Source organism: Bradyrhizobium sp. ORS 86, from assembly GCF_045571475.1.
Taxonomy (GTDB): domain Bacteria; phylum Pseudomonadota; class Alphaproteobacteria; order Rhizobiales; family Xanthobacteraceae; genus Bradyrhizobium.
On the sequence record NZ_CP120699.1, the window covers coordinates 3,417,987 to 3,530,028 of the forward strand.

Annotated in this window: 106 protein-coding genes, 1 tRNA gene and 2 pseudogenes (2 of these 109 only partly in view); 58 read left to right on the plus strand and 51 right to left on the minus strand. The window is 64.3% G+C overall.

Annotated elements, in window-relative coordinates; translation table 11 throughout:
- Together P6U25_RS15610 and P6U25_RS15615 are read right to left on the minus strand one after the other, a co-directional pair.
- Positions 1 to 721, minus strand: partial view of an efflux RND transporter periplasmic adaptor subunit gene (locus P6U25_RS15610; RefSeq protein WP_407152024.1) — the 5' portion only. The gene continues 503 nt to the left of window position 1, outside the view; only the first 721 of its 1,224 coding nucleotides appear in the window; the start codon lies at positions 719 to 721; its stop codon lies beyond the left edge, outside the window.
- 113 nt (positions 722 to 834) lie between these two features.
- Entirely contained in the window at positions 835 to 1,203 is a 369-nt protein-coding gene (locus P6U25_RS15615) for a hypothetical protein (protein WP_407152025.1), read from the minus strand.
- Positions 1,204 to 1,509: 306 nt separating this feature from the next.
- Between P6U25_RS15615 and P6U25_RS15620 the strand changes: the two genes are divergently transcribed.
- Both P6U25_RS15620 and P6U25_RS15625 read left to right on the plus strand, forming a co-directional pair.
- The gene (locus tag P6U25_RS15620) at positions 1,510 to 2,049 is read left to right on the plus strand and encodes a hypothetical protein (protein WP_407152026.1); all 540 of its coding nucleotides are present in this window, start codon (positions 1,510 to 1,512) and stop codon (positions 2,047 to 2,049) included.
- A 199-nt stretch (positions 2,050 to 2,248) separates the two neighbouring features.
- Entirely contained in the window at positions 2,249 to 2,545 is a 297-nt protein-coding gene (locus P6U25_RS15625) for a septal ring lytic transglycosylase RlpA family protein (RefSeq protein ID WP_407152027.1), read from the plus strand.
- A 39-nt stretch (positions 2,546 to 2,584) separates the two neighbouring features.
- Here the strand turns inward: P6U25_RS15625 and P6U25_RS15630 are convergent, their stop codons facing one another.
- Positions 2,585 to 5,053, minus strand: coding sequence for a PAS domain S-box protein (locus P6U25_RS15630; protein ID WP_407152028.1), 2,469 nt, complete (start codon positions 5,051 to 5,053; stop codon positions 2,585 to 2,587).
- A 72-nt stretch (positions 5,054 to 5,125) separates the two neighbouring features.
- Positions 5,126 to 5,890, minus strand: coding sequence for a thermonuclease family protein (locus P6U25_RS15635; protein ID WP_407152029.1), 765 nt, complete (start codon positions 5,888 to 5,890; stop codon positions 5,126 to 5,128).
- A gap of 264 nt (positions 5,891 to 6,154) precedes the next feature.
- On the opposite strand from P6U25_RS15635, the gene P6U25_RS15640 reads away from it, so the two are divergent.
- The 4 genes from P6U25_RS15640 (at position 6,155) to P6U25_RS15655 (ending at position 9,876) form a co-directional block, all read left to right on the plus strand.
- On the plus strand, positions 6,155 to 6,361 hold the full coding sequence (locus P6U25_RS15640) for a hypothetical protein (protein ID WP_407152030.1): 207 nt from the start codon (positions 6,155 to 6,157) through the stop codon (positions 6,359 to 6,361).
- A gap of 178 nt (positions 6,362 to 6,539) precedes the next feature.
- Positions 6,540 to 8,555: an acetyl-CoA carboxylase biotin carboxylase subunit gene (locus P6U25_RS15645; RefSeq protein WP_407152031.1), complete on the plus strand. Its 2,016-nt coding sequence runs from the start codon at positions 6,540 to 6,542 to the stop codon at positions 8,553 to 8,555.
- Positions 8,556 to 8,713: 158 nt separating this feature from the next.
- Positions 8,714 to 9,580 carry an oxaloacetate decarboxylase gene (locus tag P6U25_RS15650; protein WP_407152032.1) on the plus strand — a complete coding sequence of 289 codons (867 nt, stop codon included), beginning with the start codon at positions 8,714 to 8,716 and terminating at the stop codon, positions 9,578 to 9,580.
- A complete protein-coding gene (locus P6U25_RS15655) occupies positions 9,577 to 9,876 on the plus strand; it encodes an acylphosphatase (RefSeq protein ID WP_407152033.1) in 300 nt (99 codons plus the stop codon). Before P6U25_RS15650 ends, P6U25_RS15655 begins: the two co-directional genes overlap by 4 nt.
- An 84-nt stretch (positions 9,877 to 9,960) precedes the next feature.
- Here P6U25_RS15655 and P6U25_RS15660 read toward each other — a convergent pair whose 3' ends face one another.
- Complete coding sequence (locus P6U25_RS15660) at positions 9,961 to 10,818, minus strand: LysR family transcriptional regulator (RefSeq protein ID WP_407152034.1); 858 nt, start codon at positions 10,816 to 10,818, stop codon at positions 9,961 to 9,963.
- 109 nt (positions 10,819 to 10,927) lie between these two features.
- On the opposite strand from P6U25_RS15660, the gene P6U25_RS15665 reads away from it, so the two are divergent.
- The gene (locus P6U25_RS15665) at positions 10,928 to 11,353 is read left to right on the plus strand and encodes a 4-oxalocrotonate tautomerase family protein (protein WP_407152035.1); all 426 of its coding nucleotides are present in this window, start codon (positions 10,928 to 10,930) and stop codon (positions 11,351 to 11,353) included.
- 3 nt (positions 11,354 to 11,356) lie between these two features.
- On the opposite strand, the gene lipB is transcribed toward P6U25_RS15665, so the two are convergent.
- Positions 11,357 to 12,085, minus strand: a complete 729-nt coding sequence (gene lipB / locus P6U25_RS15670) for a lipoyl(octanoyl) transferase LipB (protein ID WP_407152036.1) — start codon at positions 12,083 to 12,085, stop codon at positions 11,357 to 11,359.
- A 60-nt stretch (positions 12,086 to 12,145) separates the two neighbouring features.
- Between lipB and P6U25_RS15675 the strand changes: the two genes are divergently transcribed.
- From P6U25_RS15675 to P6U25_RS15685, 3 genes are all read left to right on the plus strand, one after another.
- On the plus strand, positions 12,146 to 12,388 hold the full coding sequence (locus tag P6U25_RS15675) for a FliM/FliN family flagellar motor switch protein (protein ID WP_066505938.1): 243 nt from the start codon (positions 12,146 to 12,148) through the stop codon (positions 12,386 to 12,388).
- A gap of 98 nt (positions 12,389 to 12,486) precedes the next feature.
- Positions 12,487 to 12,571, plus strand: a tRNA-Leu gene (locus tag P6U25_RS15680).
- Between the two features lie 216 nt (positions 12,572 to 12,787).
- On the plus strand, positions 12,788 to 13,162 hold the full coding sequence (locus P6U25_RS15685) for a hypothetical protein (protein ID WP_407152037.1): 375 nt from the start codon (positions 12,788 to 12,790) through the stop codon (positions 13,160 to 13,162).
- Position 13,163: 1 nt separating this feature from the next.
- On the opposite strand, the gene P6U25_RS15690 is transcribed toward P6U25_RS15685, so the two are convergent.
- On the minus strand, positions 13,164 to 14,495 hold the full coding sequence (locus tag P6U25_RS15690) for a polysaccharide deacetylase family protein (protein WP_407152038.1): 1,332 nt from the start codon (positions 14,493 to 14,495) through the stop codon (positions 13,164 to 13,166).
- Between the two features lie 95 nt (positions 14,496 to 14,590).
- Complete coding sequence (locus P6U25_RS15695; protein ID WP_407152529.1) at positions 14,591 to 15,403, minus strand: polysaccharide deacetylase family protein; 813 nt, start codon at positions 15,401 to 15,403, stop codon at positions 14,591 to 14,593.
- A gap of 88 nt (positions 15,404 to 15,491) precedes the next feature.
- Between P6U25_RS15695 and mgtE the strand changes: the two genes are divergently transcribed.
- Together mgtE and P6U25_RS15705 are read left to right on the plus strand one after the other, a co-directional pair.
- Positions 15,492 to 16,913, plus strand: coding sequence for a magnesium transporter (gene mgtE, locus P6U25_RS15700; protein WP_407152039.1), 1,422 nt, complete (start codon positions 15,492 to 15,494; stop codon positions 16,911 to 16,913).
- A gap of 117 nt (positions 16,914 to 17,030) precedes the next feature.
- The gene (locus P6U25_RS15705; RefSeq protein WP_407152040.1) at positions 17,031 to 17,348 is read left to right on the plus strand and encodes a helix-turn-helix domain-containing protein; all 318 of its coding nucleotides are present in this window, start codon (positions 17,031 to 17,033) and stop codon (positions 17,346 to 17,348) included.
- A gap of 880 nt (positions 17,349 to 18,228) precedes the next feature.
- Here the strand turns inward: P6U25_RS15705 and P6U25_RS15710 are convergent.
- The 9 genes from P6U25_RS15710 to P6U25_RS15750 all read right to left on the minus strand — a co-directional run bounded on the left by P6U25_RS15710 (position 18,229) and on the right by P6U25_RS15750 (position 26,311).
- Positions 18,229 to 19,017: a hypothetical protein gene (locus P6U25_RS15710; RefSeq protein WP_407152041.1), complete on the minus strand. Its 789-nt coding sequence runs from the start codon at positions 19,015 to 19,017 to the stop codon at positions 18,229 to 18,231.
- Positions 19,018 to 19,041: 24 nt separating this feature from the next.
- On the minus strand, positions 19,042 to 20,043 hold the full coding sequence (locus P6U25_RS15715; protein ID WP_407152042.1) for a YncE family protein: 1,002 nt from the start codon (positions 20,041 to 20,043) through the stop codon (positions 19,042 to 19,044).
- Between the two features lie 20 nt (positions 20,044 to 20,063).
- Positions 20,064 to 21,593, minus strand: coding sequence for a chromate efflux transporter (gene chrA, locus P6U25_RS15720; RefSeq protein WP_407152530.1), 1,530 nt, complete (start codon positions 21,591 to 21,593; stop codon positions 20,064 to 20,066).
- 48 nt (positions 21,594 to 21,641) lie between these two features.
- On the minus strand, positions 21,642 to 22,247 hold the full coding sequence (locus P6U25_RS15725) for a c-type cytochrome (protein ID WP_407152531.1): 606 nt from the start codon (positions 22,245 to 22,247) through the stop codon (positions 21,642 to 21,644).
- 106 nt (positions 22,248 to 22,353) lie between these two features.
- Positions 22,354 to 23,298, minus strand: coding sequence for a DUF1259 domain-containing protein (locus P6U25_RS15730; RefSeq protein ID WP_407152043.1), 945 nt, complete (start codon positions 23,296 to 23,298; stop codon positions 22,354 to 22,356).
- A 66-nt stretch (positions 23,299 to 23,364) separates the two neighbouring features.
- The gene (locus tag P6U25_RS15735) at positions 23,365 to 23,700 is read right to left on the minus strand and encodes a hypothetical protein (protein WP_407152044.1); all 336 of its coding nucleotides are present in this window, start codon (positions 23,698 to 23,700) and stop codon (positions 23,365 to 23,367) included.
- A 51-nt stretch (positions 23,701 to 23,751) separates the two neighbouring features.
- Complete coding sequence (locus P6U25_RS15740) at positions 23,752 to 23,985, minus strand: PepSY domain-containing protein (RefSeq protein ID WP_407152045.1); 234 nt, start codon at positions 23,983 to 23,985, stop codon at positions 23,752 to 23,754.
- Positions 23,986 to 24,098: 113 nt separating this feature from the next.
- Positions 24,099 to 24,920: a chromate resistance protein ChrB domain-containing protein gene (locus P6U25_RS15745; RefSeq protein WP_407152046.1), complete on the minus strand. Its 822-nt coding sequence runs from the start codon at positions 24,918 to 24,920 to the stop codon at positions 24,099 to 24,101.
- Positions 24,921 to 25,126: 206 nt separating this feature from the next.
- Entirely contained in the window at positions 25,127 to 26,311 is a 1,185-nt protein-coding gene (locus P6U25_RS15750) for an MFS transporter (protein ID WP_407152047.1), read from the minus strand.
- Positions 26,312 to 26,727: 416 nt separating this feature from the next.
- Between P6U25_RS15750 and P6U25_RS15755 the strand changes: the two genes are divergently transcribed.
- The 8 genes and pseudogenes from P6U25_RS15755 to P6U25_RS15790 all read left to right on the plus strand — a co-directional run bounded on the left by P6U25_RS15755 (position 26,728) and on the right by P6U25_RS15790 (position 34,730).
- Positions 26,728 to 28,032, plus strand: coding sequence for an MFS transporter (locus P6U25_RS15755; protein WP_407152048.1), 1,305 nt, complete (start codon positions 26,728 to 26,730; stop codon positions 28,030 to 28,032).
- A gap of 51 nt (positions 28,033 to 28,083) precedes the next feature.
- Complete coding sequence (locus tag P6U25_RS15760) at positions 28,084 to 28,854, plus strand: aspartate/glutamate racemase family protein (protein ID WP_407152049.1); 771 nt, start codon at positions 28,084 to 28,086, stop codon at positions 28,852 to 28,854.
- A 22-nt stretch (positions 28,855 to 28,876) separates the two neighbouring features.
- Complete coding sequence (locus P6U25_RS15765) at positions 28,877 to 29,674, plus strand: GntR family transcriptional regulator (protein ID WP_407152050.1); 798 nt, start codon at positions 28,877 to 28,879, stop codon at positions 29,672 to 29,674.
- A complete protein-coding gene (locus P6U25_RS15770; protein ID WP_407152051.1) occupies positions 29,671 to 30,435 on the plus strand; it encodes an aspartate/glutamate racemase family protein in 765 nt (254 codons plus the stop codon). The genes P6U25_RS15765 and P6U25_RS15770 overlap by 4 nt, the downstream gene beginning before the upstream one ends.
- Positions 30,435 to 31,847, plus strand: a complete 1,413-nt coding sequence (hydA, locus tag P6U25_RS15775; RefSeq protein ID WP_407152052.1) for a dihydropyrimidinase — start codon at positions 30,435 to 30,437, stop codon at positions 31,845 to 31,847. The genes P6U25_RS15770 and hydA overlap by 1 nt, the downstream gene beginning before the upstream one ends.
- Before the next feature lie 28 nt (positions 31,848 to 31,875).
- Positions 31,876 to 32,760, plus strand: a complete 885-nt coding sequence (locus P6U25_RS15780; protein ID WP_407152053.1) for an alpha/beta fold hydrolase — start codon at positions 31,876 to 31,878, stop codon at positions 32,758 to 32,760.
- 116 nt (positions 32,761 to 32,876) lie between these two features.
- Positions 32,877 to 33,777, plus strand: a pseudogene (locus tag P6U25_RS15785) (aldo/keto reductase).
- Between the two features lie 62 nt (positions 33,778 to 33,839).
- Positions 33,840 to 34,730, plus strand: a complete 891-nt coding sequence (locus tag P6U25_RS15790; RefSeq protein ID WP_407152054.1) for a hypothetical protein — start codon at positions 33,840 to 33,842, stop codon at positions 34,728 to 34,730.
- A gap of 234 nt (positions 34,731 to 34,964) precedes the next feature.
- Here P6U25_RS15790 and P6U25_RS15795 read toward each other — a convergent pair whose 3' ends face one another.
- Positions 34,965 to 35,642 carry a DUF599 domain-containing protein gene (locus P6U25_RS15795; RefSeq protein WP_407152055.1) on the minus strand — a complete coding sequence of 226 codons (678 nt, stop codon included), beginning with the start codon at positions 35,640 to 35,642 and terminating at the stop codon, positions 34,965 to 34,967.
- A 117-nt stretch (positions 35,643 to 35,759) separates the two neighbouring features.
- Here P6U25_RS15795 and P6U25_RS15800 point away from each other — a divergent pair, with 117 nt between their 5' ends.
- From P6U25_RS15800 to P6U25_RS15820, 5 genes are all read left to right on the plus strand, one after another.
- On the plus strand, positions 35,760 to 36,413 hold the full coding sequence (locus P6U25_RS15800; RefSeq protein ID WP_407152056.1) for a glutathione S-transferase family protein: 654 nt from the start codon (positions 35,760 to 35,762) through the stop codon (positions 36,411 to 36,413).
- Positions 36,414 to 36,530: 117 nt separating this feature from the next.
- Positions 36,531 to 36,899, plus strand: a complete 369-nt coding sequence (locus P6U25_RS15805) for a YidB family protein (RefSeq protein ID WP_407152057.1) — start codon at positions 36,531 to 36,533, stop codon at positions 36,897 to 36,899.
- 193 nt (positions 36,900 to 37,092) lie between these two features.
- Positions 37,093 to 37,296 carry a hypothetical protein gene (locus tag P6U25_RS15810; protein WP_280977522.1) on the plus strand — a complete coding sequence of 68 codons (204 nt, stop codon included), beginning with the start codon at positions 37,093 to 37,095 and terminating at the stop codon, positions 37,294 to 37,296.
- 145 nt (positions 37,297 to 37,441) lie between these two features.
- On the plus strand, positions 37,442 to 38,380 hold the full coding sequence (locus tag P6U25_RS15815; RefSeq protein ID WP_407152058.1) for a hypothetical protein: 939 nt from the start codon (positions 37,442 to 37,444) through the stop codon (positions 38,378 to 38,380).
- A 159-nt stretch (positions 38,381 to 38,539) separates the two neighbouring features.
- A complete protein-coding gene (locus P6U25_RS15820; RefSeq protein ID WP_407152059.1) occupies positions 38,540 to 38,980 on the plus strand; it encodes a DUF1489 family protein in 441 nt (146 codons plus the stop codon).
- 348 nt (positions 38,981 to 39,328) lie between these two features.
- Here P6U25_RS15820 and P6U25_RS15825 read toward each other — a convergent pair whose 3' ends face one another.
- Positions 39,329 to 40,129, minus strand: coding sequence for an SGNH/GDSL hydrolase family protein (locus P6U25_RS15825; protein ID WP_407152060.1), 801 nt, complete (start codon positions 40,127 to 40,129; stop codon positions 39,329 to 39,331).
- Positions 40,130 to 40,286: 157 nt separating this feature from the next.
- Between P6U25_RS15825 and P6U25_RS15830 the strand changes: the two genes are divergently transcribed.
- From P6U25_RS15830 to P6U25_RS15845, 4 genes are all read left to right on the plus strand, one after another.
- On the plus strand, positions 40,287 to 41,525 hold the full coding sequence (locus P6U25_RS15830; RefSeq protein ID WP_407152061.1) for a hypothetical protein: 1,239 nt from the start codon (positions 40,287 to 40,289) through the stop codon (positions 41,523 to 41,525).
- Positions 41,522 to 42,106 carry a protein-S-isoprenylcysteine O-methyltransferase gene (locus tag P6U25_RS15835; protein WP_407152062.1) on the plus strand — a complete coding sequence of 195 codons (585 nt, stop codon included), beginning with the start codon at positions 41,522 to 41,524 and terminating at the stop codon, positions 42,104 to 42,106. The genes P6U25_RS15830 and P6U25_RS15835 overlap by 4 nt, the downstream gene beginning before the upstream one ends.
- A 180-nt stretch (positions 42,107 to 42,286) precedes the next feature.
- Positions 42,287 to 42,487, plus strand: a complete 201-nt coding sequence (locus P6U25_RS15840) for a hypothetical protein (protein ID WP_407152063.1) — start codon at positions 42,287 to 42,289, stop codon at positions 42,485 to 42,487.
- A gap of 127 nt (positions 42,488 to 42,614) precedes the next feature.
- Positions 42,615 to 43,322, plus strand: a complete 708-nt coding sequence (locus P6U25_RS15845) for a hypothetical protein (RefSeq protein ID WP_407152064.1) — start codon at positions 42,615 to 42,617, stop codon at positions 43,320 to 43,322.
- A 290-nt stretch (positions 43,323 to 43,612) separates the two neighbouring features.
- On the opposite strand, the gene panC is transcribed toward P6U25_RS15845, so the two are convergent.
- Positions 43,613 to 44,464 (minus strand): pantoate--beta-alanine ligase, encoded by an 852-nt coding sequence (gene panC / locus P6U25_RS15850; protein ID WP_407152065.1) that lies wholly within the window; start codon positions 44,462 to 44,464, stop codon positions 43,613 to 43,615.
- Between the two features lie 253 nt (positions 44,465 to 44,717).
- Here panC and P6U25_RS15855 point away from each other — a divergent pair.
- From P6U25_RS15855 to P6U25_RS15870, 4 genes and pseudogenes are all read left to right on the plus strand, one after another.
- Positions 44,718 to 44,942 (plus strand): annotated as a pseudogene (locus P6U25_RS15855) (division plane positioning ATPase MipZ); the annotation flags it as partial.
- A 456-nt stretch (positions 44,943 to 45,398) separates the two neighbouring features.
- Positions 45,399 to 46,340 carry an alpha/beta fold hydrolase gene (locus P6U25_RS15860; protein ID WP_407152066.1) on the plus strand — a complete coding sequence of 314 codons (942 nt, stop codon included), beginning with the start codon at positions 45,399 to 45,401 and terminating at the stop codon, positions 46,338 to 46,340.
- A 98-nt stretch (positions 46,341 to 46,438) separates the two neighbouring features.
- Complete coding sequence (locus tag P6U25_RS15865; protein WP_407152067.1) at positions 46,439 to 47,206, plus strand: VWA domain-containing protein; 768 nt, start codon at positions 46,439 to 46,441, stop codon at positions 47,204 to 47,206.
- Between the two features lie 83 nt (positions 47,207 to 47,289).
- Positions 47,290 to 48,012: a DnaJ domain-containing protein gene (locus P6U25_RS15870; protein ID WP_407152068.1), complete on the plus strand. Its 723-nt coding sequence runs from the start codon at positions 47,290 to 47,292 to the stop codon at positions 48,010 to 48,012.
- 291 nt (positions 48,013 to 48,303) lie between these two features.
- On the opposite strand, the gene P6U25_RS15875 is transcribed toward P6U25_RS15870, so the two are convergent.
- Complete coding sequence (locus tag P6U25_RS15875; RefSeq protein ID WP_407152069.1) at positions 48,304 to 50,061, minus strand: serine hydrolase; 1,758 nt, start codon at positions 50,059 to 50,061, stop codon at positions 48,304 to 48,306.
- Positions 50,062 to 50,477: 416 nt separating this feature from the next.
- On the opposite strand from P6U25_RS15875, the gene P6U25_RS15880 reads away from it, so the two are divergent.
- Positions 50,478 to 50,813: a phasin family protein gene (locus P6U25_RS15880; RefSeq protein WP_407152070.1), complete on the plus strand. Its 336-nt coding sequence runs from the start codon at positions 50,478 to 50,480 to the stop codon at positions 50,811 to 50,813.
- Between the two features lie 75 nt (positions 50,814 to 50,888).
- Here P6U25_RS15880 and P6U25_RS15885 read toward each other — a convergent pair whose 3' ends face one another.
- Complete coding sequence (locus P6U25_RS15885) at positions 50,889 to 52,763, minus strand: pilus assembly protein TadG-related protein (RefSeq protein WP_407152071.1); 1,875 nt, start codon at positions 52,761 to 52,763, stop codon at positions 50,889 to 50,891.
- A gap of 510 nt (positions 52,764 to 53,273) precedes the next feature.
- Here P6U25_RS15885 and clpS point away from each other — a divergent pair.
- Both clpS and clpA read left to right on the plus strand, forming a co-directional pair.
- On the plus strand, positions 53,274 to 53,606 hold the full coding sequence (gene clpS / locus P6U25_RS15890) for an ATP-dependent Clp protease adapter ClpS (protein WP_407152072.1): 333 nt from the start codon (positions 53,274 to 53,276) through the stop codon (positions 53,604 to 53,606).
- A 260-nt stretch (positions 53,607 to 53,866) separates the two neighbouring features.
- On the plus strand, positions 53,867 to 56,275 hold the full coding sequence (gene clpA / locus P6U25_RS15895) for an ATP-dependent Clp protease ATP-binding subunit ClpA (protein ID WP_407152073.1): 2,409 nt from the start codon (positions 53,867 to 53,869) through the stop codon (positions 56,273 to 56,275).
- A 107-nt stretch (positions 56,276 to 56,382) separates the two neighbouring features.
- On the opposite strand, the gene P6U25_RS15900 is transcribed toward clpA, so the two are convergent.
- Positions 56,383 to 57,801 carry an MFS transporter gene (locus P6U25_RS15900; protein WP_407152074.1) on the minus strand — a complete coding sequence of 473 codons (1,419 nt, stop codon included), beginning with the start codon at positions 57,799 to 57,801 and terminating at the stop codon, positions 56,383 to 56,385.
- A gap of 113 nt (positions 57,802 to 57,914) precedes the next feature.
- Positions 57,915 to 58,871: a helix-turn-helix domain-containing protein gene (locus P6U25_RS15905; RefSeq protein WP_407152075.1), complete on the minus strand. Its 957-nt coding sequence runs from the start codon at positions 58,869 to 58,871 to the stop codon at positions 57,915 to 57,917.
- Positions 58,872 to 59,078: 207 nt separating this feature from the next.
- Between P6U25_RS15905 and P6U25_RS15910 the strand changes: the two genes are divergently transcribed.
- Both P6U25_RS15910 and P6U25_RS15915 read left to right on the plus strand, forming a co-directional pair.
- Complete coding sequence (locus P6U25_RS15910) at positions 59,079 to 60,089, plus strand: carbon-nitrogen hydrolase family protein (protein WP_407152532.1); 1,011 nt, start codon at positions 59,079 to 59,081, stop codon at positions 60,087 to 60,089.
- 32 nt (positions 60,090 to 60,121) lie between these two features.
- On the plus strand, positions 60,122 to 61,177 hold the full coding sequence (locus tag P6U25_RS15915) for a phenylacetaldoxime dehydratase family protein (RefSeq protein ID WP_407152076.1): 1,056 nt from the start codon (positions 60,122 to 60,124) through the stop codon (positions 61,175 to 61,177).
- A gap of 17 nt (positions 61,178 to 61,194) precedes the next feature.
- On the opposite strand, the gene P6U25_RS15920 is transcribed toward P6U25_RS15915, so the two are convergent.
- Positions 61,195 to 62,046, minus strand: coding sequence for a LysR family transcriptional regulator (locus P6U25_RS15920; RefSeq protein WP_407152077.1), 852 nt, complete (start codon positions 62,044 to 62,046; stop codon positions 61,195 to 61,197).
- Positions 62,047 to 62,151: 105 nt separating this feature from the next.
- Between P6U25_RS15920 and P6U25_RS15925 the strand changes: the two genes are divergently transcribed.
- Positions 62,152 to 63,165 carry a bile acid:sodium symporter family protein gene (locus P6U25_RS15925; protein WP_407152078.1) on the plus strand — a complete coding sequence of 338 codons (1,014 nt, stop codon included), beginning with the start codon at positions 62,152 to 62,154 and terminating at the stop codon, positions 63,163 to 63,165.
- Between the two features lie 12 nt (positions 63,166 to 63,177).
- Here the strand turns inward: P6U25_RS15925 and P6U25_RS15930 are convergent, their stop codons facing one another.
- The gene (locus P6U25_RS15930; protein WP_407152079.1) at positions 63,178 to 64,113 is read right to left on the minus strand and encodes a glycine/sarcosine/betaine reductase selenoprotein B family protein; all 936 of its coding nucleotides are present in this window, start codon (positions 64,111 to 64,113) and stop codon (positions 63,178 to 63,180) included.
- 93 nt (positions 64,114 to 64,206) lie between these two features.
- Here P6U25_RS15930 and P6U25_RS15935 point away from each other — a divergent pair, with 93 nt between their 5' ends.
- Together P6U25_RS15935 and tsaA are read left to right on the plus strand one after the other, a co-directional pair.
- Entirely contained in the window at positions 64,207 to 65,169 is a 963-nt protein-coding gene (locus tag P6U25_RS15935; RefSeq protein ID WP_407152080.1) for a transglycosylase SLT domain-containing protein, read from the plus strand.
- A 116-nt stretch (positions 65,170 to 65,285) separates the two neighbouring features.
- On the plus strand, positions 65,286 to 65,777 hold the full coding sequence (gene tsaA / locus P6U25_RS15940; RefSeq protein WP_407152081.1) for a tRNA (N6-threonylcarbamoyladenosine(37)-N6)-methyltransferase TrmO: 492 nt from the start codon (positions 65,286 to 65,288) through the stop codon (positions 65,775 to 65,777).
- A 114-nt stretch (positions 65,778 to 65,891) separates the two neighbouring features.
- On the opposite strand, the gene P6U25_RS15945 is transcribed toward tsaA, so the two are convergent.
- The 4 genes from P6U25_RS15945 to P6U25_RS15960 all read right to left on the minus strand — a co-directional run bounded on the left by P6U25_RS15945 (position 65,892) and on the right by P6U25_RS15960 (position 68,997).
- Positions 65,892 to 66,317: an HIT family protein gene (locus tag P6U25_RS15945; RefSeq protein ID WP_407152082.1), complete on the minus strand. Its 426-nt coding sequence runs from the start codon at positions 66,315 to 66,317 to the stop codon at positions 65,892 to 65,894.
- Positions 66,318 to 66,370: 53 nt separating this feature from the next.
- Positions 66,371 to 67,618, minus strand: coding sequence for a GNAT family N-acetyltransferase (locus P6U25_RS15950; RefSeq protein ID WP_407152083.1), 1,248 nt, complete (start codon positions 67,616 to 67,618; stop codon positions 66,371 to 66,373).
- A 155-nt stretch (positions 67,619 to 67,773) separates the two neighbouring features.
- Positions 67,774 to 68,526: a glycerophosphodiester phosphodiesterase gene (locus P6U25_RS15955; protein ID WP_407152084.1), complete on the minus strand. Its 753-nt coding sequence runs from the start codon at positions 68,524 to 68,526 to the stop codon at positions 67,774 to 67,776.
- Positions 68,527 to 68,529: 3 nt separating this feature from the next.
- A complete protein-coding gene (locus tag P6U25_RS15960; protein ID WP_407152085.1) occupies positions 68,530 to 68,997 on the minus strand; it encodes a RidA family protein in 468 nt (155 codons plus the stop codon).
- Between the two features lie 256 nt (positions 68,998 to 69,253).
- On the opposite strand from P6U25_RS15960, the gene P6U25_RS15965 reads away from it, so the two are divergent.
- Together P6U25_RS15965 and P6U25_RS15970 are read left to right on the plus strand one after the other, a co-directional pair.
- Positions 69,254 to 70,120, plus strand: a complete 867-nt coding sequence (locus P6U25_RS15965) for a cell envelope integrity EipB family protein (protein WP_407152086.1) — start codon at positions 69,254 to 69,256, stop codon at positions 70,118 to 70,120.
- A 154-nt stretch (positions 70,121 to 70,274) separates the two neighbouring features.
- Positions 70,275 to 70,676 carry a RidA family protein gene (locus P6U25_RS15970; protein WP_407152087.1) on the plus strand — a complete coding sequence of 134 codons (402 nt, stop codon included), beginning with the start codon at positions 70,275 to 70,277 and terminating at the stop codon, positions 70,674 to 70,676.
- 97 nt (positions 70,677 to 70,773) lie between these two features.
- Here P6U25_RS15970 and P6U25_RS15975 read toward each other — a convergent pair whose 3' ends face one another.
- Both P6U25_RS15975 and P6U25_RS15980 read right to left on the minus strand, forming a co-directional pair.
- On the minus strand, positions 70,774 to 72,090 hold the full coding sequence (locus P6U25_RS15975; RefSeq protein ID WP_407152088.1) for a DNA polymerase IV: 1,317 nt from the start codon (positions 72,088 to 72,090) through the stop codon (positions 70,774 to 70,776).
- Positions 72,069 to 72,368, minus strand: a complete 300-nt coding sequence (locus P6U25_RS15980) for a DUF3572 domain-containing protein (RefSeq protein WP_407152533.1) — start codon at positions 72,366 to 72,368, stop codon at positions 72,069 to 72,071. The genes P6U25_RS15975 and P6U25_RS15980 overlap by 22 nt, the downstream gene beginning before the upstream one ends.
- A 229-nt stretch (positions 72,369 to 72,597) precedes the next feature.
- Between P6U25_RS15980 and P6U25_RS15985 the strand changes: the two genes are divergently transcribed.
- Entirely contained in the window at positions 72,598 to 72,963 is a 366-nt protein-coding gene (locus tag P6U25_RS15985) for a response regulator (RefSeq protein WP_028336390.1), read from the plus strand.
- A 15-nt stretch (positions 72,964 to 72,978) separates the two neighbouring features.
- On the plus strand, positions 72,979 to 74,352 hold the full coding sequence (locus P6U25_RS15990; protein WP_407152089.1) for a PleD family two-component system response regulator: 1,374 nt from the start codon (positions 72,979 to 72,981) through the stop codon (positions 74,350 to 74,352).
- A 101-nt stretch (positions 74,353 to 74,453) separates the two neighbouring features.
- On the opposite strand, the gene P6U25_RS15995 is transcribed toward P6U25_RS15990, so the two are convergent.
- Both P6U25_RS15995 and P6U25_RS16000 read right to left on the minus strand, forming a co-directional pair.
- Positions 74,454 to 75,662 carry a serine hydrolase domain-containing protein gene (locus tag P6U25_RS15995; RefSeq protein ID WP_407152090.1) on the minus strand — a complete coding sequence of 403 codons (1,209 nt, stop codon included), beginning with the start codon at positions 75,660 to 75,662 and terminating at the stop codon, positions 74,454 to 74,456.
- A gap of 130 nt (positions 75,663 to 75,792) precedes the next feature.
- A complete protein-coding gene (locus P6U25_RS16000; RefSeq protein ID WP_407152091.1) occupies positions 75,793 to 76,413 on the minus strand; it encodes a TetR/AcrR family transcriptional regulator in 621 nt (206 codons plus the stop codon).
- 134 nt (positions 76,414 to 76,547) lie between these two features.
- Between P6U25_RS16000 and P6U25_RS16005 the strand changes: the two genes are divergently transcribed.
- The 3 genes from P6U25_RS16005 to P6U25_RS16015 all read left to right on the plus strand — a co-directional run bounded on the left by P6U25_RS16005 (position 76,548) and on the right by P6U25_RS16015 (position 79,887).
- Entirely contained in the window at positions 76,548 to 77,780 is a 1,233-nt protein-coding gene (locus P6U25_RS16005) for an MFS transporter (RefSeq protein WP_407152534.1), read from the plus strand.
- Positions 77,781 to 78,294: 514 nt separating this feature from the next.
- Positions 78,295 to 79,686, plus strand: a complete 1,392-nt coding sequence (locus tag P6U25_RS16010) for an ammonium transporter (RefSeq protein WP_407152092.1) — start codon at positions 78,295 to 78,297, stop codon at positions 79,684 to 79,686.
- A gap of 72 nt (positions 79,687 to 79,758) precedes the next feature.
- Entirely contained in the window at positions 79,759 to 79,887 is a 129-nt protein-coding gene (locus P6U25_RS16015) for a hypothetical protein (RefSeq protein WP_280984561.1), read from the plus strand.
- 1 nt (position 79,888) lies between these two features.
- Here P6U25_RS16015 and P6U25_RS16020 read toward each other — a convergent pair whose 3' ends face one another.
- The 8 genes from P6U25_RS16020 to P6U25_RS16055 form a co-directional block, all read right to left on the minus strand.
- Positions 79,889 to 80,419 (minus strand): hypothetical protein, encoded by a 531-nt coding sequence (locus P6U25_RS16020; RefSeq protein WP_407152093.1) that lies wholly within the window; start codon positions 80,417 to 80,419, stop codon positions 79,889 to 79,891.
- Between the two features lie 108 nt (positions 80,420 to 80,527).
- Positions 80,528 to 80,695, minus strand: a complete 168-nt coding sequence (gene rpmG, locus P6U25_RS16025; protein WP_212499080.1) for a 50S ribosomal protein L33 — start codon at positions 80,693 to 80,695, stop codon at positions 80,528 to 80,530.
- A 127-nt stretch (positions 80,696 to 80,822) separates the two neighbouring features.
- Positions 80,823 to 82,148, minus strand: coding sequence for an LLM class flavin-dependent oxidoreductase (locus tag P6U25_RS16030; protein ID WP_407152094.1), 1,326 nt, complete (start codon positions 82,146 to 82,148; stop codon positions 80,823 to 80,825).
- A gap of 204 nt (positions 82,149 to 82,352) precedes the next feature.
- Complete coding sequence (locus P6U25_RS16035; protein WP_407152095.1) at positions 82,353 to 83,093, minus strand: NUDIX hydrolase; 741 nt, start codon at positions 83,091 to 83,093, stop codon at positions 82,353 to 82,355.
- A 36-nt stretch (positions 83,094 to 83,129) separates the two neighbouring features.
- On the minus strand, positions 83,130 to 83,570 hold the full coding sequence (locus tag P6U25_RS16040) for a DUF983 domain-containing protein (protein ID WP_407152096.1): 441 nt from the start codon (positions 83,568 to 83,570) through the stop codon (positions 83,130 to 83,132).
- The gene (rnr, locus tag P6U25_RS16045) at positions 83,558 to 85,882 is read right to left on the minus strand and encodes a ribonuclease R (RefSeq protein ID WP_407152097.1); all 2,325 of its coding nucleotides are present in this window, start codon (positions 85,880 to 85,882) and stop codon (positions 83,558 to 83,560) included. Before rnr ends, P6U25_RS16040 begins: the two co-directional genes overlap by 13 nt.
- Positions 85,883 to 88,648, minus strand: a complete 2,766-nt coding sequence (gene topA / locus P6U25_RS16050) for a type I DNA topoisomerase (RefSeq protein WP_407152098.1) — start codon at positions 88,646 to 88,648, stop codon at positions 85,883 to 85,885.
- A 582-nt stretch (positions 88,649 to 89,230) separates the two neighbouring features.
- A complete protein-coding gene (locus P6U25_RS16055) occupies positions 89,231 to 89,707 on the minus strand; it encodes a winged helix-turn-helix transcriptional regulator (RefSeq protein ID WP_407152099.1) in 477 nt (158 codons plus the stop codon).
- Positions 89,708 to 89,818: 111 nt separating this feature from the next.
- Here P6U25_RS16055 and P6U25_RS16060 point away from each other — a divergent pair, with 111 nt between their 5' ends.
- Together P6U25_RS16060 and P6U25_RS16065 are read left to right on the plus strand one after the other, a co-directional pair.
- Positions 89,819 to 90,592: an SDR family NAD(P)-dependent oxidoreductase gene (locus P6U25_RS16060; RefSeq protein WP_407152100.1), complete on the plus strand. Its 774-nt coding sequence runs from the start codon at positions 89,819 to 89,821 to the stop codon at positions 90,590 to 90,592.
- 165 nt (positions 90,593 to 90,757) lie between these two features.
- Positions 90,758 to 90,922 (plus strand): hypothetical protein, encoded by a 165-nt coding sequence (locus tag P6U25_RS16065; protein ID WP_407152101.1) that lies wholly within the window; start codon positions 90,758 to 90,760, stop codon positions 90,920 to 90,922.
- A gap of 219 nt (positions 90,923 to 91,141) precedes the next feature.
- On the opposite strand, the gene P6U25_RS16070 is transcribed toward P6U25_RS16065, so the two are convergent.
- On the minus strand, positions 91,142 to 91,912 hold the full coding sequence (locus P6U25_RS16070) for an adenylyl-sulfate kinase (protein WP_407152102.1): 771 nt from the start codon (positions 91,910 to 91,912) through the stop codon (positions 91,142 to 91,144).
- Between the two features lie 83 nt (positions 91,913 to 91,995).
- Positions 91,996 to 95,175 carry an autotransporter outer membrane beta-barrel domain-containing protein gene (locus tag P6U25_RS16075; RefSeq protein ID WP_407152103.1) on the minus strand — a complete coding sequence of 1,060 codons (3,180 nt, stop codon included), beginning with the start codon at positions 95,173 to 95,175 and terminating at the stop codon, positions 91,996 to 91,998.
- A 377-nt stretch (positions 95,176 to 95,552) separates the two neighbouring features.
- On the opposite strand from P6U25_RS16075, the gene P6U25_RS16080 reads away from it, so the two are divergent.
- Positions 95,553 to 96,383, plus strand: a complete 831-nt coding sequence (locus tag P6U25_RS16080; protein ID WP_407152104.1) for a sulfotransferase family protein — start codon at positions 95,553 to 95,555, stop codon at positions 96,381 to 96,383.
- 133 nt (positions 96,384 to 96,516) lie between these two features.
- Here P6U25_RS16080 and P6U25_RS16085 read toward each other — a convergent pair whose 3' ends face one another.
- Entirely contained in the window at positions 96,517 to 97,125 is a 609-nt protein-coding gene (locus P6U25_RS16085; protein WP_407152105.1) for an FMN-dependent NADH-azoreductase, read from the minus strand.
- Positions 97,126 to 97,224: 99 nt separating this feature from the next.
- On the opposite strand from P6U25_RS16085, the gene P6U25_RS16090 reads away from it, so the two are divergent.
- Entirely contained in the window at positions 97,225 to 97,626 is a 402-nt protein-coding gene (locus P6U25_RS16090) for a winged helix-turn-helix transcriptional regulator (RefSeq protein ID WP_407152106.1), read from the plus strand.
- Between the two features lie 279 nt (positions 97,627 to 97,905).
- Here the strand turns inward: P6U25_RS16090 and dprA are convergent, their stop codons facing one another.
- A complete protein-coding gene (dprA, locus tag P6U25_RS16095) occupies positions 97,906 to 99,012 on the minus strand; it encodes a DNA-processing protein DprA (protein ID WP_407152107.1) in 1,107 nt (368 codons plus the stop codon).
- 100 nt (positions 99,013 to 99,112) lie between these two features.
- Between dprA and P6U25_RS16100 the strand changes: the two genes are divergently transcribed.
- Positions 99,113 to 100,351, plus strand: a complete 1,239-nt coding sequence (locus tag P6U25_RS16100; protein ID WP_407152108.1) for an amidase — start codon at positions 99,113 to 99,115, stop codon at positions 100,349 to 100,351.
- A 105-nt stretch (positions 100,352 to 100,456) separates the two neighbouring features.
- Here the strand turns inward: P6U25_RS16100 and plsY are convergent, their stop codons facing one another.
- From plsY to P6U25_RS16115, 3 genes are read right to left on the minus strand one after another with little or no spacing between them, the layout of a single operon-like run.
- Positions 100,457 to 101,053: a glycerol-3-phosphate 1-O-acyltransferase PlsY gene (gene plsY, locus P6U25_RS16105; RefSeq protein ID WP_407152109.1), complete on the minus strand. Its 597-nt coding sequence runs from the start codon at positions 101,051 to 101,053 to the stop codon at positions 100,457 to 100,459.
- Positions 101,054 to 101,091: 38 nt separating this feature from the next.
- Positions 101,092 to 102,393: a dihydroorotase gene (locus P6U25_RS16110; RefSeq protein ID WP_407152110.1), complete on the minus strand. Its 1,302-nt coding sequence runs from the start codon at positions 102,391 to 102,393 to the stop codon at positions 101,092 to 101,094.
- Positions 102,394 to 102,398: 5 nt separating this feature from the next.
- A complete protein-coding gene (locus tag P6U25_RS16115; RefSeq protein WP_407152111.1) occupies positions 102,399 to 103,352 on the minus strand; it encodes an aspartate carbamoyltransferase catalytic subunit in 954 nt (317 codons plus the stop codon).
- A gap of 213 nt (positions 103,353 to 103,565) precedes the next feature.
- Between P6U25_RS16115 and P6U25_RS16120 the strand changes: the two genes are divergently transcribed.
- The 5 genes from P6U25_RS16120 to P6U25_RS16140 all read left to right on the plus strand — a co-directional run bounded on the left by P6U25_RS16120 (position 103,566) and on the right by P6U25_RS16140 (position 109,703).
- Positions 103,566 to 104,330, plus strand: a complete 765-nt coding sequence (locus tag P6U25_RS16120; RefSeq protein ID WP_407152112.1) for a M15 family metallopeptidase — start codon at positions 103,566 to 103,568, stop codon at positions 104,328 to 104,330.
- Between the two features lie 25 nt (positions 104,331 to 104,355).
- Complete coding sequence (locus P6U25_RS16125; protein WP_407152113.1) at positions 104,356 to 105,999, plus strand: acyl-CoA dehydrogenase family protein; 1,644 nt, start codon at positions 104,356 to 104,358, stop codon at positions 105,997 to 105,999.
- Between the two features lie 10 nt (positions 106,000 to 106,009).
- Complete coding sequence (locus P6U25_RS16130; RefSeq protein WP_407152114.1) at positions 106,010 to 106,780, plus strand: CPBP family intramembrane glutamic endopeptidase; 771 nt, start codon at positions 106,010 to 106,012, stop codon at positions 106,778 to 106,780.
- Positions 106,781 to 106,975: 195 nt separating this feature from the next.
- Positions 106,976 to 107,824: a class I SAM-dependent methyltransferase gene (locus P6U25_RS16135; protein WP_407152535.1), complete on the plus strand. Its 849-nt coding sequence runs from the start codon at positions 106,976 to 106,978 to the stop codon at positions 107,822 to 107,824.
- A 118-nt stretch (positions 107,825 to 107,942) separates the two neighbouring features.
- Positions 107,943 to 109,703, plus strand: coding sequence for an adenylate/guanylate cyclase domain-containing protein (locus P6U25_RS16140; protein ID WP_407152115.1), 1,761 nt, complete (start codon positions 107,943 to 107,945; stop codon positions 109,701 to 109,703).
- A gap of 46 nt (positions 109,704 to 109,749) precedes the next feature.
- On the opposite strand, the gene P6U25_RS16145 is transcribed toward P6U25_RS16140, so the two are convergent.
- A complete protein-coding gene (locus P6U25_RS16145) occupies positions 109,750 to 110,391 on the minus strand; it encodes an NADPH-dependent F420 reductase (RefSeq protein ID WP_407152116.1) in 642 nt (213 codons plus the stop codon).
- Positions 110,392 to 111,191: 800 nt separating this feature from the next.
- Positions 111,192 to 112,042 carry the 3' portion of an AEC family transporter gene (locus tag P6U25_RS16150; protein WP_407152117.1) on the minus strand. Its footprint extends 76 nt past the window's final position, so the window shows 851 of its 927 coding nt (coding positions 77–927); its start codon lies off the right edge, out of view — the gene reads right to left on this strand; it ends in the stop codon at positions 111,192 to 111,194.

Here is a 112,042-nt window from a genome sequence, read left to right on the forward strand (position 1 = left end):
CCTGGCCCTCGCGTCCGATCAACCCGCCGAGATCGACGCGCCGTTCGGACACCCGGCCGCCGATCGGCGCGCGCAGGAACTGCGTTCGCAGGCTTTCCTGAGGCTGGTTGGGTAGGTCAGCGATTTCGCTTTCCGACAGGCCAAGCGCAAACAATTTCTGCCGCGCGCCGTCGAGCTTGATCTGGGCGTCGTTCGCGGTCAGGCGCGTGCGCAGGAATTCGTTCTCCGACACGGTGCGGCTCTCGACCAGCGTTCGTTGCCTCGCATAGAGGGTCTGCTGCAGATCGTTGGTCAGTCTTGCCGCAAGATATTCGCTCTTGGCATCGGCCACCTCACGGCTCTCGATCGCCGCGACGATCTCGCCCTTTTCGACGTTGTCGCCGATGCGCTTGCGCAGTTCCGTGACCGTCGCCAATACGCGTACAGAGACGCGGCCGATGTGATCGGCGTCCGGGATCAGTGATCCCGGCGCGAGGAAATGACGCTTCAGCGTGCCGCCTTTCACAGGGGCGAATGTGACCCCGGCTTCGCGGAGCTGATCTTCGCTCAGCTCGATGTGTCCCGAGGCCTCATGCTTGTGGTCGGCCTTCGGCGGGCTCTCGCCTGTGATCTCCTGCCGCGCAGCCGGAAGCGCGACCGGCCAGCCGATCCACCCGGCCGCCGCGACCACCAGGCCGATGCCGGCGGCGACACCGGCCAAAAACAATACGATTCGTTTCATCTACGCCTCTCCGCAGCGCACGCCGATGGCTGTGCGCTGTTGCAACATCGATATGTGCGGAAACATGCCCGCTGCCCGTCGGCAGCGAGATGCGGGCGGTCATGCCGACCGGATCAGGCGCGGGGTGGTTTGAACGGAGAGAGACGATCGGCCGACGCCGGCAACTGCAAGCTGGCGTCGGCATAAGTATGCGCAGCATACTCGATGGGGAACGCGGTCTCCTGCGGGGCCATGGGGGCCACGTGCGTCAGGCAGTGATCGCCGTGCAGCGACGCCGGATGCGCCGGTGCCTTGCCGCCGGTGTCGTTGATAGACTGCGCGATTGAGATACCGGATCCCGCATCGTCGTCGCCATCGGACGTCCAGCCATGAAAAAAGGACAACACCAGCGCGAGCGAAATCAGCCCCGCGAGCAGGCTACGCCAACGGCGCGATCCGGCTACGCGAGATGAAGACTGAATCGTGGTGGGCGAAGCGTCCATGGGCCCTAGTTAGCCTCGCGACTGCATGTATTCAAGTTCAAGCTGACGCCGGGATCGCAGCGGATACTGTAACGTCTCGCGCAGTCTGGCTGAGATGTGCGAACCATGACCGCGAGGCGGACGGTCACGATGAGCCGTGATGCCCGGCGCCTGGCACCGACAGTTCCAGCGAGAGGACATGTGCGCCGGGAGGGACTCGCTGAGCGAGTGCGGAGCGACCACGCGGCGGCCACCGTAAGCAAAGGCTTAAGAGCTGCGACATAATATCGCTGGAATCGCGGCCTCCGCGCTAACCGCCGGTTTACCATGCGGCTTCTGCCACTCAAGGATCCCGAGCGGTCCTGGCGTCACATCCGGGCACAATGGAAGAAGGACGCTGAAGGCGTCGGCGAGGATTTTGCCAGCTTCGGCGGCATCACCGTGTTCGATGCCCTGACATCCAAGGAAGCCGACTGCCAGGGTCTGTATTATCTCGCAGACAGCCAGCGTGTTCACGCGCTGTGCCAGGTCAGGCGCCTGTTGATGAGCAAATATCCGACGCCGGCCCTGAGCGTGCGGTTCGTGAACGTCTCTCCGATCTACGATCTCGGTGTTGCGGATATCAGCGGCTACGCGCAGGTCCTTGTGACACTGTTTTCCGGCGTCGTCTGGCTGTCGCGCGATGCGCTGACGGCGAGCCACATCAGGTTCTTTCTGAAGAGCCCTGGCGACTCGCAATTCTTCGCGGCGCTCAAGGCTGCGACGCCGCTGTCGCCGTTCTCGAAATTCACCATCGAGGGAGCACTGATCGAGTGCAGCCTGAAGGAGGTCGGCGCGGTGCCCCTGACTGAGCAGCGAGTGTCCTGATGGTAGCCTCGAGCGGTGCACCTTGCGCGCAGGGACCGGCTTGCTGAACAGAGGCCCTGCATCTGGGTGACGTCCGCATGCTGCTGCAGACCGTCGACCGTGTCGAGAATGCGGCGTAACGGCCGCGTAACGGCCGTATTTGTAGGGTTCGTTCTGCCGGCACCGCGTTCCCTCGCGGGTCTCGAAGGGCAGGCAACCAATGAAAACCGCAGTAGCGTCCGCGGCCATGCTGCTGTTTGCCACTTGCATGGCAAAGGCAGAGAGTGGCCTTGCGTCCTATTATGGTGGCATCGGCAAGCACGGTGAGATGACTTGCGCGCATCGCAGCAGGCCATTCGGCAGCATGATCACGGTGTCCTATCGGGGGCGAACGATCCAGTGCCGCGTCAATGATCGTGGTCCGTTCGTGCGAGGACGGATCATCGATGTCTCGACCACGGCAGCGAAGGCGCTCGGCATCCTGCAGCTTGGCGTCGCGCATGTGGTGATCGAGTAGCTGCGCGGGTCACGCGCAGCACAGCGCTGCTGTTGATACTCATGGGTTGGAGACGGTCGATCGTTGCTCGGCGATCGCCTTTCTGAGCGTGCGCGACAGCGCCTCGACCGAATAGGGCTTCTGGATCAGCTCGAAGCCGCTATGGGCGTTCTCGGCGAGCACGTTGCTGTAGCCGCTGGTCAGCACCACGGGCAGGCCGGGAAAGCGGTCGCGGATGATGCCCGCGAGCTCGACCCCGTTCATCCCCGGCATGATCACATCGGAGAACACGAGGTCGGCCGAGAACTCGTTCTCCGACAGGATCGCCAGCGCTGCGGTGGCATTGGCCGCGCGCTTGACCGAATAGCCGAGGTCCTCGAGCAGCTCGGTGGAGAAGCGGCCGACATCGTCATTGTCTTCCACGACCAGGACACGATAGCCGCGGCCGATCGAAGCATGCTCGCTGCCTGTCGCAGCCGCAACCTTGGCATCCGCGGGCCGCATGGCCTGTGGCAGATAGATGGTGAAGGTAGCGCCTTCACCGAGGGTGCTCGTGACCTCGATGTCGCCGTCGGATTGCTTGACGAAGCCGAAGGCCTGGCTCAAGCCAAGACCCGTTCCCTTGCCAACCTCCTTGGTCGTGAAGAACGGCTCGAAGATCGCGTCCAGATTCTCGGGCGAGATGCCGGTGCCGGTATCCTGGATCGAGACTGCGACGAAGTCGCCGCTGCGCGACGCCTGGGCACGTAGGGCAGGGATGGTCTGCACTTTCCTGACGGCGATCGTCAGTTGGCCCTCGCCATTCATCGCGTCGCGGCCGTTGACCGCCAGATTGATCAGCGCGGTCTCGAACTGGCCGATATCGGCGATCGCGTAACAATCGGGATCGTTGATCCTGACCTCGATGTGGATCCGGGCGCCGACTAGCGGGCGGATCAACTGCGTCACGCTGTCGACCTGCGCGCCGACATTGAACACTTCCGGATTGAGCGGCTGCCGGCGCGCAAAGGCCAGCAATTGGGCGGTGAGCTTGGAGGCCCGCTCCACGGTCTCGGAGATCGCATCGATGTAGCGGCGGCGGCGTTCCTCGGGCAACTCGCGGCGGCGCAGGAAATCAGTCGCGGAGCGGATGATCGTGAGGAGGTTGTTGAAGTCATGCGCGACGCCGCCAGTGAGCTGGCCGACGGCTTCCATTTTCTGCGACTGCCGCAGCGCCTCCTCGCCGCGGCGACGCTCGGTGATGTCGACCGCCTCCGGCACGGCACCGATGACGGTGCCGTGCCGGTCATGCAGCGGCCGCATCTCGAAATCGAAATAGCGCTCGCCGATCGGCAGCCGCAGCAGCATTTCGGACTTGACGTCCTGACCGCACATCACCTCGGCGAAGATGCGCTTGATCGCCTCGGACGCGCCCTCGGTGGTGCTGAACCACGGCGTGTCCCAGAGCGGCTTGCCGACAACGTCGGCGGCTTCGGCGCGAATGCCGGCCAGCGCCGTCTTGTTGACATAGAGAACCTCGCCGTCCTGGTTCAGCAGCCCCTGGTATTGATGGCTGGTCTCGAAGATCGCGCGCATCTGCGCTTCGTTGGACTCGAGCTGCGCAGTGCGTTCGGAAATCCGCCGCTCCAGCGACTCGTTGAGTTTGCGCAGCTCGATTTCAGCTTCCTTGGCGGAGGTGATGTCGTGGGCGACACCGATGAAGCCGATATGCTTGCCGTTCGGGTCCCAGCGCGGCTGCGATTCCGAACGCAGCCAACGCCAGTCGCCCGCGGCGTTACGGTAGCGTGCTTCGAGCACGAACGGCTTGAGTGAGAGCTCGCCTGTGATTTGCTCCTGCAGGATGCGGGGCAGGTCATCCGGATGCAGCGCCTTGCGCCAGTCGAAGACGACGGCCTCCTCGAACGGCAGCCCGAGAAAATCAAGATAGGCCTGGTTGGCGAAGGAGCGCGTGCGGTCGAGCTTCGTCACCCAGATCGGGACCGGCGCGCTGTCCGCGATCAGGCGGAAGCGCTCCTCGCTTTCGCGCAAGGTCTCCTGGGCCAGCATCTGATCGGTAACGTCAAGGTCGGCGCCGACCAGGCGCAGCGCGCGGCCGTGGCGGTCGCGTTCGATCTTGGCGACGACGCGGATCCAGCGGCTCTCGCCGTCGTTGGGGCGGATGATGCGATATTCGGCGGTGTAGTCTGCGCCGCCGTCCTTGAGCACGCCGAACAAGTGCTTGGTCGTTCGTTCGCGGTCCTCGGGATGAATGCGCGCGACCCAGTTCTCGTAGGTCTCGTTGGCCTCGTCGGCCGACAGCCCGTGAACCAGCAGATATTCGGGTGAGCGGCGGTTTCTGACGCCGTCGCGGAAATCGATCTCGAGCCCGCCGACCCGCGCGATGCGCTGGATCCTCGCGAGCTCGGCCTCGCGCTCCTGCAACTCGCGATGGGCGCGGTCGCGTTCGCGCGCGATCTGCTCAAGATGCTGCCGCAGCCTTTCCGCGGCCGCGGCCTCGGGGAGCACGTCGGAGGGATCGGGAGGGGTCATTCGTGCCGGCAACCTCTTGCCGCAGTGTCACACAGGACAAGGCGGCTTTGCCAGCGGTGATTTGGCGGGCGGTCACTTTCCCTTGCCGGCGGGACGGCAATTATAGGCCCTGCGGAAGCCCGCCGCTTGTGCATCCTCCTCGGAGCAGAACCAGCGATCAGGGCTGGTTAAGCCGGGGTAACTGCGGCACGTCTGCAAATGATAGATGCCAATATTGCCGGTGACGCGGGCGCGCACCGCGTATTTGCCTTTGATATTGCAGCCGGCAGGCATTGGAGGGTGGCCAGGGAAGAGCGCATCGCGAATTTGTTGGTCGCGCTCGGTCGGGCAGGAGGCCCCAAGCAGGGGGCCGTCCTTCTTGTCGCGACGAAAATCGTGCGGTGCGACGAAGCAGCCGCGCCAGAGCCCGGCACGACCGTCCTTTGCCGCGCCTTCGTCCGGCTGGAAGCGGCCGCTGGCCGACGCCTCGACGTTCAGGGCATATCCCCGGCGGACCAGCAACTGGCTCAGGCTGGTGGTATCGCCCTCGAGCTTGCAGACGCCGAGGCGGCGTTTCTTGGCCGTGGAGTCGGCGCCGATGTCATCGCAGTGAACTGGCTTGTCCCCGATCAGCTTGGTGAGCTGGTCGCGCGCCTCGATCCCGCAGGTCCACACGTCGGCGTGCTCATCGGTGCAGAGCTGGTCGACCGTCGGCGCATCGATCCCGTCGAGCCGATAGACCGTGTTGCCGAGCTGGATGGTGCCGGCATCCTTGACGATCGCGGCGGCGGCGAGGCTGGAATTGGCGGGCAAACAAGTCAGGAGCAACGTCGCGACGAGGGAGAGTCGAAACCGCATTTCTTTCACTTCGGGTATTGGGCGGGGCGACTGACTTCTAGCACAGGCTGGCGTGATCCAACCAAGCGCGTTGAGCGTGAACATGCGGGATCGCGCCCGACCTTATTTGGTGCATCGTTCGAACTTACTGGCCGTGCCCCGGTCTCGATGCCGTCCGCTCTGCGGAAAAATATTCCGGCGAGGAGCGCTCAACCCCAATCGACGGATTGACTTGACGAGAACAAAATAAGAACATTGGTTCATCAACTGATCCGGATCACGTCCATGACCTCCACCAAGCCCCAATCCGAGGACGATGACGGGCTGGAGGCGGCCGTCGATCAGGCCATCGCGGCCTGCGGCGGGGACATGCGCGCGACCATCCGTGCGCTGGTCGTTGCCAATGAATTCCTGGAGAGCGAGATCAGCGAACTGATGAAGGCCGTCTCGCGTGCCTATTCGCGCGGCCGCTTCAGGACCTATTCGGGCTGAATACCGCTCCCGCTATCGCCGCAGGCGGGGCAGGGCCGCGATTAGACCGTTGCCTCCCCGGCGTTTTCCTGTACCACGGACTGGTGACGCCCAATCGCCCGTGCCAGATTGCGCGGGGAGGATCCTGCCAAGTCAAACAATCCAAATCGAACAATCCACGTCGAAGCCCAAGAAGAGCATGTTCAAACGAATTCTGATCGCCAACCGCGGCGAGATCGCCTGCCGGGTCATCAAGACTGCGCGCCGTATGGGGATTGAGACGGTCGCCGTCTTTTCCGAGGCGGACCGCGACGCGCTGCATGTCGAGATGGCAGATGAGGCCGTACTGATCGGTCCGCCGCCCGCGGCCGAGAGTTACCTTTTGATCGACAAGATCGTCGATGCCTGCCGCAAGACCGGTGCCGAGGCTGTGCACCCCGGCTACGGCTTCCTGTCCGAGCGCGAGGCGTTTCCGCGCGCGCTGGAGGCGGCCGGCGTCGTGTTCATCGGCCCGAACCCCGGCGCCATCGCCGCGATGGGCGACAAGATCGAATCCAAGAAAGCTGCCGCCAAGGCCAAGGTCTCCACGGTGCCGGGCCATCTCGGCGTCATCGAGGACGACAGGCACGCGGTGCAGATCGCTGAAGAGATCGGCTACCCCGTCATGATCAAGGCCTCCGCGGGTGGCGGCGGCAAGGGCATGCGCATCGCGCATTCGAAGAAGGAAGTCGCCGAGGGCTTCAACCTGGCGAAAGCGGAAGCCAAATCGTCGTTCGGCGACGACCGCGTTTTCATCGAGAAATTCATCGTCGATCCCAGGCACATCGAAATCCAGGTGCTCGGCGACAAGCATGGCAACGTGATCTATCTCGGCGAGCGCGAATGCTCGATCCAGCGCCGCAACCAGAAAGTCATCGAGGAGGCGCCGTCGCCGCTGCTCGACGAGACCACCCGCCGCAAGATGGGCGAGCAGGCGGTCGCGCTGGCCAAGGCCGTACACTACGATTCCGCGGGCACCGTGGAATTCGTCGCCGGCCAGGACAAGAGCTTCTACTTCCTCGAGATGAACACCCGCCTGCAGGTCGAGCATCCCGTGACTGAACTGGTCACCGGTGTCGACCTCGTCGAGCAGATGATCCGCGTTGCCGCGGGCGAGAAGCTGGCGATCGCGCAGAAGGACGTCACCTTGACCGGCTGGGCGGTGGAATCGCGCGTCTATGCCGAGGATCCGTTCCGCAACTTCCTGCCGTCGATCGGGCGCCTGGTGAAGTACCGTCCGCCCGCGGAAGCAAGCCATGACGGCGTCACGATCCGCAACGACACCGGCGTGCAGGAGGGCGGCGAGATCTCGATCCATTACGATCCGATGATCGCCAAGCTCGTCACCCACGCGCCGTCGCGTGCCGCGGCGATCGAGGCGCAGGCGACCGCGCTCGATGCGTTCTATGTCGACGGCATCAGGCACAACATTCCGTTCCTGTCGGCTTTGATGACCCATCCGCGTTGGCGCGAGGGACGCCTTTCGACCGGCTTCATCGCGGAGGAATTCCCGAAGGGATTTTCGGCACGTCCGCCGGAGGGGGAGATCGCGCGGCGGCTGGCGGCGGTCGGTGCCGCGATCGATCACGTACTGGGCGAACGCAAGCGGCAGATCTCCGGCCAGATGGGCGGTCGCGTGGTGCAGCGGGAGCGTCGCCGCGCGGTCTGGCTGGATCGTGCGGAGATCGCGCTTGACGTCGCGCGCGAAGACGACGCCATTGCGGTGCGCTTCATCGGCGCCGACGGGCTGCCCGGCAATCCACACAATCTGGTGTCGAACTGGGTGCCGGGCGAGCCGGTCTGGCAGGGCACGATCGACGGCAACTTCGTGGCAGTGCAGGTGCGTGCGATCAGCAACGGTTTCCGCCTGGCAAATCAGGGCTACGACGTACCGGTCTATGTCTTCACCGAAACCGAGGCGACGTCGGCCCGGCTGATGCCGGTGATCTCGGCGGCCGACACCGGCAAGAAGCTGCTGTGTCCGATGCCCGGTCTCGTGGTGTCGATCGCGGTGGCCGAGGGCCAGGAGGTCAAGGCCGGCGAGACGCTTGCCGTGGTCGAAGCCATGAAAATGCAGAACGTGCTGCGCGCCGAGCGCGACGGCATGGTGAAGAAAATTCACGCCGCCGCTGGTGCCACATTGGCGGTCGATGCATTGATCCTGGAGTTCGCATAGCGAGAGCAACAGTTCCGTCATTGTGAGCGAAGCGAAGCAATCCATCCTTCCTCGAGAAGAAAGAATGGGTTGCTTCGTCGTTTCAGCGCAAAATTGCTTCGCAATTTTGTCGCGAGCTCCTCGCAATGACGGCAAGTCAAAAAGTCAGGAGACGTCGGATGGCTTTCCGCAAACGCCGCGAAGCACTGCGGTCGATTCTCAATGGGTCGACTTGCATTCGTCCAGGCTCGGTCTACGACGCGACGTCGATCCGGATCGCGGAGGATCTTGGCTTCGAACTCGGCATGTTCGGCGGCTCGGTGGCCTCGCTTGCCGTGCTTGGCGACCCCGACATCGCATTGATCACGCTGACCGAGCTTGCCGAGCAGGTGCGACGGATGTCGCGGGCTTCAACACTGCCATTCCTCGTTGATGCCGATCACGGCTACGGCAACGCGCTCAACGTCCGCCGCACCGTACAGGAGTTGGAGGCTGCCGGCGCCGCGGGCCTCACCATCGAGGACACGCTGCTGCCGCAGGCGTTCGGGCAGACGAAGACGCAGTTGATTTCGCTGGAAGAGGGCGTCGGCAAGATGAAGGCCGCGCTCGATGGCCGCGGCGACCCGTCGCTCGTTGTCCTGGGCCGTACCGGTGCGGTCTCGATCACCAATCTCGATGACGCGATCGCGCGCGCCAGGGCCTATGAGGCGGTTGGCGTCGATGGGCTATTCTTCACCGGCATCAAGTCGCACGGCGAGCTCGAGGCACTCTCGGCTGCGACGAAGCTGCCGATCGTGCTCGGCGGCGCGCCGGAGGAGATGACGGCGTTGGACTATCTTGCGAGCCAACGCGTCAGGATCGCGCTGCAGGGCCACGCACCGTTCGCGGCCGCAACCCACGCCGTCTACGAGACGCTGAAGGCGCTGCGCGAAGGCGCCTCGCCGAAGAACTTGAAGGGCATCGCTTCGTCCGAACTCACTGGCCGCGCGATGCGCGAGGCGGAGACCAAGGCGCGCAGCGCCGAATTCCTGGGGCTGAGGACGTGAGCAGCGCAATTCGCCACGTCACTATTCGCGGCCGTGTGCAGGGCGTCGGCTATCGCGCCTGGCTTGAGGAGCAGGCGGTCTCGCGCGGCCTCGAAGGCTGGGTTCGCAATCGCCGCGACGGCAGCGTCGAGGCGGTGTTTTCCGGCCCCGACGACATCGTGGCCGACATGATCGCGGTCTGCAGCCGCGGACCGATCTCGGCCCGGGTCGGTGCCGTGCAGGCCGAAGCCGGCAATTCCGATCTTCTCAACCTCCGCGGGGCGGGGGAACGGTTCTCGGTCTTGCCGACTGTGTAAGGCACAATCTCCTTGGTGATCGTGGACCGGGCTGAGTTCGAAGGCCCGGCGTGCGGCGTGCTCGAGGTGACCTTGTGAGTCGTGTCACGCCGCGGCGGCGACGCTTCGAAATGTCGCCGCCAATGTCCGCAAGGCGGCCAGCTTCGCGGGGTCGCTGACCTTCGAATATAGCATCACCTTTGATCCGGCGAGACGCGGCAGCTTGTGTGCGGGGCCGACATCGATCAGGCCCGCCGGCGCGATACGCCGGGCGAGCGGTGCGACAGCAAGGCCCGCGAGCGCAGCGGCCGCGACGGCCATGACGCCGCCGCCGATGAAGCTTTCGGTCCAATCGATGCCGGCCTTGTCGAGCGCGCGAACGGCGAGGGCGCGGACGCCGCAGGGCGGTGCCAGTGTCGCTAGCGGCAGCGCATCGCCGCGCGGCCATACGAAACGTTTGGTGGCGAACCAGCCGAACTCGTCATCGGCCAGTTTCTCGCCGCCGCGCCGGCTGCCTTCCTGGCGCACGATCACCGCGTCGAATTCACCCGCATCATAGGCGTCGAGCATGTTGCGCGAGAAGCCGATGGTCACGGCAAGCGCGAGCTGCGAGGCCATGGCATGCAATCGTTCCAGCAGCGGCACCAGCTCGGGGCCTGCGGCGTGGTCGCTGATCCCTAGCGTGAGCTGTTGGCGCGCCGGCGTCTCGCCCGACAGCGCGCGGTCATGTGCCTCGATCAGCGCGCGGGCGTGCGGCAGGAAGGCCGAGCCGTCGGCAGTCAGCCGCACCGCGCGCGGCGAGCGCTCGATCAGACGTTTGCCGAGCACCGCTTCGAGCCGCTGCAATTTCATGCTGACCGCGGCCTGCGTGGTGCCGAGGGCCTCGGCGGCGCGGGTGAAGCCTTGCAGCTCGGCGACGAGAAGGAAGGCCCGCACGGTGTCGATATCGAGGGTCATCATCAATATACGTTATCACTGATAGTAGCATAGATAAGATACCAAGATGATGCGGAAAGGTCTAGCTGGAGGAGGCGCGGTTCACGCGCGCCAAGGAAATTCAAGGAGACCTGTCATGCCCCTCATCACAGTTACCTACGCCACCACTCGCCAGTCGCCGACGCTCAAGTCCGACATTGCTGCCGCGGTGTCGGAGCTCACCGCCAAGATCCTGCACAAGGACCCCAAGGTCACCGCAATCATCGTCAAGGCGGCCGACGCCGCTGATTGGTTCGCCAGCGGCAAGTCGCTCGCCGAGCAGGGGCTCGCGAGCTACTGGCTCGACATCCACGTCACCGAAGGCACCAACACCAAGGACGAGAAGGCGGCCTATCTCGCCGCCCTGTTCAAGCGGATGGGCGAGTTGCTTGGCCCGCTCCACACCGAGAGCTACGCCCACGTCGATGAGGTGAGGGGCGACGCCTACGGCTTCGGCGGCCTGACCCAGGAGCGGCGCTACATCGCCGGCAAGCTCGAGGTCGCGCCGCAGAAGGCGGCCTAGGTCCTACACCGTTGCTTCCGGCAGGCGCGCTTCGGCGTCGCCGAACACCTCGGCAAAAGCCTGCCGGAGCGCGATGTCGACATCGGCCAGGGTCACGGGTAGCCCGAGGTCGACCAGCGAGGTGACGCCATAGCGCGGATCGACTACGCCGCACGGCACGATCGCCTGGAAATGCGAGAGGTCGGGCTCGACGTTGATGGCGATGCCGTGGAAGGAGACCCAGCGGCGCAGTCGGACGCCGATCGCGGCGATCTTGTCCTCGTGTCCCGGCCCTTTGTCCGGACGCCGGACCCAGACGCCGACGCGGTCCTCGCGGCGCTCGCCGCGGACGTTAAAGGCCGCGAGGGTGCGGATGATCCATTCCTCCAGCGAGGCGACATAGGCGCGCACGTCGGGCCGGCGCCGCTTCAGGTCGAGCATCACATAGGCGACCCGCTGGCCGGGGCCGTGATAGGTCACCTGGCCGCCGCGACCGCTCTGGAAGATCCGAAACCGTGGGGCGAGCAGGTCGCCGGCCTTGCCGCTGGTCCCGGAGGTGTAGAGCGGCGGGTGCTCCAGCAGCCACACCAGCTCCGATGCGGTGCGCCCGGCTATGGCAGCCACCCGGGCGTCCATGGCGCTGAGGGAGTCGGGGTAGGGCACCGGGGCGTCCGAAATCCGCCATTCGACCGCGCCGCCACCGGTCGGCAGGGCAAAGGTCGTTAAATCAAGGCTTTGGCGGTCGTTAACCATTGGCTAACCCTAACGTAGCAAGGTGAACCCACAATTTAGTTCCAGTTCGGCGGTTCAGAAGTGGCTACCCTCGATAAAGTCAGCGTCGACCTCATGGTGGTGCTCGGCACGACGACCATGCCCATCCACCAGGTGATGCGGCTCTCCCGCGGCGCCATCATCGAACTGGATGCCACCGAGGCCGACGAGGTCAAGATCCTCGCCAACAACCTTCCAGTGGCCAGCGGCGTCGTTCTGGTCGACCGCAACCGGATTGCGGTCGAGGTCAAGCAGATGCTGCCGAAATCCCCCGATGTTCGGTAATTAATTCATTCACGAACTGCCTTGTCCCTGCATCCGTGATTTGTTACATGGCGCCGTCGATCCGGCGGCGCCCTAGGGGTTCCATCCGGCATCCCAAAGCGCTCGTGGCGGAATTGGTAGACGCGCTGCCTTGAGGTGGCAGTGGGTAACACCGTGGGGGTTCGAGTCCCTCCGAGCGCACCATCACTCCCAGTACAATTTGGCTTACCCGGCCGCTTTCCGGACCGGAATGCGCCGTACCCGGCCGATTGCGCCGGTGGTTTTTGGGGCGGCGAGACAGGTCGATACCCTTTCCGTAACACCGGTCGCGTAGGGTCGCGGACGCATCGCCCTGCATGGCCAGGCTGACTGATTCTCGTGATCGCGCGGGCCGCAAGCCAGCTTCACCCGGAGCGCCTGATGACGTTTCTGAGCTACGCCTACCGAGTCGTCTCCAATTTCGTATTTCTGGGGCTGGTCTATTTCAGTCTAAATTTTCTGGAGAAGTACGAGCAACGCGCCACCGTCGCGATCCTGATGCTGGTCTATGCGGCGATGCATGCGTTCTCGGCCTTGCGCTCCTTCTATTTCTTCCAGCGCATCGAGCGGCTGGAGGGCGAGACGCGGCGGCTGGCTTCGGCGACCGGCGAGGGACCCAATGCGGCGGCGTCACGCAAGCAGATCATCGGCGACGTCACGGTGCTCAGGCATGCCGGCGAGATCAAGGCCTATATCGACCTGTTCTTCCTGGCGCTGGTGATCCTGCTCTGCATCGCCAAGATCGTAACCAACTAATCTAGTCCGCCACGCGCTTGACGGTCGTCGTCGCTTCTGCGCGCGGCGACCGCTTCCGCAAGTTGGCGAGATCGATCGGGTTGCCTTGCTGCGCCGGAGTGTTGGCGTGCTGCGCGGGAAGTACACCTTTGCCACGCGCCGCGCCCGGCGGCTGATGCACGGCCTGTTTGGGGTGCTTCGCCTGGCGCGCCGACCAGGCCTGCGGCACTAGGCGGTGGGGACGGGCGGCAAGCAGCGTCAGGCGTCGCGCTTCCGGAATCCGAAACACGCTCGCCGCAGGAATCGGAAGCGTCGCGAAGGAGGCCGTCTGCGCAAGCTGCGGCTGCGGCCACTGCGTCCGGTTCAGCGGGGCGACACGGGCACGCTGCACCTGATCGAGCACCTCCGCATGGCGCCAGTCCATGTCGGAAAATGCCGGCGCCGGCAGCGTCATCGTCGCGGTGAAGACGAAATTCGGAATCGCCGGCCAGCGCGAGATCGCCACCGTCTCGGTCGGCGGGTGCAGGTACCATTGCTGCGGCTGGGTCGGCGTTGCCGGCCGGTCCGGTGTCGCGGGCACGACGTGGACGATGCGGTAGCCGCGCGCTTTCAGCTCGCTGAGGATTCTCGGCAGCGCCGCGACTGTGCGCGGCTGAATGTCGTGCAGCAGCAGGATGCCTCGGCCCTTGGCCTCGATCCGCTGCATCGCGAGGTCGTACACCCGCTGCGGCGAAATGTGCCGCCAGTCATCGGCCGGGAAGTCGGCGCTCCAGACCTGGATGCCTTGCGAGGCCAGATAGTCCTCCACGGCCGCGGCGCGCAGCAAGCCGGGAATCCGGAAGAACGGCGCCAGCTTGCTCTTGTCGCCGTTGAGCGCGGCGAGCGTCGAGGCGATGCCGTCGTCGATTTCCTGCCTGGCCTTGTCGACCGGCATCTTGTTCATGGTCAGCGGATGGTTCTGGCTGTGCGTGCCGACGGTGTGCCCGGCCGCGATGAGCTTGCGTACACCCTCAGGGTTGGCCCTGGCCTGGCTGCCGATGGCGAAGAAGGTCGCCTTGACGCACTGGCTGGCGAGGATGGCCAGGATCTGGTTGCTGTACTTCGGCAGCGGTCCGTCGTCGAAGGTCAGCACCACCTCGTGATCGGCGAGCGGCAACGTCTCCGGATATTGCATGGTGCCGATCCGCGGATGCTCCCTGGGATCGACGACGAGGGTACGGGAGGTGCCGAGTGCGTTGGGGTTGCCTGGGCAGTCAGCCGCAAGCGCGGCCTGCGCCATGAAGGAGCCCAGCAACGCCGCGCCGGCAGCGATCGATGGTCGCTTGCGGAGCCTCACCAGGACATTCGTAAACATTGAACCTCGGCCGCATTCCAATCGAACGGAGAATCCTTAATGGCGGCGCCATGAATGCTGCCTTAACGATTTGTAATCCTGGCTGGGCCTCTGGTTCAATGTGTCTGCGCGGAAACGGTCTTCGCCGCGGTCGGAACGATGTGGACCACGCGATAATTGTGCTCGCGCAAATAGCGCAAGAAGGCGGGTAGCATGTCCGCCGTTTGCTGCCTGGGGTCGTGGAGCAATAGTATTCCCTTGCGGACCGTTTCCAGCCGTCCCGTGAGCAATTTCAGCTCCTCCTCGGGCGTCATTTTGTTCCAGTCGCTGGCCCAGAAATCCGCCCCGAACACCGCGATACCGCGCTTTTCGAGCCGGTCCAGCAGGTGAGGCGTCGATTCGAAGTAGGGAAACCGGAAGAACGGTGTGGTCGGTGTCGTGCTCGACGTTCCGTGCAGGGCCTTTTCGACCGCAGAAATACCGTTGTCGATGTTGGCCTCGGCCGCATCCGGTGCGAGCTTGTTGAGGTGGGGATGGTCCCAGGTGTGATAGCCGATGGTGTGGCCGAGCCGCGCGACCTTGCGCACCATCTCGGGATGATCGGCGGCGCCGCGGCCGACCATGAAGAAAGTGGCGTGCACGCACTCGGCTGACAGCGCCGCCAGCACCTTGTCGGTGAGCCCCGGAGTCGGCCCGTCGTCGAAGGTGAGAACGATCTCGTGGTCCTCGAGCGGCAAGGTCTGCGGAAAACTCTTCAGCCCCACACGCGGATAGATCGCAGGATCGACCTCCAGCACCCGCGAGGTTCCCAGTGCATCCTTGTTCGGGCACTCGGCGGCGCGCGCGGGTGCGGCCAGGACGACCGGCGCAACCACGATCGCAACGAGGACTGCCAAGGTATTCGGGAGTAATCGCGGTCCGATGAACATATTTCTCATTGCGGAGGCCGTTGCCGATTAGGTAATCCGTTCCCGCATTACCGTGTTTTCCACTCCTGTCAAACCGGTGAGTTACGGCATGGCCGAGAAAATCGACGTGGCCGCACCGGCCGAGACGGCTGCCCTTGACCGCATGCCGATGCGGGACGGCGAGGGGCGCCTCCGCCACGAATTCGTCGAGGAAATCACGCGGGCGATCCAAGCCGCCGACCGGCCGTTGCTGTGCGGGGTGGTGGCGGAACTGCACAAGGCCGATCTTGGCGACCTGATCGCGGCTCTCGAGCCGGCGGACCGCGTCACACTGGTCGAGATCACCGGCACGGATTTCGACTTCTCCGCCCTCAACGAGGTCGATGAGGCCGTCCGCGAGGAGATCCTCGAGGAACTCAAACCGGAGACCGTTGCGGAGGGCGTCCGCGAGCTGGAATCCGACGACGCGGTCGAACTCCTGGAAGGGCTCGACGAGAAGGACCAGGAAGAGATCCTGGAGAAGCTGCCGCCCGCCGAGCGCGAGGATATCGAGCGCAGCCTGCTCTATCCGGAGAATTCCGCCGGGCGCCGGATGCAGACCGAGTTCATCTCGGTGCCGCCGACTTGGTCCGTCGGACAGGCGATCGATCATCTCAGCGAGACGCCCGACCTGCCGGACCGCTTCTACGAAATCTATGTGGTCGATGCCAACCGGCACTGGCTCGGCGCCGTTTCGCTGGACGTGCTGTTGCGCGCGCGTCGCCTCCTGCCGATCACTCACGTGATCGAGGAAGACCGTCGCCGCATCTCCGCGCTTGAGGACCAGGAAGAGGTCGCGCGGATATTCGGCAAGTACAATCTGATTGCGGCTCCCGTGGTCGACACCACCGATCGTCTGGTCGGCGTGATCACCATCGACGACGTGGTCGACATGATCGAGGAGGAGGCCGACGAAGACCTCAAGGCGCTCGGCGGCGTCACCCACCCCGAAGAGCTGTCCGACTCGGTCTGGACCATCGCCCGTGGCCGCTTCAACTGGCTGCTGGTCAATCTTGCAACCGCCTTCCTGGCGTCGTCGGTGCTCGGCCTGTTCGAGGGCCAGCTCGAGAAGATGGTGGCGCTCGCGGTGCTGGCGCCGATCGTGGCAAGCCAGGGCGGCAATGCCGCGACCCAGACCATGACCGTCGCGGTGCGCGCGCTCGCCACCCGCGAGCTCGGGTCCTTTAACGCGCTGCGCGTGGTGCTGCGCGAGACCATGGTCGGGCTCGTCAATGGCATCGCCTTCGCCATCATCACCGGCGTTGCCGCGGTGGCCTGGTTCAAGATTCCCGGCCTTGGCATGGTGATCGGACTTGCGATCATCTGCAATCTCGTCGCCGGCGCGCTCGGCGGCATCCTGATCCCGATGGTGCTGGAGCGGGTGCGGGCCGATCCCGCGGTGGCCTCGGGCACGTTCGTCACGACCGTCACCGATGTGGTCGGCTTCTTCTCCTTCCTCGGCATCGCCACGTTGTGGTTCGGCCTGAAATAGCGGGGTGTTGTCGCGCGATGCAGCCCCGGGACATGCGGCAGGCAGAGGCTCGCTTATCGTTAATCGTGCCTTAATCGCCATCACCGATGATGCCCCCATTCCCAAGAGGGGGACACCATGCAGCGCTTGCGGCTCAAGGCGGACGGACGGATCGTCGAATTGCGCGACGGGAAGGAAATCCCGCTCGCCCCGCAGCCGCCCATCGCGGCGGCACCGTCCGTGGCATCGCGACCGGCCGTGCGCGACCTGCGCCGCCGGGCCCAGCTCACCCAGCTCGAATTCGCCGCCAAGCTCGGCGTCCCCGTGGAAACCATCCGGAACTGGGAGCAGGGCAAGCGCGCGCCGCGCGGTCCGGCCCGCGCGCTGCTCGCCGTGATCGCCCATTCGCCCGAGACCGTGTTCGAGGCGCTGTCGAACGAGCCGACGCCGGCTTGAGCGGGGGAGGCGTGGCGCTCGCCGTTGCCGCGACCTCGATGTCGCCGCCCGGCTTGACCGGGCGATCCAGTATCCCAGAGACGCATGTACTTGAAGGGAGAGGCCGCGGCGTACTGGATGGCCGCCTGCGCGGGCCATGACGACTGAGAGGATATGCATCCGCGTTCTCGCGACATGAATTGTCCGAGCTTTGCTTCTCGTTTCGCCCTCTCTTGAACAGAGCGGGGGAGGCGTGACACGCGCCGTTGCCGCGACCTCGATGTCGTCGCCCGGCTTGACCGGGCGATCCAGTATCCCAGAGACGGCAGGGCTTGAGCCGAGAGGCCGCGGCGTACTGGATCGCCTGCCTTCGCCGGCCATGACGACTGAGAGGATATGCATCCGCGATCTCGCGACGTGAATCGTCCGAGCTTTTGCCTCTCGTTCCGCCCTCTCTTGGACAGAGGGCGCAGGGAAAGCCGGGTGCCGATCGCACCCATGGGCCCCGAGCAGGGGTAGAAAGCTCGGGGGTAGGACCACAGGTGTAACCGGAGCATTCCCGGCTTTCCCTGCGCGATGGGTTACGGCTTATACGTGCTCGCCCCGGCGAGACTGGGCTTGGTTGTCACCGCCGTTGCAAGACGCAATTGCGTCTTGCAACAGGACACCTGCCACTAGGGCGTCAGGCCTGCACGACTTCGCCGTCCGCCACATGCGCACTCGTCAGTTGCGCAAGCGGCGTCCACCGCATCCCGACCCGGCACTCGTGACGATCGCGACGCGCCCCTCAGGCGGGTGAGACGGGTTATTCATACACTGAGTTGCCATTCCGATAAACCGAAATATTTTTGCGCGAGAGGCTTGACCTGTCGGGCAACTCAGTGACCCACATTGCGACGGATCAATGGGTGGCTCGGCCATCAAGAAACCGGAGCGGGAAGCCAAACGTCAGTCCCGCACGGATTTCGTCGACAGGGTGCCCATTTGTGAAGGCCCGCCGAAACGCAACGTCGAAGCTCAGATTGTCGCGAACCTGCCAGATCAGGCCGACCAGGGCCGATATCGTTTCTTCCTTCCTGAACTCATTTTCGTAGAACACTTCCGCGACCGGCCTGACCGTCCATTTCGACGGTCCTTCGAGGATGGCACCAATGAAGACATCGCCGTGATGATCGCGGGTGAGCACGGTCTCGGCGTTGAGGTGGATCGTTCCCCAATCCCAGCGTTGCGAGACAATGCCCGCGAGGCTCGCGCCGACGCCGGACATTCCGGTGCTGTCCGGGAGAAGCACGCCGAACTCGGTGGCAATGCTTGGTCCGGTCTTGTCCTGCAAGCTTCCAGGCACGATGACGTGTTTGAGAAACGCCCCCGCCGCCGTCAGGCTCGTGGGGCCGGAAGGCGAGAGCGGGGTTTCGCCCTGACCCTCGAAGACGGCCTCCCAGTTCTCGCTCAGACCGTAGTTGAAGACCGTAGCGGGTGCGACGAGTGTCGTGCCTTCCACATCATGCCGACGTCCGGCGGGCTGCAGTTCGATCTCGACTTCGCCGGGAGCGGCGACGGCGGCATCGGTGCCGTCGAAGGGGCGATAGGCCCGCGCAGGAGCAGACCATATCGTCAAGCCCAAAATGATCGCCGGGCCCGATATCAGTAGCTTGTGAAGACGTCCTTGGCACTGGCTGGGTGTGAACATGCGCGTACCTCACGGCCACGAGCCTCAAGGGAGCGGGCGGAATATCCAGATCGCGGCCGGCTCGTTGGACGTTGCCCGTGCGGCGACGAGCAGACGATCAAGCTCCGGCGCGAAGAACGACGTGCGCGCGCCGCGCGCGGTGGGGATGCGGCTCAGCCGGCGATAGACGACGCCGTCGATCGCAAACACATCGACAAAGCCCTCCCCGCAACTCGCGTAGACCCGGTTGCGCTGTCGGTCGACGAAGAGGTCGTCGATATCGCCGCAAGTTTCGACGCTCGCAATTCGCTTTCCATCGGCCATGGCGAAAACGGAGAGCTCGGGCGGACTGCGGAAGGCCACCAGAATTCGCTTGCGATTGCGATCGATGGCCATCGCGAAGTTGCCGCCCTTGTCCATCGGCCAGCTCGCCAGCGTTGTTCCGGACGCGCCATCGACCACCGCGACCGCGTGGGCATCCGGCAGGTTGACGAAGATGCGCCGGCCGTCGGGATCGAGCTGAAAGCTCTCGGGATGCGCCCTCAGGCGGACATTCTCGACCCTGTTGCGCGTCGCTGCGTCAAGGACCGCGAGACCTCCGTCTCCGTAGCCGATGACGACACGCTTGGCGGCCGCATCGACGCGAATGTTGTCGGCGTCGCTGCCGAGCTCAACGCCTCCTGCCGCTTCGTAGGTTTCTCCCTTGAAGAGCTTCAGCGATCCGTCCCGTGCATTGGCAACAAAAAGCGTGTCGCTGGATGGCTCGTAGCCGACGCCTTGCGGCTCCTTCAGCCCGGTGATTCTCTGGATCACGCTCCTCCTTCCCAAATCCACGATGCTGACGGTGTCGTTGCCGAGTTCAGCTATGATGAGCCGTTGCCGATTTGGGTCGACCGCCATGTGGTCGATGCGACCGCGCACGTCGCCCAATGAGATCTTGGCCTCGAGCTGCAGGACGCTGTCTTCCGACTGTGCCAAGGCGGGAGCGCCGGTCAAAATGGCGATGCATGCCGATGCTGCTGATATCCTGCGAAACGGATATGTCATCACGTCCCCCCTACGTCTGGTCAGTGAACCATCACCCAGGTCGGTTGCAGCCATGGATACGCAATCAGACCGACAACGGCGGTCGCAGCGATCAGAAGCGGATTGCTCACCTTCCAGCGGAACAGGACGGCGAGCGAGATCGCGCCGACCAGCACTGTCAGCCAGTCGCCGATCGCGATCTTGCCGAGCAGTATGCACGCGCCGAGAATGGTTCCGATCGCGGCTGCATAGGCGCCTTTGACGAATCCCTGAACATTTGCGTTTTCGCGATGCCGGGCCAGTAGCGGCGCAACGATCAGCACCAGCAGGAACGAGGGCAGGAAGATGCCCACCGTGGAAACCAGCGAGCCCCAAAAACCAGCCACAAGGTAGCCGACAAAGGTCGCGGTAATCACCACTGGCCCCGGACTGATCATGCCGATCGCCACCGCGATAAGGAATTGCCGTTCGTCGAGCCAATTGTATTGCTGCACCAGCCCCTGCTCGAGAAACGGCACAATGACGAGACCGCTGCCGAATGTCAGCGCGCCGGCCTTGAGGAAGAACAGCAGAAGCTTGGAGAGCGTGGACCCGCTGACCGTCGGCGCGATGGGACCTGCGGCGGCCGGCACGACCAGGATTCCCGGCAGGGTCGTGGGCGTGCGCGTGAACAGGCTGCCATAGTAGAGAATGCCGACGATTCCGGCGCCGATGAATAGCAGCGCGACTTCGGCCTGGAGAATCACGGTGATGGCCAGGCAGACTGCCGCGATCGCCCATTGCAGCCAGTCCTCCATGCCCAGCTTGGCGAGCCGGTAGCAGGAGTGCAGGATCAGCGCGATGACCGCAGGGCTGACGCCGTAGAAGATCGCCGTCACCGGCTGGAGATCGCCGAGATGGACGTAGAGGGCTCCCAATGCAGCCACGATCACAAAATTGGGAAGGATGAAGCACCATCCGCCGACCCAAGCTCCCCAGAAGCCGCCGCGAAGCCAGGAGATGTAGATGCCGACCTGGATCGCCAACGGTCCGGGAAGCGATTGGCAGATCGCAATCGATTCCCTCATCTGATCCTTGCTCAGCCACTTCTTGCCATCGACCAGTTCGCGCTCCATCTGCCCGACGAGCGCAACCGGCCCGCCGAAGCCGAGAAAGCCGAGGCGCAGGAAATAGCGGGCCACTTCGGTCAGACGGTTGTGTTGTGAGATTGTTGGCGTGATCACCGCAGAAACTCCTTGGAAGGAATCTCGCGTCTCACGGCGGACAGGCGATGCCTTGACGAAGGCCGCCTCGCGAAAGCCCAAATCCGGCCAGCCGCGGCAGCATCCTGGAGCGCACGGCCCAAGGGGTCGATCAACGAGCGTGGAAGGTGTTTGAAAGATTGTCGGAAGGGAGCAGGCATGCAGCGTCCTTGTGAAAAGTTGGACGCGATTCTTGGGCATGTCGCCTCGCGGGGAGATCGCTTCCCCGTGGGACTTTAGTAACGGCAACAGGACGAAATTGTCAACGTCGCAGGAGCCGGATGCAAGCAGACTTATAGAGGGGTTCGACGCGGATATGTCGACGCACACACGCAAGTGCGCATGCGCGGTCGATCGCCATGCCGCGGCGGGTATGGATCAAAGGCGCGAAAGGTAGTGCGCGAGCGCCGTGATGGCGTCGTCGCTCAGCGGATAAGCAACGTCCGCCATGGCGGCCACGCCGCCTCCGGTTCGGGCACCCGCCTTGTAGTCGTGGAGCGCCTTGACGATGTATTCTTCTCGCTGACCCGCGATACGGGCCGCAGCCTTGTTTCCGGAGTAGTTATCGCCGTGGCACGCCGCGCATCGCCCGGCGGCTGCGGCCTGTTTGCCGGCTTCGGTCAACTCCGGATGATCGTCCGGCGCCTTGGCCGTGGAAGAATCGGGCGTCTTGAGTGAGGCAAAGTAGGCGCCGAGGTCGCGGACGTCCTCATTGCTGAGCTGCTCCGCGATCGGCGCCATCGTCTCGTTCTTGCGCGCGCCGCTGCGGAAGAAGATCAACTGCCATTGCAGGAAGAGGTCGGGCTGCGACGCGAGCGACGGGACATTCTCCATCGTCGAGATGCCGTTGTTGCCATGGCAGGTCGCGCACGCCTCGGCTTTGGCTCGTCCGTTGTCGGCATCTGCGGCAGCCGAGCCGACACTGGCCGCGATCGCGCCGGCTGCAAAGGCTAGTCGCAGCGGGAGAGGGAGAGGCCGGGTCATCGATCGTCGCAATCGTTCGAACGGCCGTTCTGCCACCGAATTCCTCATCAGCATTGTCCTACTGAGCGTCATCCTGAACGTCATCGCAGGTCGGGCGGCAATGGCGTCAGCTCTTCGAGCTCGCGGTCTTGTCGAGGGCGGCCCGCAAGCCCTTGGCGAGCTTGACGGCGTCGTCATTGGCCCAGAAGTGCATGAAGAACAGGCGCGGCTGTTCGTCCAGCATGTGGCTGTGCAGCGCGGTGACATCGATGCCATGCGTGCGCAGCTCCATGATCACCGGGTTGACCTCCTCGCTCGTCAGCACGAAATCGCCGGTGATCGCCGCCTTGCCTGCGCCGGTCGGCTGAAAGTTGATGCCGATGGCGAGGCCCAGGGGTGCGCCGGGGCTTAGCTGCATCCCTTCCTGGGAAATCGGATCGCGGCGCGGAACATTGAACTGGTAGACGCCGCCGGTGGCCTTGCCCTTGACGCCGATGATCTGATCGAGCTGGGCGGTGTCGAGATCGGGCGCTGGTGGAGGCGTGGCCGGCGCCGTGACCTTGAGCGGCGTCTTGCTTTCGGCGAGTCCATCGCGGATCGCCGTGGCGATCTTGATCGGGTCGCCGTGCCCGGCGATGTGCATGTAGAAGGTCGCCGGGCTCGCGCGGAGCAGGTGGTTGTGCACGGCGGTGATCTGCAGGCCGCTTGCGATCATCTTCATCATGACCGGGTTGATCTCGGGTTCGAGCAGCACCAGGTCACCCATCGCCATGACGCCATCGTGCACTGGCTTGAAAGCGACCCAGCCTCCGAGCGCCAGCGCTGGTTTGATGGTCACGCCATCAAGGGTCACCGTGAGATCGCTCCGTGGAAAGCCGTAGCGATGCACATCGTCCGTGACGGCCGGCTTCCGGCCCAGCGTCTCATCGACCTTCTGCCAATCGATGCTCTGTGCATGCGCGGTCGAGACAAATGGCTCCGCGAAGACCTGCCAGTCGATCGTCTGGGCGTTCGCGCCGGCGGCGGCGCAACAGGCACCGATTCCAATCAGTGCGGGGATGATGTTTCGCATGGTCACGCTCCTCGAACAGATGTCACGGTCGCTTCAGTTCGCTTGCGCGATGCAAGCTCCGTCGCTCTATTCCTTCGAAAGACCCACGATCGTCGGCGCGCCGGAGATGTCCTGCACCGAGATTTCCACGGGGTCGCCGAAGCGGACGGCATTGAACAGCAGGCCGTCTTGCACCTTGAATGGCTCCGCCCTGTCAGGGGACAGGCGGATCCTGATGGTGTCGTTACGTTCGTCGACGCTATCGACGATGCCGCGCAATTTCTCGATCGGTGGCGGACGGACGGTCGCGACCTGAGCCAACGCAATGACCGAGTCCTGGTTCCCGCCATCGTCCACTGGTGCCGACAGCGCCACGCTGGGCCACAAGGCAGCCACGCAGAGGGCCACCATCGATCTCATCATGGTCGTTCACTCCATCGCGTTGATGTCGATTGCTTCGAGACGCGTGACGTCTCAATCCCGTTCCTTGACTTGACCGCTGCTGTCGATCACCAGACGGACCTCCTTGCCGTTCTTCATCGCCCTGGCCGTCATGCCTTCAGCCGTCGACTTGATGTCGGTCACATCGGCGTAGCCGGCGGCCTTGAGCTTCGCGACCAATTCGTCCCGCGTCAGGGCAGAAGCGGGCGCGACTGCGCCCGCAATTGCCAAGGCGAGAAGCAGGTGAGCGAGCCGTCGTGTCTGCATGGTCGTCCTCCTGGTCGTCTCCTGCCCCAGGGTTTCGAGATGCGCGGCTCCTCGTCAAACGACGCTCGCGAGGTGCTGTGCGACATCCGTGATGCCGAAGGCCGGGCGATCGGTCACGGTTTCACCTTGCTGGTCGGCCAGTTGTGCGTTTCCTTGGTCGCGTCGCGGCACCAGCGATAGAAGGCGTCATAAATCAGGAGACCGGCGCTCAACTGTTCGAGGTCGTCGTCGAACATGCGCGACAGGCCGAGTGACGCGGCCAGCAGTCCGGGCGCCTCCGGTGAGAGATCGAGCCGTGCGGTGTCGGCCGCGCGCACCATCGTTGCAAGCCGTTCCAGCGCCGGAGTGGAGAGGCCGAACTCCTTGACCATGACGTCGAACGTGCAGAGTTCGCCCCGGTGGCTCCAGAACACATTCTCGATATCGAACGGCGTGGCCTCGAACTGTTCGGCCACGGCCTCGACTTCGGAGGAGGTGACGAACAGGAATACGGCGGCTGGATCGACGAAGCGGCGGATCAGCCACGGGCAGGCGATCCGATCGATCTTCGGCCGCGATCGCGTGACCCAGACGGTGCGGCCGCGCCCGTCACGCTTCGGAATTCTGTCTGCCGGCACAGTCGGAAATTCCGCCGCCCGCCAGCCGAGGTGGCCGCCTTCGAGTATTTCCGCCGAAACGCCACTGCACCGGAGCCAGGCCGCGGTGCCTTCGGCGAGCTTCTGACCTTTGTGGCAGACGACGACCACGGACTGGCCGGTCATTCGCGAGGCCCAGTCCTGGACGTCGAGATGCGACCGACGCGTCGCGCCGGGTATCAGTCGCGGATCGGCGGCGAAATCCTCGTCGGTTCGAACGTCGATGAGGGTCGGCGCGTTTGCCGTGCCGATCAGCCGCACAAGCTTTTCTGATGAGATGGAGGTGTACGATAATGACATGCTGCGTCCTTGGTGATCTGGACGCGATTCTTGGGCATGTCGCCTCGCGGGGAGATCGCATGTCCCCGTATCCGAATACAAAACCCTGTCGTCCGCGCTGTCAACCTCGGCAGCGCCTGGGCGACGTCAACGAATTGCGAAGCTGGTATGACAGGCCACTTGCCGTTTCGGCGGAACCGGGGCGTCGCGTTTGCCGGACGCGGCCCTCAACGCGCTCGCATTCGGCGCGCCGCGATCGCGATCGGTACGATGGCCAGCAGTTGCGCTATCACCGCGATCGCGACGGTCGCTGCAATGGAGACGTCGTAGAGGGCGCCAAGTGCCGCGCTGCCGACGAACCAGGCCACGCCGAATATCGCTCCGAACACTCCATACGCCGACCCCAGCCGCTGCTGTGCGACCATCTGCGCGACCGCAGCCTGCATAACCGATTCATGAGCGCCCAGTCCGATGCCCCAGAGCAGCGCACCGAACAGCGATAGCGTGAAGCCGCCGAAGAACGCCAGCGGTGCGTAGGCAGCGACCAGGACTGTTACCGGTACGAGAACGAGCATGCCGAGCCGGTCGAACAGCTTGCCGATGATGAGCGACCCGAGCCCGCCTGCGCCCATCGCCAGCGCATAGAAAACGGCTATCCAATCATTCGCAACGATCTGGCTCCGGCTGAAGTGAAATGAGATCAGCGAGAAATCGGCAAAGCCGAAGCCGACGAGACCGGCTCCCAGGCAGTACCACCAGTAGGCCGGCGGATAGCGGCCGACCTGCGAGGTCTGCGGCTCCCGCTCGATGCGGCCGGCATTCGGAAAGCTGGCGCGTGCACCGAAGACCAGAAGCAGCGTGATTGCGGCGGGCAGTGCGAGCAATGCGAATGCGAGGTGGAAATCTCCCTTCCAGGCGAGCAGGCCCGCGACGGCCAAGGGGCCGACGAGCGCGCCGAACTGGTCCATCGCTTCGTTGACGCCGAACGCCCAGCCGCGGCCCATCTGCTTGCCGGCCTGGGCGAGCATGACGTCGCGCGGCGGGTTTCGTGTCGCCCGGCCGATCCGCTCCAGCAGAATGAGCAGGGCGGCTACCGGCCAGCTTCCGCTCAGGGCGAGCGCGGGCACCGAAGCCATTTGCAGAACATAGCCGCCGAGCGTGATCGGCCAATAGAGGCGGCTGCGATCCGCCCAACGTCCCGAGACCAGGCGGAGCGCGTAACCGAGAAACTCGCCAAAGCCGGTGACGGCACCGACGATGAAGCCGCTCGCACCGAGCATTCCCAGAAAAGGACCGGTGACACTGCGCGCGCCTTCATACGTCATGTCGGCAAACAGATTGACCGCACCGAACAGAAGAACGAACGAGAGGCCGGATCTGGCCGACCAATTCGGCTGCGCTTGCTTGGACACTGATCGCTCCGTTCATCGCGTGCAATGGACGTGATGTCCATCGAGGCAACGGCGGGAGCGCTCGATCGGTCCGCATCGATGCTTTCAAAGCAGGTTGGACGATCGAATTTCCGAGGACCGCCGCGGCGCTGACCGGTTCGACCCGCGGCCAGGGGCGTTGAGCGGGCCGCCCTGCGATCGAATTCAGGCCAACGTTTGCCTAAATCCGCATCATCGGCTTGATCAAGGATCGTGCACTCAACGAAGATTTATCTCATAATATCAATATGATGACAGATATTGCATGCAGAATGCAAAATGTGCTTGTTGTTTCGCGCTGTCTGCAACAGACTTCACCCCCGGGCAGGGCAGGCGGATGACCTTCAATGGCGAACGGTCACGCGAGGAAAATCCAAGCCGCTGACAGGGGGTGAGCAATGAGCGAACAGGTTTCCACCATCGCGATCGCAGACGCGGCGAAACCGACCGGCGTGCGCTGGAAGATCTTCCTGCTGATGCTGTTCCTGATCTCGATCAATTACATCGATCGCGCCTCGCTCTCGGTCGCGATGCCGCTGATCGCGAAGGAGTTCAACATCGATCCGGCGATGCAGGGCCTGATCCTGAGTTCGTTCTTCTGGACCTATGCCCTGATGCAGGTGCCGGGCGGCATGCTTGCCGATCGTTTCAAGCCGCGCATCGTGATTGCGTCCGCAACATTGCTGTGGGGCGCGTTCCAGGCGCTCGCGGCGCTGTCCACGAGCTGGTTCCTGTTGCTCCTGACCCGGCTCGGCCTCGGCGCGTCGGAAGCGCCGATCTATCCGGCCGGCGGCAAGCTCAACGCGATCTGGATGACGCAGACCGAGCGCGGGCGCGGCGCCACCTTGCTCGACGGCGGCGCGCCACTCGGCGCCGCGCTCGGAGCGATCGTGATCGCGTGGCTGATCGCGGCGTTCGATTCCTGGCGGATGGCCTTTGTCATCGCGGGCGTCGGCACCATGGTGTGCGGTCTGTGGGCCTGGCACTACATCCGCAACGAGCCGAGGCAGCACCCGTCCGTCAACGAAGCCGAGGCGCGCTATCTCGAGGAGGCGCATGCGATCGAGGACGCGGCGACGCCGCCGTCGGCGGGAGGAAGCTGGATGGCCTATTTCCGCTTCCGCTCGGTATGGTGCATGTGCCTGGGCTGGATGTTCTTCAACACCACGTTCTATGGGCTCCTGACCTGGATGCCGAACTACCTGTACAAGGTGCACGGTTTCGACATCAAGGTGCTCGGCGGCGCCTCCTTCATCATCTTCTTCGCGGGCTTCGTCGGCGAGCTGGTCGGCGGCTGGATCGGAGATGCCTGGCGCGCCCGCGGCGGGGCGCCGAACACCGTGTTCCGCACCCTGTTCGGCATCGCCGCGATCATGGCCACGGTCTCGATCTTCCTCGTGGCCTATGTCTCCAATCCGGTCGCGGTCGTGGTGCTGCTGTCGACGACGCTGTTCTTCCTGCGCTGGTGCGGCATGTACTGGGCTATTCCGTCGGCGCTCGCGGGCCGCGGCAAGTCCGGCTTCCTCGGCGGCTGCATGAATCTCGGCGGCAACATCGCCGGCGTCACGACGCCGCTGATCGTCGGTTTCATCGTGCAGGCTACCGGCTCCTATTTCCTGGCGCTGATGTATTTCGCCGCCGCCGGCATTGCGCTGTTGATCTGCTCGACCCTGATCGACTACAGCCGCAAGCTACCAGTCTAGAACGGATGCGGCCGGGCCCATTCAGGGCCCGGCCCGTTGATGAGGCAGTGAATGACACGTCCCGTCCGGCTCGGCATGCTGACGCCGTCCTCGAACACCGCGCTCGAGCCGATCACCTGTGCGATGCTGGCCGGCATCGATGACGTGTCGGCGCATTTCTCGCGCTTCAAGGTGACGGAGATCGCGCTGTCCGAAGCAGCGCTCCGCCAGTTCGATGCCAGCGAGATCCTGCGCGCCGCCGTATTGCTGGCGCATGCCAAGGTCGATGTCATCGCCTGGAATGGCACCTCGGCAAGCTGGCTCGGCTTCGATCGCGACGAGAGCCTGTGCGAGCAGATCACGGCTTCGACCGGGATCACGGCCTGCACCACGGTGCTGGCTTATCGCGACCTGTTGCGGCGGATCGGCGCGAGCCGCATCGGGCTGGTGACGCCCTATCGCAGGGATGTCCAGGACAGGATCATCGCCAACTGGAATTCGGAGGGGCTGCATTGCTTTGCCGAACGGCATCTCTCCCTGCAGGACAATTTCTCCTTTGCCGAGGTCAGCGAAGCCGAGGTGGCAAGGCTGATCGAGGAGGTGGTGCGCGAGGGCTGCGATGCCGCGGTGGTGCTGTGCACCAACATGCGGGGCGCCGGCGCTGCCGCGCGGCTGGAGCAGCAGTTCGGCGTTCCCGTGCTCGATTCGATTGCGGTGACGCTGTGGGCGTGCCTTGTCGCGAGCGGCTGCGATCCGTCGCGCATCCACGGCTGGGGCAGCCTGTTCTCAAACCCCGATCTGCGGGCGGTGGGCGCCACCGGCGCGGCGTCGAGAGCCCGATAGCGGATAGTGATGAAGGCGAAGCGTGACTGAAACCGGGACGACGAGACGCAAGAAGGATGCGAAGCGCCCCCAGCCGATGACGGCGCTGCAACGGCGGCGCTTGCGCGTGCCGCGGGTCGGACTGCACGAGCAGGCGGCGGTGCGGCTACGCACTATGATCGTGCGCGGCGAGCTCGCGCCGGGACAATCGCTGGGGGAGGCCGATCTGTCCGATGCGCTCGGGATTTCGCGCACGCCGCTGCGCGAGGCGCTGAAGCAGCTCGCGAGCGAAGGCCTGGTCGAGCTGCGCCTCAACCACAGCGCCGTGGTTGCGCCGTTCCGCCGCGCCGAGCTGACCGAATTGTTCGAGGCCGTCAGCGGCATCGAACGCTGTGCCGCCGAGCTCGCGGCGCTGCGCATGGAGCCGGCCGATATGGAGCGGCTCGCGGCGCTACAGGACAAGATCGAGTGGCATCACGGCCGTGGCGAGCTGCGCGAGTATTTCCAGACCAACCAGCAGATCCATTCGATGATCGTCGGCTTCGCCCGCAACGCGGTGCTGAAGGCAACCCACGAGGCGCTGCTGGCGCGGGCCGAGCGCGCACGCTTCTTCGCGCTGTCGGTGCTGGGACGATGGGAGGAATCGGTGCGCGAGCACCAGGAGATCTTGGCCGCGCTCAGGGATCGCGATGCCACCCGCGCGGGACAGTTGCTGGCTCACCACGTGCGTCGTACCGGCGAGATTGTCGTCGAGACGCTGGACGGCAAGGCGGATGACGCCGCGGCGCCGGAAGCATCGGAAAAGCCGCGCGGCCGCAAGACGGGAAAAGTTGCGCAATGAGGATCCTGCTTCTCAATCCCAACACGACGACGGCCGTGACGGATCTGCTCCATGCCGCCGGCAGCAAGGCGGCCTCGGCCGGTACCGAGCTCGTGCCCGCCACCGCGCCGCGCGGCGTGCCTTATATCGCGACCCGCGCCGAGGCCCAGATCGGCGGCGCGATCGCGCTCGAAATGCTCGCGGAAGCCGGCTCCGGTTTCGATGCCGCCATCATCGCCGCATTCGGCGATCCCGGCCTGTTCGGCGCCCGCGAACTGTTTGCGTTTCCGGTCGTGGGCCTCGCCGAAGCCGCGATGCTGACCGCTTGCATGGTGGGGCGGCGGTTCTCCATCGTGACCTTTGCGGGGGCGTTGGCGCCCTGGTACGAGGAATGCGTCGCGATGCATGGTCTCGCCTCGCGCTGCGCCGGAGTCCGCACGCTCGACGGTGCGTTCCGGTCGATCTCGGACGTTCAGGCTGAGAAGGAAGAGCTGCTGGTCGCGCTGGCCAACCGTGCGGTCGAAGAAGACAATGCCGATGTCGTCATCCTCTCCGGCGCGCCGCTGGCAGGGCTCGCGGCAAAGGTCCGCGATCGCATTCCGGTGCCGGTGATCGATCCCGTCGCGGCCGCCGTGCGTCAGGCGGAAACGCTCGCCGTTCTCAAGCCACGCAAGGCGATCGCCGGCACCTTCCGTCGTCCCGACCCGAAGCCGACGCTCGGGCTCGCGGAGCCGCTCGCCGCCGTCATCGAACATCGCACACCGAAGCAGGGAGCCCGCTGATGTCCTTCGACACCATCATCCGCGGCGGCACTGTCGTCACCGCCGCCGACACCTTCGCCTGCGACGTCGGAATCCGCGACGGCAAGATCGCGGCACTTGGACATGATCTCGGCAACGCGTCCGCGATCATCGACGCGACCGACCGGCTGGTGCTGCCCGGCGGCATCGACAGCCATGTCCACTTCGCCCAGCCCTCGGGCGAGGGGATCGTGATGGCCGACGGCTTTGCCAGCGGCACGCGCTCGGCGGCGTTTGGCGGCAACACCACCGTGCTGCCGTTTTGCCTGCAGCAGAAGGGACAGACGCTGCGCGAGGCGCTCAAAGCCTACCACGCGCTCGCCGAAGGCCAATGTCACGTCGACGTTGCCTTTCATCTGATCGTCACCGACCCGACCGAGCACGTGCTGGGCCAAGAGCTGCCGGCGCTGGTGGAGGACGGCTACACCTCGCTGAAGGTCTTCATGACCTATGAGGGCCTCGCGCTGTCGGATCGCGAACTGCTCGAGACGATGTCGGTCGCGCGCGAGACCGGCGCCATGCTGATGGTGCATGCGGAAAACTACGATGCCATCCGCTTCCTCACAGACCGCCTGGAACGCGCAGGGAACACTGCGCCGCGCTTTCACGCCACCTCGCGGCCGATCCCGGTCGAGCGCGAAGCCACTCACCGCGCCATCTCGCTCTCCGAGCTCGTCGACGTACCAATCATGATCGTGCACGTCTCGAACCGGGAATCGATGGAGGAAATCCGCCGCGCCCAGCAGCGTGGACTGCGGGTGACGGGCGAGACCTGTCCGCAATATCTTGTCCTGACCGAACGGGATCTCGATCAGCTCAACATGGAGGGTGCGAAATACGTCTGCTCGCCGCCGCCGCGCGATCTCGCCAGCCAAAAGGCCTGCTGGGAAGGCCTGCAGCAGAAAGTATTCTCGGTGTTCTCGTCGGATCACTGCCCGTTCCGCTACGATGACCCGCAGGGCAAGCTGGCGCCGAAGGGGCGCACCAGCTTCCGCTGGGTGCCGAACGGAATTCCGGGCGTGGCGACGCGGCTGCCGATCCTGTTTTCGGAAGGCGTGGTGAAAGGCCGTATCGATCTCAACAGCTTTGTCGCCTTCAGCGCGACCAATCATGCCAAGATCTATGGCCTTTATCCGCGCAAGGGCACGATCGCAGTCGGCTCCGACGCCGATATCGCGCTATGGGATCCGACGCGCAAGATGACCATCCGTCACGAACTGATCCATGACGGCTCGGACTATACGCCCTATGAAGGGCTCGAGGTGACCGGTTGGCCGGTTCTGACCATGGTGCGCGGCAAGGTCGTCGTCGATGACGGTGAGCTTGTCGGCAGCAAGGATCACGGCATGTACCTGCCGCGCGCCAAGCCACGATCGGGAGCCGGCCTCTCGTAACACGCGAACCAGAAGGCAGGAGATCACCATGCCCTTTGCTGTGACTGATGACGGAGTGCGCCTCTATTTCGAAGAGACCGGATCGGGCCATCCGGTGATCCTGGTCCACGAATTCGCCGGTGACCTGCGCAGCTACGAGCCGCAGATGCGGCATTTCGGCAAGCGCTACCGGACCATTGCCTACAATGCGCGCGGCTTTCCGCCGTCCGATGTGCCGGAGCAGGTCTCCTCCTATTCGCAGGCGCGCGCCGCCGCCGACATCCTGGCGGTGCTCGACCATATCGGCGAACCGAAGGCCCATATCGTCGGTCTGTCGATGGGCGGCTTCGCGACCTTGCACTTCGGGCTGCGCTATCCCGAACGCGCGTTGTCGCTCTGCATCGGCGGCTGCGGCTATGGCGCCGAGCTCGACAAGCGCGAGACGTTCCGCGCCGAGGCCGACGTGATCGCCGGCATGATCCGCAAAGAGGGCATGCCGGCCTTTGCCGCGCGCTACGCCTATGGGCCGACCCGCGTGCAGTATGAGAACAAGGACCCGCGCGGTCACGCCGAGTTCAAGGCCATGCTGGCCGAGCACTCGGCGGTGGGATCGGCCAACACCCAGCAGGGGGTACAGAAGGAGCGTCCGTCGCTCTACACGCTGGTCGACGAGATGAAGCGCATCACGGTGCCGACGCTGATCATCACGGGCGATGAGGATTGGCCCTGTCTTCTGCCCGGCATTCTGATGAAGCAGAGCATTCCGTCGGCCGCGCTCGCGGTGATGCCGAACTGCGGCCACGCCATCAACATCGAGGAGCCCGAGGAATACAACCGGATCGTCGGTGATTTCCTGTCGCAGGTCGAGAGCGGCCGCTGGCCGCTCCGCGATCCCAGAGCCGTCAGCGCTTCGATCACGGGCATGAAGGATTAGGCGAAAACCACATCGGCCGTCCTCGTCGGGCCGGCCCGATCCGTCATTCCGGCAGCTTTTCCGCCACTACGCCGAGTTGAGTTGGCAGCGTCAGCCCATGCGCGCATAATGAGCGCATGGACTTCGTCGAAGGCAATAGTGCCAAAATCCCTGCGATCGGGCTCGGCACATGGGAACTGCGCGGCCGCGTCTGCGCCCGGATCGTCGAGCAGGCGCTGCGGCTCGGCTATCGCCATATCGACACCGCCCAGATCTATGAGAACGAGCGCGAGGTCGGCGAGGGGCTGCGCGCCTCCGGCGTCAGGCGCGACGACGTGTTCGTGACCACCAAGGTCTGGACCAGCCACTTCAAGCCGAAGGACCTCGAGCGATCCGCCAAGGAGAGCCTCGCGCGGCTTCGTCTGACCGAGGTCGATCTGTTGCTCCTGCATTGGCCCAACCCCCAGGTGCCGCTGCCGGACACGCTTGGCGCGCTGGCGCGAGTCAGGCGGGCGGGGCTGGCGCGGCACATCGGCGTTTCGAATTTCAACGTAGCGCTGATCGAGGAGGCGGTGGCGGCATGCCCGGAGCCGCTCGCCTGCGACCAGGTCGAGTACCATCCCTATCTTGACCAGGCCAAGGTGATCGAGGCCTGCACGCGCCACGGCCTGGCATTCGTCGCTTACAGCCCGATCGCGAAGGGGCGCGTCCGCAACGACCGCGCGTTGGCGCGGATCGGCGACCGCTATCGCAAGACCGCCGCCCAGGTCAGCCTGCGCTGGCTCGTGCAACAGAATGTTTCCGCCATTCCGCGCACGTCCAAGCTCGAGCGGCTCCAGGAAAACATCGACGTGTTCGATTTCGAACTTTCGGAGGAGGACATGCGCGAGATCTCGGCGATGGGCAGCGGCACAGTGCGATGATTGGAGGATCGTCGCACCCCTCAGGTCCTTGTTTGAGCATGATCCCTGGAAAACCCTTTCCGGATCATGCTCTGGCCGATTGACCGGCTTCGGTTTTGCGCCGAAATGGGATTGAGGCAGACAGGCCCCGACCGCTATTGTAGCTGGAGGGGAGATATCACGACGTGATCGAGTGGGATGAAGTTCCGGCCAAACGCGGACATGATGGCGTCGGTGCTGGTGCACCTGTTGCTGCTCGCGCTGATTTTCCTCTATTCGGAAGTCCATCAGTTCGATCCTGTCGCGGCTGACACGATGCCGGTCGAGGTGGTGACGCCGCAGGAGGTGGCCGAGGTCGCGCCCGAGCCGACGCCAACCCCGTCACCGACGCCAGAATTGCGGTTGCCGTCGCTCGACAAGCCGACCGAGTCTGTGGCGACCCAACCCGACGCGCAGGCATCCGCGCCGCAGCCGCCAGAGCAGCAGGCGCCGCCGCAGCCCGAGCGGAAGCAGTCAGTGCCAGCACATCGGCCGAGCCCGACTCCACAACAGATGGCGAAGGTTGAGCAGCCTCCGGCGTCGCAGCCACCCCCGCCAGCTCCGCAGCAACCAGCGCCGCCGCCGGCGCCCGCCTACACGCAGCCCGAGCCCGACCCTTCCGTCAAATACCACGTCATCCTTGGTCTGCCGCCTTATCTCCCCGCGGAGACGCCACCCGCAGCGGCGCCGTCCGGCGCCGACGCCGGCAAGGACAATTTCGATGCGCCGGCGACCGAGAAGGCCGACATCGCCTCTGGCGTGGTCGCCGAATTCCGTCGCCATCTCAAGACCTGCATGAAGCTTCCGGCGACGCTGAGCACCAGCGACGACGTCAGGGTCAAGCTGCGGGTGTTTATGCGGCCGGACGGCAAGCTCGCGGCCGCTCCGCAACTGATCGAGGCCAGCGCTTCGACGAAGGGTCCGCTGTTGATGCAGAGCGCGACCAGCGCACTGCAGGCGTGCCAGCCCTATGCGATGCTGCCGAAGGATCGCTACGGCGAGTGGAAGGTGCTCGACCTCGATTTCACGCCGCGCGACTTCGCGTCGTAGGGCCCATGAGAAGCCCGCGTTGCGGTGAGCCTAGCACTACAGTTGCATTTCATCTCGGTGTCCGTCCGCGACCCGTCTTCGCCAAGGCTTCGCCGGGGTAAAGGCTTTGGGCCCGCCGGAGCTTTAGCGAAGGCGGCAAGCGGACGATCCAGTATTCCAGAGACGTCAAGGCTCCGTCCGAGGAGCTTCGGCGTACTGGATTCCCCGCATTCGCGGGGAATGACAACTGTAGTGTTAACTCTCCATCGCCTGCCGGGCGTTCGATGCGAATTGCCGGCGCCAGATCACGATCACGACGGCAGCGGTGGTGATGAACAGCAGCCAGGGGCTGACGAACCAGCCGAGATAGCCGAGCGCGAAGAAGAATGCGCGCTGGCCGCGATTGAAGTGCTGGCCGGCGTTTTCGAACATCCGCGTGGTGCGGATGACGTGGGCTTCGGCCTCCGGCGTGTCGCGCTGGGTCGCCGGCGGCATCGCGCCGAACAGGATCGCCACGTAGTTGAACAGGCGATAGGCCCAGGCGAACTTGAAGAACGTGTAGATGAAGATCAGGATCAGCCCGACGCATTTGATCTCCCAGAGCGCGGGCGAGGGGCTCAAATTGATCGGAAGCGTCGCGAGCACGGCGATCGCATCGCTGGTCGCGCGCAGCAGCGTCAGCGCGCCGCCGATCGCGATCAGGCTGGTGGAGGCAAAGAACGCCGTGCCGTTCTGCAAGCTGGCCATGATCTGCATGTCGACCATCCGCGCGTCGCGATTGAGCAGGTTTCTGACCCAGATCTCGCGATAGACATGCATGCGTGACGACAGGCTGTCGCGACCATAGGCGGTGCGCTCGAGCGTGACGGCGTAGATCAGCCATTCGATGACGAAGAAGCCGACCGCAACGGCATCGACCCAATAGCCCGTCATTGTTGCCATCCCCCAACGATGCGCCCAAGCATGCGCGGCCGCGTCGCGCCTCATGTACAGGTTGGACGCGTGCAATGCACTATGGCAAGATATCCGTCACAACAGGATTCTCCGGACATGCTGAAGCTCGTCATCGGCAACAAGAACTATTCGTCATGGTCGATGCGGCCCTGGCTGGCGCTGCGCGCCAACAATATCCCGTTCGAGGAAATCTTCATTCCGCTCTACACCGACCAGGCCGACAAGGACCGCATCCTCAGCGTCAGCAAATCCGGCAAGGTGCCGGCGCTGATCGACGACGACGTCACGGTGTGGGACTCGCTTGCGATTATCGAATATCTCGCTGAGAAGTTTCCGGACGCGAAGCTCTGGCCGGCGGATCGCGCGGCGCGCGCGCACGCCCGCGCGATCTCGGCGGAAATGCATTCCGGCTTCATGGCGCTGCGCAACGAATGCGGCATGAACCTGCACCGGCCGATTCGCCCCGTCGCGCTGTCGGATGATGCGCGCGCCAACGCGGCCCGGGTCCAGGAGATCTGGGCCGATTGCCACGCGCGCTACGGCAGGCAGGGGCCGTTCCTGTTTGGCGCATTTTCCGGCGCCGACGCGATGTACGCGCCGGTGGTGCATCGCTTCCGCACCTACGCGATCCCGGTAAAGGCCGAGGCGCAGCCCTACGTCGACGCGATGATGTCGCTTCCCGCATTCCAGGAGTGGACCCGCGACGGCCTCGCCGAGACGCTTCTGATCGACCGATTCGAGCACGTCTGACCGGGCCTCGTGACTTCCGAATTGTGACAGCGGCCTCAAACTTCGCGGCTTGACGCTGTGGCTCCGAGGGGTCTGAATCGGAGGCCAGTCTTTGCAATTTACGAAAGGACGAAGTCCATGGGCATTCTCGACTCCCTGGAAAACTCGCCCGAGCTGAAGGCGATGCTCGGCCAGCTCGGCGCGGCGGTGATCCCCGCCGTGCTCGGCGAAGTGTTGGGCAATGGCGGGCAGGGCGGACTGTCAGCGATCGTCGCCAAGCTCGAGCAGGCCGGCTTCGGTGATCAGGTCAAGTCCTGGATTGGCACCGGCCAGAACCTGCCGATCACGGCCGAACAGCTCCAGGAGGTGCTCGGCAGCGATACCGTCAGGCAACTGGCCGCGAAGTTCAACATCCCGGTCGACCAGCTCTCCAAGGTGCTGGCCCAGGCTCTGCCGGATGCGGTCGATCATGCGAGCCCCGAGGGCAAGCTGCCGCACAGCGCCTAAGGCTTCGACGCGCGATTTGCGGCTGGCACGCAAATTGCTCTCTATCGCCCTGAAAACTCTGCGAAATTTGCGCATGGGCCATGTCCCGATCCTGCTGGATTCCGGGCATGCCTGTGTGCTAGGTTGTCACAGGGTTCTCAATAGGTTGGCCAGCGCTAGCGGGACTGTAGGCCGGGCCAGCCATCTCTAAAAAATGGAGAGGGCGTTGAAGCATAAGTACTCCGTTGGAGAGACTGTCTATTTCACTGCGAGCAACGTGGCGCGTCCCGCCGCGAGCGGCACCTACCAGGTGATCCGCCTGCTGCCGACCGAAGGCGACGACTGCCAGTATCGCATCAAGAGCTCGACCGAAGCTTTCGAACGGGTGGCCAAGGAGAGTCAGCTCGCGCTGTCCTGAGGGAACTGTGCGCAAGCCGGCGGTCTGGCGGTTCCGTCCGCCGTCAAAAGGCCCTGTTCGCGGACCCATTCTGCGGTAGATCGAATGCCGGTCGCGGCATTCGAGGCCGTGGATTGTGCTTATGCTGCGTTGAGGGACACCGCGCATGAATTGGGCTTGGGCTTCCTCGCTGGACCAGATCTGGCGCTCACCGACCTTCCCGACCTGGCTGACGCTGGTCGCGGCGGGATTTTTTGGAATTGTCGTCCTAGTCACGCTGCTGCGTGCGGAGAAATCCGTCGCCAATGGCGCGTTGACGGTCATCACGCTGCTGGCGATCGCGGTTGCGGTCGCTGCGACAATCCGTGGCTTTACGCCGGGTGGGCAGGTCGCCTCGACCGAGACGCGGATGGCGCAGGCGACGGCACCGACGTCGCCGGCGTTGTCCTGTGTCGATGATCTTGCGGGCGATGCCGTGTTGAATGCGTGCGAGAAGGTGCTGTTCGGCTCGGCCGAATCGGCCGCCGCGGCCGTCAGCTATGCCGCCGCGCAGATCTCACGCCTGACCTCCTTCGGTGACATCACCACCGCCGAACGCAATCCGACGCCGGAGCTGCAGGCGCTGCGCCGTGCGGTCGAGCGCGACCGGTACGGGCTGATGGCTTATGTGCTGATGGCGCGCGACCACTGCACGCCGACGGCGTGTCCCGCATTCCGCTCGCTCGGCGACAATCACCAGGTCGTCGCCAACATGAACGATCGCACCTACGAGAACCTGATCACCCGCTATGCAGCCTCCTGGAACGCTGCGCCCGGCGTGGCGCCTGCGGCCGCGGCCGCCGGGCTGGTGGCCGCGCTGCCGCCCTCGCTGCCCACCGGCAAGCCGACCAATGCGGAATTTCCGAGCTCAGCGTCGACGCCGGCGGTCAGCATCATGACGCCTGAGCCGACCAAGCCGGCAGCCGCCGCACCAGCGCCCGCGCGCCCGGCAGTTGCCGCGAAACGGCCTGCGGCGCCGAAGCGCGCGCCGGTCCAGATCGCCCCGCCGGCTGCTGCACCGGCCGCGCCTGCGCAAGGCGCACCCGCCGCCGCGAGCCAGGACTGAGGCGCGGGGAGGTCGGCCTGACCGTCATTGCGCTTGAAGCTCCACTGCCTGGTGCGTGACGACGAGATACACGTTCCGCCGCCGCAAGGCGAAGCCGCTATCCACCGTTCCGGATCGTGCTCCCTTTTCAAAGTCTGCGCCGGCCGTTAAATCCGGCGGATGCCGCTTCATCTCATCAAGCTTGCCGTCGGCTGCGAGTCGGTCAAGGAACTCAAGGGCTGGGTTGCCGAACGGATGGCGACCGCGAAGAAAAAGGGCCTGCCGCTCCGCCACGTCCACATCACGCGCATGACGCCGAAGCGCGACGAGGAAATCCTCGGCGGCGGCTCGCTCTACTGGGTGATCCGCGGCGAGATCGCCGCGCGTGAGAAGATCATCGCGATCGAGCCGTTCCGCGACAAGGATGGCATCGGGCGCTGCCGCATTGTCATGCAGCCCAAGGTGATCGCCGTATCGCCTCGGCCGATGCGGCCGTTCCAGGGCTGGCGCTACCTGACTGCGGATGCCGCGCCGCCCGATCTCACCAAGTCGAGCGCCGCCAGCGTGGCTTCGATGCCGGAGCCGATGCGTCGGGAACTGCGCGACCTCGGATTGCTCTGAGCAATTGTACGGCCGCTGCGGCCGGCGTGCCCTCAAGGCTGCCGTGACGTGACGGGGTGGGGGCGGGTCCGTTCAGGCGCGTGCGCTTGTATCGTGCTTTGGGCGGACTGATCGGCGCCAGCACGTTCGCATCGGCTGGCAAATGGGAACTGATAGCTGGATCAGCAATCTTTGATTGCAGACCCGGTGACGGCGGCTTGAGCGGCGCCGCGCTGGAATTGAGTGTCGTCGATCCGGATAGCCCCCATTGAAAAGTCGGACAGCTTCGCCCGAGTAACGCGGCAATTGCTCGTTGACCGTTCCGCACTCGCTCCCTCGAATTTCCAAGCTGCATTCTGAGATGGTGGGTCAACGGGAACTGCTCGAGATCGCCCGGGCAAGGGCTCGGCCAAGGCAATCATAGCCGTCAGCCGTGGTATGCAACCCATCCCAGGACACGAGCGCACCTTGCGTCACGCCTGCGTTGATCGAGTTTCGCATCAGCACGAATCGAGAAAACAGCCCAACGCGCTCCTGCTTCGCGACCTCGGCAATGATGGTCTCGATCGTGGAGTGATAGGTCGAGGCGAGCACCATTGGCGCATATTGCAGGTCCATGAGCACGACATCGGCAAACGCTGCCTTCAGCGTCCGTACACCTTCGATGACCTTGCTTCTGAGCTCTTGGTCCGGCCGGCCGCCCCAGACCACGTCGTTGGTTCCCAACTGCCACACGACGAGATCGGGGCTGTGGGCAATCACATCGCGTCCGAAGCGCGCGACATTGCCCTGGATCGTGTCGCCGATTCGTCCGCTATTAATGACACTGATTGTCGCGTTTGATCTAAGTCGCAACAGTTCCCGGCGCATGACCTCGGGATATGTCGCTGCCGAAGCCAGCACCCAAAGCCCCACAGTCGAAGACGAGCCGATCGCTACAATCTTAAGCTGTTCACCGGACCTCAGCCGCGCGGCCGTGCGGGGCAATGGAGCCCCTAGCGAGAGGTCCTTATTTGCCGCAAGGCACCTCTCGGCGGCAGACGCGGCTCCGGGTGCCTGCGAAAGCGCAGAGCCAGACGTTCCGGCAACCACCACCGCGCCGACCGCTGCCAATATCGCGGCTCTTGCAATTTGCGATAATATGCCGGCAATGGTGCGCAGAACGATCACGAAACAGCCCACCCCGTGTTCCCTAGGCGATTTGGCCGAATCTCTATTGACAGCCTTTGGCGCTCGACATTCGCTGGGTGTTGCTGGACGAGGGGTCAAAGGAAAGCTGTCCGACCTCAACGGGTTGCCATAAGCACGAAGGACGCATGTTGAACAAATGACAAGAGCCGCCGTCGCCAAGAGGCTGGTGTTCCACGTGGGCGGCTTTGATCCAATCACGCCGCATGCCGGCGCGCAACGACGCTTCGTTCGTGAATTAGCAAGGTTTCAGCGCACCTGGTCAGTGAAAGCTTCGGCCGATGGCCTGTGCAATGGCATCGACCAGACGACGTGGAGCGTGACGGCGGCTGGCCCGAACTGGTTGGTCGAAACCGATTACAATCTTGTTCGCTGGGACGACGTCATTGAAACCTATAGTCGTCGAACGATCTTCTGGCGCATTCCGCTCGGCATCGTGGCCTTTGTGGATTTCGTAGCATCCGGCGCTCTCTGGGGGTACTTGCGAACCAACTGGCATTACGCCGGTTTCTTTCTGTTTCCGTTCGTCATGTTCGGCATCTTCAGCCTGGTCGCGTATTTCGTCGGCCTGCTTGTCGTGAGAACCGGCGGTTCAATTCCGGTCGCGATCATTGCCGACCTCGTTGCGTTCGCGGCGCTTCTGGCTGGCCCTTGGCGCTGGCTGCACCTGGCTCCGCTGTTCGACGACTGGATTTTCTCTCGCGAGTATATTCGCAAAGGTCATCCACTCCTCGAGCAAAGACTGGACAGAATGGCCGCGGAGATCGTCGCTGCGGCGAGCGGGCGTGATACTGACGAGATACTGATCATAGGCCACAGCCTTGGTGCCGTTCTTGCTGTTGATGCCCTTGATCGCGCATTGAGAGCGGACCCCGCGCTTGGTGAGCGCAAAGTCCCCGTGACCTTTCTCGCGATCGGTTCATCCGTTCTCAAGATCGGGCTGCATCGCGGCGCCACGCGCTTTCGCGCGGCGGTCGAGCGGGTCGCCCGAGCACCCGGCATCTTCTGGGGCGATTATCAGGCTCGCGTCGACATCATGAATTTTTATAAGACCGACCCGATGGCTGAAATGGCGTTGGCCACAGAGAACGGTCCCCTGGTCAAATGCGTCGAGCTCAGTCGAATGCTTGACCGTGCGATGTATCGCCGCATACGCCTCAGGTTCTACCGGTTGCACTGTCAGTTCATCAGCGGCAACGACAAGCGAGCAGCGTACGATTACTTCATGCTGGTATGCGGACCTGTTTCGGCCAAATCCCAGACGCTTGCAGCCGATGGCGCGGTTTCGATGATCGCGGAGGATGGATCGCTGATCGATGCGGCGCCTTGCTGCAGCGAGCCGCTCGTCAGGATGGCGCAGCAACTTGGTCCAAGATGACGCCGACCCTTGCAAAGATCGTGTTCGTTACGCTGGCGGTTGGTTGGTACCTGCTTCGCTATGAGCACGCGCGCCGTTCCCGTCGCGAAAAGATCCTGCGAAGTGCCCGAGGTCCCCGGGAAACCATGCTGCTGCTGATATCTCTGACCGGTCTTGGCATTCTGCCGTTCACATACGTCGCGACCGGGATTCCGCGTTTTGCGGATTACACTTTCCATCCGATCCAGGCTTGGCTGGGAGTTGTCCTTGCGCTTGCGTCATTGCTGATGTTTCACCTCACTCATCGCGCGCTCGGCCGGAATTGGTCGGTTAGTCTCGACGTACGGGAAGGCCATCAACTCATCACGGACGGCATTTATCGAAGAATTCGTCACCCAATGTATTCTGCATTCTGGCTCTGGGCCAGCGCGCAGGCATTGCTGTTGCCCAACTGGGTTGCCGGCTTCTCCGGCCTCGTCGGCTTTGGAGTTTTGTTTTTCGGCCGCGTCGCCCGGGAAGAGCGCATGATGCTGGAAACGTTCGGCGAGGGTTACCGCGCGTATATGGCACGCACAGGTCGTATTTTCCCCTTGGTCTTCTGAGGCGCCGGCCGCTAGCCCACTTCATGGGCTGGCACAAGTTCCAAGCCCTCGATTTTAGTGCCCTTTCTGCAACATCCTTGAGAAAACGTTCACGCGGAGGCTCGTCAAGGGCCCTGCTTATTGTGCCGGTAACGAGTGTCGGCTTTAGTTCGAATCGATCCGTGAGAGCAGGAGAGTTCAATGTTGAAATTCGTGGTCATCGGTGCAGCTACCTTGGCGTTTGCGGGAACGGCGATTGCTGCGGACCTTCCGCATCCTCAGCCGGTCGTTCAGCAGGCGCCAATCGGCAAGTATCCGGTCGGCAAGTACCCCGTCGGCAAGTACCCGGTCGGCAAGTACCCCGTCGGTAAGTATCCGGCCCCGGTTGTAACCAAGGGCTAACTCGACAGCGGCGCGGCCGCAAAGCGTCTCCGGGCCTCAAGGTCCGGAGACGCGTTAGTGAGTCGGGCCGACCAAGACGTCGAGCCTAGCAAGACATCGACTAACCCGAGCGCATGAGGGGTTGAAGGTGGCAAAAGCCAATAAGAAATCGACCGGCGTGCTGTTTGCTGTTGGCGCCGGCATCTTTGCAGCGTGCATGGGCTTGGGGACTGGAAGCGGCCGCGCAGAACAGCTCGTGGCGAACGCTGACCGTCAGCAGCAGGATAGTCCTCGACCTTCCGTGAAGCCCGGTGTGACAACGGCTGCCATTGCGCCGAGCGAGACGCCCTCGCGCTCACGCGTAGATGCGAAGCCGGTTCGTAGGGCCGCCACCTCGGTGAGGGGACCTTACTACGTGGATTTTCGTGCCCGTACGGCGGCGTCCTATGGTCACGCCTTTGTATGGTACGGCAAGACCAGCGAAAGGCAGGTCGAAGTTGCCGGCCTCCACCCCAAGGGCGATACGCTACCCTACGTCTTGGGACACCTCATGTGGGTGCCGTCTGAGACGGGTGCGAGCTACGGTGACCTTGACGTCCAGTACCTGACGGCGAGCTACCGCGTCTATTTGAGCGAACCCGACGCCAAGAAGGTCTTTGCCTACATCAAACATCTTCAGGCGACCTCGCCGGTGTGGAATGCCGAGACGACCAACTGCACGGCTTTCATCGGGCAGATCGCGGCGTTCATGGGGTTGAAGACACCGTTCCATCTGATGAAGCCTGAGGAATATGTGAATCAGCTCAAAGCGATGAACGGTGGGCGCCAAACGGTGCAACTCGCTGCCGACCAATAGTCTCGCGTCTTGTGGTCTCGCATCTTGGTTCGTTTCTCGCGTTGAATCGCACGATCGCATTGATTGCCGTTGCGATCGTCCCGATCTCATAATTCTACAGCCGCGCGGCTGCTCGCGCCTCAGAGGCTGCAGTCTCCCTCACTCGCGCGCGTTGCTTGATCCCTGTCATTGCTGTCGAGCCAACGGGTCGCGCGAATGCGCGCCCGATGACAGGCTCCGCGCAGCCATCGCGCAGCTACGCGGAAGCATGGATTGCCTCATCTCATCATGATCGAGGCCTGCGGGTTGCTTCAAACCGCGATGTTGTCGATCAGGCGGGTGGTGCCGAGCCGCGCCGCGACCAGCATCCGCAACGGACCATCCTGTAGCGATGCGACTGGGGCCAGGGTTCTGGCGTGGCGGACTTCGAGATAATCGAGGGTGAAGCCGGCTTGCGTGATGATGGCTGCGCCCGTGGCCATCGTCGCCGCAACATCCTCGCCGGCGCGCAGGCGGGCGGCCGTTTCCTTCATGACCCGGTGAAGCTCGGGGGCGACGCGCCGTTCCTCCGGCGAGAGGTAGACGTTGCGCGAAGACATCGCCAACCCATCGCGCTCGCGCACGGTTTTTGAGCCGATCACCTTGACGCCGAGGTCGAGGTCCGCGGCCATTTGGCTCACCACCCGAAGTTGCTGGAAATCCTTTTCGCCGAAGATCGCGACGTCAGGCCGGACTTGCGTGAACAGTTTGCCGACCACCGTGGCGACGCCGCCGAAGAAATGCGGCCGGAAGCGATCCTCGAGCGCGGCGGTGGCCGGCCCCTCGGGGACGATGCGGGTCGCAAAGCCCTCCGGGTACATCGCCTTCACCTCGGGATGCCAGATCAGGTCCACGTCCTCGGCCGCAAGCTTGGCGACATCGGCCTTCCAGGTGCGTGGGTAAGAGCCGAAATCCTCCGTCGGCGCGAACTGGGTCGGGTTGACGAAGATCGAGACGACGACCCGCTTTGCGCGGCGCTTGGCGAGGCGCACCAGCGACACGTGGCCGTCATGGAGAGCTCCCATGGTTGGGACCAGCGCGATGCTCGCTTTCTTGGCGCGCAGGGCGTCGACGGCGCGACGCAGAGCGGGAACGGTGCGGACGACGGCAGGATTTCTCGGCATCGGGTCTTGGTCTCTTGGGCAAGGCTTGGTGAGGCGGCTTGGTCACCCAGAGTAAGGTGACTGGCGTTCGGTGGGTCGCGGCACTTTACCAGGAGCAAAACGCAGCCGGCAAATCGGTGTGACTGCCCGGCCTTGCCTCACGTTGGTTGGACACCGGCCAACCTGATGCTGCGATCAGGGTCAATCCGGCTCGGCGCATCTTGTCGTACGTTCGGGTAAGTCGGACGCCAGCCTCGGGCAGCGACCTGAAGCACTTGCGCATTCGATGGCAGACACACTGGTGACACCTCAACGATGGCTTCCTCGATCTCGACGTGCTGGGGACCGTCGATCCCGCCAACCATGCGGCGACCGGCGAGAGCCGCTATGCCGAGATCACGCGGCGCCAGACGCAAGCGCCGCGGACCGTGCTCGACGATATCGACGAGGCGACGCTTGGAACTCGCCGAACCTGGGCCACGTCATTGCGCGCGAGGAGCCTCCGCGCCGGCGATCGGCGCAGGATCCTCCGAGCGGTTCCGCCAGCCAGACGGAAATTGCCTGACGCGTCTTGGGAGGGGGCTCCCGAATTCGCTCTCAAAGGTGACCATCGTCACTTGTTGCGCGTCAGCGAGTACCGCTATCGTTCCCGGGCTCGGAAAGGTTCCAAGCCAGCAAAACGGCGGAACAAAGCTTGGTGCGTACAGTTTTCCCCGATGTCCGGGCCTTTGAGCGTCGATAGCCGACCGCTCGGCGGATTGAGGTAATATGGTACTCTTTAATCTCGGGCGACAGTTGAAATTGCACAAGCGGTAGGTGCACCGCACAACGAACGTGCTACGGGAACACAACATTTGGACTTCCAGTCACGACGCCGTGACATATATGCTGACCAAGGAGGCCGCAGAGCCTCCAGCCGAAAATAGCCCTTGAACAGGCGGACGCCGAGGACGTCATGAAACGTGGAATTACCGTTCTGCTTTCGCTCTCCGTGGTGCTCACGGCGGCCTATTTCACTGCCAGTAAGTGGGCGATCCGTCACGAAACCATCATGTTCAACGATCCGACGCGCAACGAACGCCCGGTCGCGGTCGACGTGGCGGTGCGCCGTGACAAGGAGATGCAGGCCGACGCCGGCATGATCACGTTGCCGGTCGCGATCCTCAATCATGGTAATACCGTCAAGTTTACCGAATATTCCTTCCTGGCGAACGTATTCGCCGCGCGCGGCTATCTGGCGATCAGCATCCAGAACGACATCCCGTCGGACGGGCCGATGGTGACCAAGGTCGGCGAACTCTATGTCGGACGGCTGCCGCAGTATCAGCGCGGGATCACCAACATCAAGTTCGCGATCGAGCAGATGAAGAAGATCCAGCCGAACGCCGACTACAGCAAGCTGACGATGGTCGGCCATTCCAATGGCGGCGACATCGCGATGTATTTCGCCAAGCAGTATCCCGATGAGATCAAGAAGGTCGTGACGCTGGATAACCTGCGCGTGCCGTTCATCACCGACGGCAAGTTCAAGATCCTCTCGTTCCGCTCGCATGATCCGCAGTTCAAGACGGATCCCGGCGTCGTTCCGGACGAGGCGGAATGCGAGAAGGCCGGCATCACCGTTGTGCGGACCAACTTCCAGCACAACGATATGCGCGACACCGGGCCGGAGCAGGCCAAGACCTCGATCGAGGCGATGCTCGACAAATTCCTCGCCGACAACGACAGCGACATCGCCCCCGTCGACACCAGGAACGCGCCGCCGAAGATCCTGGAACCTGGTCCGGTTTCGCTCTACGTGCCGGTCGAGAAGGAGCCGCAAACCTTCGCTGACAAAGTGAAGAAGGCGCTGACCCTGAAGAAGACCGAGCGGGACTCGTCCCGGGCGACCAACTGATCCCTCAGTCATTAAGCCTCCCGACCGGGCAGGCCTCGCTGCATTGACCAGTCCAATGCCGTGGCCCACATAGTGTTTGCTGTAATGGGCAAGCGCTGATGGCTGGCGATCCGACCAAACCGACATCCGGAAACGAGGTGCGCCCGGCGAACGCCCCTGACGCGCGCAGCTCCGGTTCTGTGCCCGACGCGAGGAGGTCCACCTCCGACGACATCGCCGCCTTCGTGGCGAAGGCGCGCGCGACGTCGCCACATCGCACTGGCGCGCGGGGTAGGCTGGTATTCGCGCTTGACGCCACCATGAGCCGGCAGCCGACCTGGGACATGGCATGCGCGCTGCAGGCCGACATGTTCCGCGAGGCCGCATCGCTCGGTAGCCTCGACATCCGCCTCGTCTACTATCGTGGCTTCAACGAGTGCCGCGCGACCGGGTGGATCTCCGACAGTGCGCAGCTTGCGAAGTTGATGGGCAAGATTAGCTGCCAAGGCGGCAATACCCAGATCGGCAAGGTGCTGTCGGAGGCGCGTCGTGAGGCAGTCGCCGCCGGCGTCCGCGCAGTCGTGTTCGTCGGCGACGCGATGGAAGAAAGCGTCGACGAACTCTGTGCCAAAGCGGGCGAGCTCGGTCTGCTCAAGGTCCCTGTGTTCATGTTCCAGGAAGGACGGGATGCGGTCGCCGAGCAGGCGTTTCGCGAGATCGCGCGTCTGACCGGGGGCGCGTGGTGCAGGTTCGATCCCGGTGCCGCCGCTCAACTCCGGGAGCTGCTGCGCGCCGCTGCAGCCTATGCTGCCGGCGGTCGCGATGCGCTGCTGCAACTCGCCAAGAGCGCGAGCGGCGCGGCCCTGCTGATCGGCCAGATGAAATGAGCCGGCATGACGTCACGGCGTGACGCCTCCGGTGAGGCGAAGCCGCACATGCTTTTTGTCGCCGGGATGCGTATAGTCCGCACATGCCAACCCTGATCGCCGGCATCGTTGCCGTAGTCGTGCTCTATTCCGCGCTGCAGATGTTTCGCGCGGCCAATCCGGCCGTGCTCGCGCGCGTGATCAAGATCGTCGGCGGCGTGCTCGCGCTCGCTGTTGCGGCTTTCACCGGCGTGAGAGGTGAGCTCGCGGTCGCGATCCCGCTTGGCATCTTCGGCGCCGGTCTGCTCGGCTGGTCGCCGTTCGGGACTACGGGCTTTGCCAATCTCGGCGGGGTGTTCGGCGGCGGGCAACGCAGCGCGGGGCAGAGCTCGCGCGTGCGCTCGCAGTATCTCGACATGAGCCTTGATCACACGACCGGCGTGCTCAGCGGCCGGATCGTGGACGGTCCGCAGGCCGGCCGCCTGCTCGACGAGTTCGACCTGCCGCAACTGCTGGCGATGCTGCCAGCGTTCGATGCCGAGAGCGTCGCGCTACTTGAAAGCTACCTGGACCGCCGGTTTCCCGCCTGGCGTCACAACGCGCAGGACGACCGGGCAGGGGGGCAGCGCCGCACGGCGGCGAATGGCAAAATGACGAACGAGGAGGCTTATCAGATCCTTGGCCTGCGGCCGGGAGCGACGCGTGACGAGATCAGCCGCGCCCACCGCACCCTGATGAAGAAACTCCATCCCGACCAAGGGGGGTCTACGTACCTCGCGGCCCGTGTAAACGAGGCCAAGGATACTCTGCTTCGCACGCATCTCTAACTCCGGCACGCCACTAAAAGCTAACGCCACAAGCCGAGAGCTGTTTCTGTCGATCTCTGGTCGATGCCTCTGGAACATGATGCGGCTGCCGGCATCATGCTGCGGTCGCCCGCCCTTGTTCGGCGTGGTCGACGGTCGCTTGGCGAAACCTTAACCGTAAAATCTTGACGAGAAGTTTTCGTCGCTCGCGGCGCAAGCGGCGAGGCGACTCCCTGCCGCTGCGTGTCACGCCAGAAGCAACAAGGCCGGCGCTTGCGGCGCCGGCCTTGGGGTTTCAGAGGATGCGGTCGATCAGTTGCGAACCGTGATGCAGGAGATGTCCGCGCGCTTCAGGGTCCGGCACACCGCTTCGGCTTGATCGCGCTCGAGGCCGGCGAAGCGGGCGCGATAGAGCTTGCGATCGCCCTTCGCGACGACCGTCTCGGTGAACGGATCAGCCTTGCTCAGCATGCCGCGGGCCGAGTTGCGGGCGAGATCGATGCGCTGCTTGGCTTCGCTCTCGGACTCCAGCGCGCCGACCTGAACGATCCAGCCGGTGTGGGCGACGGCCGCGGCCGGCTTGGACGCAGGCTGGCTATGGGCGGGTTCGATCGAGGCCACCGCCTGAGGCGCGGCCGGGCCGGGTGCCTGCACGGCCGAAGCCGGCAGTACGCCGAGAATGCCGTTGCCGGTGCCGAAATTGGCCGGCTGCGGCGGCATGTCGCCGGCCCGCGCCATCATCGCGTTGGAAGTCTCGGCGACCTCATTGCGCGGCGGAATCGTATTGGTGATTGGCGGCGCGGATTGCGCGGGGCCAGCGGCTGCGAGCTTGACCTGGCCTGCCTTGACCTGAACGGTCTTCACTTTCACGGGCTTCATCGGCTCGACCGAACCGGGGATCGCCGCCATTGCCTGGCTCTGGATCACGCCGCTGGTCAGCGGCGCCGGCTCGGGCTTCGCCTGCGGGGCAGGCTTGGCCGGCAGCGGCGGCAGAGCCGCGGCCGCTGCAGCCATCAGCGAAGGCTTGTTGGCCGGGCGAGGCGCCTGCATGGCGGTCGAGGCGGGTTCCGAAGTGGCAGCCATGGTCTCGCCGCCGCGGGGCGCGTTACCGGCGTCGGCGACCTCGACATTCGCGTCGGCGGGATTGCGCTCGGTGATCGCGGCGACGGTCCGGGTCGTCGTGGCCCTTGCAAGGTTCTCGGCGAGCAGGTTGCGCATGATGGCGTCGCGGGACCCGCCGCTGCGGCCGCCGAGCACGACACCAATCAGGAAGCGGTTGCCGCGATGCATCGAGGTCACGAGGTTGAACCCGGAGGCGCGGATGTAGCCGGTCTTGATGCCGTCGACGCCCTCGACGCTGCCGAGCAGATGGTTATGGCCGGTGATCGTGCGGCCGCGGAAATTGAACGCCGTCGTCGAGAAGAAGCGATAGTAGCGCGGGAAGCGATCTTGCAGCGCGCGGCCGAGGATCGACTGGTCGCGTGCCGTCGTCACCTGTTCGTCGTTGGGCAGGCCGGAGGCGTTGCGATAGACAGTCCTGCTCATGCCGAGCGCGCGCGCCTTGCGCGTCATCATCCTGGCGAAATCCTCTTCGCTGCCGCCGACAGCCTCGGCGATCACGACCGCGGCGTCGTTGGCCGAGCGGGTGATGAGGCCCTTGATGGCATCTTCAACCCGGATGGTCTGGCCGGGGCGAAGGCCGAGCTTGGTCGGGTCCTGCTCGGACGCGTGCTCGGAGACCGGCATTTCGGTGTCGAGCTTCATCTTGCCGGAGTCGAGACGCTCGAACAGCAGATACAGCGTCATCATCTTGGTGAGAGAGGCGGGGTGCCGCAGACCGTCGGGACTGTTGGAGGCGAGTACCGCGCCGGAATTGCCGTCGACGACGATCGAGGCGAACTTCGGACCGTAGCTCTCGCTCGCTTCCTGGCTGTGATGCTGGCGGGCGTGACGATGCCTGTAGCGCCGTGCCTCGGCGCTGTCACTGATCAGGATCGTCGTCGTGAGGGTAACGAGCCCGAGAATGCCAACTCGCAACGCGCGCGAGGAAGCCAAGGTTGTACGAAGCATCTACTTCCCCGTCCCAATTTCTATCTTGATCACCGGTGCGTGAGGCAAAATTGTGCCCGGCGACCGTCGATCCTTGCCTGTGCCACAAGCCGATTTGGGCAGAACGCCCGGCCCGGGTTGCGGCTCAGGTTGCTCTTCTGGCTAAGGTGCTGTTCACAAACAGTTTTCAGGCTGTCTGTCGGAAGGCGAACAAAGCCCGGGAATCAGGGTAGGCGGCCCGAGTTTCCAAAGGATTAAGCAACCGTTGCGTAGTCCCCCGGGGTTTATCGCAAATGCCGGGCATCGGGGCGTTGATTTGTGCGTTGCACAAGATTCCTTGACTTGATTGTGCGGTGCACTATGTTGCCGGCGTCAGGGGGCCGGGAGCTTCCCGGCAATAATGCGATATGCGTTTTCAAGTCTGGGATAAGGAACTCATGATCAAGATCGAAGACATTCAGAACTACGGCAAACAGCATCTGGACTCGGTTGCTGCGTCCGCGACCAACCTGCAGAGCGGCGTTCAGGCCATCGCGGCGGCCTATGGCGACTACGCCAAGAAGTCCTATGAAGACACCAAGTCGTTTGTGGAGCAGCTCTCGGGCGTGAAGTCGTTCGACAAGGCAGTCGAGGCGCAGAGCGAGTTCGTGCGCTCGGCCTACGAGACCTTCGTGTCGGAATCGCAGAAGATCGCGGGCCTCTACAGCGATTGTGCCAAGCAGACCTTCAAGCCGTTCGAAGGCCTGGTCGGCAAGTTCACGCCGGCCCTGTAACCGGCTCCAGGATCGCGAAAATCAAAAGCCCGGCCAAGACGGCCGGGCTTTTTTGTGACTTGCGGCGCCGCGCGACTATTTCGACAGCCGCAGCTTGCTCAGCGCGGTTCCGATCGTCTTGAAGGTCGTCACGATCTGGCTCGAGCTGGTCAGCATGTAGAACTTGTCCGGGCTGCTGGCGCAGTTTTGCAGGACGGTCGAGGTGGGATCCGCGGGCGAGCTCGTGTTCACCTGGATCGTGTAGATCGTGTACATCGGCTGGCCGTTGGCATCCGTCGCATTCTTCAGGTTCTGGCACATCAGGGCCTGCCGGGCGTCGATCGGATTGCCCGACGCCTGCGAGCTGCCGTCGCCGTAGACCGGCCAGCGATCTTCGGTGTTCAAACCGTCTGACAGCAGGATGATGACCCTGTTGTAGGTGGTGTTGGAATCCTCCGTCGGTGCGTTCAGCGGGCCACCGGGGATCAGGGACTGCCACGCCCAGGCCAAGCCGACCGCCTGGTCGGTGCCGCCGGTCGGCTGCATTGCGTTGACCGCGGTTTTGAGCGTGCTCCAGTCATAGCTGAGCGGAATGATCGGTTCGAGCTGCGGCGAGGCGCTGCTGCTGCAATAGGCCGTGTTGTTCTCGTAATACTCGTTGGCAGGAAACCGCGTCGTGACATCGTTTAGCAGCGGCAACACGCCCGTCGCGTCGTTGGGCTGTGTGCGGTCGGTGATGCAGCCCGTCCAAGTGCTGATCGGATTGGTCGACACCTGCTGCCAGTTGTTCTGGACCGTAGGGGTGGATGTGGACGGGGTCCAGGCGTTGCCGGCGAAACCGACCACTGCGCTTACGCGGGGCTGGTTCGTGTTGTGCGTTGTGTCGTTGATGCCGGGCTGAGTCCAGTCGTGGGTATAGATGTAACCGGAGCATGATTTGCTTGACCCGGAGCCGGTGCAACTGCAGCCGGTAACATTGCTGCCGGAAGAATTTTTCGGACAGGCGCAGTTGCCGTTTCCTGAGCAGAACACCTGAGGGGTGGTGCCGACTTGCGTGCTCACCCAACAGCCATTGTAGATCGTGTGGGAATTGTAATCGACGCTCGGGCAGATATAGCCCTTATAGGTTCCGCTCGACGGAATCGTTGACACGCTCGATGTGCTAGTCGGACCGGCGGTGCAGGTGAAGCCGCCGTTGCTATTGGACCACGGACACCTCGCGCCCGGTCCTACCGCGTGCCAATTCATCGGCAGCGTTGCCTGCAAGCTCGCGCTGCCCGTCCCCATGCTGCCGTTATTGGGCTGCGCGGTCGGTGGATTCAGCCAGTCGGTCCAGTCGATCCACCACTGGCTATAGTTTGAGGTACCGACATTGACGACCTTGGCGAAGGGAATGACGGAGATGTAGACGTCCCCATTGTTCTTGCTCAGCGCGCTGAGCTGGTCGATCAAGCCGCCGGTTCCGGCCACTGCGTTGCGCAACGCGGTAATCTTGCCGTCCTGGGCCATCGATCCCGTGTTGTCGAGGGCCAGCGCGACGCGCATCTTGACGTTGCCCCACGTGGTGGTCGTCGAGCTGCCGAAATTGAGCCTCGGCAGGCCGGCAAACTGGAGGAAGTCAGACTTAATGTAGCCGGACCCGCTGAGCAGGATGGTTGCAGGCGTGCTAGAGGTAGCTGCGGTATAAGTTGCGGAGACGGAAAGCCCCTGGCCGTCCTTGTTCGTGAACAGGCCGTTGAAGTAGTTCTGCGCCTGAGTGCTGATCTGGGATGGGGTGATGACGCCCGATGTCAGATCCTTGGACAACATCAGCGCCGTGGAATCGAGCGCCGCTTGCATCGAGGAGCGGGCATTGTTGGCCCGGGAATAGTCGACCGCTGCGCCCACGAAGCTGATGACCGGCACGGCCGCGATCGCGAACAGCACGGCAATATTGCCGCCGGTTGCCGCGGAAAAGCGGCCGAGCGCCATACGGGCGCGGCTGAAAAGGGCTCTACCAAGCATGATGTTCTCATCGAATGGGTTGTGCCCGCCATCTCGATGACCGCGTCTAAACAGACGATGAATCCGGTTACAGAAACCGGGCGGGGCGCGCCAAGAGAGCCCGGAATGGGGCAAAAACCCGCTTTATCCTCAACGCAGGCTGAACCCGGTGGCCGACTCCTTTGTCAATCCCGCTGGAAACGATTAACCTTGAGATGATTGCAGCGACTGGAATCGAGCCGGTCGGGGCCGCTGCGGGCATCAGTTCGGCGCTTGCGGCGAACCGCCGTCGGGCCCATATTCCGAGAGCCGACCCAGCCGCTGGGTCGGACCGGGAGCGGCAATCTGGAAAGCGTTGCTGGAGGTTCCGCGATGGGCTGCTGCGGCAATCGCGAATCCCCGATGCGCTTACCGGTTTCCCCTGGGAATTCGAACGCCTGAGCCATGTTGCGATCCACGTCCAAAGCCCCTTCGTCGTCGGCGCTGTCAGCGCCCAAAATGAGCAATGACGAGAACCGCAATGGAGGGGCCAACGGCCCGTCGACCTCGGTCATCACCAAGGTCAAGCCGAAGACCAAACGTCCGAACCTGTACCGTGTGCTCATCCTGAACGATGATTACACGCCGATGGAATTCGTCGTTCACGTGCTGGAGCGGTTCTTCAACAAGGACGCCGAGGCGGCCACCAAGATCATGCTCCATGTCCATCATCACGGGATCGGCGAGTGCGGCGTATTCACCTACGAGATCGCCGAGACCAAGGTGACGCAGGTGATGGACTTCGCGCGCAAGCATCAGCATCCGTTGCAATGCGTGATGGAAAAGAAGTAGGTCGCCGGCAGCCACCGCTTCGCCGCGTCAGCGGAACGGGTCTTCTTGCATCGCATTTTTAATGGAAGTGAACGGCATCCCGTAAGATTGCGGGCGCGGTTGCGCGACACCGTGATGCCTGAAATTTAGAGGAAAACCATCACGCCGGAACCGGCCTTTCGCCACGATCCATCGTAACTATATCACTGGGGATCACGAAGGTTGTTATTGCCTGACCCGGCAATGGCGATCATGATGGCCGGGGGCCATAGAGGACGCGAATGCCAACTTTTTCCCAAAGCCTTGAACAATCCCTGCATCGTGCATTGGCGATCGCGAACGAGCGTCATCATCAATACGCGACGCTCGAACATCTTCTGCTGTCACTGATCGATGACTCCGATGCGGCGGCGGTGATGCGGGCCTGCAGCGTGGATCTCGACAAGCTCAGGACAAGCCTCGTCAACTATCTCGAGACCGAATTCGAGAACCTGGTGACTGATGGCGCCGATGATGCCAAGCCGACCGCCGGGTTCCAGCGCGTGATCCAGCGCGCGGTGATCCATGTCCAGTCGTCCGGTCGCGAGGAGGTGACCGGCGCCAATGTGCTGATCGCGATCTTCGCGGAGCGCGAGAGCCATGCCGCGTATTTCCTGCAGGAGCAGGACATGACGCGCTACGACGCCGTCAACTACATCAGCCATGGCATTGCCAAGCGGCCGGGCGTCTCCGAGGCGCGGCCGGTGCGCGGCGTCGACGAGGAAACCGAGGCCAAGGGCAACGAGGACGCCAAGAAGAAGGGCGAAGCGCTCGAGACCTATTGCGTCAACCTCAACAAGAAGGCGCGCGACGGCAAGATTGATCCCGTGATCGGCCGCAACGCGGAGATCAACCGCGCGATCCAGGTGCTGTGCCGCCGTCAGAAGAACAACCCGCTATTCGTCGGTGAAGCCGGCGTCGGCAAGACCGCGATCGCCGAGGGGCTCGCCAAGCGTATCGTCGACAGCGACGTGCCGGAAGTGCTGGCGGCTGCGACTGTGTTCTCGCTGGACATGGGCACGCTGCTCGCGGGCACCCGCTACCGCGGCGATTTCGAGGAGCGGCTGAAGCAGGTCCTGAAGGAACTGGAGGCGCATCCGAACGCCATCCTGTTCATCGACGAGATCCACACCGTGATCGGGGCAGGGGCCACGTCGGGCGGCGCGATGGACGCGTCCAACCTGCTGAAGCCGGCGCTCGCCTCGGGCACGATCCGCTGCATGGGCTCCACCACCTACAAGGAGTATCGTCAGCACTTCGAGAAGGACCGCGCGCTGGTGCGGCGCTTCCAGAAGATCGACGTCAATGAGCCGACGGTGGAGGACGCAATCGCGATCCTCAAGGGCCTGAAGCCGTATTTCGAGGACTACCACCGACTGAAATACACCAATGAGGCGATCGAGGCTGCGGTGCAGCTCTCCTCGCGCTACATCCATGACCGCAAGCTGCCCGACAAGGCGATCGACGTGATCGACGAGTCCGGCGCGGCGCAGATGCTGCTCGCCGAGAACAAACGCAAGAAGACGATCGGCATTAAGGAGATCGAGACCACGATCGCCACCATGGCGCGGATTCCGCCGAAGAGCGTGTCGAAGGACGATGCCGAGGTGCTCAAGCATCTCGAGCAGACCCTGAAGCGCGTGGTGTTCGGCCAGGACAAGGCGATCGAGTCGCTGTCGGCATCGATCAAGCTGGCGCGGGCCGGCCTGCGCGAGCCGGAGAAGCCGATCGGCAGCTATCTGTTCTCGGGCCCGACCGGCGTCGGCAAGACCGAGGTCGCAAAGCAGCTCGCGGCGTCGCTCGGCGTTGAGCTGTTGCGCTTCGACATGTCCGAATACATGGAGCGGCATACGGTGTCGCGCCTGATCGGCGCGCCTCCCGGCTATGTCGGCTTCGACCAGGGCGGTCTGCTCACCGATGGCGTGGACCAGCATCCGCATTGCGTGGTGCTGCTCGACGAAATCGAGAAGGCGCACCCGGACCTGTACAACGTGCTGCTGCAGATCATGGATCACGGCCGGCTCACTGACCACAACGGCAAGCAGGTGAACTTCCGCAACGTGATCCTGATCATGACCACCAATGCGGGCGCGGCAGATCTGGCGCGGCAGGCCTTCGGCTTCACCCGCAGCAGGCGGGAAGGCGACGACCACGAGGCGATCAACCGCCAGTTCGCGCCGGAATTCCGCAACCGCCTGGATGCGATCGTCTCGTTTGCGCATCTCAATGCCGAAGTGATCGGCATGGTGGTCGAGAAGTTCGTGCTGCAACTCGAGGCGCAGCTCGCCGACCGCGACGTTACGATCGAGCTGTCCGAGCCTGCGAAGGCCTGGCTGATCGAGCACGGCTACGACGAGCAGATGGGTGCGCGTCCGATGGCGCGCGTCATCCAGGAGCACATCAAGAAGCCCCTGGCGGATGAGGTGCTGTTCGGCCAGCTCAAGGGCGGCGGTCATGTCCGCGTCGTCCTGGTCAAGGACGAGGCGACCGGCAAGGACAAGATCGGCTTCGAATTCGTCGAGGGCCCGGTCACGCCGAAGCCCGAGAAGCTGCCGGCTCGCAAGCGCAAGCCGCCGAAATCCGGTGGCCAAGGCGGCGGCGGAGGCGGCACCAAGGGTCCGGCCTCGCGCGGGCCGCTGGTCAAGGTGTGACGGCGTAACATACGATCAAATGAAAAGGCCGGCTGTTCAGCCGGCCTTTTTGTTTGTTTCAGCGTGTGGACGACCGGAGGCCGATGCGGGATCCGGATTACGCAGCGTCACTCGCCCTTCAGGCGCTGGCTCTCATGGACCCGCACCCGCTCGGCGCCCCGGCTGCCGGCCGACGACAATCGGAGCGTAGAGAGCGCCGCACCGACCACGGCAAAGCCGACGCCGACTATCAGCGAGATCCGGGTGCCATCGTCCGGATAGCGTGCCAGTAGCAGCGCGACCAAGGCTGCGCCCATGGTCTGACCGAGCAGGCGCGCGGTTCCTAGCATGCCGCTGGCGCCGCCGGAGCGCTCGCGCGGCGCCGCGGCGATCATGGTCCGGTTGTTCGGGGTCTGGAACAAGCCAAATCCGGCGCCGGCGAGCGCCATCCGCCAAATCACGTCCGCCGGAGAGGCCATAGCCGGCATCATCGCGAGCGTGCCCAGACCCAGCGCGAACACCAGCAATCCGATGCCGCCCAGCAGGCCGGCCGGATAGCGCTCGACCAGCCAGCCCGCCAGCGGGGCTGCAAATGCGACTGCGATCGGCCAGGGCGTGATCAGCAGACCGATCTCCACCGCCGAATATCCGAAATGTCGCTCGAGATAGAAGGGCATCGCGACAAAGGCCAGCATCTGGCCGCAGAACGAGGCGATCGAGGTGCCGATCGATAGCGCGAAAATCGGAATTCGCAGCAGATCGACCGGCAACAGTGGCGAGGGCAGATGCGTCTGCCGTCGGACCAGTAGCACGCACGCGACCGCCGCGATAGCGAACTCGGTCAGGCAGAGATACAGCGCCTCGCCATGCCCGGCGCTGTCGATCGCGGTGATGCCGACTCCGAACGCGACCGCGCTCAGGGCTGCGCTTTGCCAGTCGAAGGCGTGGCTCGCCGGCCTGGTGTGCGGCAGGTAGTGCGAGCCGAGAGCCAGCGTCGCGATCCCGAGCGGGATGTTGATGGCGAACAGATACGGCCATGTTCCGACCGACAGGATGATCGAGGCCACGGTCGGACCCACCGCGGCCGAGACGGCGACGACCAGCGCATTGACGCCGATGCCGCGGCCGAGCAGCGCGCCCGGATAGGTGAAGCGGACCAGCGCGGAGTTGACGCTCAGAATTCCGGCCGCGCCAAATCCTTGCAGGACGCGCGCGACCGTCAGCATCGGCAACGTGTGCGACAGTGCGCAAAACACCGAAGCCAGCGTGAACAGCACCAGCCCGGCGAGATAGACGCGGCGATAGCCGATGATTTCGCCGAGCGAAGCCAACGGCAGCAGCGAGATCGTGATCGCCAACTGGTAGCCGTTGACGATCCAGATCGAAAATGCCGGGCTCGCGTCAAGACTCCGGGCGATGGTCGGCAGCGCGACGTTGGCGATCGAGCCGTCGATGACGGCCATCACGAGGCCGAGTGCGATCGTGAGAATGGCCCAATTGCGTTGCGGTTTCGGCAAGCCATCGGCATGCTCGATCATTGCTGACATGTAGTGAGATTGCCTTCGGTTCCGGCATGGATCGGGCTACCGCATGCTGGATTGTCCGGGATTTTGCAACCCCGAATGCCGCGATGCAGCATTGCGGCGGGTCACCATGTCGATCAGTTCGGCAAGCGACTGTGGCGCCAATCGCGCGGCGACATGCCGTAGTGCTCGCGGAACACCCGGCCGAAATGCGAGAGGTCGTTGAAGCCCCAGGCGAACGCGATCTCGCTGATGTGGCGATGTGCGTGGGTGGGCGAGGCGAGGTCGCGCTTGCAGCGCTCGAGCCGCTGCGCCAGCACGAAGCGCTGGAACGAGGTGTCTTCATCGGCGAACAGGCTGTTGATGTAGCGCGACGAGATGCCGAGCGCCGCCGCCGTTTCAGCGAGGCCGAGATCGGGGTTAGGCAGATGCGCCAGCACGTGCGCCTTCAGTCGGTACAGCAGGGCCGAGCGATGTGTCGAGGACGCAAGCGCGGGTCGCCCGAGCCGCTCGCTCATGGCCATGGCGAGGAGGTCGACGGCCTGGTCGGCGAGCCGGGTCGCGGTGTCATCATCGAGCCGGTCGGCGACCTCGGAGAGCCCGGCGATGAACTGTGAGGCCAGCCGCTCCACAGGGCGGTCCGGCGTGAAGCTTGTCGCGGTCAGAGGCTCGGTGCCGGCAAAACACCGATGCAGCATCGCGCGCGGCACCTGAAAGATGGTTTGCGTGAAGTCGTCGTCGAACCGCAGTTCGTAGGGCCGGGTCGTATCGTAGAATGCGAATTCACCCGGCTGGATCACGGTCTCACGGCCGTCCTGCAACACGGCGCCGGCGCCGTGCCGGCCAAGTGCGAACAGCACGAAATCCTCAGTCGCGCGCGCGATCCGCGACGGCGTGCGCAACACCCGCTGCCTGCTTGACGAGACGGTCGAGCACTTCGCCGGCCCCACCTGCGAGCTGGCGATGGCGCCATGGAAGGCAGTGCCGAGGTCGGACTTGCAGTCGAGCTGTACGAAGACGTCGCACACGATGTCCTGCCAGAGCGCAAGCCGCCGATGCGTGGGCGCGTGGTCCGTGGTGAACAGGGCCGGCATGATTTCCTCCCTTCACGAGTTCAAACGCTGGCCACTCGAACAAAGCAAGCTTCATACCGGGGGCGGCGACCGACGATCTCCGCGGCAGTCGAATTTTCCTTCCGTCCCGGTCGAACGCCGTGTCCGGTTTCGCGGCAGCATGATGTCAGAGGCCGCCAAGGCCGATCAAGCATGAACCGGCGCAACGCCGGCCGCGAGGAGGACATCATGGGCATCGAACATCCGAAATATCGCGTTGCGGTGGTGCAGGCCGCGCCGGCCTGGCTCGACCTCGATGCGTCCGTCGCCAAGACCATTGCGCTGATCGAGGAGGCGGCGGCCAAGGGTACCAAGCTGATCGCGTTCCCGGAGGCCTTCATTCCCGGCTATCCCTGGTACATCTGGCTGGACTCGCCGGCCTGGGCGATCGGGCGCGGCTTCGTGCAGCGCTATTTCGACAACTCGCTTAGTTATGACAGCCCGCAGGCGGAACGGCTGCGGCTCGCCGTCAAGAGCGCCGGCATGACCGCGGTGCTCGGCCTGTCCGAGCGCGATGGCGGCAGCCTCTACCTCGCGCAATGGCTGATCGGTCCCGACGGTGAGACCATCGCCAAGCGGCGCAAGCTGCGTCCGACCCATGCCGAGCGCACCGTCTATGGCGAGGGCGATGGCAGCGACCTCGCGGTGCATGACCGCCCCGGCATCGGGCGCCTCGGTGCGCTGTGCTGCTGGGAGCACCTGCAGCCGCTCTCGAAATACGCGATGTACGCCCAGAACGAGCAGGTGCATGTCGCGGCCTGGCCGAGCTTCTCGCTGTACGATCCATTCGCGCCGGCGCTCGGCTGGGAAGTCAACAACGCGGCATCGCGTGTGTACGCCGTCGAGGGCTCCTGCTTCGTGCTGGCGCCCTGCGCCACGGTCTCGCAGGCGATGGTGGACGAGCTCTGTGACCGCGACGACAAGCACGCATTGCTGCATGTCGGCGGCGGGCACGCCGCGATCTATGGGCCGGACGGCAGCGCGATCGCCGAGAAGCTGCCGCCTGATCAGGAAGGGTTGCTGCTCGCTGACATCGATCTCGGCGCGATCGGAATCGCCAAGAATGCCGCCGATCCGGCCGGGCACTATTCGCGGCCCGACGTCACGCGCCTGCTTCTGAACAAGAAGCCGTCGAAGCGCGTCGAGCATTTTGCGCTGCCGCTCGACAGCCTCGAGGAGATCGACGCGGCCGCGAGCTGACAGGCATCATCCATCAAGCGGAGGCGACTGCCATGGAATCCGCCATCCCATCTCATTTGCAGACCGCGCGGTCGCGTCATCGTCGGGTGCCTGACGATTATGCGCCGCCTTATCCATCCTTCGTCGCGCGCCACAAGCCAGCGGTCGTCAACGTGATCATGGCCTATTTCGGCGTCCAGTATCGCGGCGAGCCGATCGCTGCGCTGATCGAGGCGCTGGCGCAGATCGCGCAGCGCTTCGCCGGGGCGAATGGCCCCGCGCATTGGGACCGCGCGCAATATGTCGATCAAGCCGGCTTCACCAATGTCGTCTCGGTTGCCTATTGGGATGACGCGGCGCGCTTCGATGCTTGGTTCGCCGATGCGCGCGAGACCTGGACTGGTAGTGGCTTCGCGGGTGACGGTCTTGGTCGCTTCATCGAGGTGCTGCGGCCGCATGTCGCCCGCTACGAAACGCTGTTCTCATCGCTCGGCCGTCCGGAAGGCGTCGCGGTTCTTGCCGACAGCATGAGCGGGGAGGTGCAGGAGCACGCCTATTGGGGCGGCATGCGCGACCGTATTGCGTTGTCGCAGACCGATGCGATAGCGCCGCGCGGCGAGCCGCGGGCCGTCCGCGATGGCGCACGCATCCGCATCGTCGCGCACGACAATCTCTGCCTGATCCGCTCCGGCCAGGACTGGAGCGACACCGACGCTGAGGAGCGCAAGATGTATCTCGACGATGTCGAGCCGGTGCTGCGCGAGGGCATGGATTTCCTGCGCGACGACGGCGTGCCGATCGGCTGCTACGCCAATCGCTACATGCGCGTCGTCGATGCGCAGGGACGGCCGACCGAAAAGTCCTACGGCCAGAGCTGGTGGAAGAGCCTGGCTGCGCTGGAGCGCTGGGCGGAATCGCATCCGACCCATGTCAGGATCTTCGGCGCGGCGATGAAATACCTGTCGACGCTCGGGCCGAACGCCAAGCTCAGGCTGTACCACGAGGTCACGGTCGCGGCCGCGAACGAGCAGTTCTTCGAATATCTGAACTGCCACGAGCGGACCGGAATGCTCAATGCGGTGCAGGGCGTAACGACGAAATCGGCCTGACGCTCCGCTCTGAGGGCCTACGGCCGCAGCCGACCGCCGCGTTCCGTGATGGCGTGCGCGAGCTCGGCGGCAGGGCCGCGCCGGGCGTGACGCGCGGTCTGCACCACGAATTCGACGCTGCCGAGCGGCGGCAGCCCCGATGCCGACACCTCCTTGAGGCCGTCAGGGATCAGCGCCTGCGCCTGCGGCGTGATGCCGAGACCGGCGAGCGCTGCGGCACGCAGCCCGCTCAGGCTGCCGCTCGAGCAGACGATGTGCCAGGGACGCCCGAACCGCTCCATCGCCTCCAGCACGACGCTGCGGCTGACGCTGGGCGGCGCGTAGAGGATGAGGGGCAGCGGCTGGTCCGGATCGAGGCGCGTCCCGGGGGCGCCGGTCCACACCAGACGGTCCTGCCACACAAGCTGGCCGTGCTCGTCGCCGGGCCGCCGCTTGCCGAGGACGAGATCCAGTTCGCCTCCGTCGAGCTGCTGGTAGAGCCCCGCGCTCAGCCCCACTGTCAGCGCGAGGTCGACCTGCGGGTGTCTGCGGACGAAATCGCGCAACAGGTCGGGCAGGCGCGAGTTGGCAAAGTCTTCGGCGGCGCCGAAGCGGATCTTGCCGCGCACCTGCGATCCCGCGAAGTAATCGCGGGCGCGGGCATTCGCCTCGAGGATCGGGCGCGCAAAGCCCACCATCGCTTCACCGTCCGCGGTCAGCACGACCGAATGGGTGTCGCGCACGAACAGGCGGCGGCCGGCCGCGGCCTCCAGCTTGCGGATGTGCTGGCTCACCGTCGACTGCTTCAGGCCAAGGCGGCGGCCGGCCTCGGTGAAATTCTGCGTCTGCACCACGGTGAGGAAGGTTTCGAGCTGGATTGGGTCGAGCATTCGGAGTGCCGGTGATTACGAAATGTTATCACCGTAACATCGGTAAGCGCGGTTCACAATCGGTTCGGCGATAGGCACCTCTCGAGCAGCGAAAGGAAAGCCATCATGAAGACCAGCCGGCTGCGGTCACTCGCGCATCTCGATCCCTACATCATCGCCATCGTCGGCATGGTCGGCCTTGCCACGCTGCTGCCGTTGCATGGGCAGGGGACCGCGGTGGGCGGCTACGCAACTGCTGCGGCCATCGCGCTGCTGTTCTTTCTCCACGGCGCCCGGCTGTCGACAACGGAGGCGCTGGTCGGCGCCCGGCATTGGCGCCTGCATCTGGTGATATTCCTTGCCACCTTCGGCCTGTTCCCGCTGCTCGGGCTGGCGGCTCATGCGCTGGCGCCGCATTTGCTGACGCGGGCGCTGTGGGCGGGCGTGATCCTGATCTGCATCTTGCCGTCGACCGTGCAGTCGTCCGTCGCCTTCACCTCGATCGCACGCGGCAATGTGTCGGCGGCGCTGTGCTCGGCGACCGCCTCCAATCTGCTCGGCATCGTCGCCACGCCGCTGCTCGCGGGTGCTCTGCTCTCCAGCCATGGCGGGTTCTCCGGCAATGCCGCGTTCGATATCGTCGTCCAGTTGCTGCTGCCGTTCGTGGCGGGGCAGCTATCCCGGCCGCTGATCGGCCGCTGGGTGGCGGAGCACCACCGGATGCTCGGCCTGGTCGATCGCGGCTCGATTCTGTTGATCGTCTACACCGCCTTCAGCGACGGGGTGAGCCACGGCATCTGGCATCAGGTCGACGCGACCCAGATGGCGATCGTGCTCGGCCTCGATGCGGTGCTGCTCGCGCTGGTGCTGTTCATCACCAATGTCGGCAGCAGTCTGCTCGGCTTCTCGCGCGAGGATCGCATCGCCATCATGTTCTGCGGCTCGAAAAAGAGCCTGGCGAGCGGGCTGCCGATGGCGAGCGTGCTGCTGGCGGGCCAATCGGTCGGGCTGATCGTGCTGCCTTTGATGCTGTTCCACCAGATCCAACTGATGACCTGCGCGGCGTTGGCGCGGCACTACGCAGGACGTGCGAGCGTGGTCTCGCGCGATCCAGTCCCGGCGCTGGCGAGGGCTCACTGATAACGCGGAGGCCTACGCGACCCGCTCGCGCAGGCCTTTGGCGATTTCCTTCTGCGCGTCGAACTCGCGGCGCAAGCGTGCCAGCTCCTCGGCGCTGAGTGCGTCGGCGTTGCTGTAGTCGCGCTTCCAGGAATGATCCTCGCTCCAGCGCAGCGGCGACTGCACGCTGGTTTGCGGACCGGGGGCGGACTCCAGCACGCGAAGCGCGAGCTGCAGCGTGAAGGCCTGAGAAGCGACGTCGTGCGGCTTGCCGGCGGAGTTGCCGAGCGGGAAGTCGGAGAACAGGAAGCGGGGCACCGCGGCGTGCTCGACGATGTCCTTCGCGCAACCCATCACGACGGTCGCGATGCCGTTCTGCTCGAGGTGCCGCGCGACCAGGCTGACGGTCTGGTGGCACACCGGGCAGTTCGGCACCAGCACCGCGGCATCGACCTGGTCGGCGCGGCAGCGCTTGAGGATCTCGGGCGCGTCGGTCTCGATGGTGACGCGGTGGCTGCGGTTGGTCGGTGCTCCGAAGAACCGCGGCGCGACCTCGCCGATCTTGCCGGCCTCCGCGAGCCGCTTGAGCTGCGCCAGCGGGAACCAGGTGCCGCTGTCGGTCGCCGAGGTGTGCGTGCGGTCATAGGCGATATGGGAAATCCGCAGATCGTGCTGCTGCGACGTGTCGCCGTCGTACACCGAATAGAACTTGGCGCCGCCGTTGTATTTCGCGCCCGGACCCTGGTCGCCCTTGGCGGGGTCGAACGGCGCCGCCGTCGTGATGACGGTGACGCGGGAATGGCTGAGCGGCTTCTTCAGCGGCTGGAACGGTGCGGAGGTATAGTGCGCCCAGCGATAGGGGGTGGTGTAGCCGATCGCCGCGTAGTAGTCGCGGGTCCGCTTCATGTAGCCGATCGGGGCATCGTCGTCGGGCGCGAAACCGAGTTGATCGTCCGAAGCTGCGACCATTTTGCGCTCCCTTTTGCGCGCCATCATTGTCAACCATAGCTAGACCAGGGGCTCGCGGTGTCAAGCCGCGTAAGCTGCGGGAGCAGGATTGCGATGCGAACAGCCCTATGTGCGGGATTGGGTGTGCTTGCGATGCTGGCGCCGCCGCCCGGTGCCAGTGCAGAGGATGCGCCGGCCGAAGCCCCGCGATACGTGCATCCGAGTGTCGAGGAGCTGGCGATCCCGCCCGCGAAGTCGACCGAGAGCGCGCGCGAGAGCGACACCCGCGAGGCCATGTGCCTGATGATCGAGTCGGCGGCGCGCGCCAACGACTTGCCGCTCGAATTCTTTGCCCGCGTGATCTGGCAGGAGAGCCGTTTCCAGGTCGATGCAGTCGGGCCGATGACGCGGAGCGGCGAGCGCGCGCAGGGCATCGCGCAGTTCATGCCGGGCACCGCAAACGAGCGTGGGCTGCTCGATCCTTTCAATCCCGTGCAGGCGCTGCCGAAGTCGGCGGAATTCCTCAGCGAGTTGCGCAATCAGTTCGGCAATCTCGGTCTCGCGGCGGCAGCCTACAATGCCGGACCGCGCCGGATCCAGGACTGGCTCGCCGGCACCGGCTCCATGCCGCAGGAGACGCGCGCCTACGTGTTCGCGATCACCGGCGCCAGCGTCGACACCTGGGCCGCCGCCGGCCGCAACGGCAAGATGCCCGATCGCGCGCCGACCACGAGCTGTCGCGAGTTGATGGCGATGCTGAAGCGCGCGCCGAATCCATTCGTGGCTGAGCTCGAGCAGCATATCACGCTGTCCGCCGCCAAGGTCTGGGGCGTGCAACTCGCGGCCGGCTTCAGCCGCGACAAGGCGCTGGCGATGTATGCCCGCGCCATGAAGCACTTGTCCGCTGTGATCGGCGACCAGGATCCGAGCCTGTTGAGCTCGCATTTGCGCAGCCGCGGCAGCGCCACCTTCTATCAGGTGCGCATCGGCGCCGATACACGGCCCGAGGCGGACAACCTCTGCAACCGCATCCGCAAGGCGGGCGGGGCGTGCTTCGTGTTGAGGAACAGGGCGTGAGTTGGACCGCTCGGCGCGTCATTGCGATCAGTGTCTGGTATGGTATCTCAGACTTTCCTTCGCTGCGTCCGCAGAGTTGAGGTGAGACTGCGCTGAACATATCGCTGGATTGAGACATGGTACGTGAAATGGAATTGCGCGAGGGCGAAGTGGCCGTCGACATGCCGCCGGCGCGAGATGCCGGCCTCGTCTTCATCGGCCGCATCCGCACGCCCTGGACCTCGCGGCTGGCGACGCCGCGGCAGGGGCGGCATGACGGCCCGGTGTGCCGGCTGGAAATCTTCGAGCCCTGGGTCGCCGCGATCAAGGGGGTCGATTTCTACTCGAACCTTGAAGTGCTGTACTGGCTGCACCAGTCGCGGCGCGACATCGTGCTGCAAAGCCCGAAGAACAACGGCAACACCCGCGGCACCTTCTCGCTGCGCTCGCCGGTGCGGCCGAATCCGATCGGGACCGCGACCGTGAAGCTGGTCGGTGTCGAGGGCAGCGTGATCCTGGTGCGCGGCCTCGATTGCCTCGACGAGACGCCGCTGATCGACGTCAAGCCCGACCGCTGCGAATTCACCCCGCTGGCTCCGCCGCAAGCGGGGGACTTCGAGACCGAGTGACAGCCGTAGCCCGGATGGAGCGAAGCGAAATCCGGGGGCGGTGCGACAACGCGCGAAGAGTCCCGGATTACGCTGCGCTTCATCCGGGCTACGAACTTTGACGCGTGGCGCGGCCTACTTCAACGCCGCGATCAGCTTGGCCGCGTGGGCCTCGAGCACCTTGGCTTCTTCCTTGCGGCTGGCGGGCGGCAGCAGCGCGACGCCGTTCTGGCGCGGCATCACATGCATGTGCAGATGGAAGACGACCTGGCCGCCGGCTGGCTCGTTGAACTGCTGCACGGTGATGCCGTCGGCCTCGAACGCCTTCATCGCGGCGGCCGCGATCTTGTGGGTGCCGCGCGCGACATGGGCGTAGTCGTCGGGCTTGATGTCGAGGATGTTGCGGGCAGGGACCTTCGGGATTACCAGCGTGTGCCCGGGCGAGCGCGGCATGATGTCGAGAAACGCGAGGACCTGCTCGTCCTCATAGACCTTGTAGCAGGGCAGCTCGCCGCGCAGGATCTTTGCGAAGATGTTGTTGTTGTCGTAAGCGGCGGGCATGGCGATGGCTCCTCGAGTTCTGGCGCGTTAGTGTCTCGCGCGAGGTCAAAACGTCAAGCGTCGTCGGCGGTCTTGCGGAACGGACCTGCCTCGGTGAGCTCGCGGCCGACCTCGGCGACATAGGCGCGTTCGCGCTTGAGGTAGTCGGCGATTGCGCGGCGCAGCGCCGGATCGGCGATGAAGTGCGCTGAATAGGTGGTCTGCGGCAGATATCCACGCGCCAGCTTGTGCTCGCCCTGCGCCCCGGCCTCCACGATCTTGAGGCCGCGCTGGATCGCGAAATCGATCGCCTGATAATAGCAGACCTCGAAATGCAGGAACGGGTGATGCTCGATCGCACCCCAGTTGCGGCCGAACAGCGTGTCCGAGCCGATGAAGTTGATTGCGCCCGCGATCCAGCGCCCGTTACGCTTGGCCATGACGAGCAGCACGTCCCGGCTCATGTTCTCGCCGATCAACGAGAAGAACTTTCGGGTCAGGTACGGCCGGCCCCATTTGCGCGAGCCAGTCTCCATGTAGAACTCGAAGAACGCATCCCACGCGTCCTCGGTGATATCAGAACCGGTCAGCCAGTGGATGGTGATCCCGGCGGCGACAGCTTCGCGGCGCTCCCGCTTGATCGCCTTGCGGTGACGCGAGTTCAGTGTGGCGAGGAAATCGTCAAAGGTCGCAAAGCCGGCATTGTGCCAGTGGAACTGCTGGTCGGTCCGCTGCAGGAAGCCGTGCTCGCCGAGGAACTTTGCCTCATCCTCGCGGGCAAAGGTCACGTGCACGGACGAAGCTTCGGTGGCGTTGCAGAGCGCCCGCAAGCCCCGCGCCAGCGACGCGCCGATCAGCTCGCGGTCGACATCGTCGCGGATCAAGAGCCGCGGCCCGGTCGCGGGTGTGAAGGGAACGGAGACCTGGAGCTTCGGATAGTAGCTGCCGCCGGCGCGGTGATAGGCCTCGGCCCAGCCGCGGTCGAACACGTACTCGCCCTGCGAGTGCGATTTGAGATAACAGGGCACCACGCCCACGATCTTGCCGTCGAGTTTCGCCACAAGATGCCGCGGCCCCCAGCCGGTGCGTGCGCAGGCCGAATTGGAAGCCTCCGCGGCAGCTAAAAAGGCGTGGGACACGAATGGGTTATAGTCGGCCTTTAAAACCCTCTTGCAGTTGTCTGCAGGATTGATTGAGGACAGCGTATCGAGGGTATCCAGGCTGTCCGGATCACCCTTCGGATTGGCGCACGCGTCCCACTCAGCGGCGGGGATGTCGCTAATATCTGGAACAGCTTCGAGGGTGATTTCAGAAGACGCCATCGAGAATGAAGACCGGTGCCTCTTTTGAGCATGATCTTTCCGGAACAGCTCGGTCCATTTCCGGATCATGCCCTGCATTCCGCCATCGCAGATGACGACCAACTCTCCGCAAGATCGTGCATCGCAGCGACGACTTCAAGGCTGCCGGGGGCATGTCAGGTTCCCGGAACAAACCCCTCGAAGATCATCTGATCGGCGTAACGCGCCGCGCGCTCGCGCTGGTCCGCCGTCCGCACCGTCCAGGCCAACAGCGGGCAGCCGAAGACGTTGCGGGCGATCCAGGGCGCCGGCGCCGGCAACTGGTTGACCCAGAAGGCGACGAAATGCGGCTGCGTGCTGAAGCCGTGCCGCAAATGAAGCATGCTGTCGCGTTGCGCCGGCCGCAGCTTGGTCCAGTAGCCATCGTCGTAGGTGCGCTGGGCGGTGATGCCGCGCGGCAGGTTCGGCATGGCCTCGCGCAGCCCCAGCACTTGATCGGGATCGAAGGACATCCCGACCACCGGGCCGGAGTAGGATGACAAGACCTCGGCCATCCGACGCACCAGTTTGCGGTCGCCATCGAAATGGCTCTTCACCTCGACCACCAGCGGCACGCGGCCGGCGACCAGGGTGCAGAGCTCGCCGAGCGTCATCATCTGCTCGGAGGTATCCTTGAACTTCACCGCCTTCAGCTCCGCCGCGGTCTTGGCCAGCAGTGGGCCGGAGCCTTCGGTGAGGCGGCCGAGCGCGTCGTCGTGATGCACCATCGCCTCGCCGTCGGCGGTGAGCTGGATGTCGCATTCGATCGCGAAATTGCCTGCGATCGCGGCATCGGCCGCGGCCGGCATGTTTTCGATGATACCGCGTGCGGCATCGTGCAGGCCGCGATGCGCAACCGGCCGTCTGGTCAGCCAATCCGGTGCACGCATGCGTCAGGCGACTTCGAAAATGCCCTCGACCTCGACCGCCGCATCTGCGGGCAGGGAGGCGACGCCGACCGTGGTGCGGGCATGACGGCCCTTGTCGCCGAAGGCTTCCACCATCAGGTCGGAGGCGCCGTTGAGCACCTTCGGTCCATCGAGAAAGTCGGGCGCGGAGTTGATGAAGCCGCCGAGCCGCACCACGCGCACGACCTTGTCGAGATCGCCGAGCGCGGCCTTGACCTGCGCGAGCAGATTGATTGCGCAACCGCGCGCCGCGGCGGCGCCTTGCTCGAGGGTGACGCCGGCTCCCACCTTACCCTTGGCGATCAGCTTGCCTTCCGCGTTGAAGCAGACCTGGCCCGACACGAACAGCAGATTTCCGCTGCGGACGAAGGGTACATAGTTCGCCACCGGGGAGGCGGGCTGCGGAAGTGTGATCCCTTGCGACGCCAGTTTCTGTTCAACCGTACCCGCCATTTCTTTTCGTCCCTGTTGGATGATCCGCTGCCTGAAACGCGCTCAGGCCGCGCCTTGTTTCGCCCATCGCGCCCACGCTTGCAAGCGAGCGGAACTCCGCCAACATTCCCTCTCGATCGGAGCGAAATCGAGCGGATAGCTGCTGAAAAACCGGCATTTCCGCAATCGTCCGTTACCTTTTTGTGAAGCTTGCCCCAGTTGCGGCGCAATAAGGCCGTCACTATTGTGACGAATCGCTCCCCCTCGAGGAAAATCCATGATCCTGCCGTCCCGGACTGCGTCGCGTGCCCTGGTACTGACGATCGCCGTTGCCGCAGGAATCGGTTGGGTCCAAGGGCCGGCCATCGCGGCCGCGAGCGGGCCGTTTCTTGCGCACCAGGCGCTCTACGATCTCAGCCTCGTCAAATCGCGCGGCAACAATTCGGTCAGCGATGCGCGTGGGCGCATCCTCTACAACTTCTCCGGCAGCTCCTGCGAAGGCTACACGTCGGAATTCCGCCAAGTGTCCGAGCTCGATAGCGGCGAGGGCAAGGTCACGCTCTCCGATCTGAAATCGACGTCCTGGGAGGACGCTGCGGGAAAGACCTACCGCTTCAAGATCGACACTCGCATGAACGACGGCGAATCCGCGCCGGTCGACGGCATCGCCGAGCGGGTCGGCGACCACATCACCGTGAAGCTGACGCAGCCGGTGAAGAAGACCTTCGATCTCGACGGCAAGGTCGTGTTCCCGACCGAGCAGATCAAGCGCATCATCGCGGCCGCGCGCGAGGGCAAGTCGGTGCTTGAACTGACCGTGTATGACGGCTCCGACAACGGCCAGAAGGTCTACAACACGCTGGCGGTGATCGGCAAAGCGATCCCGGGCGATCACGCACCAACGCCGCCCGATCCGTCGACCGCGAGCGACGTGATGAAGTCGATGACGCGCTGGCCGGTGACGGTGAGCTATTACGACCGCGACGCCAAGGCGACCGACGGCGAGCAGACCCCGGTCTATGCGATGTCGTTCGAACTCTATGAGAACGGCGTCTCCCGCGCGCTGGTGCTCGATTACAACGACTTTGTGATCTCGGGCGCGATGGACAAGTTCGACGTCAAGGCTTCCAAGCCCTGCAAGTAACATTTGTCACTCCGGGATGGTCCGAAGGACCAGACCCGGAATCTCGAGATTCGGGGATCGATGCTTCGCATCGCCCCGGGCTGACGTGCTCTCTGGTCGAAAGTCTCGGAGCCGGATACGCTTCCCTCCACAACGCGTGTCAGGGAGGCACAACATGAGCAAGCTCGAACATCTTCGCCCCAGCGGCCTGCACCATAACCCGGCATATTCTCACGTTGTCGTCGCCTCGGGCGCGCGCACCGTCTACATCTCGGGGCAGGTGTCGGTCGACGAGGAGGGGCGGGTGGTTGGTCCCGGCGACCTCACGGCCCAGACGACGCAGGTGATGCAGAACCTCGGTCTGGCGCTGAAGGCCGTTGGTGCAAGCTACGCCAATATCGTGAAGATCACGACCTTCGTCGTCGGCTACAAGCCCGAACTCCGCCCGATCATCGGCAAGGCGCGCAGCGCATTCTTTGAAGGCATGGAGCCGCCAGCGAGCACGCTCGTTGGCGTCACCGCACTCGCGGCCCCCGAATGGCTGATCGAGATCGAGGCAGTGGCGGTGGTGGATTGATGGTGGTCACGCGCGGGCTTGACCCGCGCATCCATCGCCCTTGAGAGAAGTCCTTGGAGATGGATGGCCGGGTCAGGCCCGGCCATGACGAGCCGGACTACTCCTCCGCCGCCTTTGCCGGCCCCTCATAGGCAATGCCGCGGATGACGGCGGCATTACCGAACTTCTTGCGCAGATTGTCCATGGCGCGCTCGGCATGAGCCGAGCGGCGGTCGAGCATGTCGGAATCGTTGGCCTGCGAGCCGGGCCGCAGCGCGCTGACGCCGGTGCCCATCAGGCGGAAGGCGGTGCCGTCGATTTCTCTCGCCAGCATTTCGCGTGACACCGCAAAGATCTTGGCGGCGAGCTGCGTCGGGGTCTGGATCGACTGCGAGCGGGTGCGCTGGCGGAAGTCCGCGGTCTTCAGCTTCAGCGTGATGGTGCAGCCGGAGAGCTCGCTGGTCTTCAGCCGCGCTGAAACCTTCTCCGAGAGCTTCCAAAGCAACCTTTCCAGCGTTGCGAAGTCGCGGATGTCGGTCTCGAAGGTGGTCTCGCTCGAGATCGTCTTGGCGCCGCGATCGGGAACCACATGGCGGTCGTCGATGCCGCGTGCGAGCCGCCACAGTCTGCGGCCTTCGCTCGCGAACTGCTTCATCAACTCGTTCTCGTCGGCGCGCTGCAGGTCGGCAATGATGCGGAAGCCACGCTGGATCAGCTTCTCCTGCGTCGCCGGCCCGACGCCGTAGATAAAGCCGACCGGCCGGTCCGCGAGCATCTCGCGGGCCTCGTCCTGGTCGAGCGCGGCAAAGCCGCGGGGCTTGTCGAGATCGGAAGCAATCTTCGCCAGGAACTTGTTGCAGGACAGGCCGACCGACACAGTGATTCCGATGTCGCGTTCGACGTCGCGCGCGAACTTGGCGAGCACCTTGGCCGGGATCATGCCATGGACGCGCTGCGTGCCCGACAGATCGAGGAAGGCCTCGTCGATCGACAACGGCTCGACCAGCGGCGTCAGCGCCTGCATGGCGCGGCGGACCTCGCGTCCGACCCGGACATATTTCGCCATATCCGGAGGGATCACTGTCGCATTCGGGCAAAGTTCCAGTGCCTTGAACATCGGCATTGCCGAGCGGACGCCATAGGTGCGGGCGATATAGCAGGCGGCCGACACGACGCCGCGCTTGCCGCCGCCGATGATGACCGGCCTGTCGGCGATATCAGGATTGTCGCGCTTTTCGACCGTTGCGTAGAACGCGTCGCAATCGATATGCGCGAGCGCCAGCGCAGGGAGGGCGCGGTGATACACCAGTCGCGGCGAGCCGCAATGGCCGCACCGCTTCGCTTTGATATCGAGGTCGCCGAGACAGTCCCGGCAGAAACTGAGGGGGCCGTCGAGAGGGGGCGACGCCGCGGTCACGGCACGTCGCGCTCCCACTTCGGGTCACCCAGCGCTTGCCGGGCCGCAGCGATGTTGGTCGGGTGCAGTTCCGATGCGTCGGCGAACGCCTTTACGGTCGCATCGTCGCGCATCACGAAATCGAGCACGCTCGCAAGAAATTGAGGGTCGGCTGCGGCATTCCGCAGCGTCTCCGGACCGATTCCCGTCTCAGCCAGGAACAGGCCCAGCCGCTCAGGATCGCCGGCGATGAAGCTCAACGCCTTAATCGCAACGATTTCAGCGACTTCCCGCGGGTTGTGAACAGGCTTTTTCAACGCGCCGGTTTGCCTTTCCATTAACTTATGGTCTCTATTGAGAGGCCCATCATGCCCGAGTCTTCCGTGCGTATTCAAGCAAGCGGAAACCACGCTACGTGAGTTGACTTAGGGCTTAACGGGTTAGAGCGATTCTGGCGCTAGTTTGAATTCACATTTTCGACGCGTCCCGAGCGCGGTGCGTGAGGTGCCGCAGCCGGGCCCGCTTCCTAGGTTTGGGAGGGACGGGATGGCCAAGACCGTCCTGATCGTGGAGGACAACGAGCTCAATATGAAGCTCTTTCGCGATCTGTTGGAAGCGCACGGCTATCAGACCTCGGGCACCAGCAATGGGTTCGAAGCTCTCGATCTCGTTCGCAAGCTGCGCCCCGACCTCATCCTGATGGATATCCAATTGCCCCAGGTTTCCGGCCTCGAGGTTACGCGCTGGATCAAGGATGATCCCGATCTGCGTGCGATCCCGGTGGTCGCGGTCACGGCCTTCGCCATGAAGGGCGACGAAGAGCGTATCCGCGAGGGGGGCTGCGAGGCCTATTTATCCAAGCCGATCTCAGTCGGCAAATTCATTGAGACTGTCCGACGCTTTATCGGATAGGGGAGTAGTGGTTCGATGTCCGCGCGTATCCTCGTCGTCGATGACGTTCCGGCGAACGTCAAGCTGTTGGAAGCCCGTCTGTCAGCCGAATATTTCGACGTGCTGACCGCTTCCAACGGGACCCAGGCGCTCGAGATCTGCGCGCGCGCCGAATGCGACATCATCCTGCTCGACGTCATGATGCCGGACATGGACGGTTTCGAGGTCTGCCGCCGGCTGAAATCGAATCCGGCGACCCATTTCATTCCGGTCGTCATCGTCACCGCGCTGGACAGCCCCGCCGACCGCGTGCGTGGCCTGGAAGCCGGCGCCGATGATTTCCTGACCAAGCCGGTGTCCGACGTCGTGCTGATCGCGCGCGTGCGCTCGCTGACGCGGCTGAAGATGATGACCGATGAGCTGCGGATGCGCGCCGTCACCTCGCTCGAGATCGGCATGCAGGCGCCCGAGCGCAGCGCGATCGCCGACAAGGGGATGGGCGGCCGCATCCTGCTGGTCGACGACCGTCCGTCGTCCTACGAGAAGTTGGCGCCGGTCCTTGCTGCCGAGCACACCGTCGATGTCGAAACCAACCCGTCGGAAGCGCTGTTTCACGCCGCCGAGGGCAACTATGATCTCTTGATTGTGTCGCTCAGCCTCGACAATTTCGACGGCCTGCGCCTGTGCAGCCAGGCGCGCTCGCTGGAGCGCACTCGCCAGGTCCCGATCCTCGCCGTCTCGGATGCTGACAACAACACGCGGCTGATGCGAGGTCTCGAGATCGGCGTCAACGACTACCTGCTGCGTCCCGTCGACAAGAACGAGCTGCTGGCGCGGGCGCGCACCCAGATCCGCCGTCGCCGCTACACCGACCACCTGCGCGACAATGTGCAGAACTCGATCGAGATGGCGATCACCGACGCGCTGACCGGCCTGAACAATCGCCGCTACATGGAGAGCCACCTCGCCACGCTCGCGGAGCAGGCCTCGCTGCGCGGCAAGCCGTTGGCGCTGATGATCCTCGACATCGACTACTTCAAGGCGATCAACGACACCTACGGCCATGATGCCGGCGACGACGTGCTGCGCGAATTCGCGGTCCGCATCCGCAAGTCGATCCGCGGCATCGATCTCGCCTGCCGCTATGGCGGCGAGGAGTTCGTGATCGTGATGCCGGAAACCGATCTCCATGTCGCCGGCATGGTCGCCGAGCGACTGCGTCGCTCGATCGCCGGCGAGCCTTTTGCCGTCGACAGGGGCGGCAAGCGGATCTCGGTCACGATCTCGATCGGCCTCACCACGCTGGAGCGCAAGGGCGAACAGGTCACCGACGTGCTCAAGCGGGCCGACACCGCGCTCTATCGCGCCAAGCACGACGGCCGCAACCGCGTGGTCTCGGCGGCGGCTTAGGCGATCGCGTAGCCCGGATGCAGCGAAGCGCAATCCGGGAATTTGCCGTCTGCACGAGACTCCCGGATTGCGCTGCGCTCCATCCGGGCTACCAAATACTCCTATCTCCCGCGCCTCACGGCGTCATAGGCCATCCGTTTGAATTCGAATGCAAACGGGTGGACGAACGCCATCTGTCGCTGGGCCATCATCACGCCGGCAATATTGGCTTTCGGCGAAATCCACCACTGTGTGCCCGCGACGCCGCCCCAATAGAGCTCGCCCGCGGCATCGGGATGGTCGAGCGGCGAGGTGGGATTGAGGATCAGGCCGCCGGCAAGGCCAAAGGCCTTGCCTGGCTGCTCGCCCATCATCGCGAAGCGGATCCATTGTCCCGGGGCAAGCTGGTTGGTCATCACCTGCGCGATGGTTTCCGGCTTGAGCAGCGTCGGCCCACCGGGCAGCAGGCTGCGGACCAACGCGACCATGTCGGGCAGGGTGGACACCAGACCGCCGCCGCCGTTGAAGCGCGGCACGGGACGCAGGTAGGCGCCTGGGTAGGGCGAGTTGTCGGTCCGTGTTAGCCCCGGCTTCATCGGGTCCATCAGATCGGCGCCGGCGTAATAGGCGACCAGCCGATTGTGATCCTTCTCCGGAACGAAGAAGCCGGTGTCGACCATGCCGAGCGGATCGAGGATCCGCGCCTTGATGAAGCTGTCGAACGGATGGCCGCTGACGACCTCGACCAGACGCGCGACAACGTCGATCGCAACCGAATATTCCCACGACGTTCCGGGATGGAAGACGAGCGGCAGATCTGCCAACTGGTCGACCATGTCGGCCAGCGTCGTCATCGGATTGAGCATCTTGCGCTCGTTGTAGGCCTTGAAGATCGGCGTGCCCGGATCGAACAGGCCGTAGCTAAGACCGGCGCTGTGGCTGAGCAGATGACGGATGGTGATCGAGGTGCGCGCCGGTTCAGTGTCATCGAGCGAGGTTGCGCCTGGCCGCAGGACCTTGCGATTGCCGAGCTGCGGGATGAACGCCTCGATGGGATCGTCGAGCTGGAAGCGACCTTCCTCGAACAGCAACAGCGCCGCGCAGGAGGCGATCAGCTTGGTGTTGGAGAAGACCCGGAAGATGTGGTCGGTCCGCAGCGGAATCTGCGCTTCCTTGTCGGCCCAGCCGACGCAGCTCACGTCGACGAGCTCGCGGCCCACCATGACCGCCGATGAGATGCCGGACAGCAGGTTGTTGTCGATATAGCGCTGCATGGCTGCGCGCGCCGGCGCGAAATCGTAGCCGGTGGCGGTCACCTTCAGATCTTCCATGGTCGCTCCCCACATGTGCCGCGCGTTCGCGCGGTCATCGACAATCTCGCCTGACGGAATATCCAGTTAGGGATCACGCCACGCGTCGTCAACGCTACCAACCAAACGGGCGTTCGGGGCGCAACCAGATTCAGCCGCCGCGCTTCTTCGCCGCGACCTTCGGCTTGTCGGCAAGGCCGGAATGGTCGACGTCGACCCCGGCGTTTGCCAGCAACACCCGCGCGGCTTGCTTGGCAGCGCGCGCCATCGCGGGGTCGTCGCGCACCAGGTCCTGCGCGATCGAGCCGTCGACCAACAGCGCGAGCTGGGTCGCAAGCCCCTCGGCATCGGCGACACCGAGCTGCTTCAGCAGGTCGCGAAACCAGACGCGGCGGCTTTCCTTGAAGGCAATGGCGATGTTTTTGACGCTGTGGTCTTCGTCCTCCGGACCGAGTTCGGCTACCGCGTTCACAAACGGACAGCCGCGAAAATCTCGCGATGAAAACCGCCGCTCCAGCGAATCGAAGGTAGCGAGGATCTGCTCGACCGGCGGCTTGTCCGACGGGCGAGGCTGCACGAAGCGGCGTTCGAGATAGGCCGAGATCAGCGCGTCCTTCGACGGGAAGTGATTGTAGAGCGTGCGCTTGGAGATGCCGATCTCGGCGGCGATGGTGTCGACGCCGATGGCACGAATGCCCTGCAGGTAGAACAGCCTGTCGGCGGTCTCCAGAATCCGTTCCTTCATGGTCTGTTTGAGAGGCGGGGATGCCATGCGCCGGCCGTGATCCTCTTCGCTTGACAGTAGGGCCCTTGTATAGCCTAAGTACACAGGTCTGTGTAACTAAAACATGCGGGAATCGCAGGCTGCGGCTATCGTGCCGCGCCCGAACGGGAGAACAAAAAATGATGCCCCTGTTGCAGGTCCTGCGTCCCACGCTTCCGATCCTGGTCGGCGCGTCCATGATGCTCACGCTCAGCATGGGGCTGCGCCAGAGCCTCGGCATCTTCCTGCAGCCGCTGACGCACGACATCCACATCTCGGTGTCGGATTTCACGCTGGCGCTCGCCGTGCAGAACCTCGCCTGGGGTTTTCTGCAACCGATGGCCGGCGCAATGACGGTGCGTTACGGCTTCCGCCCGATCATGGTGGTCGGCGCGCTGCTCTACATCGCGGGCCTTGCGCTGATGACGACGGCGCATGGGCTGGTCAGCATCATGATCGGCGCCGGCGTGCTGATCGGTACTTCGCTCGCCTGCACCGCCAATGCGATCGCGATGTCGGTTGCCGCGCGCGCGGTGCCGGAGACGGTGCGCTCCACGGTGCTCGGGATCGTATCCGCGGCGGGCTCGCTCGGCGCGCTGGTCTCGGCCCCGATCGGGCAGATGCTCAATGAAGGATTCGGCTGGCGCATCGGGCTCGCCGGCTTTGTCATCCTGTCGGTCGTGATGATCCCGACCGCGTGGTACGCCGGGCGCGTCGACAAGATGCCGCTGCCGAAGCCCGTCGGCGACGACATCGGCAATGCGACCGCGTTCACCGCCGCGAAGACCGCGTTCAGCAACGCATCCTTCGTGGTGATGACCTGCGCCTACATGGTCTGCGGCATGCAACTCGTCTTTCTGACCACGCATCTGCCGTCGTATCTGGCGATCTGCGGCCTCGATCCGATGCTGAGCGCGCAGACGCTCGGCATGATCGGCGGCTTCAACGTGCTGGGCTCGCTGTTCTTCGGCTGGGCCGGGCAACGCTGGAACAAGCTCGCGCTGCTGGGAGCGATCTATATCTTTCGGTCGCTGGCGCTCGCCTGGTACTTCATGCTGCCGGCGACTCCAGCATCCACGCTGCTGTTCGGCGCCATCATGGGCTTCCTCTGGATGGGCGTCGGGCCGCTCACCGCGGGCGCGGTCGCCGAGATGTTCGGGCTGCGCTGGCAGGCGATGATCCAGGGGCTCGCCTTCATGAGCCACCAGATCGGCAGCTTCCTTGGCGCCTATGGGGGAGGGCTGATCTACGACTCACTCGGCTCCTACACCCTGGCCTGGCGCATTGGCGTCGCGCTCGGCCTGGCCGGCGGCATCATCCAGCTCGCGTTTGCGCTGATCCGGCCGTCGCAACCGCCCTTGCTCAAGGCTGCCTAGCTTCGGCTTCCCCGGATGGATTGGCGGCTGCCGAACAAGGCGCCAGCCGTCAGTCGCTGCCTATTTTTCTATCTGCTGATTGCCGCAAGAACATGCAGGCGGCGACGGCCTCTTCTGTGCATCGATTGAAACCGAAGCATATTCAGTGCGCTGTATCGTTCCCGCCGATGGCATGAATCTTGATTGAATCTGACTAGAAATGGTGCCGGAAACCGTCGCTGAGGTTTCCGGCCTGGGGACCTGTGGGAAGGGCTGGCCACGATGAGGCTGGTCGCCGTTTTATCTCCAGCCATCCGAGCACGGCGGCCTTTGCCGCACCGCCGTGCGGGGGAGCGTCTGTACCTCCGGTTCCGCATCAAGCTGCTGCGACCATTTGGCCTCGCCTCGCGCGCGTCGCGGCGCGTTGAGACGCCCAAGAACTGGACAGCCAATTCAATTCAACCCTCGGCGTTCGACCGCCGAGTGCTCTGCGCACGCTCTGAACACCGACATCTCTTGCGACGGGAGGACGATGATGGAGTTAGCGACATACACGCGCCAAAGGCTCGCGCGGATCCTAGTTGCTGTCCTGGGAGTGGCGCTGCTTTGCGTGCTGTTCAGCGACCTCGCGCTGGCTGACGACGCGACGCCGCAGGCCTGCGGCGGCAAGATTATCGAGAAGTGCACGCCGAATTCCGGCGACACTGCGTGGATGCTCACATCCGTCGCGCTCGTCTTGATGATGACGGTCCCGGGGCTAGGTCTATTCTACGGCGGCATGGTGCGTAAGAAGAATGTGGGCGACACGGTGATGACCAGTTTCGCTGTCACCTGCCTGGTCACCATTCTGTTCGCCGTCATCACCTACAGCCTGGCATTTCGCGCCGGCACTCCGTTCATCGGCGGCCTCGATCGGATGTTTCTCAAGGACATCCTGAGCGACATCGGCAAGGGCGGAATTGGCAATCCCAATCCCCTGGCGGCCACCATTCCGGAGTCCGTTTACATCTGCTTTCAGATGACCTTTGCCATCATAACCCCCGCGCTGATTGCCGGTGCATTTGCCGAGCGGATGAAATTCTCGGCCATGCTCTGGTTCATCGGGCTTTGGGCAATTTTCGTGTACGCGCCGATCGCCCATTGGGTTTGGGGGCCTGACGGGATCTTTTCGGCGGGTAACGACGCCGCATGGGTGAAGGTGCTCGACTTCGCCGGCGGAACGGTGGTCCACATCAACGCCGGCGTCGCAGGCCTCATGTGCGCGATCATGCTCGGCAGGCGCAGCGAGACCGGACCAGCGCACAACATGGTGCTGACCTTCATCGGCGCCTCGCTGCTCTGGGTCGGCTGGTTTGGCTTCAACGCCGGCTCTGCCGTCACGGCGGGAATGCAAGCCGGCATGGCGATGCTGGTAACGCAGATCGCCACGGCGGTAGCCGGCTTCACCTGGATGCTGGTGGAATGGGCGCTCAAGGGCAAGCCGACCGTCGTCGGCATCTGCTCGGGCGCAGTGGCCGGTCTCGTGGCGATTACGCCGGCCTCCGGCTTTGTCGGGCCGGTCGGGGCTTTTGCCATCGGCATTGCCGCCGGCGTATTCTGCTACTGGGGATGCACCGGGCTGAAGCGCATGTTCAGCTACGACGATGCGCTGGATTGTTTCGGTGTCCATGCGATCGGCGGCATCGTCGGGGCGCTGCTGACCGGGGTGTTCGCGGTCGAGCAATACGGCGGAACGGCGGGCGTTCTGGAAGGGAATGTCGGCCAGTTCTTCAATCAATGCATCGGCGTCGCCACCGTGTTCATCTACGATGCCGTGGTGAGCCTGATCATCCTGTTCGTGGTCAATTTCTTCGTCGGCCTCCGCGTGACGCAGGACATCGAGCGCGAGGGTCTCGACCTCGCCCTGCACGGCGAAGTGGTGCAGTAGGAATGGGGCGGCGTTCCGCGGGGCGGGCGATCGCTGCCGGCCCCGCGAGTCAAACCTGTTCGAGGTGCTCCCATGAACTGGTTCTATTGGAACACGGCGTGGTCGCTGTTCTTCAGCCTCATATGGTTCATGACCATCACGCACAATCCCGATGCGCGCGTCGCGGATGCGCATCTGCGGGATGAGGCATTCGGCGGCTAGTCTAGCTCCGGTAGTAGCGCCACATTCTCAGGAACGTCCGGTGGATGTCATCGGGCGCCCGGTCGAACGGCTCCAGGTTGACGCGCACGATGCCACGGTGGTCCATGCGCCAGGGCAGGCGCATCAGCAGGCGATGCATCGGCCGCTTGCGCCAGTCGGCAACAAGCGCGCTGCCGAGCGGCACGTTGAGCGCAATCTGCAACTCATGGACGGTCATCGCCCGCTCGGCGATCTGAACGAGATCGATGCGTTCGATGGCGCGCCAACGGATCAACCCGAAGGCCTGGATGAAGATGCCGTACTGGTTGGCACCGATGGTCGGCCGGCCGGCCTCGAGCAGGGGAATGTTGTAGTAGGTGAAGCCGGCCGCTGCCGCCGCGAGCGCCAGCCAGTAGAGGGCGCCGGTGATCCACGTGGCGGTCAGGAAGATCGCAGCCAGGGCCGCCGTGATGTACACGGGAAAGTAGGTGTCCTCGCGTCCGTAGGCGACGGAGTAGCCGCCGACACTTCCCTCTTGCAAGGTTGCGATCATGTGAACCCCATGCCCGGGCAGGAACGGGAAGCATAGGGGAGGACACAGGGCTGCAAAACAAAAACGGGGCTGCGAAGGCCCCGTTTCGAATATCAAGATCAGGCGATCTTACTTGATCTTGGCTTCCTTGAACTCGACGTGCTTGCGCGCGACCGGATCGTACTTCTTCTTGACCAGCTTGTCGGTCATGGTGCGCGAATTCTTCTTGGCGACGTAGTAGTAGCCGGTGTCGGCCGTCGACACGAGCTTGACCTTGATGGTGACCGCCTTGGCCATGTGCAAACCTCAAAAATGCAGGGGTATTCAGGAGCCGGCCAAATCGGCCCGCGTTTGGCCGGGAAACTAGCCACAAACCGCCCAAAGTCAAGGTTTTCGGGGTCAAATCCGGCTCGATTCTTGCCGATTAACCCTCGAAGAAGCGGTTTTTCGGCCGCGGCAGGCCCAAATTCTCGCGCAAGGTCCGCCCCTCATACTCGTTGCGGAAGATCCCGCGCTTCTGCAACTCGGGTACCACCCGGTCGACGAAGTCGAACAGCCCCTGCGGCAGGTAGGGGAACATGATGTTGAAGCCGTCGCTGCCGCGCCCTGTCAGCCATTCCTCCATCTGGTCGGCAATGGTTTGCGGCGTGCCGACGAAGGCGAGCCCGCCATAGCCGCCGACGCGCTGCGCGAGCTGGCGCACCGTGAGCTTGTCGCGCGCGGCGACGTCGACGAGGCGCTGCCGGCCGCTCTTGCTGGCATTGGTTTCAGGAATCGGCGGCAACTGACCATCGGGATCGAAGCCGGAGGCGTCGGTGCCGAGGATCACCGAGAGCGAGGCGATCGCGCTGTCGTAATGCACGCGGCTGTCGAGAAGCGCGCGCTTCTCCTTGGCTTCCTCGACGCTGTCGCCGACCACGACGAACGCGCCCGGCAGGATCTTCAGGTGCTCGGGATCGCGGCCGACCTTCTCCATGCGGCCCTTGATGTCGGCATAGAGTTTTTGTCCATCGGCGAAGCTGCCGCCGCCGGTGAAGACCGCTTCCGCGGTCTCGGCCGCGAGCTGCCTGCCATCCTCCGATGCGCCGGCCTGCACGATGACCGGCCAACCCTGCACCGGGCGGGCAATGTTCAGCGGGCCACGGACCGAGAGATATTTGCCCTTGTGATCGAGCACGTGCATCTTGTCCGGATCGAAGAACAACCCTGACTCGACATCGCGTACGAAGGCGTCGTCCGCGAAGGAGTCCCACAGGCCGGTGACGACGTCATAGAACTCGCGGGCGCGCTTGTAGCGCTCGGCATGCTCCATGTGATCGTCGAGCCCGAAATTCAGTGCCGCATCCGGATTGGATGTCGTCACGATGTTCCAGCCGGCGCGGCCGCCGGAGATGTGGTCCAGCGAGGCGAAGCGTCGGGCGACGTGATAGGGCTCGTCGAACGTGGTCGAGCCGGTCGCGATCAGGCCGATATTCTCGGTGACGGCAGAGAGCGCGGACAACAGGGTGAACGGCTCGAACGACGTCACGGTGTGGCTGCGCTTCAGCGCATTGACCGGCATGTTCAGCACGGCCAGATGATCGGCCATGAAGAAGGCGTCGAACTTGCCGGCCTCGAGCTTTTTGATGAGCTGCTTGATGTGGGCGAAGTTGAAATTGGCATCCGGCCAGGCCCCGGGGTAGCGCCATGCGCCGGTGTGGATGCTGATCGGCCGCATGAAGGCGCCGAGCTTGAGTTGACGCTTCGCCATTGCCTCGTTCCGTTGCTGAGGTCGTTAGCGGAACAGATAGGGAGGCGTTCTGCGGCGCGCCATCGGGAAGATTATTTTGTTTTTGCGAGCTCTCTCGACATCGTCATTCCGGGGCATCGCGCAGCGATGAACCGGGAATCTCGCGTCACAACCTCTGAATTCCGGGCTCGCGACGTCGTCGCGTCCCGGAGTGCTCGACAGACATCAAGCCCCCAACACGTCCTTCTGCATCTTGCCGCCGTAGAAATGGAAGAACGGCACCGGCGCGTCGTGACGGAGCGGGCCGGTCGCGAGCCTGCGGTCGAGCTCGGCGAGCACGTTCTTGGTCATCGCATGCGCATCGGCGAGCGGCTCGGAGCCGATCTCGACCCACACCAGCTCGACCAGCTCGGCATCGGCGTGCACCACGCCTTCGACCCGATGCGCGATCGTCGAAGCGTCCGCGGTGAAGAATCGCGTATCGAAGCGGCGGACGCGGCCGGGCGGCGTGATCGCACGCGCGATCAGGAACAGGCCGGACGGGTCGGGCAGGAGTCCCGCATCGGCGAACGGTGCCCACGGTCCGTCGAGCTTCACCGTCTTCTCGATCTTGCGGCCGAGGCAGAGGCCGGTCTCCTCGCAGGCCTCGCGGATCGCCGCGTTGGCGAGCGCGCGGGCGCGGCCGGGTGTGATCTTCGGGCTGCCCTTGAGCAGATTGGCTTCCAATTCCGACGTAATCGGCGCGGCAACCGGCACGCGGTTGTCGGCCTTGTCGACGCGGCCACCGGGGAAGACGTATTTGCCCGGCATGAACACCACCTTGTCGTGGCGCTTGCCAACCAGCACCTTCGGCTTCGCGCCCGAGCGGTCGATCAGGATCAGCGTTGCCGCATCCTTCGGCCGGAAGTACGGATGATGATCGGCTTCTTTTTCCCCTTGGTGGACGGCAGCGGCGGTCTCAGTCATCTCATCCCTTTCGGTTCTTCTTGTCGTCCCGTTTAGCTAGACCGGCGGGATGTCGCTAGGGGCATTTTCGTCAAAGCCGTGCATGCGCAATGCCCATTGCAATCCGATCACGGCGCCCTTGACCGGCTGCAACAGCAGCAGCGATGCGATGAGTGTGAACGGCAGATAGATCGCAAGCTGCAGCCACACCGGCGGCGAATAATTGGTCTCGATCCACAGCGCGGTCGGTACCACGATATGGCCCACAATCACGATGACGAGATAGGCAGGCAGATCGTCCGCGCGATGTGGGGTGAAATCGAGGTCGCAGACCGGGCAGTGGCCATCGCACTTCAGGAACGCGCGAAACAGCTTGCCGTTGCCGCAGCGCGGGCAACGGCCGGAGAATCCGCGCTTCATTGCGCTCCAGAGGTCGCGCTTTTCGGCCTGTGCCGTTTCGCGGGTCCAGACCACCGTGGGCGGGGTCACCGTTTCCATGATTTGCCTCGCTTCGATTTGCCGGACTTTTGCTTCGGCAGCTTGCGGTCCTTTTTCTTGCTGCGCCCTTTCCGCTCTTGATGCGCGTTGGCGCGACGCTCGGCGCCGTCGCGTTTTCTGCCACGCGGAATAGCCTTGCCATCGGATAATAGCTCAAAGCGCAATGCGCCGGCCACCGGAGCCGCCTCGACCAAGCGCACGTCGACGACGTCGCCGAGCCGGTACATGGTTCCGCTGCGCGAGCCGATCAGCGCGTGGCGCGTCTCGTCATAGTTGAAATACTCGGTGCCGATCGTGCGAATGGGAATAAGACCATCTGCGCCAGTGTCATCGAGCTTCACGAACAGGCCTGCACGCGTCACGCCGGAAATCCGCCCCTGGAAGCTGGCGCCGACGCGATCGGCGAGGAAGTGCGCGATCAAGCGATCGGCAGTCTCGCGCTCCGCCTTCATGGCGCGCCGCTCGGTGAAGGAAATCTGCGCCGCGATCTCGGCGAGCGTTTCCACGGTTTCGTCTGCCGGCAACGCGCCTTCGCCGAGGCCCAGCGCTCGGATCAGCGCACGATGCACGATGAGATCGGCATAACGGCGGATCGGCGAGGTGAAGTGCGCGTAGCGGCGCAGGTTCAAGCCGAAATGGCCGTAATTCTCGGCGGAGTATTCGGCTTGCGCCTGCGAGCGCAGCACCACCTCGTTGACCAGCGGTTCGTAGTCTTCGCCAGAGACCTGCGCGAGCACCCGGTTGAACTGCGAGGGACGCAGCGCGCCCGACTTGGTGAAGGGCAGGTCGAGCGTCTTCAGGAATTCCTGGAGATTGTAGATCTTCTCCTGGGTCGGCTCGTCGTGCACCCGATAGATCAGCGGCAGGCCCTTCTTCTCCAGGGTCTCGGCCGCGGCGACGTTGGCCAGGATCATGAACTCCTCGATCAGGCGGTGCGCATCGAGCCGCTCCGGCACGATCACGCGATCGACGGTGCCGTCGGGCTTCAGAAGGATCTTGCGTTCGGGCAGATCGAGGTCGAGCGGATCACGTTCGTTGCGCGCGAGCCTGACCAGCTCGTAGGCGGACCACAGCGGTTTGAGGATCGGATCGAGCAGCGGACCGGTGGTGTCGTCGAGTCTGCCGTCGATCGCAGCCTGCGCTTGCGCATAATGGAGCTTTGCCGCCGAGCGCATCAGCACGCGATGGAAGGTGTGCGAGCGCTTGCGGCCGTCGGCGCCGATCACCATGCGCACCGCAAGCGCGCCGCGCGCTTCGCCCGGCACCAGCGAGCATAGGTTGTTGGAGATGCGCTCGGGGAGCATCGGCACGACACGATCGGGGAAATACACCGAGTTACCGCGCTGAAGCGCGTCGCGGTCGAGCGCGGAGCCCGGCCGCACATAGAAGCCGACGTCAGCGATCGCGACATGAACGATGTAACCGCCTTTGTTATTCGGATTGGGATCCGCTTCGGCGTGAACGGCGTCGTCATGATCCTTGGCGTCGGGCGGGTCGATGGTGACGAGCGGCACGTCGCGCCAGTCCTCGCGGCCCTGCAACGTCGCAGGCTTGGCCTCCTCTGCCTCACGCAGTGCCGAGGATGAGAAGACCTGAGGTATGTCGTGGGTGTGGATCGCGATCAGGCTGATCGCCTTCTCGCTCGCGATCGAGCCGAGCCGTTCCTTGACGCGGCCGAAGCCGAGCCCATAGCCGCGGCCGCGGATCAGGTCGACGCTGATGAGATCGCCGTCCTTGGCGCCGGCGGTATCGGCCTTGGCGATATTGAGTTCGCGACCGGCCTGCTTCTTGTCGACCGGGATCAGCCGTCCGCTACCGTCGGGGGTGCTGCGGAAGATGCCGAGGATGCGGCTCTTCGCGTGATCAATGATCTTGATGACGCGGCCACGATAGGGCGTGCCGTCGCGTTCATCGGTAATGTCGACCCGCAGCAAAGCGCGGTCGCCGACACCGGCCGCAGTGCCGGGCTTCGGTCGCCGCGGCGTCTCGATGCGGATCTTTGGCGCGGTGCCGTTCTCGTCCGCGTCCCACTCGGCGGGTGTGGCGATCAATTCGCCGTCGCTGTCGCGGCCGGTGACGTCTGCAAGCACGGTCGGCGGCAGCGCGGCCGGCTCATGCATCTTGCGGCCGCGCTTGGCGATCGTGCCGTCCTCGGCGAGCTCGCGCAGGATCCGCTTCAGCTCGGCGCGGTCGGCGTTCTTCAGGCCAAACTCTCGCGCGATCTCGCGGGTGCCGACCTTGCCTGGATTGGCGCGTATGAATGCGACAATGGCGTCCCGGGCCGGAAAGCCATGGTCGGGTTTTTGTTTCACTTATCCTCTTGCCTTGCCTGCGCTCTTCTTCGCGGGCGCTTTGGTTGATGTCGCGGGCTTCGCGGCCGAGGTCTTGGCGCCTGACGAGACCGGCGCGCGCGCCTTGCTGGCCGCGCCCGGTTTCGGTTTCGCTGCGGCCGTCTTGGCCGCAGCTTTCTTGGCGGGCTTGGCTTCTGCACCGCTGTCAGCCTTCGCGGACTTTGCTTCGGATTTGGCGGGCTTCGCCGCCTTCGTCTTCTTGGCCTTCACCTTGCCGCCGCCCTTGGCGGCCCGCTCGTCGATCAGCGCGATCGCTTCGGCGAGCGTGACCTCGTCGGGGGCGCGGTCGCTCGGAATCGTCGCATTGACGCCGCCTGCGGTGACATATGCACCGTAGCGTCCGTTCTTGAGTGCGACCGCGCCGAGCGTGGGGTGGTCGCCGAGCGGCTTGCCGGGATCGGCGCCGAAGCGGCGGCCGCTCGGACCCTTTGCGACCTTTTCAGCAATCAGCGTGACCGCGCGGTTCAGCCCGATGTCGAACACCTCGTCGCCGGCCTCGAGGCTGGCATAGGTCTTCTCGTGCTTGACGAACGGTCCGAAGCGGCCAAGGCCGGCGGTGATCGGCTGGCCCGTTTCCGGATGCCTGCCGATCTCGCGCGGCAGCGACAACAGCTTCAACGCAAGCTCGAGGTCGACATCGCCGGGCGAGGTGCCCTTCGGAATGCCGGCGCGCTTCGGCTTCTCGCCTTCCTCATAATCCTTCTGCTCGCCGAGCTGGATATAGGGTCCGAAACGGCCGGCCTTCACCGCGACGTCGAACCCGGTCTCGGGATCCTTGCCGAGGATACGGTCGGCGCTCTCGGCGCTGTCGGCTGCGAGCGGGCGGGTGTAGCGGCACTCCGGATAGTTCGAGCAACCGACGAAGGCGCCGAACTTGCCGGCCTTCAGATTGAGCCGTCCGGTGCCGCAGGTCGGGCACTGCCTGGGATCGCCGCCATCGGCGCGCGGCGGGTAGATGTGCGGACCCAGCATCTCGTCGAGCGCATCGAGCACCTCGGCGACGCGAAGGTCCTTGATGTCATTCACAGCGCCGATGAAATCGCGCCAGAAATCCTTCAGCACCTGCTGCCAGGCGATCTCGTTGTTGGAAATGCGGTCGAGCTGCTCTTCGAGATCGGCGGTGAAGTCGTACTCGACATAGCGCGCGAAGAAGTTCTCCAGGAACGCGACCACGACGCGGCCCTTGTCCTCGCCGTGCAGCCGCTTCTTCTCCAGCTTGACGTAGCCTCGATCCTTCAACACCTGCAGGATCGAAGCATAGGTCGAAGGACGGCCGATGCCGAGCTCTTCCATCCGCTTGACCAGCGAAGCTTCGGAAAAGCGCGGCGGCGGCTCGGTGAAATGCTGGGTGACGGAAAGGCTCTGGCGCTTCACCGCTTCGCCCTCGCTCATCGCGGGCAGGCGGCGCGAATCCTCGTCCTCCTCGTCGTCGCGGCTTTCCTGGTAGAGCGCGAGGAAGCCGTCGAACTTGATGACCTGACCGGAAGCGCGCAGCTCCAGCACGCGCGCGCCGGCCTTCGCCTCGATATCGACGGTGGTGCGCTCGAGCTCGGCCGCTTCCATCTGGCTCGCGATCGTGCGCTTCCAGATCAGCTCATAGAGCCGCGCTTGGTCGGCATCGAGCCGGCGGCCGATCGAGGCGGGACGACGCGACAGATCGGTCGGGCGGATCGCCTCGTGAGCTTCCTGCGCGTTCTTGGCCTTGGTCTGGTACTGGCGCGGCGCATTGGGCACGTAGGCGTTGCCGTAATCCTCGCCGATCACCTTGCGCGCTTGCGTGATGGCCTCGTTGGCGATCTGGACGCCGTCGGTTCGCATATAGGTGATGAGACCGGTGGTTTCGCCGCCGATGTCGATGCCCTCATAGAGACGCTGGGCGATGCGCATGGTGTGGGCCGGCGCGAAGCCGAGCTTGCGGCTCGCTTCCTGCTGCAGCGTCGAGGTGGTGAAGGGAGCCTGCGGGTTGCGCCGCGCGGGCTTCGCCTCGACGGTTTTGACCGTGAAGGTCGCGGCCTCGATCGCCTTCCTGAAGTCTTCGGCCTCGGCGCCTGAGCCGATGTCGAGCCGCGCGATCTTCTTGCCGTCGGCACCGACCAAGCGCGCCTCGAACGCTTCGCCGCGCGGGGTGAGTAGGGTGGCGATCAGCGACCAGTATTCCCTGGGAACGAACTTCTCGATCTCGAGTTCGCGATCGCAGACCAGCCGCAGCGCGACCGACTGCACGCGGCCCGCCGAGCGGGCGCCGGGCAGCTTGCGCCACAGCACCGGGGAGAGCGTGAAGCCGACCAGGTAATCGAGCGCACGGCGCGCCATGTAGGCGTCGACCAGCGCGCCGTCGATCTGGCGCGGCGCCTTCATCGCCTCGGAGACGGCCTGCTTGGTGATGGCGTTGAACACCACGCGCTCGACCTTCTGGTCCTTCAGCGCGCGCTTCTCCTTCATCACCTCCAGCACGTGCCAGGAGATCGCCTCGCCCTCGCGATCAGGGTCGGTTGCGAGAATGAGGCGGTCGGCCCCCTTCAGCGCCTTCGCGATGTCGTTCAGGCGGCCGGCGGCCTTGGCGTCCACCTCCCAGATCATCTGGAAATTGGCCTCGGGATCGACGGAACCGTTCTTCGCCGGGAGGTCGCGGACATGGCCGAACGACGCCAGGACCTCGTAGGAGGCCCCCAGATATTTGTTGATCGTCTTGGCCTTGGCCGGCGACTCCACAATGACGATATTCATGTCATTCCAATAGCTTACGGGAAAACTTGAAGGCGGATTCCGCTAGACTCGCGGCCCGCCGATTCGGGGCGAACATGGGTGCTGAGGCGGCCCCTGTCAAATCGACAGATATTGAAAGAGTGGAGTTGGGTAGCAAAATACTACCTCGCTGGTTGAAACCTGCGTCCTGCAGTTGTGGTCGAAGAGGGCAGGTTTCCCGGTTTATCCGGTCGGACGGAAGCGGCTTGTTGACGGGGGGAGGACGGAAGCGGACGGCGGCCGGCCGGCGATGGAGAGGCGACGGGCGGGAAGGGCAGCGGCGCCATATTGCGCCGCGGCGGTCGTGCGGCGGTGGCTCGTCATTGCGTCGCACTGGCCTTCGCCGGACCCGAAGCCTTGGCGAGGGCGGACGCGATCGATCGCGCCGCCGTCATCCTCGCGCATGCGGGGGATCCAGTACGCTGCGCATCTCGGATCAATCACTGCTGCCTCTGGAATACTGGATCGCCCGCCTTCGCGGGCGATGACAGACGTGGAGATACGGCCTTGCGTTCTCGCGACACGATCTGTCCGAGGTTTTCTTCCGTTTCGCCGCTCTATCGATCAGGCCAATGCCCGCCGCGCGCGCTTGACGGCGGGCCGCGGCTTCAGCGTCGTGTCGGCAGCATCAAGCACGCGTCCGTCCTGCGAATACAGCGCGAGCTTCTTTACCGGCTTGCCCTTGTCGCGGTCGACCAGGATGGTCGCGATCTCGTCCGGGTGCTCGTCGAACTCTTCGCTCCATTGCCGCAGCGCGACCAGGATCGGGAAGATCCCGCGACCCTTCGGCGTCAGCACATATTCCTGATAGGCGCTGCCATCGGAAGCGGGAACCATCTTCAGGATGCCGCGCTCGACGAGCGCGCGTAGGCGCGTGGCGAGGATGTTCCTGGCCAGTCCGAGGCTCGCCTGGAATTCGCCGAAGCGGCGCCGGCCGAGGCTGGCGTCGCGGATGATCAGCAGCGACCACCAGTCGCCGAACACGTCGAGCGCCCGCGCGATCGGGCAGGCATCGCCCGCAAGGCTGGTTCGTTTCACCACGTCTGTCTCCGGCAAAGGCCGAGCGATCACAGCCTTTTGTGGTTGCATTATTAAACCCGCTGCCTTACGTGGGCAATCAGGTTTAATAATGCAACCAGATTGGAGGCGAGCATGAGACTGGCGAACAAGACGGCGTTCATCACCGGCGGCAACAGCGGCATCGGCTTTGCGACCGCGAAACTGTTCGTGGCTGAAGGCGCCAAGGTCGTCATCACTGGCCGCAATCGTGAGACGCTTGCGGCGGCAGCGAAGCAACTCGGCCCGAACGCGCTGGCTGTCGCGGCCGATGCAACCGATGTCGCGGCGCTGGAAGCCGCCGTGAAACAGGGCGCAGAAAAATTCGGCAAGTACGACGTCCTGTTTGCGAATGCCGGCATTCCCGGCCAGACGCCGGTCGGCGGCACCACGCTTGCGGCCTTCGAAAGCGTGATCCGCACCAATCTCACCGGCGTGTTCTTCACCGTGCAGGCGGCCGCGCCCTATCTCAACGATGGCGCGTCGATCATCCTCAACGGCTCCGTGATCTCGGTGCTCGGCAATCCCGGCTATTCGGCCTATGCCGCGAGCAAGGCCGGTGTACGGGCGATGGCGCGGGTGATGGCGTCAGAGCTTTCGCCCCGCGGGATCCGCGTCAACGTGGTAGCGCCGGGCGCCGTGCGCACACCGATCTGGGGCGCGGCGGTCGCGACGCCCGAGGCAGAGAAAATGTTCGAGGCGCGGATCGCCAAGTCGACGCCGCTGGAGCGCATTGGCGAGCCGGATCACATTTCGAAGACGGTGCTGTTTCTGGCGTCGGACGATTCCGTGCATCTGCAAGGGCAGGAGCTGTTCGTCGACGGCGGCGCGACGGCGTCGCCCGCAGGCGCGCCGATCTATCGCGGCTGAGACTCTGACTCGTTGTAAAAAGGAGGACCGGTGTGAAGCGGATCACACCGGCCGATTCCGTGCGGAACTATGATTCCGCGCACAAGGCACTGAACCTTTGACGTGCTCCCCGGACTCCTCAATTGGGCGGGGATTTTTTACTACCGATTCATTTGGAGCGCCGTCATGCCGAAAGCAGCCCGCATTTCGCGTTCGATTCCGGTTTCGTCCGCATCCGAAGATAAAGAGTCGGATTCGTCGCAATTGGTCACGGTCGCGCTGTTTTCCGGCATTGGCTTGTTGATCTCGCTTGTCGCCGTCATCCTCGGCATTCAGGGCGTTTGGTTCTGAGTGCATTGATGCATGACCCTGGTCCGCGCTGGATGAGGCGCGCGGACCTTGCTCCTTGCAGCCGTCATACCCGCGTATGCGGGTATCCAGGAGTTGCGCCCTCCCGGCACTACAAACTGTGTCTCTTCGTCTGCGGGTCCACGATTCGAGCCCGTGATCGCCCACCAATCTTCTCAATCGTTACCTCGGAGGGCAAAAGCCAGGTCGCAGCAGCAACGGTCACGGCGCAGCCGAGAGCGCTCGCATCTTGGTGGCCGAGATCGATTCGGTTGTCTCATCCAGGACAATACGCTCTATCGAATAGCCGACGTCGCGACCGTGGTAGACATTGGTAATGTTGGGTAGTGGCACCACCACGAAGCGCCCAGCATGCGCGGACAACGCGGTTTCGATTCGTTGCTTCACCGCAAAGAACGGCAGTGGGTTTTTATCATCGATGCCATGAGTATCGCGTACTGCGATGCAGATCTGGCCGACCCGTTTCAACCCTTCCTCGATCAGGCGCTGATGCCCGGCATGGAATGGCTGGTAGCGACCGATGAACAGCGCGGTTGGCTTTTGCGGATCGAATGCGGGACGTAATCGTAGTAACGTCTGCTCGGCCCAATATTGGGGCGTGCCCTCTGCGGTGACGCGCACGTCAAAGCGATCGGGCGCGACGAACATGCGGTTGGTGTCTTCAAATCGGCTGATATCGATGCGATCGATCCAGACTGTGAAAGCCTCGCCGAACGCCGTGCGCGTTGCTGGTGTCGGGCAAACAAAATCCGCAATCACCGTGCCGCCAGCTTCGACGACCCGATCGCACATCCAGCCCATGCGTCGCGCATGCTCGATGCGGTCTTCGTGGCTGAAGCCGAGATCACGCGACAGATTGGCGCGGACCGCGTCAGCGTTGAACACGACCGCGTTCAACAGCGGTGCGAGTGCATTGGCAAAAGTCGTCTTGCCCGCGCCAGGCAAACCCATGACCAAGATCTTGCGCAACACCCGCGATGCCTCCTTACGTCTATCTCATCGTCCGACCACACTGAAGAGCGGACGCACTTGTTGTCCGCGATTTCGGATGTGGTTTAAAAGCTGAAGCGGAGCCCCCCGGTGAAGGTCCAGCCCCGTACGCCGCCGTCGCTGACATGCGTCTGGTAGGCAACGTCAGAGAACACCGCTAGCCCGTTTGTCACTGTGCCGGTCAATCCGCCGCCGACCTGGATCGCCGTCCCGTACGAGCCAGTGCCGAACCCGAGGCCGCCGAGGCTGATTGCGGAGCCGTCGCCAAAGCCCTGCAGGAGATTGACCTTCAGATAGGGCGAAAGCAGCGTTCCGTCCGCAGTCTGGAAGCGCCGGACCAACCGGCCGCCGATCCGGGCGACGCCCTGATCAAGGTTGCCGATCGCGACGTTCAGCCCGCCCGTGTCGGTGCGCGGCGAAAAGCTGAGGTGCTGCCAGACGAGTTGCACCTCCGGCTCGGCGACCAGGTCTTGCCAGCCGATCGGGATCGGGTAGCCGCTTTCGACCGACAGGCCGACCAGCGTGCCGTTGAGGTCGGTGGTCTTTCCGGCCGCCGCGGTGGTCACAGAGCCTCGGAACACGCCGCCCGTGGCAATGGCATCCACATAAAACCCGCTGCGCATCTGGTAGGTCGCGATGCCCGACAGCTTGTCGGTCTCGAACGTGCCGCTGCTCGACCCATCGACCGCATTCGGTGTGAAAGAGGCGTGGCCAAGCGTGCCGGCAAGACCGATTCTCAAGTGACCACGTTCGTCGTCGAGCGCGACGCCGCTGCCGCCGAACTGGATCGCCTCATCGCTTGCTTTGAAGTTGTAGCCGAAGTCGGAAAAGCTGCGGGTCGAGGTGTATTGGTAGGGGCCACCATAGCCGCGCACGAACGTTTCGAACTGCTGCGGCTCGCCCCGCGCCTGCGCGTCGCGGATCTCGCCGAGCCGGCGGTGCAGATCGTTGATGTCACGCAGGCCGGCGTCAAACAGCACGGTCGGTGAACTGATATAGGCCGGCACTTGCGGCACCACTTGCGGCCGCGCGTTAGGGGGCGGAGCTGGCGGTGCCGGAGGCACCGGTCCCGCCGGCGTCACAAAGACATTTTGCAGCCGGTAGTCCCAATTGGCGCCCGGCGTGCCGATCAGGGTCTGGCCCGGGTCGGCCTGGCCGTTCGGCGAGCCGGGGCCGTAGGCATTGAGGTTGTAGACGTAAGGGCCACTGCTGACAGTGCCGCCCGCCAGCGTAAACGCACCGACCGACGACGGCCCGGCGACCTGGATGATCGAGATGCCGGTCGTTGCGGTCGGGAAGTTGACGGAGGTGAATGCGCCGGTTCCGACCGGCGTAATGCGCACCTGGGTCGAGCCGGCGCTGCTGCCGCCGACCAATAGCCGGTCGGTCGATTGATTCGACAGCGCGCCGCCGGCATTGAGCATGGTCCTGAGCACCAGCGTGCTCCCGCCGGCGCCGACAAAATTGCCAGCAACTTTGAGCGCGTTGCCCGGTGCCGGCCCGACCAGCGTCACCAGTCCCGAATTGGTCAGATTGCCGCCGACGTTGAAGGTGGTGTTTGGCGCGCTCGAAAACGCCGGCAGCGCGTTGCCGATCGCGAACGTCCCGTTGTTGGTGACCGAGCCGGCGATGCTGCCGAAGCCGCCGAGCGTCGCGCCGCTCGCCACCATGACCGCCCCGCTGCCTGACAGTGACGCCGAGGGCGTGCTCGGATCACCGACGACCAGTGTGCCGGCCGTGACATTGGTCGGCCCGGAATAAGTGTTGTTCGCCGTCAATGTCAGCGTGCCGCTGTTGGCCTTGGTCAATCCGCCTTGGCCGCTGATCACGCCGCCGATGGTATAGTTGTTGGTGCCGCTCACATCGATCGTATTGGCAAAGCCGGCGATATTGTTGAGCACGATATTGCGGGCGGTGCTGATGGACGCCGTCACCGCCAACCTGCCGCTGCCGGGCAGGCCAGTGTCTGCATCGGTGCCGCCGAAGGTGAGGACGCCGCTCGCATGCCCCAGAGCGGCATCGTTGCTGATCTGCAAGGTGCCGCCCGTAATCGTCCACGGCGTCACTGCTCCCGTCGCGCCGGTCAATTGCCAGGTGCTGGCGCCTGACTTCTGGAACGCATCAAAGTTGTGATACTTGGCGCCGATCTGCGACACATCGAACACCGTCCCCGTGGCTGTGCCATCGCCCGACGGATTTGTGGAGCTTCCCCCCAGGATCAACGTGTTGGTGGTGCCGGTCACGCCCGAAGCATTGGCGACATTGCCGATGATCATCCAGCCGGATTGCAGCTCGAGGCTGTTGGTGCCGCCGGTGAAGAGAACCGCATTGGATCGCACCGTGCCGGTGTTGCCGTCAACGCCGCCGGCAATCGTGCCAGCATTGACGATCGTCAGATTGCTGCCGCGGATGCCAACGCCGCCAACACCGCCGTCCGTCATACCAGTCGGTGAAGGCCCCCCACCATCGCCGCCCTGGAGGAGGCCCGTGTTGATGATCGTCGTCGCGGGTCCCGTGATACCGCCGCCGACGCCGCCAACACCGCCAACACCGCCGCCTAGGCCACCGCCACCGCCACCGCCGATGGCATCGCCGCCATTGCCGGCGGTGCCATGCTGGGTGGGGTTGAGAGAATAGTTGACGCCACCCGCACCAGCGCCGCCGTAGATTTTGCCACTATTGATAATACGGGCTGCCCCCGTGAGATTGCCGCCGGAGCCGCCGATACCGCCGGCCCCATAGCCACCGGCACCGCCGCCGCCGCCAACGCCCGCGCCGCCGCCACCACCGCCGCCGCCGCCGCCAAGGCCATAGCCACCGCCACCGCCTCCACCGCCGCCGCCAACGCCCGCACCGCCACCACCGCCGCCGCCGGAACCGTAGCCGGTGCTACCCTGGCCGCCAACGCCGCCACGTACGATGGCTGAATTGGTGAAGGTGAAAGACGTGCTGACATTACCACCCGGGTTCCCGGTATGCTGATATGCTCCGCTGTTGCCACCCCCGCCGCCGGTGAAGCCACTGCCACCGCCGCCACCGCCGCCACCGCCATAAGTGCCGCCGCCACCAATGCTACCGGTCGCATTGGCACCAGCGCCACCGCCGGGAGATGTACCGCCCGTACCACCAACGCCCTTATTGGTGCCGGCTGTCCCGCCAGCGGCCATTGCAACGGACCGGAATATTTCAACGGTGAGGATCACGACAGCGAGCGCCGTGGTGCCGAGCAAACGCGCGCGAGCCAAGCCGCGGGCGCCAGCCACCTTATCTCGGCGCAGGGGACTAGCGGGCAGGGGACTAGCGGACAGTGGATCGGCGTGCCGGCGGCGGGACATCGATCGCGCTGCCGGCAAGATTTCCCAGAAGGGGGATTGAACAGATTGTTGTATCTGCGGATCGGAACGAGCCAAATCGGGCCGAACCGTCACGCGCCGAATCCGCATCACTCCGCCCCCTACGACGCCGCCCGAAACGTCAGGTTGTACATTACTCGTGAATCGCGCGAATGCAACCGAAAGCTTCCGCAAGAAGCCAAACCACTGACCGGATTGACTTGGGAAATCTCCACATGGCTATCTGAGCGCCTCTGTCCTTAGACGTATGGTGGTGGTTGGAGGAGCCGTTGACAGGAGAACCTTTGCAGCGCCGTTTCCATTTCATCTCTGGCCTTCCGCGATCTGGCTCGACGTTGCTGTCAGCCATTTTGAGCCAGAATCCCCGGTTTCATGCCAGCATGAGTGGCCCGCTGGGAGGCATGTTCGATACCATGCTGAGCGAACTGAGCGATCAAAGCGAATTTTCTGTCTTCGTCAGCAATGACCAGCGCAGCCGTATTCTGAAGGGCCTATTCGACAGTTACTACGGCCCGGAATTCGGTGGCGATGTGATTTTCGACACGAACCGCATCTGGTGCGCGAGGCTGGAGCCGCTCCAGCAGTTATTTCCGCGCAGCAAAATCATCGCCTGTGTCAGGCACGTATCGTGGGTTATCGACAGCATCGAGCAGTTGGTTCGTCGGAACGTGTTTCAGCCTTCCGGAATCTTCAACTACAAGCCTGCCGGTACAGTGTATTCGCGCGCGGAGGGGTTGGCCAAAGGAGACGGCATGGTCGGGTTTGCGCATAATGCGGTGAAACAGGCCTTTTACAGTGCCGATCCATCCAACCTGATGCTTCTACGTTTTGAAACGCTCACACGAGAGCCGGCACGCGCCATCGCTGCCGTGTACGCCTTTATCGACGAGCCGATGTACAGTCATGATTTCGACAACGCGACATACGAAGCGGATGAGTTTGACCGGCGCCTGGGCACGCCCGGACTGCACACGGTACGCCCGAAAGTTGAACCGGTCGCACGTGCCAGTGTGCTGCCGCCGGATTTGTTCAGCCGTTATGAAAACGAGGCCTTCTGGCTCGACCCCGCCTTGAACCCGCGCAAGGTGAAGGTGGTATAGCGGATGATATGAAGGTGAAGGTTGTATGGCGGGGACTTCGGCCTCTGAGATCGTGGGTCACCCGCCTTCGCGGGTGACGACAGCAGTGTTGGTGACTGCCGTCGCCGAGGCGACCGGCAGGGGTGCGGGGGGATCAGGCCGCGTTGAGGCTGCTCGCGGCCTGCAGCGCACCCGCAACGGCTCTCTCGCGATGATCGGGGCCGACCTGGATGCCGTCGGCGGAAATGAACTCGAGATTCGTGACGCCGATGAAGCCGAACACCCCGCGCAGATAGGTTTCGAGATGCTCAAGCGCGGCCATCGGCGTGCCGGCGCCGTAGTAGCCGCCGCGCGAGATCGCGATGACGACGCGCTTGTTGCCGGCCAGTCCCTCGACCCCGCTGGCGCCATACTTGAACGTCTTGCCTGCCACCAGGATGCGGTCGATCCAAGCCTTGAGCTGGGAGGGGATCGTGAAGTTGTACATGGGCGCGCCGATCACGACGATGTCGGCCTCCAGAAACTCCGCCAGCACCGCCTGTCCGGCGGCGATATCGTCACGCAGCGCGGGTTCCGGAGCAGCGCCCTGGCCGGCGGCCAAGTGCGAGCCGGTGAGGTGGGCGAGCGGGGTCAGCGTCAGGTCGCGATAGGTGACGACGAGGCCGGGATTGGCTTGGCGCAGCCGCTCGACGGCCGCGGCGGAGACCTGACGGCTCACGGAGTGGGGCCCGAGGACCGAGGAATCGATGTGCAGAAGTTTCATGGCAGAGGTCACCTTTGGTATTGGTTTGTAACTGGCGCTATATGAGTGACCGCCCTAAATCTCCGCAAGAACGCACAATTTTGAAACCCGAGCACAGACATGAGACCCGAGAACATCCGTGTGCCTGCCCTGCCGCCCGTGCCCGGGCCCGACCATGGCAACTGCAAGGCGGTCGCCTCGGTGCTCGCCCGCGTCGGCGACAAATGGAGCGTGTTCGTGATCATGATGCTGATCGATGGACCGCGGCGCTTCAACGAGCTGAAGCGGATGATCAACGGCATCTCGCAGCGGATGCTGACGCTCACGCTGCGCGGACTGGAGCGCGACGGCTTGGTGACGCGCACGATCTTCCCGACCATCCCGCCGCGGGTCGACTACGAGCTGACCGATCTCGGCCGCGGCCTCGCCGAGCCGGTGAAGTCGCTCGGCGAATGGGCGATCGCACATCTGCCGCAGATCGAAGGCGCACGGAATAGGTTCGACACGCGGAACGGCGAGTGACGTTGTTTGAGCATTGTAGCAGCACTAATCTAGCCCAACCGACGGGATGGCCTCATTATTGGGTCATGCGCCGAATCATAACTCTGGCTCTTTATCTAGCGATGATCGCTGGCGGCTCATGGGCCACCTACGAATGGCTGGTGTTAGGCGGAAGGGGGATAGCCTTCAAATTGGGCGCTTTCCCCACGCTGTTCGGCGCCTACCTCTTATGGGCGGATTTTCTATCCCCCGGCCGGGAGCGTTCATGATGCATCCGGACGCTCACGTACGACCGACAGGCTAAATCATCGACACCAGGCCGCCGCCGTGGCGTTCGAGCTTGCCGGCGAGCTCGAGTTCGAGCAGCACTGCGCGGACGATCGCAGGCGGCATGTCGGCCATCCGGATCAGGTCGTCGAGGCTGATCGGGCTCGGCCCCAATAGACCCACGATGCGGGCGCGATCAGAGGCGTCGGTGGCGAAATCGAGCGGTTCGTCGTCCTCGCGCACGCCGAGCATCACCGGCCGCTCCATGATCGGGGTGACGGCATTGATGATGTCCGCGGCTTCGGTGACCAGCGTCGCGCCTTGCTTGATCAGATCATTGGTGCCGGCGGCGCGCGGATCGATCGGCGAGCCCGGCACGGCAAACACTTCGCGGCCTTGTTCGGCGGCCATCCGCGCGGTGATCAGCGAGCCCGAGCGATGCGCGGCCTCGACGATGACGACGCCGAGCGAGGCGCCCGAGATCAGCCGGTTGCGGCGCGGGAAGTCGCGCGCCCGCGGCACATGGCCGAGCGGCATCTCGGACATCGCGGCGCCCTGATCGAGCAGCGCGGCAAGCAGGTCGTTGTGCTCCGGCGGATAGATCCGGTCATGGCCGCCGGCCAGCACGGCGACTGTTCCGCTCGCGATCGTGGCGCGATGCGCCGCCTGGTCGATGCCGCGGGCGAGTCCGGAGATCACGACAAAGCCGGCGTCGCCGAGCTCACGGGCCAGTTGGCCGGCGAACTTCAGTCCGGCGCCTGAGGCATTGCGCGAACCGACGATCCCAATCATCGGCCGCGTCAGCACGTCAAGCGCGCCGCGCAGGCCGAGCAACGGTGGCGCGTCGTCGATGGTGGCGAGCCGCGACGGATATTGCGCTTCGCCGGGCGCGACCAGATCGATGCCGAACTTCTGGCAGGCGGCGAGCTCGGCTGTGGCGTCAGCCTCGCTGCAGATGCGCCCGACACCCGACGCGCCGCCGCGGCGCGCAAGATCGGGCAGACGCTCAAGCGCGCTCGCCGCATCGCCGAAATGGCGAAGCAGCGATGCAAAAGTGCGTGGACCGACGTTGTCGGAGCGGATCAGCCTGAGGCGACTGAGCCGTTCGGTATCGGAGAGCTTGTGTGGACGGTCGTGCATGGGGAATCCAGCTTCGCCCAAGAGGAGATTGTGATCAACGGCCTCATTGGCACACCCTGCGCAACGCGCTACCTACAACGGCATAGCAGGGGAGCCCGCCATGATATCACTCGCCGATCTCCAACAGCGGATCGAACAGGGCGCGCTGTCGCCGGAGGCTGCCATCGGCCGATCGCTGGATGCGATCCGCGTGAACGACAAGACCATTGGCGCCTTCGTCCGCCACGACGAGAACGCCCCAGCGCAAACGGCCGGGCCACTGCGCGGCGTCGCGGTCGGCATCAAGGACATTATCGATACCGCCGATTTCCCGACCGAGATGGGGTCGCAGATCTACCGCGGGCATCGCTCGCGCGCGGACGCACCAGTCGTGATGGCACTCATGCAGGCCGGCGCGACCATCATCGGCAAGACCACGACGACGGCGTTTGCGGCAACCGATCCGACCGCGACGCTCAACCCGCACAATCATGCGCACACGCCCGGCGGATCGTCGTCGGGTTCGGCGGCAGCGGTCGCGGCCGGAATGATTCCGCTGGCGCTGGGAACGCAGACCGGCGGCTCGGTGATCCGGCCGGCCTCGTTCTGCGGTGTCGCCGCGATCAAGCCGAGCTATCGGCTGTTGCCGACCGTCGGCGTGAAGTGCTTCTCCTGGACGCTCGATACCGTCGGGCTGTTTGCGTCCGGCGTCCGCGACGTCGCGCGCGGGCTGGCGGCGATGACCAACCGGCCGGACCTGGTGGTGCCGGACGCGGTGACGGCGCCGCGGATCGGCGTGGTGACGCAGGCCTTTGCCGGCGCACCGGAGCCGTCGGGCGCGGCGGCATTGCAGACGGCATCGCGTGCCGCCGAGCGGGCCGGGGCCTCGGTGCGCGAGCTTGCGATGCCCGAAATCGTCGCGGAGGCCTGGCGCATCCATCCTGTGGTGCAGGATTTCGAGGCGCATCAGGCGCTCGCCTGGGAGTATCGGCAGAACTACGACACGATGCCGCCGATCCTGCGCGGCCGGCTCGACGAGAGCAAGGGCATCACCGCGCGCGATTACGACGCGGCGATGGACGTTACCGTGCGCGCGCGGCAGGCGCTGGCGGCCGTATTCGACGAGGTCGACGTGCTGCTGACACTGTCTGCGCCGGGCGCCGCGCCCAAGGGGTTATCGTCGACCGGCGATCCCCGTTACAACCGGTTGTGGACGTTGATGGGCGTGCCCTGCGTCAACGTGCCGGCGCAGGTGGCCGAGGGCGGTCTACCGGTCGGCGTCACCGTCATCGCGCCGTTCGGTGCGGACGCGCGGGCGTTGGTGGCGGCGAGTTTTGTCGAGACGGCGTTGAGGAAGTAGTTCGCCGTCGTTCCGGGGCTCGCGAAGCGAGAACCCGGAATCTCGAGATTCTCAGGTGCAGCACCATAGTTCGATGCTGCACATCGCCCCGGAATGACGGGGGAGTCACCGCTTCTCGCCGATCTTGCCTTCGGTGCCAGCCTGCAAGCGCTTGATGTTCTCGCGGTGCATGTAGAACAGCAAGAGCGTCAGCACGGCGAACAGCGAGGCGAGGGCGTTGTGGCCGAACCACCACAGGAAGATCGGGGTCACGAAGGCCGCGACCAGCGCCGAGAGCGACGAGTAGCGGCTGGTGAAGGCGGTGGCGAGCCAGATCACGGCGAAGATCAGCGCCGCCGGCCAGAACAGGCCGAGCAGCACACCGATATAGGTCGCGACGCCCTTGCCGCCCTTGAAGCCGAGCCAGACCGGGAACAAGTGGCCGAGGAATGCGCCGAGCGCGGCGAGCATCGCCGCATTCGGGCCGCCGAAGTAGCCCGCGATGATGACGGCGACCGTGCCCTTGAGCATGTCGCCGATCAGGGTTGCCGCCGCGAGGCCCTTGCGGCCGGTGCGCAACACGTTGGTGGCGCCGATATTGCCCGAGCCGATCGAGCGCAGATCCTGCGTGCCGGCGAGCTTCGTCAGGATCATGCCGAACGGGATCGACCCGCAGAGGTAGCCGATCAGGAACGCGACAATGAGGAATCCGTCACCCGACATGGCTGTGGCTCCGATCGTGCCGCACATTCTGGCACGGGTCAGACATGTTCGTACACCGTGCGGCCGCCGACAATGGTCCGCATCACGCGGCCCGAGAACCGGGCGTCGTCGAACGGGGTGTTCTTGCACAGCGACTTGAGGTCGTCGCGGTCGAGCACCCAGGGCGTGTCGGCGTCGATCACGATCACGTCGGCCGGAGCGCCGGCGCGCAGCGTGCCGCCGGGCAGGCCCAGCAGTTCCGCCGGCCGGGTCGACATCGCGCGGATCAGCGTCTTGAACTCCATCTCGCCATTGTGGATCAGCCGCAGGGCGGCCGGCAGCATGGTCTGCAAGCCGACCGCGCCGCTGGCGGCTTCCGCGAACGGCAGCCGCTTGACCTCGACGTCCTGCGGATTGTGGTCGCTCATCACCACATCGATCAGCCCGGAGGCGAGCGCGGCCACCAGCGCCTTGCGGTCGTCCTCGGTGCGCAGCGGCGGCGACAGCTTCAGGAAGGTGCGGTAGGGGCCGATATCGTTCTCGTTCAACGTTACATGGTTGATCGAGACCGAGGCCGAGACGTCGAGCCCGTTGTCGCGGGCACGCTTGAGGATCTCGAGCGACTCCATCGAGGTCAGCGAGGCCGCGTGATAGCGGCCGCCGGTCAGGCCTGCGAGCCGCATGTCGCGCTCGAGCATGATCGACTCGGCGGCGGTCGGGATGCCCATGAGCCCGAGGCGCGTTCCGAATTCGCCCTCGTTCATCACGCCTTCGCCGACGAGGTCCGGATCCTCGGTGTGATGCACGATCAGCGCGTCGAAATCGCGCGCATAGGTCAGCGCGCGGCGCATCACCTGCGCGTTGGTGACGCTCTTGTCGCCGTCGGTGAAGGCGACCGCGCCGGCGGCCTTCAGCAGGCCTATCTCGGTCATCTCCTGACCCTGCAGGCCCTTGGTGAGCGCCGCCATCGGATGGATGTTGACGATCGCGGTGTCGCGGGCGCGGCGCAGCACGAAATCGACGGTCGCCGAATTGTCGATCACCGGTGAGGTGTCGGGCTGGCAAACGATGGTGGTGATGCCGCCGGCGGCCGCAGCCAGGCTTGCCGAAGCGAAGGTTTCGCGGTGGCTCGCGCCGGGCTCGCCGACGAAGGCGCGCATGTCGATCAGGCCGGGCGCCACGATCTTGCCGGCACAGTTGACGATGTCGGTGCCTTCGGGCACGCCGGCGGCTCCGATGCCGCGCTTGGCGTCGCGGATCACGCCGTCGGCGATCAGCACATCGCCGGGGCCATCGAAATCCCGCGACGGGTCGATGACGCGGGCGTTGGCGAGCAGGACAGGGCGGCGATCGGTCAGCATCGGTCTCACGCGTTCGGCAGGTTGCGGGCGAGTGCTTCCAGCACCGCCATGCGTACTGCCACTCCCATTTCGACTTGTTCGCGGATCAGTGACTGCGCGCCGTCGGCGACGAAGGTGTCGATCTCGACGCCGCGGTTCATCGGGCCCGGATGCATCACCAGCGCGTCGGGCTTGGCGTAGCCGAGCTTCTTCTTGTCGAGGCCGAAATAGTTGAAATACTCGGCCGAGGACGGGACGAAGGAGCCGTTCATGCGCTCGCGCTGCAGCCGCAGCATCATCACGATGTCGGCGCCGTTCAGGCCCTCGCGCATGTCGCGCGCGACCTCGACGCCCATCCGCTCGATGCCCGGCGGCAACAGGGTGGAGGGGCCGACCACGCGGACACGAGCGCCCATGGTGTTGAGCAGCAGGATGTTGGAGCGCGCCACGCGCGAGTGCAGCACGTCGCCGCAGATCGCGATCGTGAGCCCCTCGATCCGGCCCTTGTTGCGGCGGATGGTCAGGGCGTCGAGCAGCGCCTGGGTCGGATGCTCATGGCTGCCGTCGCCGGCATTGATCACGGAGCCGTCAACCTTGCGCGCGAGCAGCTCGACCGCGCCGGAGGCGTGGTGGCGCACCACCAGGATGTCGGGGTGCATCGCGTTGAGCGTCACCGCGGTGTCCATCAAGGTCTCGCCCTTGCGGGTGGACATCGACGACACCGACATGTTCATGACGTCGGCGCCAAGCCGCTTTCCGGCGATCTCGAACGAGGATTGGGTCCGCGTCGAGGCCTCGAAGAACAGGTTGACCTGGGTACGGCCGCGCAACGAGGCGCGTTTCTTGTCGACCTGGCGGTTGAGCTCGACATACTCCTCGGAGAGGTCGAGCAGGCCCGTGATGTCGTCAGCGGAAAGGCCCTCGATGCCCAGCAGATGCCGGTGACCGAGGACGAAAGTCGATTTCAATGATGGGGTCATTAAAGCCAGAGCTATAGGCGCGGATGGCCCGAGGGGCAAGCGCGAAGAGGGGTGATGGAAGTTATCCCCATCTGCAGGACGAGGAGATCGATCGGCGGACGGCCGGGCGCTGTCGACCGGGCGCTCCAGGTGTCCCTGCCGTCTTTCGGGAACACAGATGTGGATCGCCAGGACAATGGGTGAGCTATACCGAATGCTGTCCCGGCCACGAAGATGGAGCGAGAACTCGTGAAAATTGTCGTGATTGGCGCTGCTGTCGTGATCTGGATTTCACCGGCCATTGCGCAGGGCCTGCCCGGCGGCTTCGTGTTCCTTCGTGACATCGATCCGTCGATTATCCAGGACATCCGCTACGCCACCTCGAACAACTTCATGGGCAGGCCGATCGCGGGCTATGGCGCCGGTGAATGCGTGGTGAAGCGGGAGGTTGGGCTTCGCCTCAAGGCGGTGCAGCAGGAACTCGCGCGGCGAAATCTCTCGCTCAAGATGTTCGACTGCTACCGGCCGGCCCGCGCGGTCGCCGACATGGTCGCGTGGTCGAGGAGCGGCAGGGAAACCGCCGCCGAGCGACGCTATAATCCGGCCGTCTCCAAGGCCGACCTGTTCCGCCTCGGCTACATCGCGACCCATTCGGGGCACTCCACCGGGGCTGCCCTCGATCTCACTTTGGTCGATCTCACCGCCGGCAATTCCGGCAAATTCGACCCCGTGCGCAACTACGCCGACTGTACCGCTCCGGTGGCGGAGCGGGCGCCGGAAGGAAGCGTCGACATGGGCACCGGCTATGACTGCTCCGATGCAAAGGGTCATACCGCAGCAAGGTCGATCACGCCGGAGCAGCGACGATGGCGGAACACCCTGCTGGCGGCGATGACGAGGCAGGGATTTGTGAACTATTCGAAGGAATGGTGGCACTTTTCGCTGCCGGGGGCGGGCGGACACGCCTATGATTTTCCGATACGTTCGCACCGCAATTGAGTCCTGACCGGTTCGAGACACACCCATGACGCAGGCTTCATTTGCCACCCACGAGGTGCTGAACCAGTCGCCCCCATTCGAGGATATCGACCTGTTCGCGGTCGATGCCCCGCTGGCAGCGGCGGTCGCGGCCAATGGCGGGGCGACGGCGACGGCCGAGCTGTCGGAGTTCGGCAAGCATTGGGGTTCCGCCGCGATGGCGGAACGCGGGCGCCTCGCCAACGAGAACACGCCAAAACTGCGTCTGTTCGATTCCAGGGGCAATCGCCGCGACACGGTCGAGTTTCATCCGGCCTATCACGAGCTGATGGCGCATTCGGCGCATGCCGGCGTGCACAATTCGACCTGGACCGCCCAGGGCAAGCCGGCCGGCGGGGCGGCCGAGGTGGTGCGCGCGGCGAAGTTCTACATGGCCTCTCAGGTCGAGACCGGCCATCTCTGCCCGATCACGATGACCCGCGCCTCGGTCGCGGCGCTTGCCGCGCAGCCGGAGATTCTGGCGAAGACCATGCCGGTGATCGGCACGCGCTCCTACGACCCCGGCTTTGCGCCGTGGTGGACCAAGCGCGGCATGACGCTCGGCATGGGCATGACCGAGAAGCAGGGCGGTACCGACGTGCGCGCCAACACGACGCGGGCGGAACGCGACGGCAATACCTACCGCATCACCGGTCACAAATGGTTCATGTCGGCGCCGATGTGCGACGCGTTCCTGGTGCTGGCGCAGGCCAAGGACGGCTTGAGCTGCTTCTTCATGCCGCGCTTCGCGCCTGATGGCTCGGTCAACGCGGTCCACTTCCAGCGGTTGAAGGACAAGCTCGGCAACCGCTCCAATGCGTCGTCGGAAGTGGAATTCCACGGCGCCCATGCCGAGCTGATCGGCGAGGAGGGCAAGGGCATCCGCACCATCATCCAGATGGTGCAATTGACGCGGCAGGATTGCGCGATTGCGTCCGCGGGCCTGATGCGCTCGGGGCTTGCGCATGCGCTGCATCACGCCCGGCACCGCAGCGTGTTCCAGAAGCATCTCGCCGATCAGCCGTTGATGCAGGCGGTGCTGTCGGACATGGCGCTGCATGTCGAGGCGTCGGTCGCGTTGGTGATGCGGCTCTGCCGCGCCTTCGACCGCGCGCCCGGCGATGCGGGCGAGGCCGCCTACATGCGGCTGCTGACGCCCGCGATCAAATACTGGATATGCAAGAGCGCGCCTGCGTTCCTCTACGAGGCGATGGAGTGCCTCGGCGGCAATGGCTATGTCGAGGAGGGGATCCTCGCGCGTCACTACCGGGAGGCGCCGGTTAACGCGATCTGGGAAGGTTCCGGCAATGTGATGTGCCTCGACGTGTTGCGCGCCCTTGGCCGCGAGGCCGATGCCGCGCTGGCGGTGCTGCGCGCGCTGGCCGACGACACCAAGGGCCTGCCCGGCGCTGGCGAAACGGTCGCGTTGGTCGGCGAGGCGTTCCGCCGGGCCGACAGCGAGCGCGTGGCGCGGCTTGCGGTCGAGAAGCTCGCGCTGCTTGCGGCGACCGCGGCGCTGAACCAGATCGCGCCTGACCATGCCGACCTGTTCGCGGCCACGCGGCTCGCCGGAAATCATCCCGGCATGTACGGTGCGGTCGACCTGTCCGACCAGGACCAGCGCGCGCTGCTCGCGCGCGCACTGCCATGAAAGCCCGCTGATGGACGCAATCAATCCCGAACTGCCGCCTGCGGCGATTGAGCCGCCGGCGCGCCCGCCACGGGTCTGGAAATTCTGGGGCACGGCGCTCTGGGGGCTCGTGATCTTCGCCGCGATGTTCCTCGGCCAGCTCGCCGTGATCATCTATTATGTGATCAAGCAGGGTGGTCCGCTGTCCGCGACGGGCATCACCCATGTGGTCGCCGACGGCGTGACGATCGCGCTCTCGGTGATGGCAGGCCTGCCGATGGTGCTGCTGGCGCTATGGGTCGCGATCCGTCCCACGCGGATCTCGTTCGCCGATTATCTCGGATTGCGCTGGACCTCGTGGCGCAATGTCGTCGTCGGCGTCATCGCGCTTGTCGTGGTGATCGGCGGCTGGGACATGATGTCCCGCGCCGCCGGCCGCAACGTGTTGCCCGGTTTCATGGGGGATGTGCTGAAGTCGGCACAGGCCGAAGGCGCGCTCTGGCTGCTGGTGCTCGCCTTCGCAGTTGCCGCGCCGATCTGGGAGGAGCTGTTCGCGCGCGGTTGGCTGTATCGCGGTTGGTCGGAATCCCGTCTCGGCCCCTATGGCGCGATCCTGCTGTCAGCGCTGGTGTGGACCATGATGCATCTCCAGTATGACTGGTACTTCCTCTGCGAGGTGCTGTCGATCGGGCTGCTGTTCGGCTATCTGCGCTTTCGCACCGGTTCGGTTTGGCTGACCATCGTGCTGCACGGGCTGAACAACCTGGCGGCGACGATCCAGACCTGGTGGTTGACCGGCTGAGCGGGGTGGCAAGCCGCTCCTGCCGCCGTCGGCCCATCGGTTCATTGGGTTAGAAGCGACGCCGCTCGGGACCTTGTGCATCGCTTCCGTCCGGCGACGCGGCATGCAGGAGCCCCGCATCTGACGAATGGACGCCCATGCATGTTGGGCTCCGGCGTGCTACAAACTGGTTTCCGGCATCATTGGCTGATCGTCATGCGCGATGGACAACCAAGTCAGACGGCGCGGCGCGCGGCTGCTTATCGCGCCATTCACCAAACGTTAGAAGGCGGATCGATCTTCAGGGATCAGTTTGCGCTGAGGATATTGGACGAAGAGACGGCCGCCGCCTTGAATGAAATCGCGACAGACGATTCGGTGCGGCCAATGCGCTTATTCATCGCCGCACGAAGCCGGTTCTCGGAGGAGACGATAGCAAGTTGCGTCGCCAATGGCGTGCGCCAGGTCGTGGTGCTGGGGGCGGGCCTGGATACGTTCTCGTTGCGAAATCCGTTTGCTGCTCTGGGACTTCGCGTCTTTGAAGTCGACCACCCGGCAACTCAAACGTGGAAGCGCGATCGGATAAGGGCCGCGGGCCTCTCGGAGCCGCCATCGCTTGTCTTCGCACCGATCGATTTTGAGCGAGAAAGTCTCGCCACAGGTCTGGCAAGGGCCGGCTTCAATTTAGACGCACCGGCTTTTTTCCAATGGCTCGGCGTGGTGCCATATCTCACGAAGGATGCAGTCTCATCCACCATCAAGTTCATGTCCGACTTGCCGGAAGCTGCCGCAGTTTTCGACTATGCAGAGCCATTTCAGAACTACCCCGCCGAGCGCCGCGCCAGCATTATGGCAACGGCCGAAAGAGCGGCGGCGCGGGGTGAGCCTTGGCTCGGTCTCTTCGAGCCTGCCGAACTGCACGGGTTGCTGCGCGGCGTGGGCTTTGGGGCAATAGAAGATCTCGGCGCCTCCGAGATCGCCAAGCGCTTCTACGGCGCCTTGGGGCGAGACATCGCGCTCGGACCCGGTCCCCATATAGTGCGGGCGGCGACGGGGGGCGCTTGATGTCCCGGTTCGCATTTGACCCAGTGGTGGTTGAACCCGAACGGGGCTAACATCCGAGAGTACTGCACGGCAATCCTATTTGGGTCCGTTTGCGCCGGCTCGTGGTGAGGAGGGGTCCTTGGCTCGCGAACACCTCTTGCGACGGCTCGTTGCGGTTTTTGCTGCCGACGTAGCCGGTTACAGCCGCCTGACTGGCGCGGACGAAGAAGGCACTCATGTCAGACTCAGGGAGCATCTGCAGGGCGTGTTTGTCCCGAACATTGCTGCGCATCGTGGGACTATAGTCAAGAACACGGGTGACGGGGTGCTGGCCGAGTTTGACAGCGTTGTCGATGCTGTCCGCTGCGCCCTCGATGTTCAGCGCGGGATGGCGGTGCGCAATGCGGCCGTGCCGCCCAATCAACGGATTGAATTCAGGATCGGGATCAATGTCGGCGACATCATCAAGGATGCCGGCGACATCTTCGGGGACGTTGTCAACGTGGCGGTGCGTCTCGAAGCCGTCGCGGAGCCCGGCGGTATCTGTCTTTCCGACGATGCTCACCGACACGTCCGAGATAAACTCGATATCTCCTGTGATGATGGCGGCGAACATAGATTAAAAAACATTGCACGCCCTGTCCGAGTTTTCAGGATTAGGGATGGCGGCATCGCAGTGCGCCAAAGGCCGGCCTTGGCATTGCCGGACAAGCCGTCCATCGCCGTCCTGCCTTTCCAAAATCTCAGTACAGACCCGGAGCAAGAGTACTTCGCCGACGGCATCGTGGAAGACATCACGATGGCGCTGTCGCGGTTTCGCTGGCTGTTTGTGATCGCAAGGAACTCGAGCTTCACTTACAGGGGGCGCGCCGTTGATGTGAAGCAGGTCGGCCGCGAGTTAGGGGTTCGCTACGTCATGGAAGGCAGCATTCGCAAGGCCGACGCTCGGGTTCGCATCTCGAGTCATCTTGTTGACGCGAATACCGGGGCGCATCTCTGGGCAGATCACTTCGATGGAACGCTGGAGGATATGTTTGATCTTCAGGACCGAGTGACGGTCAGTGTCGTTGGTGCGATTGCGCCGAAGCTGCAGCATGCGGAGATCAAGCGGGCTCTACGGAAGCCGATCGAAAATCTGGACGCATACGATCGCTATCTGCGCGGGCTCGCGTGTATTCATCGGTGGACGAGGGATGGAGATGACGAGGGGCTCGAGCATTTTAGAGCGGCGATCGAGCTCGAACCGGGCCTTGCCGCAGCTTACGGTCTGGCAGCATGGTGCTATGTGCGCCGCAAGGCTCATGGTTGGATGACCGACGCAACCCGGGAAGGCAACGAGGCGACGCGACTGGCGCGTACGGCGGTGCTTATTGGCAGGGATGACCCGGTGGCGATGTGCTTGGGTGGATACGCACTTGCCTTTATCGATCACGAGTTCGACGATGCTGCAGCCTTCATGGATCAGGGGCTCGCGATCAATCCCAACTATGCGTCAGCCTGGATGCTGAGTGCCTGGCTCAGGGTGTGGAGAGGAGAACCGGATCTCGCGATTGACCATGCCGCACGCGCGCGGCGCTTGAGCCCGCTCGATCCATCGATGTTTGGCGTTTACGCGGCAGCCGCTTGTGCGCATCTCCTGGCGCGCCGCTATGACGAGGCGTCATCGCTGGCTGACCAGGCCACGCGCGACCTTCCGAGCTTCTTGCTGGGTATTTGTATCTCCGCCGCCAGCAAAGCGCTCGGGGGACGACTTGACGAAGCGCAAAGAGCCATTTCGCCGGCATTCGAGTCCGATCCCGACTTGCGGCTCTCCAGTCTCAAACGCCTGGTGCCGTTCCGGCGGCCAGAAGACTTTGCCATGTTTGCGAATGGCCTTAGCCGGGCGGGGCTGCCGGATTGAGGTCTCCTTGTATGGTGACCGGAAGCGGCAAGGCGAGAACGTGGGATCACGTCCGGTCCACGGCAGCGAATGCCCAGGTCCGGCCTTTCCCCCGCAGCAGCGCCTGGTTGATCCAAACCATTCCGAACGGCTCGAGCAGACGCGACCTCCTGATGTCGCCAGCGTCGAGCGGCTCGAAACCCAAATCTGTCAACACGGTCGCGACCGCAGCCTTCGCCTGTGCGTTGTCGCCGGCCATGAACATCACCGGCTTGTGCGGCATGCTGGCATTGTTTGCCATGATCTCCGCGCCGACCTGATTGAGCGTCTTCACCACGTGCGCGCCCGGCAGCCAGCCGGCCACGATTTCGCCGCCGCTGGTGGTATGGCCCAGCGCGAGGTCGAGAACGCCACCGATCATCGCCAGCGGATTCATGCAATCGATCACGATCTTGCCGGAAAGATCGCCGAGAGCCTTGACGGCAGCTTCGGCAACGTCCCATGGCAGCGCCAGAATGACGAGCTCGGCGGACTTGGCAGCTTCTGCCGGTGACGCTAGCTCTGCACCGACATCGGCGGCAAGGTCTTGCGTGGCCATATCGGTGATGTCACGCGCCCCAAGAATGACAGTGTGCGAGTGCGAGGATTTTTGAAGTCCGCGCGCGAGGGCGCTCCCGACAGTACCGGTCCCAATGATCGCTATTTTCATGGCACGATATTCCCTTTTCCTGATGCCAATTGACAAACGAGATCGGGGAAACAATTCCGCTGGAAATGGTCGTGCCCGCGAACGCCCGGTGCTCGAGCCGATGCGACAATTCCGCGATTATGCGCGCCAAAGCCGACCGCAGCAATCGCGATCGCGGCCGGGATCGCCCGCAGCGCAATGATCTGAGCGGGCAGTGCGCCTCGCCGCCCGTCCAACGGGCTGGCGCATAGGCCGATGGGCAGGTCGGCACGGCCGAATTCAGGTTTCGAGAAGTTGAATCCGTGATACGCTACACTTTAGGATGGTATTCCCATCTCAGCTTTCGGGAGGACACAGCTATGAAGGCCTCGTCACTCTTCGTCACGCATTTCGCCGTCGCTGCCTTATCGATTGTACCACTGTGCGGTTCAAGCGGCGCAGCATGGTCACAAACCGCAACATCGCAGGCCCGCTCCACGCGTCCGCTTCCCGGTATCCAGGTCGACGCCCCAGGAGCTCAACGCGCCAAGCATCAAAGGCTGATGCAACACGCGGTGGCCAGCAACGCTGCATCGCCTCGAATGTGGCCAAGCGGGTCAAGCATGAGGTCGGGTGACCGCCCGTGGATTGGATGCTCGTCGTCTGCCGGGGCCTATGCGTACACCGGTTGCAGAAACATTGGGCCCGGCGGCGTGCCCTTCAAGACCTATAATGAGTGCACCGAAAATGCATTGAAGTATGGTTGGAGAACCACTGAAGGCTACTGGTACTGCTCGACGCTGGCGCTGAAGGAGTAGACCACCAGGCCTGGGCAAACTCCGTTAAAGCCCGACCGCCGCGATCGCGATCGGCATCGTGATCGCCGCCAGGATGGTCTGCAGCGTGATGATCTGAGCAAGCAGCGGCGCATCGCCGCCCAACTGGCGGGCCATCACATAGGCGGAGGGCGAGGTCGGCACTGCGGCACAGGCGGTGACGATTGCAAGGCTCGAGCCGCCGAGGCCGAACCACAACCCGAGTGCGACAGCGAGCGCTGGCATCAGCACCAGCTTCAGCACCAGCGCGACGCTCGCGGCGAGGCTGGGGCGGAACATGCCTTCGAGGTGCAATCCCGCGCCGGTCACGAGCAGGCCGATCGCGAGCGACGAGCCGCCGAGTGCGTTGGCGACCTCGTGCCAGATCTTGGGCAACGGGATGTGCGCCACATTGATGGCAAGACCGATCACGCAGGCCCAGATCAGCGGGTTCCTCACGACCGTCATCACGATCGCGCCCGCCGACTGCTTCTGCGGCGAGGCATAGTGCGCCAACACGGCGACGCTGAAGACGTTGACCAGCGGAATGATCGCGACCATCGCCACCGATGCCAGCGCGAGACCAACGCTGCCGAAGAGATTGCCTGACACCGACAGCGCGACATAGGTCTGCCAACGGATCGCGCCCTGGAAGATCGAAGTGAAGGCCGGGCCGTCGACACCGGCGCGGGCAAGGGGCGTGCGCAGCGCAAGACACAACAGCGACATTGCGAGCGCCGACAACAGCAGCGCGCCGCCGACGCCCGCGATCGGCACCCGTGTCAAATCCGCCTTCACCAGCGTCTGCACCAGCAGCACCGGAAACAGCACGTAGTAGGTCAGCCGCTCCAGGCCGTGCCACTGCGTATCAATTGGCA

Bases quoted from the DNA above. Each gene is read 5' to 3' on its own strand.
- P6U25_RS16005 (WP_407152534.1), top strand. From the start codon at position 76,548: ATGCCCCTGTTGCAGGTCCTGCGTCCCACGCTTCCGATCCTGGTCGGC.
- P6U25_RS16015 (WP_280984561.1), top strand. From the start codon at position 79,759: ATGAACTGGTTCTATTGGAACACGGCGTGGTCGCTGTTCTTCAGCCTC.
- topA (WP_407152098.1), bottom strand. From the start codon at position 88,648: ATGAATATCGTCATTGTGGAGTCGCCGGCCAAGGCCAAGACGATCAAC.
- P6U25_RS15665 (WP_407152035.1), top strand. From the start codon at position 10,928: ATGCCCCTCATCACAGTTACCTACGCCACCACTCGCCAGTCGCCGACG.
- P6U25_RS15725 (WP_407152531.1), bottom strand. From the start codon at position 22,247: ATGACCCGGCCTCTCCCTCTCCCGCTGCGACTAGCCTTTGCAGCCGGC.
- P6U25_RS15815 (WP_407152058.1), top strand. From the start codon at position 37,442: ATGAATTGGGCTTGGGCTTCCTCGCTGGACCAGATCTGGCGCTCACCG.
- P6U25_RS16115 (WP_407152111.1), bottom strand. From the start codon at position 103,352: ATGACCCCATCATTGAAATCGACTTTCGTCCTCGGTCACCGGCATCTG.
- P6U25_RS15730 (WP_407152043.1), bottom strand. From the start codon at position 23,298: ATGCGAAACATCATCCCCGCACTGATTGGAATCGGTGCCTGTTGCGCC.
- P6U25_RS15705 (WP_407152040.1), top strand. From the start codon at position 17,031: ATGCAGCGCTTGCGGCTCAAGGCGGACGGACGGATCGTCGAATTGCGC.
- P6U25_RS15650 (WP_407152032.1), top strand. From the start codon at position 8,714: ATGGCTTTCCGCAAACGCCGCGAAGCACTGCGGTCGATTCTCAATGGG.
- P6U25_RS15985 (WP_028336390.1), top strand. From the start codon at position 72,598: ATGGCCAAGACCGTCCTGATCGTGGAGGACAACGAGCTCAATATGAAG.
- P6U25_RS15735 (WP_407152044.1), bottom strand. From the start codon at position 23,700: ATGATGAGATCGATGGTGGCCCTCTGCGTGGCTGCCTTGTGGCCCAGC.
- P6U25_RS15960 (WP_407152085.1), bottom strand. From the start codon at position 68,997: ATGGCGGGTACGGTTGAACAGAAACTGGCGTCGCAAGGGATCACACTT.
- panC (WP_407152065.1), bottom strand. From the start codon at position 44,464: ATGCCGAGAAATCCTGCCGTCGTCCGCACCGTTCCCGCTCTGCGTCGC.
- P6U25_RS15635 (WP_407152029.1), bottom strand. From the start codon at position 5,890: ATGCGGTTTCGACTCTCCCTCGTCGCGACGTTGCTCCTGACTTGTTTG.
- P6U25_RS15995 (WP_407152090.1), bottom strand. From the start codon at position 75,662: ATGGAAGATCTGAAGGTGACCGCCACCGGCTACGATTTCGCGCCGGCG.
- P6U25_RS15640 (WP_407152030.1), top strand. From the start codon at position 6,155: ATGACCTCCACCAAGCCCCAATCCGAGGACGATGACGGGCTGGAGGCG.
- plsY (WP_407152109.1), bottom strand. From the start codon at position 101,053: ATGTCGGGTGACGGATTCCTCATTGTCGCGTTCCTGATCGGCTACCTC.
- P6U25_RS15915 (WP_407152076.1), top strand. From the start codon at position 60,122: ATGGAATCCGCCATCCCATCTCATTTGCAGACCGCGCGGTCGCGTCAT.
- P6U25_RS15835 (WP_407152062.1), top strand. From the start codon at position 41,522: ATGACGCCGACCCTTGCAAAGATCGTGTTCGTTACGCTGGCGGTTGGT.
- P6U25_RS15925 (WP_407152078.1), top strand. From the start codon at position 62,152: ATGAAGACCAGCCGGCTGCGGTCACTCGCGCATCTCGATCCCTACATC.
- P6U25_RS15770 (WP_407152051.1), top strand. From the start codon at position 29,671: ATGAGGATCCTGCTTCTCAATCCCAACACGACGACGGCCGTGACGGAT.
- P6U25_RS15805 (WP_407152057.1), top strand. From the start codon at position 36,531: ATGGGCATTCTCGACTCCCTGGAAAACTCGCCCGAGCTGAAGGCGATG.
- tsaA (WP_407152081.1), top strand. From the start codon at position 65,286: ATGGTACGTGAAATGGAATTGCGCGAGGGCGAAGTGGCCGTCGACATG.
- hydA (WP_407152052.1), top strand. From the start codon at position 30,435: ATGTCCTTCGACACCATCATCCGCGGCGGCACTGTCGTCACCGCCGCC.
- P6U25_RS15870 (WP_407152068.1), top strand. From the start codon at position 47,290: ATGCCAACCCTGATCGCCGGCATCGTTGCCGTAGTCGTGCTCTATTCC.
- P6U25_RS16040 (WP_407152096.1), bottom strand. From the start codon at position 83,570: ATGGAAACGGTGACCCCGCCCACGGTGGTCTGGACCCGCGAAACGGCA.
- P6U25_RS16065 (WP_407152101.1), top strand. From the start codon at position 90,758: ATGCCGAAAGCAGCCCGCATTTCGCGTTCGATTCCGGTTTCGTCCGCA.
- P6U25_RS15865 (WP_407152067.1), top strand. From the start codon at position 46,439: ATGGCTGGCGATCCGACCAAACCGACATCCGGAAACGAGGTGCGCCCG.
- P6U25_RS16125 (WP_407152113.1), top strand. From the start codon at position 104,356: ATGACGCAGGCTTCATTTGCCACCCACGAGGTGCTGAACCAGTCGCCC.
- P6U25_RS15795 (WP_407152055.1), bottom strand. From the start codon at position 35,642: ATGACGGGCTATTGGGTCGATGCCGTTGCGGTCGGCTTCTTCGTCATC.
- P6U25_RS15810 (WP_280977522.1), top strand. From the start codon at position 37,093: ATGGAGAGGGCGTTGAAGCATAAGTACTCCGTTGGAGAGACTGTCTAT.
- P6U25_RS15695 (WP_407152529.1), bottom strand. From the start codon at position 15,403: ATGTTCATCGGACCGCGATTACTCCCGAATACCTTGGCAGTCCTCGTT.
- P6U25_RS15715 (WP_407152042.1), bottom strand. From the start codon at position 20,043: ATGACATATCCGTTTCGCAGGATATCAGCAGCATCGGCATGCATCGCC.
- P6U25_RS15840 (WP_407152063.1), top strand. From the start codon at position 42,287: ATGTTGAAATTCGTGGTCATCGGTGCAGCTACCTTGGCGTTTGCGGGA.
- P6U25_RS15950 (WP_407152083.1), bottom strand. From the start codon at position 67,618: ATGGCGTCTTCTGAAATCACCCTCGAAGCTGTTCCAGATATTAGCGAC.
- P6U25_RS15905 (WP_407152075.1), bottom strand. From the start codon at position 58,871: ATGCCGGCCCTGTTCACCACGGACCACGCGCCCACGCATCGGCGGCTT.
- P6U25_RS16010 (WP_407152092.1), top strand. From the start codon at position 78,295: ATGGAGTTAGCGACATACACGCGCCAAAGGCTCGCGCGGATCCTAGTT.
- P6U25_RS16060 (WP_407152100.1), top strand. From the start codon at position 89,819: ATGAGACTGGCGAACAAGACGGCGTTCATCACCGGCGGCAACAGCGGC.
- P6U25_RS15880 (WP_407152070.1), top strand. From the start codon at position 50,478: ATGATCAAGATCGAAGACATTCAGAACTACGGCAAACAGCATCTGGAC.
- P6U25_RS15685 (WP_407152037.1), top strand. From the start codon at position 12,788: ATGACGTTTCTGAGCTACGCCTACCGAGTCGTCTCCAATTTCGTATTT.
- P6U25_RS15755 (WP_407152048.1), top strand. From the start codon at position 26,728: ATGAGCGAACAGGTTTCCACCATCGCGATCGCAGACGCGGCGAAACCG.
- P6U25_RS16030 (WP_407152094.1), bottom strand. From the start codon at position 82,148: ATGGCGAAGCGTCAACTCAAGCTCGGCGCCTTCATGCGGCCGATCAGC.
- P6U25_RS15900 (WP_407152074.1), bottom strand. From the start codon at position 57,801: ATGTCAGCAATGATCGAGCATGCCGATGGCTTGCCGAAACCGCAACGC.
- P6U25_RS16100 (WP_407152108.1), top strand. From the start codon at position 99,113: ATGATATCACTCGCCGATCTCCAACAGCGGATCGAACAGGGCGCGCTG.
- rpmG (WP_212499080.1), bottom strand. From the start codon at position 80,695: ATGGCCAAGGCGGTCACCATCAAGGTCAAGCTCGTGTCGACGGCCGAC.
- P6U25_RS16000 (WP_407152091.1), bottom strand. From the start codon at position 76,413: ATGGCATCCCCGCCTCTCAAACAGACCATGAAGGAACGGATTCTGGAG.
- P6U25_RS15625 (WP_407152027.1), top strand. From the start codon at position 2,249: ATGAAAACCGCAGTAGCGTCCGCGGCCATGCTGCTGTTTGCCACTTGC.
- P6U25_RS15970 (WP_407152087.1), top strand. From the start codon at position 70,275: ATGAGCAAGCTCGAACATCTTCGCCCCAGCGGCCTGCACCATAACCCG.
- P6U25_RS15760 (WP_407152049.1), top strand. From the start codon at position 28,084: ATGACACGTCCCGTCCGGCTCGGCATGCTGACGCCGTCCTCGAACACC.
- P6U25_RS16090 (WP_407152106.1), top strand. From the start codon at position 97,225: ATGAGACCCGAGAACATCCGTGTGCCTGCCCTGCCGCCCGTGCCCGGG.
- P6U25_RS15945 (WP_407152082.1), bottom strand. From the start codon at position 66,317: ATGCCCGCCGCTTACGACAACAACAACATCTTCGCAAAGATCCTGCGC.
- P6U25_RS16120 (WP_407152112.1), top strand. From the start codon at position 103,566: ATGGAGCGAGAACTCGTGAAAATTGTCGTGATTGGCGCTGCTGTCGTG.
- P6U25_RS16135 (WP_407152535.1), top strand. From the start codon at position 106,976: ATGCGCGATGGACAACCAAGTCAGACGGCGCGGCGCGCGGCTGCTTAT.
- P6U25_RS15920 (WP_407152077.1), bottom strand. From the start codon at position 62,046: ATGCTCGACCCAATCCAGCTCGAAACCTTCCTCACCGTGGTGCAGACG.
- P6U25_RS15710 (WP_407152041.1), bottom strand. From the start codon at position 19,017: ATGTTCACACCCAGCCAGTGCCAAGGACGTCTTCACAAGCTACTGATA.
- P6U25_RS15885 (WP_407152071.1), bottom strand. From the start codon at position 52,763: ATGGCGCTCGGCCGCTTTTCCGCGGCAACCGGCGGCAATATTGCCGTG.
- lipB (WP_407152036.1), bottom strand. From the start codon at position 12,085: ATGGTTAACGACCGCCAAAGCCTTGATTTAACGACCTTTGCCCTGCCG.
- clpA (WP_407152073.1), top strand. From the start codon at position 53,867: ATGCCAACTTTTTCCCAAAGCCTTGAACAATCCCTGCATCGTGCATTG.
- P6U25_RS15800 (WP_407152056.1), top strand. From the start codon at position 35,760: ATGCTGAAGCTCGTCATCGGCAACAAGAACTATTCGTCATGGTCGATG.
- P6U25_RS16130 (WP_407152114.1), top strand. From the start codon at position 106,010: ATGGACGCAATCAATCCCGAACTGCCGCCTGCGGCGATTGAGCCGCCG.
- dprA (WP_407152107.1), bottom strand. From the start codon at position 99,012: ATGCACGACCGTCCACACAAGCTCTCCGATACCGAACGGCTCAGTCGC.
- P6U25_RS15820 (WP_407152059.1), top strand. From the start codon at position 38,540: ATGCCGCTTCATCTCATCAAGCTTGCCGTCGGCTGCGAGTCGGTCAAG.
- P6U25_RS15745 (WP_407152046.1), bottom strand. From the start codon at position 24,920: ATGTCATTATCGTACACCTCCATCTCATCAGAAAAGCTTGTGCGGCTG.
- P6U25_RS15955 (WP_407152084.1), bottom strand. From the start codon at position 68,526: ATGCGTGCACCGGATTGGCTGACCAGACGGCCGGTTGCGCATCGCGGC.
- P6U25_RS15990 (WP_407152089.1), top strand. From the start codon at position 72,979: ATGTCCGCGCGTATCCTCGTCGTCGATGACGTTCCGGCGAACGTCAAG.
- P6U25_RS15780 (WP_407152053.1), top strand. From the start codon at position 31,876: ATGCCCTTTGCTGTGACTGATGACGGAGTGCGCCTCTATTTCGAAGAG.
- P6U25_RS15620 (WP_407152026.1), top strand. From the start codon at position 1,510: ATGCGGCTTCTGCCACTCAAGGATCCCGAGCGGTCCTGGCGTCACATC.
- P6U25_RS15965 (WP_407152086.1), top strand. From the start codon at position 69,254: ATGATCCTGCCGTCCCGGACTGCGTCGCGTGCCCTGGTACTGACGATC.
- clpS (WP_407152072.1), top strand. From the start codon at position 53,274: ATGAGCAATGACGAGAACCGCAATGGAGGGGCCAACGGCCCGTCGACC.
- P6U25_RS16035 (WP_407152095.1), bottom strand. From the start codon at position 83,093: ATGACTGAGACCGCCGCTGCCGTCCACCAAGGGGAAAAAGAAGCCGAT.
- P6U25_RS15645 (WP_407152031.1), top strand. From the start codon at position 6,540: ATGTTCAAACGAATTCTGATCGCCAACCGCGGCGAGATCGCCTGCCGG.
- P6U25_RS15630 (WP_407152028.1), bottom strand. From the start codon at position 5,053: ATGACCCCTCCCGATCCCTCCGACGTGCTCCCCGAGGCCGCGGCCGCG.
- mgtE (WP_407152039.1), top strand. From the start codon at position 15,492: ATGGCCGAGAAAATCGACGTGGCCGCACCGGCCGAGACGGCTGCCCTT.
- P6U25_RS16085 (WP_407152105.1), bottom strand. From the start codon at position 97,125: ATGAAACTTCTGCACATCGATTCCTCGGTCCTCGGGCCCCACTCCGTG.
- P6U25_RS16110 (WP_407152110.1), bottom strand. From the start codon at position 102,393: ATGCTGACCGATCGCCGCCCTGTCCTGCTCGCCAACGCCCGCGTCATC.
- P6U25_RS15875 (WP_407152069.1), bottom strand. From the start codon at position 50,061: ATGCTTCGTACAACCTTGGCTTCCTCGCGCGCGTTGCGAGTTGGCATT.
- P6U25_RS15690 (WP_407152038.1), bottom strand. From the start codon at position 14,495: ATGTTTACGAATGTCCTGGTGAGGCTCCGCAAGCGACCATCGATCGCT.
- P6U25_RS15930 (WP_407152079.1), bottom strand. From the start codon at position 64,113: ATGGTCGCAGCTTCGGACGATCAACTCGGTTTCGCGCCCGACGACGAT.
- P6U25_RS15830 (WP_407152061.1), top strand. From the start codon at position 40,287: ATGACAAGAGCCGCCGTCGCCAAGAGGCTGGTGTTCCACGTGGGCGGC.
- P6U25_RS15910 (WP_407152532.1), top strand. From the start codon at position 59,079: ATGGGCATCGAACATCCGAAATATCGCGTTGCGGTGGTGCAGGCCGCG.
- P6U25_RS15790 (WP_407152054.1), top strand. From the start codon at position 33,840: ATGAAGTTCCGGCCAAACGCGGACATGATGGCGTCGGTGCTGGTGCAC.
- P6U25_RS15860 (WP_407152066.1), top strand. From the start codon at position 45,399: ATGAAACGTGGAATTACCGTTCTGCTTTCGCTCTCCGTGGTGCTCACG.
- P6U25_RS16020 (WP_407152093.1), bottom strand. From the start codon at position 80,419: ATGATCGCAACCTTGCAAGAGGGAAGTGTCGGCGGCTACTCCGTCGCC.
- P6U25_RS15740 (WP_407152045.1), bottom strand. From the start codon at position 23,985: ATGCAGACACGACGGCTCGCTCACCTGCTTCTCGCCTTGGCAATTGCG.
- P6U25_RS15615 (WP_407152025.1), bottom strand. From the start codon at position 1,203: ATGGACGCTTCGCCCACCACGATTCAGTCTTCATCTCGCGTAGCCGGA.
- P6U25_RS16145 (WP_407152116.1), bottom strand. From the start codon at position 110,391: ATGAAAATAGCGATCATTGGGACCGGTACTGTCGGGAGCGCCCTCGCG.
- P6U25_RS15935 (WP_407152080.1), top strand. From the start codon at position 64,207: ATGCGAACAGCCCTATGTGCGGGATTGGGTGTGCTTGCGATGCTGGCG.